General features: G+C 63.8%; 105 protein-coding genes, 3 tRNA genes, 6 pseudogenes and 1 riboswitch (2 of these 115 running past the window's edge). Of the genes and pseudogenes, 49 read left to right on the top strand and 65 right to left on the bottom strand.

Translation table 11 applies throughout. The annotated features are described in order from the left end of the window. The 4 genes from QP164_RS14985 to QP164_RS14970 form a co-directional block, all read right to left on the bottom strand. Positions 1-161, bottom strand: the 5' end (the start) of a protein-coding gene (locus tag QP164_RS14985) for a tetratricopeptide repeat protein (RefSeq protein ID WP_333924276.1). Its footprint begins 736 nt before the window's first position; the window shows 161 of its 897 coding nt (coding positions 1-161); the start codon lies at positions 159-161; the stop codon falls past the left edge of the window. A 942-nt stretch (positions 162-1103) separates the two neighbouring features. Then, on the bottom strand, positions 1104-4004 hold the full coding sequence (locus tag QP164_RS14980) for an error-prone DNA polymerase (protein WP_443027446.1): 2901 nt from the start codon (positions 4002-4004) through the stop codon (positions 1104-1106). Between the two features lie 13 nt (positions 4005-4017). Then, on the bottom strand, positions 4018-5487 hold the full coding sequence (locus tag QP164_RS14975; protein ID WP_333924275.1) for a Y-family DNA polymerase: 1470 nt from the start codon (positions 5485-5487) through the stop codon (positions 4018-4020). After that, a complete protein-coding gene (locus QP164_RS14970) occupies positions 5456-6238 on the bottom strand; it encodes an ImuA family protein (RefSeq protein WP_333923655.1) in 783 nt (260 codons plus the stop codon). Before QP164_RS14970 ends, QP164_RS14975 begins: the two co-directional genes overlap by 32 nt. A gap of 196 nt (positions 6239-6434) precedes the next feature. Here QP164_RS14970 and QP164_RS14965 point away from each other — a divergent pair. After that, positions 6435-6509, top strand: a tRNA-Gly gene (locus QP164_RS14965). Positions 6510-6927: 418 nt separating this feature from the next. On the opposite strand, the gene QP164_RS14960 is transcribed toward QP164_RS14965, so the two are convergent. From QP164_RS14960 to hisG, 12 genes and pseudogenes are all read right to left on the bottom strand, one after another. Beyond that, positions 6928-7003, bottom strand: a tRNA-Phe gene (locus tag QP164_RS14960). Between the two features lie 53 nt (positions 7004-7056). Then, positions 7057-7230 (bottom strand): DNA gyrase inhibitor YacG, encoded by a 174-nt coding sequence (yacG, locus tag QP164_RS14955; RefSeq protein ID WP_333923654.1) that lies wholly within the window; start codon positions 7228-7230, stop codon positions 7057-7059. Beyond that, positions 7227-8187: pseudogene (locus QP164_RS14950) on the bottom strand (ribonuclease). The gene yacG and the pseudogene QP164_RS14950 overlap by 4 nt, the downstream one beginning before the upstream one ends. Further along, positions 8180-8746, bottom strand: coding sequence for a Maf family protein (locus tag QP164_RS14945; RefSeq protein WP_333923653.1), 567 nt, complete (start codon positions 8744-8746; stop codon positions 8180-8182). Before QP164_RS14945 ends, QP164_RS14950 begins: the two are co-directional and overlap by 8 nt. Positions 8747-8795: 49 nt before the next feature. After that, positions 8796-9014 carry a translation initiation factor IF-1 gene (gene infA, locus QP164_RS14940; RefSeq protein WP_031441079.1) on the bottom strand — a complete coding sequence of 73 codons (219 nt, stop codon included), beginning with the start codon at positions 9012-9014 and terminating at the stop codon, positions 8796-8798. A gap of 319 nt (positions 9015-9333) precedes the next feature. After that, complete coding sequence (locus QP164_RS14935) at positions 9334-12198, bottom strand: class I SAM-dependent DNA methyltransferase (protein WP_333923652.1); 2865 nt, start codon at positions 12196-12198, stop codon at positions 9334-9336. Next, positions 12198-12473, bottom strand: a complete 276-nt coding sequence (locus tag QP164_RS14930; protein ID WP_333923651.1) for a hypothetical protein — start codon at positions 12471-12473, stop codon at positions 12198-12200. The genes QP164_RS14935 and QP164_RS14930 overlap by 1 nt, the downstream gene beginning before the upstream one ends. 370 nt (positions 12474-12843) lie before the next feature. Then, entirely contained in the window at positions 12844-14997 is a 2154-nt protein-coding gene (locus QP164_RS14925) for a sodium-translocating pyrophosphatase (protein WP_333923650.1), read from the bottom strand. A gap of 91 nt (positions 14998-15088) precedes the next feature. Then, a pseudogene (gene thiL / locus QP164_RS14920) lies at positions 15089-15981 on the bottom strand (thiamine-phosphate kinase). 190 nt (positions 15982-16171) lie between these two features. Further along, positions 16172-16627, bottom strand: coding sequence for a transcription antitermination factor NusB (gene nusB / locus QP164_RS14915; protein WP_056488135.1), 456 nt, complete (start codon positions 16625-16627; stop codon positions 16172-16174). A gap of 211 nt (positions 16628-16838) precedes the next feature. Further along, positions 16839-18134, bottom strand: coding sequence for a histidinol dehydrogenase (gene hisD, locus QP164_RS14910; RefSeq protein ID WP_333923649.1), 1296 nt, complete (start codon positions 18132-18134; stop codon positions 16839-16841). Positions 18135-18257: 123 nt separating this feature from the next. After that, a complete protein-coding gene (hisG, locus tag QP164_RS14905) occupies positions 18258-18911 on the bottom strand; it encodes an ATP phosphoribosyltransferase (protein WP_132735344.1) in 654 nt (217 codons plus the stop codon). 70 nt (positions 18912-18981) lie between these two features. Between hisG and QP164_RS14900 the strand changes: the two genes are divergently transcribed. Continuing rightward, entirely contained in the window at positions 18982-20082 is a 1101-nt protein-coding gene (locus QP164_RS14900) for a DUF2332 domain-containing protein (RefSeq protein WP_435368383.1), read from the top strand. A gap of 129 nt (positions 20083-20211) precedes the next feature. Here the strand turns inward: QP164_RS14900 and QP164_RS14895 are convergent, their stop codons facing one another. From QP164_RS14895 to QP164_RS14870, 6 genes and pseudogenes are all read right to left on the bottom strand, one after another. After that, on the bottom strand, positions 20212-20691 hold the full coding sequence (locus QP164_RS14895) for an RcnB family protein (RefSeq protein WP_333923647.1): 480 nt from the start codon (positions 20689-20691) through the stop codon (positions 20212-20214). A 367-nt stretch (positions 20692-21058) separates the two neighbouring features. Further along, entirely contained in the window at positions 21059-21937 is an 879-nt protein-coding gene (locus tag QP164_RS14890) for an alpha/beta fold hydrolase (protein ID WP_435368379.1), read from the bottom strand. Positions 21938-22160: 223 nt separating this feature from the next. Continuing rightward, a pseudogene (locus QP164_RS14885) lies at positions 22161-23061 on the bottom strand (pirin family protein). Between the two features lie 5 nt (positions 23062-23066). Beyond that, entirely contained in the window at positions 23067-23510 is a 444-nt protein-coding gene (locus tag QP164_RS14880; protein WP_333923645.1) for an NUDIX hydrolase, read from the bottom strand. A 157-nt stretch (positions 23511-23667) separates the two neighbouring features. Continuing rightward, positions 23668-24375 carry a glutathione S-transferase gene (locus QP164_RS14875; protein WP_333923644.1) on the bottom strand — a complete coding sequence of 236 codons (708 nt, stop codon included), beginning with the start codon at positions 24373-24375 and terminating at the stop codon, positions 23668-23670. Beyond that, positions 24375-24662, bottom strand: a complete 288-nt coding sequence (locus QP164_RS14870) for a BolA family protein (protein WP_333923643.1) — start codon at positions 24660-24662, stop codon at positions 24375-24377. The genes QP164_RS14875 and QP164_RS14870 overlap by 1 nt, the downstream gene beginning before the upstream one ends. A 122-nt stretch (positions 24663-24784) precedes the next feature. On the opposite strand from QP164_RS14870, the gene QP164_RS14865 reads away from it, so the two are divergent. Beyond that, positions 24785-25309: a J domain-containing protein gene (locus tag QP164_RS14865; protein ID WP_333923642.1), complete on the top strand. Its 525-nt coding sequence runs from the start codon at positions 24785-24787 to the stop codon at positions 25307-25309. A 37-nt stretch (positions 25310-25346) separates the two neighbouring features. Here the strand turns inward: QP164_RS14865 and QP164_RS14860 are convergent, their stop codons facing one another. Next, positions 25347-25775: a VOC family protein gene (locus QP164_RS14860; protein ID WP_333923641.1), complete on the bottom strand. Its 429-nt coding sequence runs from the start codon at positions 25773-25775 to the stop codon at positions 25347-25349. Between the two features lie 75 nt (positions 25776-25850). On the opposite strand from QP164_RS14860, the gene QP164_RS14855 reads away from it, so the two are divergent. The 8 genes from QP164_RS14855 to QP164_RS14820 all read left to right on the top strand — a co-directional run bounded on the left by QP164_RS14855 (position 25851) and on the right by QP164_RS14820 (position 34819). Further along, positions 25851-26540, top strand: coding sequence for a winged helix-turn-helix transcriptional regulator (locus tag QP164_RS14855; RefSeq protein ID WP_333923640.1), 690 nt, complete (start codon positions 25851-25853; stop codon positions 26538-26540). A 43-nt stretch (positions 26541-26583) separates the two neighbouring features. Continuing rightward, a complete protein-coding gene (gene cobS, locus QP164_RS14850) occupies positions 26584-27588 on the top strand; it encodes a cobaltochelatase subunit CobS (RefSeq protein WP_055874633.1) in 1005 nt (334 codons plus the stop codon). Between the two features lie 4 nt (positions 27589-27592). Next, the gene (gene cobT, locus QP164_RS14845; protein ID WP_333923639.1) at positions 27593-29416 is read left to right on the top strand and encodes a cobaltochelatase subunit CobT; all 1824 of its coding nucleotides are present in this window, start codon (positions 27593-27595) and stop codon (positions 29414-29416) included. Between the two features lie 7 nt (positions 29417-29423). Then, the gene (locus QP164_RS14840; RefSeq protein ID WP_333923638.1) at positions 29424-29666 is read left to right on the top strand and encodes a ribbon-helix-helix domain-containing protein; all 243 of its coding nucleotides are present in this window, start codon (positions 29424-29426) and stop codon (positions 29664-29666) included. A 73-nt stretch (positions 29667-29739) separates the two neighbouring features. Then, positions 29740-32202 carry a TonB-dependent receptor gene (locus QP164_RS14835; protein WP_333923637.1) on the top strand — a complete coding sequence of 821 codons (2463 nt, stop codon included), beginning with the start codon at positions 29740-29742 and terminating at the stop codon, positions 32200-32202. Positions 32203-32209: 7 nt separating this feature from the next. Then, entirely contained in the window at positions 32210-32956 is a 747-nt protein-coding gene (locus QP164_RS14830) for a tetratricopeptide repeat protein (RefSeq protein WP_132734851.1), read from the top strand. Beyond that, on the top strand, positions 32950-33633 hold the full coding sequence (locus QP164_RS14825; protein ID WP_333923636.1) for a Fe2+-dependent dioxygenase: 684 nt from the start codon (positions 32950-32952) through the stop codon (positions 33631-33633). Before QP164_RS14830 ends, QP164_RS14825 begins: the two co-directional genes overlap by 7 nt. Positions 33634-33709: 76 nt before the next feature. Further along, positions 33710-34819: a PepSY-associated TM helix domain-containing protein gene (locus QP164_RS14820; protein ID WP_333923635.1), complete on the top strand. Its 1110-nt coding sequence runs from the start codon at positions 33710-33712 to the stop codon at positions 34817-34819. A 142-nt stretch (positions 34820-34961) separates the two neighbouring features. On the opposite strand, the gene QP164_RS14815 is transcribed toward QP164_RS14820, so the two are convergent. Continuing rightward, positions 34962-39578, bottom strand: coding sequence for an NAD-glutamate dehydrogenase (locus QP164_RS14815; RefSeq protein WP_333923634.1), 4617 nt, complete (start codon positions 39576-39578; stop codon positions 34962-34964). Between the two features lie 76 nt (positions 39579-39654). Then, the gene (locus tag QP164_RS14810) at positions 39655-40794 is read right to left on the bottom strand and encodes a PAS domain-containing protein (protein ID WP_333923633.1); all 1140 of its coding nucleotides are present in this window, start codon (positions 40792-40794) and stop codon (positions 39655-39657) included. A 134-nt stretch (positions 40795-40928) separates the two neighbouring features. Here QP164_RS14810 and QP164_RS14805 point away from each other — a divergent pair. The 5 genes from QP164_RS14805 to QP164_RS14785 all read left to right on the top strand — a co-directional run bounded on the left by QP164_RS14805 (position 40929) and on the right by QP164_RS14785 (position 44351). Then, a tRNA-Thr gene (locus tag QP164_RS14805) sits at positions 40929-41004 on the top strand. 394 nt (positions 41005-41398) lie between these two features. Further along, positions 41399-41989 (top strand): hypothetical protein, encoded by a 591-nt coding sequence (locus tag QP164_RS14800; protein ID WP_333923632.1) that lies wholly within the window; start codon positions 41399-41401, stop codon positions 41987-41989. Between the two features lie 41 nt (positions 41990-42030). Next, on the top strand, positions 42031-42705 hold the full coding sequence (locus QP164_RS14795; RefSeq protein WP_333923631.1) for a hypothetical protein: 675 nt from the start codon (positions 42031-42033) through the stop codon (positions 42703-42705). Between the two features lie 173 nt (positions 42706-42878). Further along, positions 42879-43298, top strand: coding sequence for a rolling circle replication-associated protein (locus QP164_RS14790; protein ID WP_333923630.1), 420 nt, complete (start codon positions 42879-42881; stop codon positions 43296-43298). 654 nt (positions 43299-43952) lie between these two features. Beyond that, complete coding sequence (locus QP164_RS14785) at positions 43953-44351, top strand: VOC family protein (protein WP_333923629.1); 399 nt, start codon at positions 43953-43955, stop codon at positions 44349-44351. A gap of 117 nt (positions 44352-44468) precedes the next feature. Here QP164_RS14785 and QP164_RS14780 read toward each other — a convergent pair whose 3' ends face one another. The 4 genes from QP164_RS14780 to QP164_RS14765 all read right to left on the bottom strand — a co-directional run bounded on the left by QP164_RS14780 (position 44469) and on the right by QP164_RS14765 (position 46931). Beyond that, positions 44469-44840 carry a hypothetical protein gene (locus tag QP164_RS14780; RefSeq protein WP_333923628.1) on the bottom strand — a complete coding sequence of 124 codons (372 nt, stop codon included), beginning with the start codon at positions 44838-44840 and terminating at the stop codon, positions 44469-44471. Between the two features lie 5 nt (positions 44841-44845). Beyond that, the gene (locus QP164_RS14775; protein ID WP_333923627.1) at positions 44846-45229 is read right to left on the bottom strand and encodes a hypothetical protein; all 384 of its coding nucleotides are present in this window, start codon (positions 45227-45229) and stop codon (positions 44846-44848) included. Between the two features lie 197 nt (positions 45230-45426). Further along, entirely contained in the window at positions 45427-45939 is a 513-nt protein-coding gene (locus QP164_RS14770; protein WP_333923626.1) for a hypothetical protein, read from the bottom strand. A 167-nt stretch (positions 45940-46106) separates the two neighbouring features. Then, positions 46107-46931 (bottom strand): EcsC family protein, encoded by an 825-nt coding sequence (locus QP164_RS14765; protein WP_333923625.1) that lies wholly within the window; start codon positions 46929-46931, stop codon positions 46107-46109. 200 nt (positions 46932-47131) lie between these two features. On the opposite strand from QP164_RS14765, the gene QP164_RS14760 reads away from it, so the two are divergent. The 8 genes from QP164_RS14760 to QP164_RS14730 all read left to right on the top strand — a co-directional run bounded on the left by QP164_RS14760 (position 47132) and on the right by QP164_RS14730 (position 54474). Beyond that, on the top strand, positions 47132-47524 hold the full coding sequence (locus QP164_RS14760) for a hypothetical protein (protein ID WP_333923624.1): 393 nt from the start codon (positions 47132-47134) through the stop codon (positions 47522-47524). An 11-nt stretch (positions 47525-47535) separates the two neighbouring features. Continuing rightward, on the top strand, positions 47536-47952 hold the full coding sequence (locus tag QP164_RS14755; protein ID WP_333923623.1) for a hypothetical protein: 417 nt from the start codon (positions 47536-47538) through the stop codon (positions 47950-47952). Between the two features lie 151 nt (positions 47953-48103). Beyond that, positions 48104-49171 carry an SIR2 family NAD-dependent protein deacylase gene (locus tag QP164_RS14750; protein ID WP_333924274.1) on the top strand — a complete coding sequence of 356 codons (1068 nt, stop codon included), beginning with the start codon at positions 48104-48106 and terminating at the stop codon, positions 49169-49171. After that, positions 49129-50454 (top strand): hypothetical protein, encoded by a 1326-nt coding sequence (locus QP164_RS14745; RefSeq protein ID WP_333923622.1) that lies wholly within the window; start codon positions 49129-49131, stop codon positions 50452-50454. The genes QP164_RS14750 and QP164_RS14745 overlap by 43 nt, the downstream gene beginning before the upstream one ends. Before the next feature lie 542 nt (positions 50455-50996). Beyond that, positions 50997-51737 (top strand): DUF6998 domain-containing protein, encoded by a 741-nt coding sequence (locus tag QP164_RS19885; RefSeq protein ID WP_443027445.1) that lies wholly within the window; start codon positions 50997-50999, stop codon positions 51735-51737. A gap of 86 nt (positions 51738-51823) precedes the next feature. Next, the gene (locus tag QP164_RS14740; protein ID WP_333923621.1) at positions 51824-52537 is read left to right on the top strand and encodes a hypothetical protein; all 714 of its coding nucleotides are present in this window, start codon (positions 51824-51826) and stop codon (positions 52535-52537) included. Positions 52538-52684: 147 nt separating this feature from the next. Continuing rightward, on the top strand, positions 52685-53365 hold the full coding sequence (locus QP164_RS14735; RefSeq protein ID WP_333923620.1) for a recombinase family protein: 681 nt from the start codon (positions 52685-52687) through the stop codon (positions 53363-53365). After that, positions 53332-54474 (top strand): hypothetical protein, encoded by a 1143-nt coding sequence (locus tag QP164_RS14730; RefSeq protein ID WP_333923619.1) that lies wholly within the window; start codon positions 53332-53334, stop codon positions 54472-54474. The genes QP164_RS14735 and QP164_RS14730 overlap by 34 nt, the downstream gene beginning before the upstream one ends. Positions 54475-54976: 502 nt before the next feature. On the opposite strand, the gene QP164_RS14725 is transcribed toward QP164_RS14730, so the two are convergent. Beyond that, positions 54977-55189 (bottom strand): helix-turn-helix domain-containing protein, encoded by a 213-nt coding sequence (locus QP164_RS14725; RefSeq protein ID WP_333923617.1) that lies wholly within the window; start codon positions 55187-55189, stop codon positions 54977-54979. Between the two features lie 112 nt (positions 55190-55301). On the opposite strand from QP164_RS14725, the gene QP164_RS14720 reads away from it, so the two are divergent. Next, entirely contained in the window at positions 55302-56009 is a 708-nt protein-coding gene (locus tag QP164_RS14720; protein WP_333923616.1) for a hypothetical protein, read from the top strand. A gap of 128 nt (positions 56010-56137) precedes the next feature. Here QP164_RS14720 and QP164_RS14715 read toward each other — a convergent pair whose 3' ends face one another. From QP164_RS14715 to QP164_RS14705, 3 genes are all read right to left on the bottom strand, one after another. Then, positions 56138-57256 carry a hypothetical protein gene (locus QP164_RS14715; RefSeq protein WP_333923615.1) on the bottom strand — a complete coding sequence of 373 codons (1119 nt, stop codon included), beginning with the start codon at positions 57254-57256 and terminating at the stop codon, positions 56138-56140. Between the two features lie 329 nt (positions 57257-57585). Then, a protein-coding gene (locus QP164_RS14710; RefSeq protein ID WP_333922098.1) for an IS3 family transposase occupies positions 57586-58750 on the bottom strand; the annotation gives its coding sequence in 2 pieces (ribosomal slippage) (positions 57586-58495 and positions 58494-58750; 1167 coding nt in all). 27 nt (positions 58751-58777) lie between these two features. Then, positions 58778-58993 carry a hypothetical protein gene (locus tag QP164_RS14705; RefSeq protein ID WP_333923614.1) on the bottom strand — a complete coding sequence of 72 codons (216 nt, stop codon included), beginning with the start codon at positions 58991-58993 and terminating at the stop codon, positions 58778-58780. A gap of 515 nt (positions 58994-59508) precedes the next feature. On the opposite strand from QP164_RS14705, the gene QP164_RS14700 reads away from it, so the two are divergent. After that, complete coding sequence (locus tag QP164_RS14700) at positions 59509-60501, top strand: DUF4238 domain-containing protein (protein WP_056501217.1); 993 nt, start codon at positions 59509-59511, stop codon at positions 60499-60501. On the opposite strand, the gene QP164_RS14695 is transcribed toward QP164_RS14700, so the two are convergent. The 8 genes from QP164_RS14695 to QP164_RS14660 form a co-directional block, all read right to left on the bottom strand. After that, on the bottom strand, positions 60498-61370 hold the full coding sequence (locus tag QP164_RS14695) for a bacteriophage abortive infection AbiH family protein (protein WP_056399427.1): 873 nt from the start codon (positions 61368-61370) through the stop codon (positions 60498-60500). The two genes, QP164_RS14700 and QP164_RS14695, sit on opposite strands and share 4 nt — an antisense overlap. 16 nt (positions 61371-61386) lie before the next feature. After that, positions 61387-63288: a DUF4209 domain-containing protein gene (locus QP164_RS14690; protein WP_333923613.1), complete on the bottom strand. Its 1902-nt coding sequence runs from the start codon at positions 63286-63288 to the stop codon at positions 61387-61389. 181 nt (positions 63289-63469) lie between these two features. After that, entirely contained in the window at positions 63470-65320 is a 1851-nt protein-coding gene (locus QP164_RS14685) for a TniQ family protein (protein WP_333923612.1), read from the bottom strand. A gap of 4 nt (positions 65321-65324) precedes the next feature. After that, positions 65325-66533, bottom strand: a complete 1209-nt coding sequence (locus QP164_RS14680) for an ATP-binding protein (RefSeq protein WP_333923611.1) — start codon at positions 66531-66533, stop codon at positions 65325-65327. Positions 66534-66559: 26 nt separating this feature from the next. Continuing rightward, positions 66560-68866 carry a hypothetical protein gene (locus QP164_RS14675; protein ID WP_056501214.1) on the bottom strand — a complete coding sequence of 769 codons (2307 nt, stop codon included), beginning with the start codon at positions 68864-68866 and terminating at the stop codon, positions 66560-66562. A 26-nt stretch (positions 68867-68892) separates the two neighbouring features. Further along, on the bottom strand, positions 68893-69705 hold the full coding sequence (locus tag QP164_RS14670; protein WP_333923610.1) for a hypothetical protein: 813 nt from the start codon (positions 69703-69705) through the stop codon (positions 68893-68895). A gap of 151 nt (positions 69706-69856) precedes the next feature. Next, the gene (locus tag QP164_RS14665) at positions 69857-70024 is read right to left on the bottom strand and encodes a hypothetical protein (protein WP_333923609.1); all 168 of its coding nucleotides are present in this window, start codon (positions 70022-70024) and stop codon (positions 69857-69859) included. A gap of 216 nt (positions 70025-70240) precedes the next feature. Then, entirely contained in the window at positions 70241-70873 is a 633-nt protein-coding gene (locus QP164_RS14660) for a hypothetical protein (protein ID WP_056399392.1), read from the bottom strand. A gap of 306 nt (positions 70874-71179) precedes the next feature. Here QP164_RS14660 and QP164_RS14655 point away from each other — a divergent pair, with 306 nt between their 5' ends. Continuing rightward, the gene (locus QP164_RS14655) at positions 71180-72298 is read left to right on the top strand and encodes a hypothetical protein (protein ID WP_333923608.1); all 1119 of its coding nucleotides are present in this window, start codon (positions 71180-71182) and stop codon (positions 72296-72298) included. 722 nt (positions 72299-73020) lie between these two features. Then, positions 73021-73209, top strand: coding sequence for a hypothetical protein (locus QP164_RS14650; RefSeq protein ID WP_041394287.1), 189 nt, complete (start codon positions 73021-73023; stop codon positions 73207-73209). A gap of 213 nt (positions 73210-73422) precedes the next feature. Here the strand turns inward: QP164_RS14650 and QP164_RS14645 are convergent, their stop codons facing one another. After that, positions 73423-73815 (bottom strand): MerR family transcriptional regulator, encoded by a 393-nt coding sequence (locus QP164_RS14645; protein WP_081974598.1) that lies wholly within the window; start codon positions 73813-73815, stop codon positions 73423-73425. A gap of 66 nt (positions 73816-73881) precedes the next feature. On the opposite strand from QP164_RS14645, the pseudogene QP164_RS14640 reads away from it, so the two are divergent. The 4 genes and pseudogenes from QP164_RS14640 to QP164_RS14625 all read left to right on the top strand — a co-directional run. Beyond that, positions 73882-74508: pseudogene (locus tag QP164_RS14640) on the top strand (cation diffusion facilitator family transporter); the annotation flags it as partial. A 28-nt stretch (positions 74509-74536) separates the two neighbouring features. Beyond that, positions 74537-75816 (top strand): annotated as a pseudogene (locus tag QP164_RS14635) (TolC family protein). Then, positions 75813-76994: an efflux RND transporter periplasmic adaptor subunit gene (locus QP164_RS14630; RefSeq protein WP_156340141.1), complete on the top strand. Its 1182-nt coding sequence runs from the start codon at positions 75813-75815 to the stop codon at positions 76992-76994. Before QP164_RS14635 ends, QP164_RS14630 begins: the two are co-directional and overlap by 4 nt. 4 nt (positions 76995-76998) lie before the next feature. Then, positions 76999-80192: pseudogene (locus QP164_RS14625) on the top strand (efflux RND transporter permease subunit). Between the two features lie 79 nt (positions 80193-80271). Here QP164_RS14625 and QP164_RS14620 read toward each other — a convergent pair. From QP164_RS14620 to QP164_RS14605, 4 genes are all read right to left on the bottom strand, one after another. Continuing rightward, complete coding sequence (locus QP164_RS14620) at positions 80272-80754, bottom strand: c-type cytochrome (protein ID WP_041394294.1); 483 nt, start codon at positions 80752-80754, stop codon at positions 80272-80274. Between the two features lie 12 nt (positions 80755-80766). Beyond that, positions 80767-82002 carry a molybdopterin-dependent oxidoreductase gene (locus QP164_RS14615; protein ID WP_041394295.1) on the bottom strand — a complete coding sequence of 412 codons (1236 nt, stop codon included), beginning with the start codon at positions 82000-82002 and terminating at the stop codon, positions 80767-80769. 89 nt (positions 82003-82091) lie between these two features. Beyond that, positions 82092-83243: a TDT family transporter gene (locus QP164_RS14610; RefSeq protein ID WP_041394297.1), complete on the bottom strand. Its 1152-nt coding sequence runs from the start codon at positions 83241-83243 to the stop codon at positions 82092-82094. Then, positions 83240-84112 carry a LysR family transcriptional regulator gene (locus tag QP164_RS14605; RefSeq protein ID WP_041394299.1) on the bottom strand — a complete coding sequence of 291 codons (873 nt, stop codon included), beginning with the start codon at positions 84110-84112 and terminating at the stop codon, positions 83240-83242. The genes QP164_RS14610 and QP164_RS14605 overlap by 4 nt, the downstream gene beginning before the upstream one ends. 146 nt (positions 84113-84258) lie before the next feature. Between QP164_RS14605 and QP164_RS14600 the strand changes: the two genes are divergently transcribed. Further along, positions 84259-85326, top strand: a complete 1068-nt coding sequence (locus QP164_RS14600; protein ID WP_041394301.1) for a sulfite oxidase — start codon at positions 84259-84261, stop codon at positions 85324-85326. Then, a complete protein-coding gene (locus tag QP164_RS14595) occupies positions 85323-85835 on the top strand; it encodes an MgtC/SapB family protein (protein WP_333923607.1) in 513 nt (170 codons plus the stop codon). The genes QP164_RS14600 and QP164_RS14595 overlap by 4 nt, the downstream gene beginning before the upstream one ends. Positions 85836-85885: 50 nt before the next feature. Here the strand turns inward: QP164_RS14595 and QP164_RS14590 are convergent, their stop codons facing one another. Genes QP164_RS14590 through QP164_RS14575 form a run of 4 tightly spaced genes read right to left on the bottom strand, consistent with a single transcriptional unit; the run spans position 85886 to position 88967 of the window. Further along, entirely contained in the window at positions 85886-86059 is a 174-nt protein-coding gene (locus QP164_RS14590) for a hypothetical protein (protein WP_333923606.1), read from the bottom strand. A gap of 8 nt (positions 86060-86067) precedes the next feature. Then, positions 86068-86655: an anti-sigma factor family protein gene (locus QP164_RS14585; RefSeq protein WP_333914887.1), complete on the bottom strand. Its 588-nt coding sequence runs from the start codon at positions 86653-86655 to the stop codon at positions 86068-86070. Then, a complete protein-coding gene (locus QP164_RS14580) occupies positions 86652-87161 on the bottom strand; it encodes an RNA polymerase sigma factor (RefSeq protein WP_041394245.1) in 510 nt (169 codons plus the stop codon). Before QP164_RS14580 ends, QP164_RS14585 begins: the two co-directional genes overlap by 4 nt. 45 nt (positions 87162-87206) lie before the next feature. Then, positions 87207-88967, bottom strand: a complete 1761-nt coding sequence (locus QP164_RS14575) for a DUF305 domain-containing protein (RefSeq protein WP_333923604.1) — start codon at positions 88965-88967, stop codon at positions 87207-87209. A gap of 167 nt (positions 88968-89134) precedes the next feature. Continuing rightward, positions 89135-89211, top strand: a riboswitch (Fluoride riboswitch). Positions 89212-89234: 23 nt separating this feature from the next. Here QP164_RS14575 and QP164_RS14570 point away from each other — a divergent pair. Together QP164_RS14570 and QP164_RS14565 are read left to right on the top strand one after the other, a co-directional pair. Next, the gene (locus QP164_RS14570; RefSeq protein ID WP_041394249.1) at positions 89235-90593 is read left to right on the top strand and encodes a voltage-gated chloride channel family protein; all 1359 of its coding nucleotides are present in this window, start codon (positions 89235-89237) and stop codon (positions 90591-90593) included. A 9-nt stretch (positions 90594-90602) separates the two neighbouring features. Further along, complete coding sequence (locus QP164_RS14565; RefSeq protein ID WP_333924273.1) at positions 90603-91001, top strand: DUF190 domain-containing protein; 399 nt, start codon at positions 90603-90605, stop codon at positions 90999-91001. A gap of 227 nt (positions 91002-91228) precedes the next feature. Here the strand turns inward: QP164_RS14565 and QP164_RS14560 are convergent, their stop codons facing one another. Both QP164_RS14560 and QP164_RS14555 read right to left on the bottom strand, forming a co-directional pair. Beyond that, positions 91229-91723: a nuclear transport factor 2 family protein gene (locus tag QP164_RS14560; protein ID WP_333923603.1), complete on the bottom strand. Its 495-nt coding sequence runs from the start codon at positions 91721-91723 to the stop codon at positions 91229-91231. A gap of 79 nt (positions 91724-91802) precedes the next feature. After that, positions 91803-92654, bottom strand: coding sequence for a hypothetical protein (locus tag QP164_RS14555; RefSeq protein ID WP_333923602.1), 852 nt, complete (start codon positions 92652-92654; stop codon positions 91803-91805). Positions 92655-93314: 660 nt separating this feature from the next. Between QP164_RS14555 and QP164_RS14550 the strand changes: the two genes are divergently transcribed. The 5 genes from QP164_RS14550 (at position 93315) to QP164_RS14530 (ending at position 96113) form a co-directional block, all read left to right on the top strand. Further along, positions 93315-93977 (top strand): hypothetical protein, encoded by a 663-nt coding sequence (locus QP164_RS14550; protein ID WP_056399340.1) that lies wholly within the window; start codon positions 93315-93317, stop codon positions 93975-93977. 83 nt (positions 93978-94060) lie between these two features. After that, the gene (locus QP164_RS14545) at positions 94061-94498 is read left to right on the top strand and encodes a hypothetical protein (RefSeq protein WP_333923601.1); all 438 of its coding nucleotides are present in this window, start codon (positions 94061-94063) and stop codon (positions 94496-94498) included. A gap of 64 nt (positions 94499-94562) precedes the next feature. Continuing rightward, positions 94563-94781 carry a hypothetical protein gene (locus QP164_RS14540; protein ID WP_056399325.1) on the top strand — a complete coding sequence of 73 codons (219 nt, stop codon included), beginning with the start codon at positions 94563-94565 and terminating at the stop codon, positions 94779-94781. Further along, positions 94781-95188 carry a hypothetical protein gene (locus QP164_RS14535; RefSeq protein WP_056399317.1) on the top strand — a complete coding sequence of 136 codons (408 nt, stop codon included), beginning with the start codon at positions 94781-94783 and terminating at the stop codon, positions 95186-95188. Before QP164_RS14540 ends, QP164_RS14535 begins: the two co-directional genes overlap by 1 nt. Positions 95189-95264: 76 nt before the next feature. Next, on the top strand, positions 95265-96113 hold the full coding sequence (locus QP164_RS14530) for a GIY-YIG nuclease family protein (RefSeq protein ID WP_333923600.1): 849 nt from the start codon (positions 95265-95267) through the stop codon (positions 96111-96113). Between the two features lie 28 nt (positions 96114-96141). Here QP164_RS14530 and QP164_RS14525 read toward each other — a convergent pair whose 3' ends face one another. The 11 genes from QP164_RS14525 to QP164_RS14475 form a co-directional block, all read right to left on the bottom strand. Continuing rightward, on the bottom strand, positions 96142-97011 hold the full coding sequence (locus tag QP164_RS14525) for a hypothetical protein (RefSeq protein ID WP_333923599.1): 870 nt from the start codon (positions 97009-97011) through the stop codon (positions 96142-96144). 92 nt (positions 97012-97103) lie between these two features. Then, entirely contained in the window at positions 97104-97523 is a 420-nt protein-coding gene (locus QP164_RS14520) for a hypothetical protein (RefSeq protein ID WP_333923598.1), read from the bottom strand. 195 nt (positions 97524-97718) lie between these two features. Then, positions 97719-98237: a lipase family protein gene (locus QP164_RS14515; RefSeq protein ID WP_333924272.1), complete on the bottom strand. Its 519-nt coding sequence runs from the start codon at positions 98235-98237 to the stop codon at positions 97719-97721. Between the two features lie 539 nt (positions 98238-98776). Further along, the gene (locus tag QP164_RS14510; protein WP_333923597.1) at positions 98777-99187 is read right to left on the bottom strand and encodes a hypothetical protein; all 411 of its coding nucleotides are present in this window, start codon (positions 99185-99187) and stop codon (positions 98777-98779) included. Between the two features lie 20 nt (positions 99188-99207). Continuing rightward, positions 99208-99492 carry a hypothetical protein gene (locus tag QP164_RS14505; protein ID WP_333923596.1) on the bottom strand — a complete coding sequence of 95 codons (285 nt, stop codon included), beginning with the start codon at positions 99490-99492 and terminating at the stop codon, positions 99208-99210. A gap of 53 nt (positions 99493-99545) precedes the next feature. Continuing rightward, entirely contained in the window at positions 99546-100349 is an 804-nt protein-coding gene (locus tag QP164_RS14500) for a DNA/RNA non-specific endonuclease (protein WP_333923595.1), read from the bottom strand. Further along, positions 100339-101736 carry a DUF2235 domain-containing protein gene (locus tag QP164_RS14495; RefSeq protein ID WP_056399289.1) on the bottom strand — a complete coding sequence of 466 codons (1398 nt, stop codon included), beginning with the start codon at positions 101734-101736 and terminating at the stop codon, positions 100339-100341. The genes QP164_RS14500 and QP164_RS14495 overlap by 11 nt, the downstream gene beginning before the upstream one ends. 140 nt (positions 101737-101876) lie before the next feature. Next, complete coding sequence (locus QP164_RS14490) at positions 101877-102677, bottom strand: DUF1883 domain-containing protein (protein WP_056399286.1); 801 nt, start codon at positions 102675-102677, stop codon at positions 101877-101879. Between the two features lie 13 nt (positions 102678-102690). Continuing rightward, positions 102691-102969: a hypothetical protein gene (locus tag QP164_RS14485; protein WP_056399283.1), complete on the bottom strand. Its 279-nt coding sequence runs from the start codon at positions 102967-102969 to the stop codon at positions 102691-102693. A 217-nt stretch (positions 102970-103186) separates the two neighbouring features. Further along, positions 103187-106177 (bottom strand): TM0106 family RecB-like putative nuclease, encoded by a 2991-nt coding sequence (locus tag QP164_RS14480; RefSeq protein ID WP_333924271.1) that lies wholly within the window; start codon positions 106175-106177, stop codon positions 103187-103189. Continuing rightward, positions 106111-106521 carry a hypothetical protein gene (locus QP164_RS14475; RefSeq protein ID WP_333923594.1) on the bottom strand — a complete coding sequence of 137 codons (411 nt, stop codon included), beginning with the start codon at positions 106519-106521 and terminating at the stop codon, positions 106111-106113. Before QP164_RS14475 ends, QP164_RS14480 begins: the two co-directional genes overlap by 67 nt. Positions 106522-106585: 64 nt before the next feature. Between QP164_RS14475 and QP164_RS14470 the strand changes: the two genes are divergently transcribed. The 5 genes from QP164_RS14470 to QP164_RS14450 all read left to right on the top strand — a co-directional run bounded on the left by QP164_RS14470 (position 106586) and on the right by QP164_RS14450 (position 109572). Next, positions 106586-107059, top strand: a complete 474-nt coding sequence (locus QP164_RS14470; protein ID WP_333923593.1) for a hypothetical protein — start codon at positions 106586-106588, stop codon at positions 107057-107059. Next, complete coding sequence (locus tag QP164_RS14465) at positions 107032-107577, top strand: helix-turn-helix transcriptional regulator (protein WP_333923592.1); 546 nt, start codon at positions 107032-107034, stop codon at positions 107575-107577. Before QP164_RS14470 ends, QP164_RS14465 begins: the two co-directional genes overlap by 28 nt. 181 nt (positions 107578-107758) lie before the next feature. Next, the gene (locus QP164_RS14460; protein WP_333923591.1) at positions 107759-108379 is read left to right on the top strand and encodes a hypothetical protein; all 621 of its coding nucleotides are present in this window, start codon (positions 107759-107761) and stop codon (positions 108377-108379) included. Beyond that, positions 108330-108944, top strand: a complete 615-nt coding sequence (locus QP164_RS14455) for a hypothetical protein (RefSeq protein WP_333923590.1) — start codon at positions 108330-108332, stop codon at positions 108942-108944. The genes QP164_RS14460 and QP164_RS14455 overlap by 50 nt, the downstream gene beginning before the upstream one ends. Before the next feature lie 94 nt (positions 108945-109038). Then, the gene (locus QP164_RS14450) at positions 109039-109572 is read left to right on the top strand and encodes a hypothetical protein (protein ID WP_333923589.1); all 534 of its coding nucleotides are present in this window, start codon (positions 109039-109041) and stop codon (positions 109570-109572) included. A gap of 168 nt (positions 109573-109740) precedes the next feature. Here the strand turns inward: QP164_RS14450 and QP164_RS14445 are convergent, their stop codons facing one another. Both QP164_RS14445 and QP164_RS14440 read right to left on the bottom strand, forming a co-directional pair. After that, complete coding sequence (locus QP164_RS14445) at positions 109741-112416, bottom strand: UvrD-helicase domain-containing protein (RefSeq protein ID WP_333923588.1); 2676 nt, start codon at positions 112414-112416, stop codon at positions 109741-109743. 9 nt (positions 112417-112425) lie between these two features. Then, positions 112426-112740: an ArsR/SmtB family transcription factor gene (locus QP164_RS14440; RefSeq protein ID WP_156347383.1), complete on the bottom strand. Its 315-nt coding sequence runs from the start codon at positions 112738-112740 to the stop codon at positions 112426-112428. Positions 112741-112928: 188 nt separating this feature from the next. On the opposite strand from QP164_RS14440, the gene QP164_RS14435 reads away from it, so the two are divergent. The 3 genes from QP164_RS14435 to QP164_RS14425 form a co-directional block, all read left to right on the top strand. Then, positions 112929-113726 carry a hypothetical protein gene (locus QP164_RS14435; protein WP_056399257.1) on the top strand — a complete coding sequence of 266 codons (798 nt, stop codon included), beginning with the start codon at positions 112929-112931 and terminating at the stop codon, positions 113724-113726. Positions 113727-113838: 112 nt separating this feature from the next. After that, on the top strand, positions 113839-114717 hold the full coding sequence (locus tag QP164_RS14430) for a 3'-5' exonuclease (RefSeq protein WP_056399254.1): 879 nt from the start codon (positions 113839-113841) through the stop codon (positions 114715-114717). A 43-nt stretch (positions 114718-114760) separates the two neighbouring features. Then, positions 114761-115343, top strand: partial view of a hypothetical protein gene (locus tag QP164_RS14425; protein ID WP_333923587.1) — the 5' portion only. 326 nt of this gene lie beyond the right edge of the window; only the first 583 of its 909 coding nucleotides appear in the window; the start codon lies at positions 114761-114763; its stop codon lies off the right edge, out of view.

Raw genomic sequence — 115343 nt, 5'->3', positions numbered from 1 at the left:
TTGTCGGCATAATCGGCGGCGACCTTCTCCAGCGTTGGCGTCAGCGCCTTGCACGGCCCGCACCATTCCGCCCAGAAATCGATGATCACGAGCTTCGTCATCGACGGTTCGACGACGTCGCGACGGAACGCCTCGACGGCGTCCTTCTCCGCGGGGGACATTCCAAGCGTGGCCAAGTTCAACTCCCGTGTGGTTCTAGCGCGCTATTTGGGGGCGGCGGCGGCGAATGCCACCTTTGGAGCCACCCTGTAGAGCATCGTAGTCGAAATTCCACGCGCCGCCGCCGCCGTTGAAACGGTCCGTCGATCCTTGGTCGGTTACCGTCGGTACATCACCATCGGTCCGTCCCCCTCAAACCCGTCGCCCTCAAACCCGTCACCCCAGCGAAAGCTGGGGTATCCCCGTGAGGCGCCGGTCGCGTGCCACGTGAAATACCCCAGCTTTCGCTGGGGTGACGGGTGTAAGATTCGAAACGGGATCCGCATCCGTGATGTGACCGGCAGCCGTGACCGGATTGGAATCAATGAAAGTCGCGCGACTTCGGCAGCACGCGCACATCCCGGGGATGCGTCGCGCGCGGGTGATGTGCGCGGGCATCCGGACTACGTGTAAGGACCGGACGGATCACCTCGTCGACACGCGCGAGCGGCGGCTCCAGCGCGTGATCCTCCGACAACAGCCGCAGCATCTCGGTGCGATCCTGCACTCGTGCGGTCATAAGGTGCGTGACGCCTTCCTCGCTGCGCTGGATCACGCCCTCCAGCACCATCAGCCGCGACGCCATCACCGCGCGGCGGTTCGCCTCGAAATCGCGTGCCCACATCAGTCCGTTGGTGACGCCGGTCTCGTCCTCGATCGTCACGAAGATCGCATTGCCTTTGCCCGGCCGCTGACGGACCAGCACCACCCCCGCGACCTTCGCGCGCCGCCCGTCCTTGGTAGCGTTGGCCTGCGCACTCGACAGGATACCTTCGGCCGCGAACCGTTCGCGGAGAAAGCTCATCGGATGCGCCTTCAGCGACAACCGCGTCGTCTGGTAATCCGCTGCCACCTGTTCGGAGAGCGGCATCGCCGGCAGATGCGCATCGGGTTCCTGGCCGAGTTCAGGCACGTCCGCGGCAGCGAACAGCGCAAGCTGCTTTGGCGGTGTCCTGCGGACGTCCCACAACGCCTCGCGGCGCTCCTTGGCGATCGATCGGAACGCGTCGGCGTCGGCGAGCAGGTTCATCGCGCGCTGTGGCAGGTTCGCCCGCCGCGCGAGGTCCTCGATGCTGGCGAACGGCGTGGTCCGGACGCGGACGATCTCGTCGGCCCAGTCCTGTCGAAACCCATCCACCTGCCGAAAGCCGAGACGCAAATCCTCCCCGGCACGGGGAGGGGGACCATCCGCAGGATGGTGGAGGGGCGCGCCGCAGACGACGCGCTTGGAAAAGTGGCAGCCGCAAGCGACTCGTCCGCTGAAGCCCCCTCCACCCCGCTTCGCGCGGTCCCCCTCCCCGTACCGGGGAGGACTCAAGCGAGTTATCCCAACCACTCGCATTCACATCGACCGGCAGCACGGTCACCCCATGCTCGACCGCATCGCGCACCAGCTGCGCCGGCGCATAAAACCCCATCGGCTGCGAATTGAGCAACGCGCAGCAGAACACCGCCGGATGGAAGCATTTGATCCACGACGACACGTACACCAGTCGCGCAAACGACAGCGCATGGCTCTCGGGAAAGCCGTACGACCCAAACCCCTCGATCTGCTTAAAACAGCGCTCAGCGAACTCGCGCTCATACCCGCGGCCGACCATCCCGCCGATGAGCTTAGCCTGGAAATTATCCATGCCGCCGACCTTGCGGAACGTCGCCATCGCTTTCCGCAACTGGTTCGCTTCGTTCGGCGTGAACCCCGCCGCGACGATCGCCAGCTTCATCGCCTGTTCCTGGAACAGCGGCACGCCGTAGGTGAAGCGAAGCAGTTGCTTGAGTTCGTCGGGCGGCCCGAACTTCGGATCGGGCGAAGGATATTCGGCCACCTCCTTGCCGCTGCGCCGCCGGAGATATGGGTGCACCATGTCGCCTTCGATCGGCCCCGGCCGGACGATCGCGACCTGCACGACCAGATCGTACAGCATGCGCGGACGCAACCGCGGCAGCATGTTGATCTGCGCGCGGCTCTCGACCTGAAACACACCGATGCTGTCACCCTTGCACAGCATGTTATAGACCCGGTCGTCCTCAGCGACTGCAATCGTATCGAGCTTGTGATCGCCGTGACCATGCTCGCGCATCAGGTCGAACGCCTTTCGGATGCACGTCAGCATCCCGAGCGCGAGGATATCGACCTTCATCAGCCCGAGCGCGTCGATATCGTCCTTGTCCCATTCGATGAAGGTGCGGTCCTCCATCGCACCGTTATGGATCGGCACCATCTCGTCGAGCCGTCCCTGGGTGAGCACGAACCCGCCGACATGTTGCGACAGATGGCGCGGAAATTCGAGCAGCCGGTCGACCATCTCGCGCAGCCGCGCGATCTCCGGATTGTCGATGTCGAAGCCGGTCTCGGCAAAGCGCTGTTCCTGGAACCGGCTCGAGAAACTGCCCCACACCGTGCTCGTCAGCCGCTGCGTCACGTCCTCGGTCAGTCCAAGCGCCTTGCCGACCTCGCGCACGGTGCTCTTGGGCCGGTAATGGATGACGGTCGCGGCGATCGCGGCGCGGTCGCGACCATAGCGACGGTAGATGTACTGCATCACTTCCTCGCGCCGCTCATGCTCGAAATCGACATCGATGTCCGGCGGCTCGTCGCGCTCGCTCGATACGAACCGCGAGAACAGCAGGTCGTATTTCATCGGATCGACCGAGGTGACGCCGAGCAGGAAGCAGACGACCGAGTTGGCTGCCGAGCCGCGTCCCTGGCAAAGGATCGGGGGATCTTGCGCGCGCGCAAACCGGACGATGTCGTGCACGGTCAGGAAGTAATAGGCGTATTTTCGCTCGCGAATCAGGGCGAATTCTTCGTGGAGCAGCGCCCGCATCTTCTCCGGCACGCGGTAATCGTAGCGTTCCAGCGCGAGCTGCCAGACATGATGTTCGAGCCAATCCTGCGCCGTCCAACCTTCCGGTACAGGTTCGTGCGGATATTCGTATTTCAGATCGTCGAGCGAGAACGCGATCCGCGACAACAGGCGTGCACTCTGCGCCACCGCATCGGGGCGATCGCGGAACAGCCGGGCGATCTCGGTCTCGGGTTTCAAATGCCGTTCGCCGTTCGCGGCGAGCAACCGCCCGGCCTTGTGGATCGTCGTGCGCTCGCGGATGCAGGTGACGACGTCGTGCAGATCGCGGTCGTCGGGATAGGCATAGAGCGCGTCGGTCGTCGCGAGCACGGGAACGCCTGCCGCATCGGCAATCCGACCAAGCCGCGCCAGTCGCCGCCGATCGCGACCGCCGCGCGGCATCGTCACGCCGAGCCAGACCGCATCCGCGCCCAGTCGCCTGACCGCGCTAAGGACCGTCGCCAGATCGCGCTCTCTCCGTTCGGGCAGGGCATCGCCGTCCGGCAGCGGCGACACCGGCGTCGCGCCCCGCGCGCTGCTCTTAGGCATCACCACCAGCATCATGTCGGCATGATGCGCGATCAGGTCACCGAGCCCGAGGATGCAGCCACCCTTTTCGGCACGCCGGTTACCGACCGTCAGCAGCCGCGTTAGCCGCCCCCAGCCACGACGGGTCGCAGGATACGCAACGATGTCGGGGGTGCCGTCCTCGAACACCAGCCGCGCACCGACCACCAGCCGGAAGTCGAGCGGTGGCATCGCCATGCCGAGCAGACCGTCGCGTGCCTTTTTCAGCGCCTGGTGCGCGCGGACCACGCCGCCGACAGTGTTGCGATCGGCGATCCCGATCCCGCCAAGCTCCAGCTGCACCGCGCGACCGACCATCGCGCCCGCATCGCTTGCCCCATCAAGGAACGAGAAATTGGTCGCGGCGATGAGTTCGGCGAACCCGGTCATGACGCGGGCGCTTTCATGCGAAAACGCCGTGGAGGTACCAGCGCGGCGCCTCCATCTCGGAATACAGGCCGTGGCGGAAGATCCAGAAGCGTCGGCCGCGGCGGTCCTCGATACGGTAGTAATCGCGCGTCGGAATGTCCTGCCGCCGCCACCATTCGCCCGCGATCCGCTCTGGGCCCTCGCTATGCGCCACGTCATGCACGGTACGGCGCCAGCGGAAGCGGTGCGGCGGGCCGTCGGGCACCTCGGCCATCATCGATTCGATCGGCTGCGGCGGGTCGAAAAGATAGATCGGGCGGAGCGGCGGCTCGCCCGTTTCGGGCGCGATCCACGGCGTCGGGGCAGGGGCCTCGGCGGCAGGCAGCATCAGCTCGGCCTGTTCGGGAATATGACTGTCGCGCGCCGAGAACCGGCGGACGCGCGTCCGGCCCAGCCGCGTGCCGAGCTGGTCGACGAGTTGCGCGACTTCTCCTTTTTGCGCCTCACCGCCTTCGAGCTTCAATTGCGAGGCATCGAGTTTCTCGGCCAGCGCGACATCGAGCCGGACCAAATCATAGCCGAATCCCGGATCGAGCGGATCGGCGAGGCTGTCGATCCGCTCGCGGAACAGCCGCATCAGCAGGGCCACGTCGCGTGTCGGCTGGCCAGTCTCGATCCGCAACCGTTGGACCAGACCGTCGGCGCGAAACAGGCGCGCCTCCCAGCGGCGACCGCCTTCGTGGCGCTCGGCGAGTTGACCCGCCGCTTCGCCCGCCAGGTCTGCCAGCATCTCCAGCGCATATTCGGTCCGCGCGATCGGTTCGGCGAAACGCCGTTCGACACCGATTTTCGGCACGGTGCGGCGCGCGACGATCGGCCCCTTCACCGACCCGTCGAGCCGGCGAATCATCATCGCCGCCTCCTCGCCGAACCGCGCCGCGATCGTCGCCAGCGGCCGCGCCATCACATCGCCGACCGTCTTCAGCCCCGCGCGCGACAAGGCGGTGGTCGCATCCTCGTCGAGCCCCAGTGCAGCCACTGGCAACCGCTTCACCGCGCGCTTTTCATCGGGGGCAGGTGCCCCCGCATACCGGGCCAGCGCGCGCGCGGTGTCGGGCGTGTCGCCGAACGCATGGCGCACCAGCAGCCCCCGCCGCGCGAGGCGCTCCTCGAGATCGGCGGCGAGGCGACGCTCGCCCTCGAACTCGTGCACGCACCCGGCGATGTCGAGGATCAGCCCATCGGGTTCGTCGAGCGCGACCGACGGCGTATAGCGCTGGCACCCGTCGGCGAGTCGCTCGAGCCATTCGTGATCGGCATGCGCGTCATGATCGTACACCTCCAGCTCAGGGACGCGCGCGCGGGCATCTGCTAACGTCAGCCCCGGAACAAGTCCTGCCCTCATAGCTTCTCGGTCGAGCGCCTTCAGCCTGACGCCGCCCGACACCGTCTCGACGAACGCGATCGGCGTATCAGCCCGTCCGACGAACAGATGCGGCCGCATCGTCCGCAGCCGCTCGATCGGCAGCCACGGGAATACCAGCGCCAGGTAGCGCCGCGGGATCACCAGAGGCGAAGGCGGTTTGGTCGAAGATGTACGCGTCACGGTCCCACTCCACACGCCAGCGAAGCCCGGCTTGGCCTCCGCGTCGACGCAGCAATTCGATGTCGAAGGTAGGTTTGCCCGGTGCGTCGGCCTCCAGCGGTCGCGATCGACACGCCGCAACCTGCCAGCGTGACGCCGCCGCGCTCGGCACCGGGTCTGCACCGATGCGCAGGCTGAGGATCGTCACGCCCGAGGCTTCGGCGGCCAGCATCAGCCGCCGCGTCGCGGTCAGGTCGATCTTCGGTGCACGTCCCCAGGACTCGATCAGCAGCGTACCAAGCCCGTGGCACCGCGCGGCGTCGGCGGCGCCGCGCAGTAAATCCGTTTCGTCCTCGACCAGCCCAAGCACCAGCGACGACACGTCGAGACCCATCTCGACCAGCCCGGTCGCATGTAGCCGGCCGCCTTGGCGTTCGCTCGCCTCGGTCCGCAACCACATCACCGGCGCCGCCCGAGCCGCCAGAACTGACGCAACCGCGAACCCTGCGCCGCTGGCCGAGTCGTCCACGGTGGCGAAAATCTCGTGCAACTGCGCCTTCGCCAAACCGCCCGTCAGCCACGCATCGTCTGCACGATCATCCCCCTGAGCCGGTATACCGGTCGTGGCGATCCGCTTCAGGCGGGCAATCAGGGCGGACGACTCGTTCACAATTGTTCTTGTAATGTTCTACAGGGGAGTCGCCAAGCGGAATCTCGCATCGACTGATCGGTTGGTGCGGCGCACAATAAATTTGGCGAATTTCGCTATAATATCGAAAAGGCGCTTGCCGATCTCGAAACCTCGGGCTAACAGCGCGCCTCACCCAGTCACCGTGTCGCTTCAGACCGGAGACATAGGCGCCAGAGCGGGCGTAGCTCAGGGGTAGAGCACAACCTTGCCAAGGTTGGGGTCGAGGGTTCGAATCCCTTCGCCCGCTCCAGTTTTCTACAGTGAATACACACTTAGAGGCTGGCCGCCGGGGCCGAGGGTATCCTCATATAGCTTTTGGTAATCGAGGGTTATTGGCTTGCAAGCCCGAACCTAGCGCATTGCCGCTTGGGTAACGACATCGTGAGCGTTGCACAGCCTCGCCAGTCTCGAGTTCGGTAACGCATGCCAGGGGAGGCATGACTCTGGGCTGCTGAACGTCGAAAACTATCAGCTTCTCCCGCCGATAGTGTCAGGGCCTCTTGATCGAGCCGCTGAAAAAGCTCGTCGGACGTCATGATTACAGAGCGTTGCGAGACCACCCGTTTCAATGAACCCCACGCCGGACTCATATCTCGCTGCCGCGCATCAGCCTTGAGTTCAGGCTTTGCCCGGCAAGGATGTTGGACGTCTCGACCGATAAGGGAAAATGGTGCCCGGAGACGGGGTCGAACCGCCGACACTGCGATTTTCAGTCGCATGCTCTACCAACTGAGCTATCCGGGCACGTCCGGTCTGGGACCGGAGAAGCATCCGACCTTGCGATCGGAAGGGCGCGTTTAGTCGGGGTCTTCGGCGCTGTCCAGCCCCGTTTGCGAGATTGCGCGGCCGGGAATGTGATACCCTTCGCCGAGCCACTGCAACAGGTCACGGTCGCGGTGGCGGCTCGAACAGAACGGCTTGTAGTCGAGGACTGCGGGCTGGTCGCAGATCGGGCATTTGACGGTTGTCATCGGGCGCTCTCCAGTTCGTGAACGACGCCGGTGCGGCGCGCAAGTTCCGCGAGCCAGTCGGGGCGCGTCATCAAACGCGTGTGGACTGCTGCGGGCAAGGTGTGGCGGCGTGAGGCGGTGGGCGGTGTGCGTTCGAGCGTGCGGATCGCCGCGCGGGCCGCGGCGCCGACCGGATCGGCGCGGAGGATCTCGGGGATCGACGCGCGCGGGCGGGGGCGGACGATCTGGAGGAAGCCGAAGCCGTTCATCGCTGTGCGCTCGAACGGTTGCGGCAGTGATTCGTCGATCGCGGCGGCAACGGCGCTGCGTTGCGCCTTGCCGGCGAGGGTCGGGAAATCGATGCCGATCGAGCCGCCGATACCGTGTCGGCGAATCGCGCGCGCCACGACATGTGCGGCGGTGACCGCGAGCGTATCTAGCGGTGCCGCGCCGTCGACGTCGAACAGCGTCATCGCTGGCGTCGGCGAAAGCCGCAGCGCACCGAGCGGGAAGACGATCTCGCCACTCATGGCCTCGTCGAGCAGCTCGGACCAGCCTGCCGCCTCAAGCGCATCAGGTTCGTGCGCCCGGGGGCTGTGAACGGGCAGACCGGTCGCCATGAGGCGCTCGTACAGCGTCGGCGCGGGGCAGGGAGGCAGGTCGCTCGGAACCGCCTTGGCGAGCTTCGCGCGGCCGGCCTCGGGGAGCGCCTCGCGGACGATCTCGACGGTCAAGCTCGCGCCCTGTGTGATGCCGGGGGAGATAGTTGATCAGCGCCTCGCCGCCATCGAGCGTGACGCGACCACGACGACCCGGAAGCAATTCGACCAAACGCGCGCGGGCGACGAGGCCGACCTTCAGCGCGGTGCTGTCGTCCAACTCGATCGCGGCTTCGAGAATCTGATCATCGTCCACCAGCGCAGCGCGCGCTTCGCCGATGCCGGCTTCGTAGAGCCATTCAGGCCCGGTTTCAGGCAAGCGCGACGCCAGCCGTTTTCAGCAACGCACGCGTTTCGAACAGCGGCAGACCGACGACACCCGAATGGCTACCCGACAGGAAGCGCACGAATGCCTCGGCACGGCCCTGGATCGCGTAGCCGCCGGCCTTGCCCAGCCCTTCGCCGCACGCGAGATAGTCGTCGATTTCGGCAGGCGACAGCGGCTTGAACGCGACGATCGTGTCGGCGATGCGCGTGCGCACCTTGCCGGTCGCGTCGATCACGCAGACCGCGGAGAGGCAGTGATGACGCCGGCCCGACAGCTTGCCGAGCAGGTCGCGCTGGATCTCCAGCGTGTCGGCAGGCGGCAGGATGCGGCTGCCGATCGCGATCGTCGTGTCGCCAGCGAGCACGATCTCGCCCTCGGCGCGCGCGACCGCACTGGCTTTTTCCACCGCGAGGCGGAGCGCATAGGCACGTGGCGGCTCGGCCTTACGCGGCGTTTCGTCGATATCGGGAGAGGCCACGCGCGACGGTACGACGCCGAGCCGCGCGAGCAGATCGCGGCGGCGGGGCGAGGAGGAGGCTAGAACCAGCACAGGTGCCTCGATGCTTGGGCTACGCGACCGCGCGAACGGCGCGCGGCGCTTATTTGAAGCGGTAGGTGATGCGACCCTTGGTCAGATCGTACGGCGTGAGTTCGCACAGCACCTCATCGCCGACCAGCACGCGGATGCGGTTCTTGCGCATCTTGCCGGCGGTGTGACCGAGAATCTCGTGGTCGTTTTCGAGCTGAACCCGGAACATCGCGTTGGGGAGGAGTTCCACCACGCGGCCGCGCATCTCGAGCAGTTCTTCCTTGGCCAAATATAATCTCTGAATTGGGGAATTTCGGGACGAGCGCCCTTACCGCAGGTTCGCAAAAAGGAAAGCTGGACGCGCAACGCACGACGCTCGCGATATTACTCGCGGACGCCGCCTTATGCCTGCCACGTCAATATGGGGGAAAATGACGATTCGGCAATGGGCAGGACGATAACCCCGAGTTCTCAAGCGGCGCGGCGAAGCGTGTGGCGATCGCCATCGACAGCGACATGGCCAAGCCGGGCCAGCGCGGCGAGCGTAGCGGCGATCCGCGGGCGAACCTTCTGGCCTTGCGCATACCGGCGTGCGATCTCGTCGCTGGTCAGCCCGGCGCCACCGCGCAGATCGGCGAGGACGGCTGCAGTCTGGCCGATCGCATCGCGCGGGAACTGCGGTTTGCGAAGTGGCGCGGCGGGTAGGTCCGCCTCGATCTGCTCCGCGCGCGGGGTAGTGGCAGCGCGGTAAGCCCGGCGCGCGCGATCTGGTAGTCGGGGCGTAGCCAGCGAACGCGGCCCGCCTTTTCTTCGGCGTGACGCTCGGCGTTGAGCGCGACCAGGCGCGCGACGATGTCGGTGTCGCTAAGGTCGGCGGGCCAGCCGTACGCAGTGGCGACGGCCGTATCGATGCGGTCGTGGAGTTGCGCGAGGATATCGATGCGACCGCGTTGGCGCTGATCCTGTGCAACGGGATCGAACGCGACTCCGGAGCGAAGTCGTGCGAGCAAATTGTAGAGTCCGGTCATCGTCAGGTCGGGCTGCGTGTCGAGCACGTCCTTGCGCGCGGTATCGAGTTCCTCCGCAAGATCGCCGATCACCGCGCGTTGATCGGGCGTCGCATCGGGAAACGGAAACGGATCGGCAATCCGCGACTTGGTGTAGCGATGCCCCTGCTCGAACCGCGCGACGCCGATCAGCCCGCAATTGGCATAGGTCCATTGCAGATGCGCGCGCGACGAGAGCACGCCCAGCGAGAACCCGTCGTCCAGCGCAAAGCAGACGACCATGTGGTCGGGCGTCGTCGTCGCAGGCAGAAATTGCAGGATGCGGTGCTTGGCCGTCTCGGTCGTGCCGATGTAGCGCGACAGGTCGTGCAGCGCGGGACGGAACGTGCGGCGCGGTTCGCCGAAGATCCACCACCGATCCTTGAAGGCTGTGCGCCGATTGGTATCGCGCACCGGTTTCACGGTCATCAGCAGATGCTGGTAAATGGCCGGGAATATCGTGCGCAGAGCGGTCTCGTCATGACCATAGGCATCGATGATCCATCGGTTACTGAGATGACGAACAAGATCCGCGCCGCCGACATAGGGCTTGATTATTCCGGTCGCCGCAGGGGGCGAGATCGCGAGCAGATGGTGCGCTTCTGCCGCCGTCAGGACGAACCCGCGGGCTGCCAGCATCATGCCGTTGCACGACAGCCCGTCATTGGCGACGAGCGCGAACGCCGCTGCCGCGTTTGCACCGATCGAAAGGTCTGCGTTGATCCTGCCGCTCGTGGCCGCGAAGCCGAGCATCGGGGCGTCGGTATCGAGCCCGTGTTCCGCGACGATCTGGAGACGCTGACCGACCGGCACGCCGCGTTCGACCACGGTCATCGCGATCCGCACTGCCGCGGCGTCGGTGGTCGCCTTGGTCCAAGGGTGGTCGGGGATCGCGAGCACGATACCGATCGGCACTTGGGCTGCGAGCCGTTTCGTGATGACGCGCCGGCTGAATTCCTGCGTGATCGAGTTCGTCGTGACGAAGCCGAACCGCTTTAGCCGCGTACCGGTCTCGGTCAGGCGTTCGGCGGCGCGATCCCACCAATACATCACGAAATCGGCCGATCGGTTGATCTGCGGATGCGCCGTCCACAGCGCCGTCAGATAGCGTTCGCCAAACGCGCTGCGCATCGCCGCACCCTTGCCGATAAAGGGCGGATTGCCGACGATATACTCCGCATCCGGCCAATCGGGGCGGCGCGGATTGGTCAGCGTGCCGTCTTCGGCGACACGGTCATGCGCGAGGACGGCGTCCATCGTCGCGATATTGTCGAGCTTCTCCAGCACCGGGTCGGCGATCGTCCGGCGATTGCGCAATTGCCACTGGAGATAGCCTAGCCACAGCACGAGCTCGGCGATCGCCGCCGCGCGCGGGTTCAGCTCGATCCCGAGGAAGTGGCGCGGATGAACGGTGGCGGTCTCCAGCGCGAGCGCTTCCTGGCCACCGAGATCGGCGAGCACTTCGAGCACGTCGCCCTCCAGCCGCTTCATCAGTTCGAGCGCGACGTAGAGGAAGTTGCCGGTACCACAGGCGGGGTCGAGCACCGTCGTCGCGACGAGACGTTCGTGGAAATCATGCACTGCCCGGATCGCCACGGCGGGACGCGACAACCGCTCGCGCTCGACCGTGCCGAGCACCTGCGTCTCCCATTCGCGCTGCAGCGGCTCGATGATCGTCGCGATCACCAGCCGCTCGACATAGGCGCGCGGTGTGTAGTGCGCACCGAGCCGCCGCCGTTCGACCGGATCGAGCGCCTGTTCGAGCAGCGTGCCGAAGATCGCGGGCTCGACTTCGGTCCAGTCGTGACGCGACGCTTCGAGCAGTTCGCCGATCTCCTCGCGTTGCAGCGGGATCGCGCTGCGTTCGGCAAACAGCCCGCCGTTGAAGCGCCGCACCGTGCGCCGCATTGCCAGCGAATACCCGCCGGTATTCATCGCGCTCCACAGATCCTCCAGCATCGGCGCGAAGCTCGACGGATCGTCGCGCGCGTCGATCAGCATCTGCGTGAAACTGCCGCGATCGAGCAGGTCGGCGCGCTGCGCGAACATCGTGAACAGGCAGCGCATCAGGAAATGCGCGACCGGCTCGGGCGCATGGCCACGATCCTCCAGCCGTTTGCTCACTTCGGCCAGGCGCCGGGCGATGTCTCGGGTGACGATCGCGGCGTGGCGGGCAGGGTCGAGCGCGTGCGGATCGAGCCAAATTTTCCGCAGGCGATCGCGGATCGCCGGATCGCGCAAATCGTCGAGATACAGGCGAAAGCCGGCGCGGTCGGGGAATTGCCGGTACGCCTTGCCCTGGCCCGAGAAGTCCGCGAACAATTCGATCGCGTGGCCGACGTCGCAGACCAGGATGAATGGCGGCCAGCCGTGATCGGTCGGGAGGGCGCGAGCATATTGTTCGGCCTGCTCGCGGGCGTTGCGCATCAGCACGTCCCAGCTGCGATGCGCACTGCGCCGGCCGCGACGGTCGGCATCGTCGGGGGCGGCAGCCCCGGAAGCAAGGCCTGTTCGGGGCTGGCGACTTCCTTGAGTCCACCGCGTTCGCGGCTCTGCTTGGCTTCGAGGACGAAGCAGCCGCGGCGATACAGGTCGATTCGGCCGTTGCGCTGGAAACCGCCCAGATCCTCCAGTCGCACGGCGCGCTCGAACACATAGTCGTTGCGATCGTGCGTCGCGTCGGCGGGATCGGGCACCGGCACGCCGATCAGCCGGCAGAGTTCGGTGAGGAAAAGGGGAAGTTGGCGCGCTCGGCCCCGCCTTCGTTGGCTCTCCAGCGCGCGATGAACGCGTCTATGTCCGTCGAAGAAAGGACGTTGGAAGAGGCTGCGACCGGGGTGTTCATCCGGTCGCAGACTAAGTGCAATCAGTCGGTCGTCATCCGGAGGTGGGTGCGATCCTGAGCCAATCCGCGAATGTTCCGTAGGCGACTGCTCCGAAACGGATCAGCTGGCTTCGCCACCGATTAGCGCGGTCGGCGGTAATAGTACGAAGGGCGACGCGGCAAAGCCGCGCCGCCGGTCGGGGGCGTCGGGCCCCCGCCGGCCGGTCGCGCTTGCTGCGGCTTCCGCCTCAGCCTCCGCCGCCAGCCAGCGCCGCGAGCAGCAGCAGCGCGACGATGTTGGTGATCTTGATCATCGGGTTCACTGCGGGGCCGGCAGTGTCCTTGTAGGGGTCGCCGACCGTATCACCGGTGATCGCCGCCTTGTGCGCCTCGGAGCCCTTGCCGCCGTGATGGCCGTCTTCGATGTATTTCTTGGCGTTGTCCCATGCGCCGCCACCGCTCGTCATCGAGATCGCGACGAACAGCCCCGAGACGATCACGCCCAGCAGCATCGCGCCAAGCGAGGCAAAACCGGCGGCCTGGCCCGCGACCGCGGTAATGATGAAATACACTGCGAGCGGTGAGAGGACGGGCAGCAGCGAGGGCACGATCATCTCGCGGATCGCCGCCTTGGTGACGAGATCAACCGTCCGTGCGTAGTCGGGGCGGCTGGTGCCGAGCATGATGCCGGGGTTGTTGCGGAACTGCTCGCGGACTTCCTCGACGACCGCACCGGCCGCGCGACCGACCGCGGTCATCCCGAACGCGCCGAACAGATACGGAAGCAGCGCGCCGAGCAGCAGGCCGACGATAACGTACGGGTTGGATAAGCTGAAATCGACCGTGACGTCGGGGAAGTACGTCGCAAGATCGGTCGTGTAGGCTCCGAACAGCACCAGTGCGGCAAGCCCGGCCGAGCCGATCGCATAGCCCTTGGTCACTGCCTTGGTAGTATTGCCGACCGCGTCTAGCGCGTCGGTGCGCTGGCGAACATCATCGGGCAGCCCCGCCATCTCGGCAATGCCGCCTGCGTTGTCGGTGACGGGGCCATACGCGTCGAGCGCGACGACCATGCCGGCCTGCGCAAGCATCGCCGTTGCCGCAAACGCGATGCCGATGATTCCGGCGAGCTGATACGCGACGATCACCGCGACGACGATGACCAGCGTCGGCAGCGCGGTGGATTCGAGACTGATCGCGAGGCCCTGGATGACGTTGGTGCCGTGGCCGGTTTCGGACGCCTTGGCGATCGACTGGACCGGGCGGTGGTTGGTGCCGGTGTAGTACTCGGTGATCCACACGATCAGCCCGGTGACGACGAGCCCGATCATCATTGACCAGAACAGATCCATGCCGGTGAAGCTCTGCGTCAGCGACGGTGCGGCCTGCGTGGTGAGATCGTCGCTCGCGGGATCGAGGAACCCCGCGCCGCCGATCACGCGGTGGAGGTCGCCGAGCACATACTGGGTGGCGAGGTAGATCGCCGGGATCGACAGGATCGTCGAGGTGAAGAAGCCCTTGTAGAGCGCGCCCATGATGCTGCCGCCACCGAGCCGCACCATGTAGGTGCCGATGATTGAGGTGACGATGCACACGCCGCCGACGAGCAACGGCAGAGTCATCAGCCGCATCAGCTCGGCGCCACTCGCCTGGATCAGCAGCGCGATCGAGATCATCGTGACGCCGAGCGTGACGACGTAGGTCTCGAACAGATCGGCGGCCATGCCCGCGCAGTCGCCGACGTTGTCGCCGACGTTGTCTGCGATCACGGCCGGGTTACGGGGGTCGTCCTCCGGGATGCCCGCCTCGACCTTGCCGACCAGATCCGCGCCGACGTCCGCCGCCTTGGTGAAGATGCCGCCGCCGAGCCGCGCGAAGATCGAGATCAGCGATGCGCCGAACGCGAGCGCGGTCAGTGCCTCGACGATGATCCGGTCGTTGGGCGCGTGACCTGCCGGACCGGTGAGGTACCAGAAGAACGCGCTGATCGCGAGCAAGCCGAGGCCTGCCACGAGCATGCCGGTCACCGCGCCCGACCGGAACGCCAGCGTCAGCCCGGCCTGCAACGACGTGCGCGCGGCCTCGGCGGTGCGCACGTTGGCGCGGACCGAGATGTTCATGCCGACATAGCCGGCGACGCCCGACAGCACCGCGCCGATGACGAAGCCGATCGTCGAGATCATGCCGAGCGTGAAGAGGAGAATCGCCGCGACGATGATTCCAACGATCGCGATCGTGGTGTATTGCCGCCCAAGATAGGCCTTCGCACCCTCCTGGATGGCGGCGGCGATGTCCTGCATCTTTGCGTTGCCGGGGGAGGCTGCGAGCACCTGTCGACTGGTGACGAAACCATATAGGACGGCGATGACGCCGCAGATCATGGCCAAATAGATGGTCGTCATACGGCGCTATCCCTCTTGTCAGGTCCTCTCCGGTCCCGACTTTGCCGAGTCCCGATCTAAGGAACCTATCAGTGCACGGGCATTGCGCAAGTTATCCTAGGGGGCTGTGCTCGTAGCCTAGACTTGGCGGTAGCGGGACAGGTTTACCGGAGTCGTGGAGGGTAAGCCCCGAGCCGGTCGAGAACGTGCCGATCCGAGCGGCGTCGGTGACGAAATCTTGCGGTGCAGCAAAAGGAGTTGGTAGTCGTCTCCCGTTGTGGCCGCGGCGAGGCGGTCGCCGGAGAACGCGCGATAGGCGTCGGAAAGCGGAATGCGCGCGAGGTCGATACTGACGGCGAGGTTGCTGGCGAGCGCCATGCGGGATGCGTCGATAAGCAGACCGTCGGACACGTCCATCATCGCGTGGACGTGCGGCGCGACGATGCGGCCGTCGGTGAGTCGCGGCTGCGGGCGGCGGTACGCGGCGAGAAGCTCGGCAGGGCCATCCGCGCCGAGCGCGATCGCGAGCCCCGCACCCGCGTCGCCAATCGTGCCGGTGACGTAAAGTGCGTCGCCTCCTAGCGCGCCGTTGCGGGCAGGGGCGGCGGCGTCGCTGCCGAATGCGGTGACTGTCAGGACGCGCGGGGCGTTCGTGGGGAGCGTGACGGTGTCGCCACCGATGATCCGCGTGTCGAAGGTCGTCAGGACGTCGGCGAGCCCCCCGAGGAAAGCGCGGTCCCACGCGTCGTCACCGAGCGAGTAGTTGAGGAGGATACCTTCGGGCTTGGCCCCCTTCGCGGCGAGGTCGGAGAGGTTGGTCGCGACCAGCTTCCACGCGACGTCCTGCACGGGGTCGGTTGGGAGGAAGTGGACGCCTTCGACCAGCGTGTCGGTAGTAACGACGAGCGGGCCCGCATCGAGCAGCGCGGTGTCGTCGTTGAGGCCTCGCGCGGCAGGATGCAGTGGGAGCCGGCGTAAGGCAGCAATGAGTTCAGCTTCGGTCACACAAATCCTCCCCGGAACGGGGAGGGGAACCGTCCGCAAAGCGGAGGGTGGAGGGGCGTGCCGCGAGCGTTACGCCAGCGGGGTGTCTTCCGGCCGCGAAAGAAGGTCCGTAACGCTCAACCACCGGTACGCTTGCGGAAGCCCCCTCCACCATGCCGCGCATGGTCCCCCTCCCCGTGCCAGGGAGGATTTAGGCACGCACCTCTTTCGCGATCCCGTCGAGCAACCCGTTCACGAACCCCGACTCCCGCTTGTCGTAGAACGCATGCGCGACGTCGACATATTCGCTGATTACCGCGGCCACCGGTACATCCTTGCGCGCAAGCAGTTCATACGTCCCGACGCGGATGATCGCCTTCATCGGCTTGTCGAGCCGCGCGAGCGTCCAGCCCTTGGCGAGCTTACCCTCGATCAGCACGTCGATCTCGCCGGCGCGTGCGTTCGCACCGGTCACCAGGTCGTCGAAGAAATCGACATCGGCCTCGGCATATTCGACGTCTTCGATCGTCGCGCCGAGCCGGTGCTGGTGGAATTCGTTGAGCAGGACGGGCATCGCGGTGCCCTCCATCTCGTGCTGGTAGGTCGCCTGGACGGCGGCGAGGCGAGCGGCGGCACGCGCCTTGGTGCGGGGGGCGGTTCGAGTCATAAGCGGTTGCCTGTAGGCGCGGGGGGCTGTGTGTCAGCCCTTTGCGTTTCGCGCGCGTTGGTGAGGAAGAATGGTTCGCGCAGAGGCGCAGAGAGCGCGGAGGTGTATCGCTCGCCGCGGAGCGGCCCTCCCATCACGGTTCAATGAGGAGATCGTAGCGGCTACGCCGCGCGCAACACCTCCGCGCTCTCTGCGCCTCTGCGCGAACAATCTAACTGTTGAGCCGCAACCGCAAAGCCACTGATTTTGCGTGTGCCGGCAAACCCTCGGCGTTGGCCAGCGCGACGGTGGCGGGGCCGAGTTCGCGCAAGGCCGCTTCGTCCAACGCCAGGAAGCTGGTGCGTTTCATGAAGTCGAGCACCGACAGTCCGCTGGCAAACCGCGCCCGGCGACCCGTGGGGAGGACGTGGTTGGGGCCGGCGACGTAATCGCCGATCGCCTCTGGCGTGTAGCGGCCGAGGAACACCGAGCCGGCATGGCGGATGCCGTCGAAGAATCCTTGCGGGTCGGGGATTGCCAGCTGGAGATGTTCGGCGGCGAGTCGGTCGACCAGCGGGATCGCGTCGGCCAGTGTGTCGACGACGATGACCGCACCGTTGGTGTCCCACGCGACGCGCGCGACCGCTTCGGTGGCGAGATCGCGCAACTGGCGGTCGACGGCATCCGCCACCTTGTCGGCGAAGGCCGTATCGTCGGTGAACAGGATCGACTGCGTGGTCACGTCGTGCTCGGCCTGGCTGAGCAGGTCGGCGGCGGTCCATTCGGGGTCGTTGAGCGCATCGGCGACGACGACGATTTCGCTCGGGCCAGCGACCATGTCGATGCCGACGACGCCGTAGACCTGGCGCTTGGCTTCGGCGACCCAGGCGTTGCCGGGGCCGGTGATCACGTCGACCGGCTCGATCCGGCCCGCGCCGTATGCAAGCGCCGCAACCGCCTGAGCGCCACCGACGCGCCACACTTCATCGACGCCGGCGAGATGCGCGGCAGCGAGAACGAGTGGGTTGATCTGGCCATCTGGGGTCGGCGTGACCATCGTCAGGCGCCCTACCCCCGCGACCTTAGCGGGGATCGCGTTCATCAGCAGCGACGAGGGATAGGCGGCACGGCCGCCGGGGACGTAGATGCCGGCTGCATCTACCGGTAACCAGCGCGCGCCGAGCCGGACGCCGGCGGAGTCAACCGAGTCGCTGTCGAGCGGGCGCTGTTTCTCGTGATACGCGCGGATGCGAGTTGCGGCGAGTTCGAGCGCGGCGCGGAGGTCCGGATCGAGTGCGTCGAACGCGGCCTTGCAGTGGGCGGGGTCGATCTGCCAGCCAGTGGCTTCCAGATCGTGGCGGTCGTGCTTCTGCGTAAGATCGCGGACCGCGGTTTCGCCATCGCGGCGGACCGACGCGATGATCGCGGCGACGTCCTGCGTGACGCCAGCGTCGGATTCACGGCGGTCCTCGACCAGCGCGGTGAAGCGCGTCGCGAAGTCCGAGTCGGATGTGGAGAGGCGGATCACATTCCCCTCTCGCTTGCGGGAGGGGTCAGGGGAAGGAATGACATAGCCTCGCACGGTGCGATCGGGGCGGGCGTGCCCTCCCCGACCCCTCCCGCAAGCGGGAGGGGAGCAGAAGGTTAGCGCTCATGCCGCGATCTCCTGCGCTTCGACCGCACGGCGGAATGCCTCGACCAGCGGCACCACCCGGCTGCGCGTCTTCATCGCGGCACGGTTAACCACCAGGCGGCTCGTTACCTCCATGATCGTCTCGACCTCCACCAGTCCGTTCTCCAGCAACGTCCGCCCCGAAGACACGAGATCGACGATCCGCGGCGCCAATCCCAAGGTCGGCGCCAGTTCCATCGCGCCGTTGAGCTTCACGCACTCCGCCTGCACGCCACGGCTGGCGAAATGCGCGGCCGTCACATGCGGATATTTGGTCGCGACACGGACATGGCTCCAGCCGCGCGGGTCGTCCTGTGCGGCCATCTCGGCAGGTTCGGCGACCGACAGCCGGCAATGCCCGATACCCAGATCGACCGGCGCGTAGAGCTCGGAATAGCCGAACTCCGCGATCACGTCCGACCCGACGATCCCCAGTTGCGCTGCACCGTGCGCGACGAAGGTGGCGACGTCGAACGCGCGCACCCGGATCAGCGAGATCGCCGGATCGTTGGTCGCGAACCGCAACGCGCGTGAGTTCTCGTCGGAGAACGACGCCTCAGGATGCACCCCGGCGCGCGCGAGCAACGGCAGGGCCTCGGCGAGGATGCGTCCCTTGGGGACCGCGATGATGATCTGGGAGGGTGGGTAGAATCTGGCACGTGCCGGGCTTTACGGGGGGCATGGCGGGTGCAACAACGTGCGTATGGCAAATGTAATGGCAAGTTGCTCCGCGTTCGGAATTCAGGCGGGCTATTGCGCCGCGATGGATGCGCCGATCACGGCGCGGGTTTGCAGCGCGCTGGCGGAGTCGCTCGATCGGGACAGCGAGACGGGGCGGCGGGTGCTCGACTGGGCGGGCGAGCCGGTCGCGGATGCGCTGGCGTTGCGGTTGGTCGGCGGGTTGCATGCGCTGCATCGGTCGGGCGTCGATCCCGCGCTCTCGACCGTGTTTTCCGGCGCGGAGACCGACCCGGCGCGCGTCACGGCCATTTTGAAAGCCACGCTCGTCGCGCACGATGCGGCGTTGCTTCCGTGGCTCGATGGGCCGCCGCAGACCAACGAGGCTGCGCGGTCCGCGGGGATGATGACCGGCATATTGAACCTTGCCGAGCGGTACGGGCCGCGGTTCGAGGTGCTGGAGATCGGATCGAGCGCGGGGCTCAACCTGCTGATCGATCGCTATCGGTTCGATCTCGGCGGCGTGACGGTCGGGCCATCGGCATCGCCTGTGATGATCCGCCCAGAGTGGCGGGGCGCGCCGCCGCCGAGCGCTCCGGTCGAGATCGAGCCGACGCGCGGCGTCGATATCCAGCCGGTCGACGTCGCCGATCCCGTCGCGGCGGCGCGGCTCGAGGCGTATGTCTGGGTCGATGCGGTCGAGCGGCAAACGCGGCTCGCTACGGCGATCGCCATGGTGCGCGAGGGCGGCGTCGATCTGGTCGAAGGCGATGCGGCGGACTGGGTCGAGGCGCAATTGGCCTTGCCGCAACCCGAGGGCGTCACGCGCGTGCTGATGCATTCGGTGGTGTGGCAGTATCTGCCGCCGACATCCCGCGAACGGATCCGGGTCGCGATGGAGATGGCGGGCGCTAGGGCTACGGCGGAGCGGCCGCTCGGCTGGGTCATGATGGAGCCTAACCGCGACCTGCACCGCCACGAAGTTCGTGTCCGCGGTTGGCCCGGCGAGCGGGCGATGGAACTGGTCGCGCTGACGCATGCGCATGGCGCTTGGGTCGAAGGGCTCTCGGCGCCGTATGAGACGCGGGAGTACGTCATGCGGCGCGGGGCGTACGAGAAGGACTGAGCTGACTTATTTCGCTGTTCTCCCGCGGAAGCGGGAGCCCAAGGTAACGCGCGATAGCGTTTGTGATCCTGGGCCCCCGCCTGCGCGGGGGAACCGGAAGGCCCGGGATTTTCCCCGGGCCTGCCAAGCTCAGTAGAAGAAGCCGTTGTTGACCTGCACGACGCGACCCGAGCGGGTGTCGACCAGGACGACGTCGCGGCCGTAGCGGACCCAGCGCTGATAGCCGTAGCCCGGACGGGGCAGGCGGTACGTCTGGTAGTCGTTGATCCAATACTGGCGACCGTAATAGTTTGGCGCGAAACGGTAGCCGACGGTCACCGGGCGATAGCGATAGCCGCGCGGGCCGACATAGGCGGGGCGGCGATAGACGTTGCCGTGCGTGCGGCGATAGTCGCGCCAGTCCTCACGCGCTTCGCGGCGGTCTTCGCGCAATTCCTGGCGGGCTTCGCGGACGTCGCCGCGGTCACCGTAGCGGCGTGCCCGCTGGAGATCGCGCTGGCTTTCGCGGATTTCACGCTGGTCGCGGCGGACTTCGCCGTAGCTTTGTGCGGTGGCGAAGGTGGGGACGAGGGTGGCGGCGGCGACGGCCGCGAGGATCATCTTACGCATGACTGCTCTCCTGTGTTCGGTGCCGAACCAACGGCATGGCGGGGGTTTTGCTCCCGTGCCGCTGAACGATCGCCGAATGTGGTCGTCAGGATTTAGACAGGTGGCGAAGGTTCGTGCGCTGTTCACTTCACGACATAGCTCACGCCGTTCGACGCCCGCGTAAATGCTCTGCCAGTCCCGTCCCCGCCCCATCCGTCATCCCAACGAAAGCTGGGATCTCCCCATTCGGGTCGCAGCACCCGCCACCATGAGATCCCAGCTTTTGCCGGGATGACGGGTGGGGGTGGGGCTGTACCCCTGTTTCGTGTCCTCCCCCTCCGTCACCTTCGGCGCCACCTCCCCTGGCGGGGGAGGATCGAGAGGGCGCTTAGATTCCCCAGCGGCGCATTGCGGCGATCACCGCGTCGGGTTTCTGCCAAGGTACGAAATGGCCCGCATCGATCTTCTCGATCGTCAGGTCGGGGACATAGCCGGCGAGGTCGAGCTGGCTTGGGAGCAACGCTCTGTCCTGCATACCCCAGATCACCAGCACCGGCATTCTGGTCGGCGAAAACGGCGCGTCGAGAAACGCGGGGCGCGGCGGCGTTTCGTCCATCGCGGGGACGACGATCGCGCTCGCGCGGTACCAGTTGAGCATCGCGGTGATCGCGCCGGGCTGGCCCCATTCGTCGAGATAGGCGGCCTTGTCCTCCGCCATCGCGGCAAGATCGGCGTGTTTCGAGAAACTCGTGTCGAAGAAGGTTTCTAGGCCAATCGACTCGATGTGCTTTTCGAGATCGGGGTTGCGGAAGGCGCGGATATACTGGCTGGCGGCGCGCTGTTCGAGGTCGTCGAACATCGTCCGTTGGAAGACGAGCGGGTGCGGCGCGTTGATGATCACCAGCTTCGCGATGCGCTCGGGGTGGCGCAGCGCGGCCATCCAGGCGACCGCGCCGCCCCAGTCGTGGCCGACCAGCGTGAAACGGTCGATGTCGAGGTGATCGGCGAGCGCGATCAGGTCTGCGACGATCTTGTCGGGGGTGTAGTTGTCGATGCCGTCGGGTTTGGAGGAGCGCGCGAAGCCGCGTTGATCGGGGGCGACGACGTAGTGGTCGCGGGCGAGGTCCGGAGCGATGGCGCGCCAGGTGCGGTGGGATTCTGGGAAGCCGTGGAGGAGGATAACGGGCGGGTTCGCCGGGTCGCCGGTGATCGCCACGTCGAGTTCGACGCCAGTGGATAGCGCGATGCGTTGCAGGTTCGACATCATTCCCCTCCCGCTTGCGGGAGGGGTTAGGGAGGGCCTACCCGTCGCGCTGCGCCTGGATCATGCCCTCCCCGACCCCTCCCGCAAGCGGGAGGGGAGATACGCCTTCTACTCCCCTCCCGCTCGCGGGAGGGGTTGGGGGTGGGCTCGCGGCTAGTTTCAAACGGAGTGCTCCGCGATGGCGCGTGCCCACCCCTACCCCCTCCCGCTTGCGGGAGGGGAGAGATCAGGGATAGCTAACCGTCTTCGGGATCGCCGGGATCTCGATCCATTCCTTGTCGTCGCCGGGCACTTTCGGGAAGTTGCCCGCATTCCAGTCGCGTTTCGCCTGTTCGATGCGATCCCGGTTCGAGCTGACGAAGTTCCACCAGACGTGGCGCGGCGTCGTGAACGCGTCGCCGCCGCACAGCATCGCGCGGCCGCCATGCGCGGACCGCAGCGTCGCGGAAATGCCGGGGCGCAGGACGTACAGCACTTGCGGCTCCAGCTTCACGCCTTCCAGCGTCGCCTCGCCCATTGCGAGGTAGATCGCGCGCTCCTCGGCAGCTGCGTCGATCGGCACGCTCGCGCCCGGGTCGAGCGCGATGTCGGCGTAGATCGTGCCCGAATAGGTCGTCGTCGGCGCGGTCTGGCCCCAGAGGCTCCCCATGATGATCCGCGAGCGCGCGCCGTGCGCCTCGATCGTCGGCAGCTGCGCCTTGGTGACGTGCTCGAACGCGGGGTCGATCTCCTCGACCGCCTCGGGCATCGCCAGCCAGGTCTGGATGCCCGACAGGTTCGGCCCTTCGGCACGCTCGTCGCCGGGCGAGCGTTCTGAATGGACGATGCCGTGACCCGCGGTCATCAAATTGACCGCGCCGGGCTCGATCCGCGCCTGCGTGCCGAGCGAGATCGCGGTGGTCGATCGCGCCGTCGAACAAATATGTGACGGTCGACAGGTTGATATGCGGATGCGGGCGCACGTCGATGCCCTGGCCGATCTCGAGATGCGCGGGGCCCATCTGGTCGAAGAACAGGAACGGGCCGACCATCGTTCGTTCCTTGTTCGGCAGCGTACGATGGACCTTGAAACCGCCAAGATCGTGCGTCGACGGCAGGATGGTCTGGAGGACGAAATCATCGAGCATGCGCGTTATCCCTTGGCAGGTTCCGTGGCGTCGAGAAGTTCGACCAGGTCTGCGGGATAGAGCGTTTCGTGGAAGCCCGCGATGTCGTTTCGGGAAAACCAGCGGTGACCGACGAGCAGTTGCTTCTCCTGTTCGGTGAGATTGCCCGCCTTCACGTCGCAGGTGTCGACATCGATCCGGAAATAGCGTTCGTCGGCGGTGACCTCGACGCCTTCGAAGGTCAGGAAGTCGATGGTGCGTTGCGCGACCTCGGGGCCGCAGTCGATGTCGAGGCCGACTTCTTCCCACAGTTCGCGGCGGGCGGCGGCGGCGTAGCTCTCGCCCGGATCGACTGCGCCGCCCGGCGTGCACCAGAGCGGCGGACGGTCGGTGGGTGTGAAACGGAACATCAATACGCGATCCTGGCCGTCGACAAGGAGGATGCGCGCTGCTGGGCGTGGGGTCCTCATAACCCGGTGCACCACCCCGGCGAAGGCCGGGGTCCAGTTGGAAAGGTCGATATGGCGATGGGCTGCCCATCGTTACCCCTGACCCTCAACTGGACCCCGGCCTTCGCCGGGGAGGTGTTGGTTGGCGAGGTGCTGAGTGTTAGAACGCTGCCAAGTCTCATACCGCGTCGAGTTCCGGATAGGCGCGGAAGATGCCGTCGGTGTTGAACGCCAAGCGCCGGTCGCTTTTCAGATACGCCTTGATGCCCGGCAGTCCCGCGACCTGATCGTGGATGCGGACGAGGTTCGGGTGGTCGGGTTCGAGCGTCTTCATCCGCTTCGGGAACATGTACCGCAGCCCTTCGATCACCTGGAACAGCGAGGTGTCGGCATAGCTCCACTTGTGATCGATCAGCCAGTCTCCCGGATTGGCCTGCGCCGCATCCTCCAAATGACCGAGATACTTCGGCAGCCGTTCCTCGCGGAACTGTTTCGCCGCCCGCGCGGCTTCGGGCTTCTGGTCGTCGTAATAGTCCATCATCGCGACCGGATGGTGGACGTTGTGGACCTCCGCGACGAGGTCGGCGATCGTCAGTTGGAGTTGGTTGAGCCACAGCCGGTCCGCCATGGTCGACGGCGCGAGACCGTGGCGCTCGCCGAGATACATCAGGATGTTGGCGACCTGCGCGATCACCAGGCCGTCGAGCTCCAGATACGGCGGCGCGAACGGCGTCCGTCCGGTGCGGGCGTTCAGATCGGCGAGCAAACCCTCTTCGCCTACGCCACGCGCGCAATCCTCATACGCGATCTCGGCGCCTTCAAGTGCGAGCCGGACGAACTCGCCGCGCCCCTGGATGGAGGGCCAGTACCAGAGCTTGTACGCCATCAGATTTCCCCGGGTGCGCGGGCCTTGATAGCAAGCGCGTGGATCTTCGTGCTCAACAGTTCGGCGAGCGCCTGGTTCACGAGGCGTTGGCGCGCGACGCGATTAAGGCTTTCGAACTTCGGGGTTTCCACCTCGACGCGAAAATGCGTCTCGCCGGTGCCGTCGTCGCCCATGTGGCCGGCATGGAGCCCGCTCTCGTTGACGACGGTCAGGTGCGTCGGGGCGAGGGTCGCGGTGAGGCGGGCGGTGATCTGGTCCTGTACGGAGCCGGTGGCGAGGTCTGTCATGCTCCCTATATAGCCCGTTTTGGAAGCGCGGGGAGCCGGTGGCGGACGACGATCGAAAAGAGCGTAAGGAACGCCCCAGCCCACGGTTTCACGGCCGCGTGGAAGGGACGGGTCGCGTCTGCATGTGGCGCGACTGCGAGGAGCCTGGCGAATTCCGTGCACCCCCGCTGGAGGGCCCGAGCGACGGCGGCCCGCCGCAGTTCCGCTGGTTCTGCCTGGAGCATGTCCGCGCGTTCAACTCCGGCTATAATTTCTTCGACGGGATGACCGCGGACGAGATCCACCACGCCCAGCGACCGATGGCGGGCTGGGAGCGTGAGACGCGCGCGTTCGCGCATGGCGGCGGCGACACCCCGCCGAAATGGGCGGACTTCGCGGACCCGATCGATGCGATCGGCGCGCGGTTCGGCGAGCGGATGGCGGCAGCCCGGAAAGACGGTCGCGTGCTATCCGACGGCGAGCGGCGCTCGTTGCGCGTGCTCGGATTGGGGACCGATACCGACCGCACGCAACTGCGCAAACGCTACAGCGAACTCGTGCGGCGCTTCCATCCCGACCGCAACGGCGGCGACCGCGCGCACGAGGCCGACCTGCAAAAGGTGATCGCGGCCTACCAGCACCTGAAGGGCGCAGCGGCGTTCGCCTGACGCGTCGGCGTTCGGGTCACGCCGCAGTTCCCCCGGGTCAGGTCGACTGGGATCCGCCCATCGTCGCTGCCGCGGCGGTTATATCCATGAAGAACGGTCCCCAGCCATGCCCGTCGAGGTCCTCGAAGGCGCGGCTGTACATGAAGCCCATGTCCTCGGGGTCGTGCAATTCGCGTCCGCCCGCCGCCAGGGCCGCTTCCGTAATCGCATCGACCTCGGCTTGGCTGTCGAACGACAGGGCCAGCAGCACGCCGCTGGTCGTCTTCGCGTCGATGATCTGCTTGGACGTGAAGGTCGAATAAAAGGCGCGATCGAGTAGCATCACGGAAATCGTGTCGGACCATGCCATCGCCGATCCCTGCTCGTTCGAGAACATCGCGTTCCGCTCGAACCCGATCGCTGCGTAGAATGCGGTCGCGGCCGCGACGTCGGCGACCGGCAGGTTCAAGAATATGGCCTTGCTCACGGCTGCTCTCCTAGTTCGACTCGGTTTCGCACCGGTGTTTGCAATGCATGCGCGCAATGGTTATCTAAAACAACTATGAAGTTAGAAAATGTAACCAAGATCTCACCGAAGCGATGGTATGATGATGCGTGCGGTACGGCGATGGCGCTCGAACTGGTCGGCGAGCGCTGGTCGCTGCTGGTCGTGCGCGAACTGATGTTCGGTCCGCGCCGGTTCGGCGAACTGAAGGCTGACCTCGGCGGCATAAGTGCGAATGTCCTGACGCAGCGGCTGGCGGGACTGGCGCGCGCCGGCATCCTGATCCGACGCACGCTCCCGTCGCCGGCCAGCGTGCAGGTCTACGAACTGACGCCCTGGGGGTATGAGAGCGAGACCTCGATCCGCGAACTCGGTCGATGGGCGGCGCGGTCGCCTGCGCATGATCCCACCCTACCGCTCAGCGCGGCCTCGCTGATGCTGTCGTTCCGGACGATGTTCTCGCGGCAGCGTGCCGATGGCTGGACCGCGGTCGTCGGTTTTCGGCTGGGCGGCGAGGGGTTCGTCGGCCGGGTCGATGGCGACTGGATCCATGTCGTGCGCGCCGACCCGTCGGCAGCGGACGTTACGTTCGACGGCGATCCGATGACGATCGCATCGCTCGTCTATGGCGCAAGGCCCTTTCGCGATGCGGAAGCCGCGGGCACATTGCAGATCACCGGGAACCGTGCGCTCGCCGAGCGGTTCGTCACACTCTTTCCGCTACCGGATAAGGTCGCGGTTGAGTAACGCCCCTCGCTTGTCCTAGAGCGGTCGGGAACACGAGGCCAACATGACCGATATCCCGAATACCCAGCCCGATAGCCGCGAGACCACGATCCTCGACGCACCCGACCGCATGGTGAAGGTGCGCGAGATGTTCGGGATCGATTCCGACATGGAAGTGCCGGCGTTTTCCGAAGCCGACGAGCGCGTGCCCGATCTCGATCCGGCGTACGTGTTCGATGCCGACACCACGCTCGCCGTGCTGGCGGGGTTTGCGCATAACCGTCGCGTGATGGTCCAGGGCTATCACGGCACCGGCAAGTCGACGCATATCGAGCAGGTCGCGGCGCGCCTGAAATGGCCGTGCATCCGCATCAACCTCGACGCGCATATCAGCCGCATCGACCTGATCGGCCGCGACGCGATCGTGCTGAAGGACGGCCAGCAGATCACCGAGTTCCGCGAAGGGCTGCTGCCCTGGGCGTTGCAGACGCCGACCGCGCTAGTGTTCGACGAATATGACGCCGGCCGCCCGGACGTGATGTTCGTGATCCAGCGCGTGCTGGAGACCGAGGGCAAGCTGACGCTGCTCGACCAGAACCGCGTGATCCGTCCGAACCCGTGGTTCCGCCTGTTCGCGACCGCCAACACGGTCGGCCTCGGCGATACGAGCGGGCTGTATCACGGCACGCAGCAGATCAACCAGGGCCAGATGGACCGCTGGAACATCGTCGTCACGCTGAACTATCTGCCGGCCAAGGTCGAGGCGCAGATCGTCCTCGCCAAGTCCGGCGAATACGACAAGCCCGACGGCAAGAAGGTCGTCGAGAACATGGTTCGCGTCGCCGACATGACCCGCAAGGGCTTCGTCAACGGCGACATCTCGACCGTGATGAGCCCGCGCACGGTGATCACCTGGGCGCAGAACGCGCTGATCTTTGGCGACGTCGGCTTTGCGTTCCGCCTGTCGTTCCTCAACAAGTGCGACGAAGCGGAGCGGCCGCTGGTCGCCGAATATTACCAGCGCGTGTTCGGTAAGGACCTGCCCGAGAGCGTGGTGGGTAAGGCCTGAGCCTTTGGCCAACGAAACCCCTCTCGATCGCTTCAAGGCGGTCCTCGCCGGCACCGCGCGCGCGATCGCGGAGGAGCCGGAGGTCGAACTCGCCTTCACCGCGGACGCGCCGACGCAGTCGGGCAAGCACATCAAAGTGCCGATGCCCGCTCGCGCCCTGCCGCTGGAGCAGGTCGCGGAGGCGCGTGGGTTCGCGGACGGCTTTGCACTTAGGTTGAAGCATCACGACATCGCGCTGCATAATCGTGCGGCGCCGGTCGATGCGGTGGCGCGTGCGGTGTTTGATTCCGTCGAGACTGCACGGGTCGAGGCGCTCGGCTCGCTTGGATATGCCGGCATCACCGAGAACCTCGAGCGCGCGCTCGACGTCCGTCTGCGCGCCGACCCGATCACGCGCGCGCGCAACCGTGACGAGGTGCCGCTGTCGACCGCGCTTGGCCTCATGGTGCGCGAGCGGCTGACCGGGCAGGAATCGCCCGCGATCGCCGCGCCGGGCCTCGCGCTGGTCCGCGAGTGGATCGAGAGCAAGACCGATCTCGATGCGCTGGCCTATGCGCTCGACGACCAGAAGGCGTTCCAGGGCTTAGCGCGGAAGATGCTGCAAGAGCTCGAGCTGGTCGAAGGCGATCAGGTCCCCGAGGAGAGCGACGAGGGCGGCTCCGAGGACGAGGGCACCGACGAGCAGCAGCAGGACGAGGGCGACGAAGGCGACGACCAGGGCGAGGACGGCCAGGGCGAAGTCGAGGCGCGCGGCGAACAGTCCGAGCAGCAGAACGAGGAAAGCGACGGCCAGGAGCAGAGCGACGAGTCGATGGACGACATCGACGGCGAGCCAAGCGACGACGGCGAGGAAGGCATGCAGCCGGTCCGCCCGAACCGTCCCTTCGCGGACATGGGCGGCGCGTTCGACTACAAGCCGTGGACGACGCAGTTCGACGAGGTCATCGCCGCCACCGAGCTGTGTGACGCCGACGAACTCGCAAGGCTGCGTGGCTATCTCGACCAGCAGCTCGTGCACCTGCAATCGACCGTGTCGAAGCTCGCAAACCGGCTCCAGCGGCGGTTGATGGCGCAGCAGTCGCGGTCGTGGGATTTCGATCAGGAGGAGGGTATCCTCGACGCGGCGCGTCTCGCGCGCGTGATCGTCAACCCGACTCTGTCGCTGAGCTACAAGGCCGAGCGGGAGACCGACTTCCGTGACACCGTCGTGACGCTGCTGATCGACAATTCGGGATCGATGCGCGGTCGTCCGATCTCGATCGCGGCGATCAGCGCGGACATCCTCGCGCGCACGCTGGAGCGCTGCGGTGTGAAGACCGAGATTCTCGGGTTCACGACTCGCGCGTGGAAGGGAGGGCAGAGCCGCGAGACGTGGCTCGCCGCCGGGCGGCCGCCGCAGCCGGGGCGCCTCAACGACATCCGCCATATCGTCTACAAGCGTGCGGACGAGCCGTGGCGGCGCGCGCGCAACTCGCTGGGCCTCATGATGCGCGAGGGGTTGCTGAAGGAGAATATCGACGGCGAGGCGCTGATGTGGGCGCACGCGCGGCTGGTCGCTCGGCCCGAGGAACGTCGTATCCTGATGGTGATCAGCGACGGCGCGCCGGTCGACGATTCGACGCTCAGCGTGAACTCGGGATCGTATCTCGAGCGGCATCTGCGCCAGGTGATAGGCTGGATCGAGAGCAAGTCGCCGGTCGAACTGGTCGCGATCGGCATCGGTCACGACGTCACCCGCTATTACGCGCGGGCCGTGACGATCATGGATGTCGAACAGCTTGGCGGCACGATCATCGAACAGCTGGCTTCGCTGTTCGACACCGAGTGACCGACCAGTGATCGAAGCGCCCGCGGGCGGGTTCCACGGGCCCGTCAAGCGCTCGATCACGATCGCCGGCCACCAGACCTCGATCAGCCTCGAACCCGTCTTCTGGCGGGCGCTCGAAGCCGATGCGACGCGTCTTGCCTTGCCCCTGTCAGCGCTCGTCGCCGAGATCGACGCGATTCGCATTGTTGCGGACGATCCGCCCAATCTTGCTAGCGCGTTAAGAACATGGCTGTTCGATAATCCAGGTTGAGAACTACTCGCATTAGCGTTGACAGTGCGAACGACTCTCAATAGCGAGCCCCTCAGAACAAAGGGGTTTGTCTATGTCGCTACCTTCGCCGCGTGCATCGTTGCCGCGCTCGTCCTCTGTGCCGGCCTTTCTCGCTTTGTCGTGCGTCGGCGCCTTCGCGACTGCGCCGGCCTATGCCGCGGATGCCGACAAGTCGGCCGCGCCGGTAACCGATGCGCAGCAGCGCGAGGAGATCCTCGTCAACGGCCAGCGCCTGCACGACGAAGGTCCCAAGCAGGTCGCGCCGCTGGTGAACACGCCGCGCTCGGTGATCGTCCTGCCGAAGGAAGTTATCGAGCAGACCGGGTCGAACAGCCTCGCCGATGCGCTGCGCACCGTGCCCGGCATCACCTTCGGCGCAGCGGAGGGCGGCAATCCGATCGGCGACCGCCCGTTCATCCGCGGTTTCGACAGCCAGGGCAGCATCTATGTCGACGGCGTCCGCGATCTCGCCGCGCAGACGCGTGAAGTGTTCGCGGTCGATTCGGTGCAGATCGTCCGCGGCTCGGATTCGACGCTCGGCGGGCGCGGCTCGGCTGGCGGCACGATCAACATCCTGTCGCGGCTGCCGCAGCTCGACAATTTCGGATCGCTCAGCGCCAGCTACGGCGAGGCGGACTACAAGCGCATCACCGGCGACGTGAACCTCAAGGTCTCGGACACCGCCGCGTTCCGCATCGAGGGGATGTGGCACGATCAGGACGTCGCCGGGCGCGATGCGATCTGGCAGAAGCGCTGGGGCATCGCGCCATCGTTCGCGGTCGGGCTCGGCACGCCGACCCGGCTGACCGCCAGCTTCTATCACATGGAGAGCAGCGAACTGCCCGACAGCGGCATCCCGTATCTCTACACGATCAATAATCATCCCGGCACCGGCAACGTCACGACCCAGCCTGCGCTCGGCACCGTGACGACCGCCAGCGGCCAGACCGGCTACGTCTCGCGGAAGAACTTCTACGGGCTGGCCGCGCGCGATTTCCGCGATGCGACCACCAATCAAGCGACGCTCCGCGTCGAGCATGATTTCGGCGGCATCACGCTGCGCAACACCGCGCGCTACACGCACAGCGACCAGAGCTATATCTTCACTCTGCCCGACGACAGCCAGGGCAATGTCTATGGCACGACCGCGACCAACACCGGCGCGAACGTGACCAATGGCGGCTATGTCTGGACTCGCGGCAACACGCGCTACGGCTATAGCGAGAGTATCGTCGACCAGACCGACCTGTACGGGAAGTTCAATACCGGCGGTATCGAGCACAGCTTCTCGCTCGGCACCGAAATCTCGTGGGAAAAGACGAGGCGCGGTGCGTTCGTGTCGGCGAACGGATCGACGATCTCGCCACGTTGCAACACCGCGACGATCGCGCGCTCCTATTGCGTCAGCTTGTTCAATCCAAACCCCTATGCGCCGTGGGTCAATTACACGAGCGACACGTCGACCACTCCGACGCCGATCGTGAAGGGCGCAACGTCCGCTGAGACGCAGAACGACGCGAACACCAAGGCAGTCTATGCGTTTGATTCGATCACGCTGATGCCGGCGCTGATCCTCAACCTCGGCGCACGCTACGATCGGTTTCAGTCGACCGTCATCCTGCCGGGTGCCCAGCAGACCCGGATCAAGCGCGTCGACAACCTGTTCAACTGGCAGGCCGGCCTCGTGTTCAAGCCGACGCCCGAGACCAGCCTGTATGCAAGCTATGCGACCGCCGCGACGCCGCCCAACAGTCTGCTCGGCGAAGGCCGCGAGGACAATGCGATCACCGCAGCCGTGCTCAATCTGCTAAAGCCGCAAAAGACAAAGTCGTACGAGGTCGGCGCCAAGGCCAGCCTGTTTGCCGAGAAGCTCCAGCTCGGCGCGGCGGTGTTCCAGACCGACATCGCCAATGCGCGCGTGCTCGACGACAACAACACCGCTTCGTTCATCGGCGAGACGCGGATCCGTGGCGTCGAGTTCAACGTCAGTGGGACGATCCTGCCAGGCTGGACTGTGTTCGGCGGGTTCACGCATCTCGATCCGAAGATCATCGACGGCGGCTTCACGACGCTGACCGCCGCCGCGCTCCCCGGCGTGCAGCCGGCCCGGACGATCGGCGTCGTGTCGGTCAACACCGGCAAGCAGGTCCCGCAGACCGCGAAGAACAGCTTCACCGCGACGACCAACGTCACCGTGACCAAGCGGCTACAGATCGGCGGCACGGCCTTGTACATGGACGACCAGATCGGTGGCTATGCCGACAACCGCACCGCGACGCAGACTGTCGCCGGCGTCGTATCGGTCAACCCGGCGACCAAGGTCCTGACACGCAGCACGCCCGATTACTGGCGCTTCGATGCGCGCGCGAGCTACAAGCTGACCGACAATGTCGACCTCAGCGTCAACGCGCAGAATTTGACGAACAAGACCTACTTCTCGCAGACCTATGCCAGCCACTACGCCACGCTCGCCGCCGGTCGCACGATCTTCGGCACGGTGAACCTGCGTTTCTGAGGACGATATGACGGCGATCGACACCCTCACCCCCGACGCCATCGCCGCGCGTCTCTCTGGAAGTCCGCAGGAGCGCGCGGCGTTCGTGCGCGAGGCAGCGGACGCGGGCGTTGCCGAGGCGCAGGCGGTGTATGGGCAGATGTTGCTCGACGGAGTTGGCGTTGCGGTGGACCCGGTCGCTGCGCTGGGCTGGTTTACCAAGGCGGCAGCGCAGCATCACGTGATGGCGCTCAACATGGTCGGGCGTTGCTACGATCTCGGCTGGGGCACGCGGATCGATAAGACGCGCGCGGCGGAATGCTACCGCGTCGCGGCGGCGCGTGGGCTCGATTGGGCGATGTACAATTACGCGACGTTGCTTGCGCTGGGCGAGGGCGTTGCCGAGGACAAGCCGGCTGCGCTGGCGTTGCTGGAGAAGGTCGCGGCAATGCACTCGGGGCTCGCCAGTGCGAAGGCGATCAACTTCGTCGGCAGTTTCGCGGAAGACGGTTGGGCTTGCGAGCGCGACATGACGCGTGCCGCGGCATGCTATGCGACTGCGGCGGAAGGCGGCGATTTCCGCGGCTGCTTCAATCACGCGCGCATGCTTGGCGCGGCGGGGGAGATCGAAATGGCACTTGGTTGGCTGAGACAGGCGGGCGCACGGGGCAACGCGGCGTTCCTCGCCAAGGCCGAAGCGTGGCTGGAAGCGAGCGATATCCCGGCGTTCCGGACGTCCGGCGTGGCGGCATTGCGGGAGGCGGCGGCATGCTGATCGCCATTCCCGACGTGCTCGAGCCGGCTGACGTGACGCGCGTCCGAGCGCTGATCGACGCGGCCGCGTGGATCGACGGCAACGCCACCTCAGGCCCGCAATCCGCGCTCGCCAAGCGCAACGAGCAACTGCCCGAGGACTCCGCCGCGGCGCGCGAGGCCGGGGGGATCATCCTCGACGCGCTCGGCCGCTCCGCGCTGTTCGTCGCCGCCGCGCTGCCGCTGAAAGTCTTCCCGCCGCTGTTCAACCGCTATGCCGGCGGCCAGGATTTCGGGCTGCACGTCGATAATGCCATCCGGATCAAGCGCGGCTCCGACTTCCGGATCCGCAGCGACCTGTCGGCGACGCTGTTCCTGGCCGAACCGGAGACGTACGATGGCGGCGAACTGGTGATCGAGGACCAGTTCGGCCCGCAATCGGTCAAGCTGCCCGCTGGCCACATGGTGGTCTATCCCGCCTCCAGCCTGCACCGCGTCGAGCCGGTGACGCGGGGCGTGCGCGTCGCTTCGTTCTTCTGGTTGCAGTCGATCGTCCGCGACGATGGCGCACGGCGGATCCTGTTCGACCTCGATCAAGGCGTGCAGGCGGTCGCAGCCGCGCAGGGGCACGGCGATCCGGCGACGGTGCGGTTGACGGGGGTGTACCACAATCTGCTGCGCCGCTGGGCGGATGTTTGAGCACGCATGACGGAAAGGGGATGGATGGACTTGGCTACGCCCGCCATGCCACGCTCCACGAACGGGGGAATATTCGATGAGTAAACTGGCGATGCGACGGGCCTGGTTTCAGGTCCACAAGTGGATCGGGCTGATCCTGGCGATCCTGATCATTCCGCTGTCGCTGAGCGGCGCGGCGCTGGTGTGGCATGATGCGCTCGACCGGATCGTCGATCCGAGCCGCTATGCGGTGTCGGGAACGACAGTGCTCAGCCCGGATACCTATGTCGCGGCGGCAGCGGCCCGGCTTACGCACGGCGAGAGGATCGCGCAGCTGACGATGCCCGAGGATGGCGGCCCGGTCGTGATTGCGGCAGCGGCGGCGGGGAGTGCGCCCAAGCGGCCGGGGCCACCGCAGCGGACGATGGTGTATCTCGATCCGCCGACCGCGCGCGTGCTGGAGGTGTCGCCCTCGAATGGCGGACTCGTGCGGTTCCTGCATGTGCTCCACGGCAGCCTGCAATTGCCGGGGGTCGGTCGGTCGATCGTCGGCTGGATCGGGGTGACGATGATGGTGTCGTGCTTTACCGGACTGTGGCTGTGGTGGCCGACGATCGGCAAGTGGACGCGCGGGCTGCGGTATCGGCGGCATCGCAACGTTGATACGAACCTGCACCATCTGTTCGGCTTCTGGATCGCGCTGCCGCTGTTCGTGCTGTCGCTGACCGGCGCGTGGATCTCGTTCCCGCAATTCTTCGGCACGCTCACCGGCGAGGCTTCGCGGCCTAAAGGCGGTCCCGATCGCGGGGCGATGATGCGCGCGAAACCGCTCGCGAAACCCGCCCAGCCGCTCGACGTGGCGATCGGCAAGGCGCGGGCGCTGGCGGGTGGCGCACCGTTGCGGAGTGTTGCGTGGCCGACCGATCTCAGCGCGGACTGGACCGTGACGTTCGCGCGCGGGGGGACGCCGGTCGGGGTGAAGATCGCCGACGATACCGGCGGCGCGACCGCGGCGCCGGCGCGGCCTCAGGGCGGTGTGGGGCGGTGGATGCGGCGGATCCACGATGGCACCGACATGGGGGCGCTGTGGCAGGCGATCATCTTCATCGGCGGGATTCTGCCGGCGGTGCTGGCGGTGACCGGGGTGATCATGTGGTGGCGCGCGAGAGGATGGAAGGCGGAACTGGCGGCGCGTCGGGCTGCGTAAGTTTTCCCTCGCCCCGCTGGGGAGAGGGAAGGAGGAGCATTTGCGACGGGAGGGTGAGGGCACGTGCTTTGGCTGGCGTGCCCTCACCCTCCCACGCTTCGCGCGGGCCCCTCCCTCTCCCCTGAAGGGAGAGGGTTAAGTGTTACCGCCCCAGCAGCACCCGCGCTTGCCCGGCGATCTGCGCGAGCATCGCCGCATTCGGGACGGCCGCATGGCGCGCGCGGTCGATGACCGCCTTGAACTGCGCCACCCGCGTAGCGTTTGCCGTCAGCCAGGCGTCCACCGCACCCTGCGGATCCTGCGCACCACGCCGCGCCAGGAACTCCAGCCGCAACTGCTGGAAATCGCGCGCCAGACCGGCGATCAGCAGGCGCTCCCACGGATCGGTCGGGCTGATCCGCGCCGCATTCGCCTGCGCCCAATCCAGCCCGAGCGCCTGCCCGAGGTGCGTGAACGCGCGCGTGAGGACCGCCTCGTCGAGCGTCATCCGCTCGCCGAGATCGGCCAGACCGACCGCGCCGTCCATCTCGAACAGGCGGACCACCTTGCGCACCAGATCGCCCGGCGCACCGACCGCCTCGAGCTGGCTGGCGATGCGGCTGCTCTGCGCACTCGCCTCTTCGAGCAGCAACGCCGCGGTCTGGCTGTCGAGCTGCGTGATGCCCTTGGCCAGCCGTGCGAGCACGTCGCCCGGTGCCGTTCCCGGCGCCGATACGCGCAACAGGTCGGCGATCTGCGAGCGGGTCGCGACCGCCACCTCGTCGAACAACGCGATCCGTGCGGCCTCTGGCATGACAGCCGTTTCGATCTCCGCCCACAAGGCGGGCAGGTCGAACAGGCGCTCGGCGACGACGAACATCGCCGCGATATCGCCCATCGCCGCGCCTTCCTCTTCCGCCAGTTCGAACGGGTAGAGAATGCCCAATCGGTTGACGATCCGGTTGGCGAGCTTGGTCGCGACGATCTCGGGCCGCAGCCGGTGCTCGTCGATCGCCGTCGCAAAGCGCTCGCGCATCGCCGCAGGGAAGGCAGCGTGCAGGTCGGGCTTGAGCGCATCGTCCTTGGCGATGTCGCCATGCTCGATCGCATCCTGCAACCCGAGCTTGGCGGTCGCCAGCAGGACGGCGAGCTCAGGCCGCGTGAGGCCGAGACCATCCTGTCCACGACGCAGCAGGATGTCGTTCGACGCGAGCCCCTCGACCGCACGATCGAGCCGCCCGGCGCCTTCGAAGATTTCGATCACGCGGACATAGCTCGGCATCGCTACCGCGCCGTCCGCTTCCGCGATCGACAGCGCGAGCGTCTGGAGGCGGTTGTCCTCCAGCACCAGATGCGCGACGTCGTCGGTCATGCTGGCGAGCAGCGTGTTGCGGTCCTCGTACTCCAGTCGCCCCTCGATCATTTCGCGGTTGAGCGCGATCTTGATATTGACCTCGTTATCGGAGCAGTCGACGCCCGCCGAATTGTCAATGAAGTCGGTATTGATCCGCCCGCCACGCGCAGAGAACGCGATGCGTGCGGCCTGCGTGACGCCCAAATTCGCGCCTTCGCCGATCGCGATCACGCGGAGGTCCTCGGCGTTGACGCGCAGCCGGTCGTTGGCCGGATCGCCGACCGCGACGTTCGCCTCGGACGCGGCCTTCACATAGGTGCCGATGCCGCCGAACCAGAGCAGATCGGCCGGCGCCTTGAGGATCGCCGAGATCAGCGCGCCCGGCTCCATCTCGCTCGCGGTTATGCCGAGCGCGGCCTGCACCTGCGGCGACAGCTTCACGATCTTGGCGGTGCGCGCGAACACGCCGCCGCCCTTCGAGATCAGGCTCGCGTCGTAGTCCGCCCAGCTCGACCGCGGCAGCGCGAACATCCGGTTGCGCTCGTCCCAGCTGGCCGCGGGATCGGGATCGGGATCGAGGAAGATGTGGCGGTGATCGAACGCCGCGATGACCTTCAGCGTCTTCGACAACAGCATGCCGTTGCCGAACACGTCGCCCGACATGTCGCCGCAGCCGACGACGGTGATGCTCTCGCTCTGCACGTCGAGGCCGCGCTCGGCGAAGTGCCGCTGGACGCTGAGCCAAGCGCCCTTGGCGGTGATCCCCATCGCCTTGTGATCGTACCCGACCGAACCACCCGAGGCGAACGCGTCGCCCAGCCAGTAGCCGCGTTCGAGTGCGAGCGCGTTCGCCACGTCGCTGAACGTCGCGGTCCCCTTGTCGGCGGCGACCACGAAATATGGGTCCTCGCCGTCGAGGATCGTCACGCCGTCCGGATGCACGACCTTGCCCTCGACGATGTTGTCGGTGATCGACAGCAGCGTGCGGATAAAGATCCGGTAGCTCTCGGTGCCTTCGGCCAGCCACGCGTCGCGGTTCGACGGGGCAGGGAGTTGCTTGGGATAGAAGCCGCCCTTCGCGCCGGTCGGCACGATGACCGCGTTCTTGACGCGCTGCGCCTTCATCAGCCCGAGGATCTCGGTGCGGAAATCGTCGCGACGGTCAGACCAGCGCAGGCCGCCACGTGCGACCGGACCAGCGCGGAGGTGGATGCCTTCGACACGAGGCGAGTAAACCCACACTTCGCGCCACGGCACGGGAGCGGGGAGACCGGGGATCAGATGGCTGTCCAGCTTGAACGCGAGCGCTTCCGATGCGGCCGGCGTGAACGCGTTGGTCCGCAGCGTCGCCGCAATCAGGTTGCGATACGCGCGCAGGATGCGATCGTCGTCGATCGCGGTGACCGCATCGAGCCCGACTTCGATCGCTTGGTCCGCCTCGATCGCGTTGCCCGGGTGCTCCGGATGATGGACCGCAGTAAAACGCGCGATCAATGCCGCGGCGACCTTCGGCGCACGTCGCAACGCGTCGACCACGGTGGTCAGCCCGTACGGGAGCCCGGCCTGACGCAGATACCGGAACCACGCGCGGAACAGCACAATCGCCTCGGGACGCATCCCCAGTTCGACGATCAGCCGATTGAACGCATCGTTCTCGGCCGCGCCCTCCAGCACCGCAGCGATCGCGCCTTCGAGCACGAGGGCGTCGCTTTGCTGCGCGGCGGCATTCGCCTCCAGCACGAAGTCATGCACGAACGGCACGCTGTCGTCGCGCAGCCGCGTCGGCAGTTCGCCGATCACGCGGAAGCCGAAATTCTCCAGCACCGGGACCGCGTCCGACAGCGGCAACGCGCCGCCGAGCTTGTAGATCTTGAGCTGTGGATCGGCACCGGCTTCACCCGGAACGAGGCGCACACCGCGGGCTTCCGGATCGGCCAGCGCGGCGATCCGCTGGATATCCTCGGCGGCCTCGGCGGGCGTGCTGAGGTTGCGGTAGTTCTGCGGGAACGCCGCCGCCCATTTGAGCGCAAGCCGTGCGGCCCGCGGCGGCGGCAACGTCTCGACGAGCGCCGCCTCGACGTCCGACACCCAGCCGCGCACCATCCGCTGCAACCGGAGCGCGAGCGGCGCGACGTCCGGCATCCGGCCATCGCCGCGCAGATCGAGCGTGTAGCGGATCATCGCGACCTCGCCGTCCTCGAGCGCGATCGACCAGTTGAGGATGCTCGCATTCGCCGCCTCCGCCAGCATGTCGCCAATCGCGACGCGGCGGCTGGTGGTAACGTCGTCGCGCGGCAACCAGACGAATCCGAACAAATGACGCCCAAGCGCGGACTCGACGAGCACGAGCGCCGGCCGCGGCCGATCCGCGATGCTCATCGCGGTCAGCGCCAGATCTTCCAGCGCATCCGGCGCGAACGCGATGACCAGATCGTGTGGAAGCGCGGTGAACGCATGCGTCAACGCCTTGCCGGCATGACCACGCGGATCGAACCCGAACTTCGCCTTCATCGCCGCAAGCCGCGTGCGCAACACCGGCACATCGCGCGGCATCGCGGCGAGCGCGGCGCTGGTCCACAGGCCACTGTAGATCGACAGCCCCGCTACCGTCGCGCCCTCCATCACCGGTACCACGACGAGGTCGAGCGGTACGGCGCGGTGGACGGTCGAGATCAGGTTCGACTTCAGCAGCAGCGGCGCGTCGTTGCCCGCCTCGAACCACTTGATCGCAAGCGCGCGCGACGCCTCGGCGAGGATCGGTACGCGATGTTCGTTGCGCGCGATACCGAGCGCGGCGTGGCCGCTCCCGTCACGGTGCCAGATCTGGTGTCCTAGCAACGTCAGATGCCCGCCCAGGAACCACTGCAGCAGCGCAGCGCCCTCGCCCTCGGGCAGCGTCGCGATATCGTCGTCGAGCGCCGCCTGCATCGCGCGCCAGTCGGTCACCGCCGCACGGACGTCGGCCAGCACTGCGGTCAGATCCTCGATCAGCCCGCGACGGTCGCGTGCGTCGGCGCGCTCCATCTCCAGGTAGATCATCGATTCGGGCCGGCCCGCGCCTTGGCCGTCCGCGTCGATCGCATGCAGCGTGCCGTCGGGCGTCCGCGTCGTGCGGACAACGGGGTGGATGATGCGGTCGACCGCGATATCCTGCGCGCCGATCGCCGCGGCGATCGAATCGACCAGGAACGGCATGTCGTCGTTGACGATCGCGAGCCGCATGCGCCGCCGCGTATCGTCCGCGCTGATCGGCTCGATCGCGATCGCCGGCGCGCCGTCGTCGCGGTGCGCGGCGGTGGCAGCGACGAACGCCGCGGCCTGCGCCACCTCGCTCGCACCGAAGTCCTTGAGTTCGCCCGGAAGGGCCCGTTCGGTCAACCGTCCCGCAAGGGTTTCGGTGAGCGTTTTCAGCGATTGGTTAGCCATAGGTCAGGGCCTATGCGCCCGCTATTCGCCTATCTCAACCCTTGTGGCAGCTGCGAAGAGTTATGCTGCGGCGCACCTAAGATGGGGACCGTTCGGCGGCTGCGATCGACGCAAGATCGCCGTCGAACCCGCCGAGAAAGCTTGCGAAACCGCCCGCCGGCACCTGATGCCGCTGGGCATGCCGCAACACCTCCGCGAACGTCTCCAGCCGCGCCGCCTCGAAAGTCGCGCCGAAGACCAGCGTAACGATCTGCATCATCACGTCGGCCTGGCCTGGCAGGCAGGCGGCCTTGGACAATGCGGCGAAATCGCCGTCGTCGTGTTCGGCCGACACCGCAAGATCATGCGCCCGACCCAGCGTCCGGTGGAGCGCCGCCCGACTACGCGCTTCGGCAGCCCGGACCTGCGCCGCACTCTCGCGCGCCATCGCCAGTTGCTCGCCAAGTGGACCAGCTACCACATACTCGGCCGGCAACGGATCATCGAGCACCAGCGCCTCCACGGGCGCCGGCTCGGCAGGCATGACATCGAAGCCGCCACTCGGACCATCGGCCCAGACCTGCGCGGCCGCCCCCGCGACGCGGGAATTGCTCTGAACCGCCGCATCGAGCTCCGCCGACAGCGTCGCCTGCAGATCGGCGTCGGCGAGTTCCTTCCAGTTGATCACGCCGTAGATGAAATCGATCGTCACCCCACCCGACGCGAACGGCATGAGAATGCCGCGATACAGCGTCGTCCGCCCCCGGCTGCTGACGAATTCCGCCTCGAAGCCGATCGGCGCGCGATTGGCGATGATCTGGAGATAATGATCGGTCAGCCGCGACAGCAGCGAGCGGCTGGGCACGTCGGCGATCGTCGCGATCGGCCCTTCCAGCCCGCATTCCTCGCGCAGGGCACGGCCGAGATACGCGATCTTCGGGTCGCCCATCCCGTGGCTGAAATCGAGCAGCACGCTGTGCGGGCCGAAATCGGTGATCGTCTCGGGCTCGAGGTTCGCGATCGACGGATAGGGGCGTCCGTCGAGCAGCGACACCCAGTGATTATACGCGCGCACGTGCATGCGCCGCTCGTCGCCACCAAGATCGAACATGATGTCGTTGACGTCCGCATCGGTCGAACCACCAGCATCCGCCGTCGTCCGATCCGACGGTCCTGCGAACGCCAGTATATCTGCGCCCGCTGCGCGTCCGTGCTCTACGCTGCGTGCCGTCGTCATGCCCAAAGATCCCCGTATCGTCGCCCTGCTTGTGCACCGCGCTTGGTAAACACCGGGTAAACTCGCAAACCGCTTGTCAGCCCGCAAAACCGCTGGTAGTTGCCGCCACCTCGACCGGATACGTCCGGCATCGGGCCGCTTTAGCTCAGCTGGTAGAGCATCGCATTCGTAATGCGGGGGTCACAGGTTCGAGTCCTGTAAGCGGCACCACCTTCAAAATCAGGTTCGAATAGGCTGTCCTCACGGGCGGCCTTTTTGCGTTCCTAGTGGCTCGATTAGCTGCTGTAGCGTCGCCCTCACCGGTTTCCGAACAGGGTCCGACAGGCCCGTACAGCGGTCCAAAAGCGTGTCTTTGTAGGCACATTTCGAGCAAACGAAACTATTCTTCAGGGCCTTGCCAAGCCATTGATATCGCTTGTTAAAATCTTGTCCGTGTCAACCCCTTTCAGGCCTATTTTCTTGCTTTTTAAGTACAGTTTTGGCATAGAGATGAAGAGGGTTTTCCTCCTAACCACCAAAACGAGTATTAAATATGACGACTACCAGTACCCACATCTTTAATAACAAAAAGACCCCATACTCACGTCCTCCGTTGGCGCTCCCGTTGAACCGATATTCGATTCAGATTGGTGGAATTGGAGGAGAGATGGTGATTGGCGAGCTAGATCCGCTAATTGCAAACACCTGGTCTCACCTCGATCATTTTGAACTCGGTGATTTTCTAATCTCCAAGAACGGCGATATGAATGTCGATGCCAATGGTGATCAGATAGCTAATAATAGCGTTGCTCGTAAGTGGAGTGACTTTGACAGTCTCATGCACGTACTCGGGCCCGTATTCGACGACGGGATGAAGATCGACGTTGATCCAGAGGAGTCGCCGACCCTCTTCAGCCGAAAGGTTACCCATCGCTCGTTGAGAAGTTCGATCATCGACGTCGAGACGGTCGGTATTAATCCCTCGGCCTCGTATTTGATGGCTCGTAAGGGACTGCTCATCCACCAGATCTATGGCCTCGAAATTGCCGGTGAATTCGATGTCAGCCGCTTGGCGATGCGCTTCAAGAGCTGGGGTGAACTCCGTGTACTCGACGGCGTCAGCTACAACGGCGTGAACGTCCCACTGGTACATTGCTGTCATCGTCCAATGGACGACGATATGCCAATCGCCGTTATCGTTCCCGGCAGCCGTTAAAACTCAATAAAAACCGATTATAAACAAAGGATAATACAACCATGAATCTAAATCAGTTCAATTTTACTCATATGCCGTTGCCTATTGAAGCCGTGTATTCAAACCGTCTCATCGTGTCGGGACGCATTTCTCGAATCAGCGTCTATGATGTTCCGGTCGGACCAGGAACGGAGTGGGCTCAGCGTAAGGATTCGACCCTTCGTGACTTTATGGCCGATGCTCTTATGGAGAAGGTTGAGTCCAACGAAGGTTTGCTACCCTTCGAGCACGGTGACCAGCTCGGTTTTAATCTTGGCTCGGCTCTTGATCATCGAGATTACGGTATCCTTGTGGAGCAGGGCTTTTCTGTCTCGACGATGGAAGCGTTCGAACCAAACCTGATCAACATCACTGACATTGCTCTCCGTAGTATGACGAAGACATTGAAGAAGATCGTTCCTTTCACATCGTCTTGTGACGCTGCCAACTGGTTTGATCAAGAGCGCCTGCCATCCAGAGCTATCCTCGTAACGAAAACCGACGAAGTCGGGCACTTCGAGTACGAGCTCCCATCCCCTGGATCTCTGAATTATCAGAAATTGAACTTCGGCATCGTCTCTCACGACGGGTTTCCGATGGTCACTGACGTCTATCACGGGAAGAAGAAGCTGAAATGCGTCGATCAAAGCACCACTCACCAGCAAAAACCTGCCGTCGACATGTTCGTGTATCATTGAAAATATAGTTGCCGGGACGTTACAAAACGTCTCGGTATCCGTATAAATAACCAAACCCTACTTTCTCTTTACCCAACCAACACCCGAGGACCATGAACCGAGCCCAAACCCTTTCCCATCAAGCAGCGTTCCGAGATTTTGCTCGGATCGATCACTGGCATGCACCCCATGCTGTGACGCTGACGATGAAGCAGGGTATGCCGGTTGCTAATGGGTATCGTTCGACGATGGCCTATCTGGATGAAGGCAAAGCCTCCCAGAACCTCGGTCACTTCCACAGTGTTCTGAGCCGAAAGCTCCTAGGCAAGCCAGCGGACCGCTACGGAAAGCGTGTTCCCCTCATCCCCGTTATCGAGGGTGGGAATGGTAAGCGGCTCCACTACCACGTTATGATCGACTGCCCTCGGGCCGATCTGCAATCCGACTTCTCGAACCTCGTTCGGGACACTTGGCTCCGTACGCAATGGGGCCACGGTCAAATCGATATCCAGCCTCAGGCCGATATCGGATGGATCAATTACATCAGCAAGTTCCGTGACAAGCCCAACTATAGCGATGCTGTAGATTGGCCGAATTACCACAATCCCGACTGACGGGTATACACCCCTTCGAGACCCTTGCCCTCGTTGACCTACACCTCTTGGTTCGAAAACGCTTTCGGACCTTGATTAATAGGTGTGTCTAAAACGCATCTAAAAACTTTTACATACTTCTGTGATAAATTATCAAATATGAATTTATAGGAACGATGACGCAGTCATCCGACGAAGTCGGTTTCAGAATGTCAGAGAGTTGAAATATCAGCGGGTCTTCAATATGTCCGACAGGTATAAAACGGGATATTCGTATGATTGAGGACACTTAAATAATATTTAGAATTATTCGTTTATTGTTAGATACGATGCAGAATGCATATAGATCTACATAGATTGTTCGATCGTTTCTATTTTTTGATTGAGCAGGTTTCGTTTTCGAATGTCGTTCAAAAAAACGGATTAGAACGTCGATTGACCGTCATTCGTGGGATCTGGCGTTTCGGAATCAGATCGGTCGCTGACGGCGGTTTAAAACGGGTTATTTCCGGGATTGCCGTTCCGATCGGGGTTCGTCGGTTTTTATATCGATCGCAATGACCGCTTTCGCCCAATAGCGGACATTCCACGGGCCGGGGTGACTGCAGGTTACCCGCCGGCTAGATGAGACTGCTAATAGCGATCGGAAGTCGATCAGCCTTCAGGAGAGTGCCTGTGCTTTTTCACACCATGGTCGGATCCAATGACATTGAACGGTCCAAGCGCTTCTACGACACGGTGCTCGGCACCTTGGGTGCAGGGGAAGGGACGCGAAATATCGCCGACAGCGGCCATACACGTCTGATCTACAATAACGGCGACGGAACTAACTTTATCGTCAGCCAGCCGATCAACGACGAAGCGGCAAGCGTCGCCAACGGCAGCACCGTCGCCTTTTCCTGCGACTCGCCCGAACAGGTGAAGCAGCTTCACGATACCGCCGTTGCCGCTGGCGGGACATCGATCGAAGCTCCGCCCGGACCGCGCGAAACTGCCTCCATGGGCACCATCGAGCTGGCCTATTTTCGTGACCCCGACGGCAACAAATTGTGCGGAATTCATTTTCCTGCCTGATTTGTCCGACATGGGTCCGCTTCTAATTATAGCGGACCCCGATCTCGGATAACGCGAATGTCCGCTCTCCTGCCCATTACGGCCATTCCGCCCAAGGCACGTTCGCCTGCATGGGTCTTAGACCACACCTTTTTTGACACTCAATGCTACCGAGACGAGAAACCCGCCGATGGTTGGGAACCCGCAGGCGGTCATCAAACCCAGTACCGTCGCCGCCGTGGCATATGGCAAGGGATCGTGCTTGAGAGCCTTGGCCGCTCGACGAGCATAGCGTGAGGCCTCGATCATCAGACCTTCGGCGCCGGAGGCCATGAGCTGGCCGCTGTCGGCCGCGTCGAGCACGGCCCCTAGTGCCGTATGTAGCTGCTTTAGGTGTCGTAACGCACCTTCAACCTCGTCCAGTGGTGAACCGCCATTCGACGACGGTTGCTCAAGGATCTTTATAAGTATTCCGATCGCGGACTGCGCGACAGGGATCAGCGTCTTCACGGCTTTTACTCGTTGCCCCGCACTTTGGACGCCCGTCCAGGCACTGCTGTCGTAAGAGGGGGTACAGCTTGAGGTGGCGGATTGAGGCGCTCCAGATGTTGAAGCAACGGCTCGAATTCATTTCGCAAATATTGCCGGCGCGGTTCCCAGGATGGGTCGACGCCTTTGGCAAAAGACCAGAGGCTGCTGGTGTCTCTATTTCGGCGAAAGAGGGTCGGAGCGAGTCCGCCATATTCTGCGTTTCGGATCATGTCGTCGCGCATCGCCTTGTAGCTGTCTCCGTCGAGATCGTGGCCACCAGTGAAGAATGAGCTCAAAGTATCGAGGTACCCGATCACCCGTTCGTAGGATGCCTCTCCAACCGCGAGCTCGCCGCTGGTATCGGCCATAGCTTTCTCCCGATTAATATGCCGAATATTAAGACACACGCTCGACGATTGGACTATTAGGGCGTCACACACCTAGAAAGCGCAACTGCCCCAAGTACGGCTGGGTATTGAAGCTGGTGTATCGAAGGAGCGCTGCCGATTAACAGCACTCCTCCGAATACAAATGCGCCGCTTGTCAGCATGCGAAAATTCGATCCCTATAGCCCAATAGCCTCACCAGCTGCACTATAGCGAAGTTCCCATGACTTCCGACCAAGGCCGCCACCACCGAAGGCACCGTCACCGTAATTTTTGAACCGCATCGTTAAGCCGTCGCCACGGTTCCAAACGTAAACGGTACCCTTGCGTTGAAGGATCGAACCCTCCTTGCCGCTTGCGACGCTGGGCTGTCCGTATTTGCTCGATAGAGCTGTTAGAACGTCATCCGCACACCGGCCGCCAAGAGACCCGTTGCCGCTAAGGTTCACGCCCGATACGATGCCCCCGTCGTCGAACGTTACGTCTGCGTCGGCTTTGCATTTACCCGTCACCACGACATGATCGAAGTGAACGACCTTCTCTCGGTAATCGACATCACCACCTTTGGGATAAATTGCCTCAACCTGCGCCCGCGTCATGCCAGTCTCGACCTTTTGCCAGATCGTTGCCGCATCGGCCTGCGCGGCTACCATCGTGAGCAAAGCTCCGCCCACGAACCCCTTTAACTTCATCAGTCATCCCCTGTTTAGCCCTCGGCTATCGATACTTAACGTCGTTTTGGAGCCGCTGTCATCCGGTGATTACCCGGAGATTAGCAGTACAGCGACTACCAGGTTAGAACGGAAGATGGTTCTGAGCGATATTGGTAAATCGGAAGGGTATGACACGTCCCGTTTCATCAGGGCTGTTGCGGGCCAGCTACAATCTGCTCACCCCGTTCTTCTAATAGTCGCCGCTGGTAAGCACGCCGCGCTGCCCACCCTACAGATCGAATGAAAGCGCCATTTGAGGTTCCGCCAACAACTCCGCCAATAGCAGGGATGACTTGAAGTGCCTTCTTTTTGGTAAGATTATACCCAAGCTGCTTGGCAACGTGCTTTAGCGATAGAAAGACGGCTTCTTGAGAAATCTTCGTGCTAGCTGCCTTGGTACCCATTTGTTTAATGGTCGAATTTCCAATCATGGTCTTCATGGCTTGAAGGAAGGCAAGAGAAGCGAGTTTGTCCTTGTTAGAGGTTGCCCCAGCGAGACCTAAGACACTGACCGCGAACTCATACTCTGTGTCCCCATCGATCGGGAAGCCATAGCAGAGCGCGACTTGGCGAATCGTACGAAAGGCGATAGTGATGATAGCGGGGATGTCCGCCGCTATCCCGGGCAAGCCAAACGTACCAGTTAGTGCTCCCTCGGCGCTCGCTTGTGCAATTGACCAATTATGTACTGAATCCGCCATAGCGTCTTGTTGCTGTAGTGGAAGCTGTTTGACCTCAGCGAGAGTTGATGTACCAGCCTCAGCCAAAACCCAACTTTCCCGAGCTGTAAGCCCAGCGATCCAATCGGCCCCTGTCATCATTCCACTAATGGCAACGTCGGGAACCACGATTCTTGCCGCCCAAGCGAGCGGCGAAAGCGCATAATTCAATGCGGTTGTAATCATCCACGGTTCTTGCGCTTCCCACGCAATGATCTCGTTCATCTGCTGCTGAAGGTAATTTGCAGTCATTATCAGGCCTCCGTCGAAGGCTTCCCCTTCGGTAAGCCATCAGAAATTGCAATCTGTGCTTCTTGAATTTTTGTCCAATCCCATGGTCGTCCGGGATTGATGCGCCTGTGGCTTGGTAGTTAGCGTACCATTGTATGAGTTTTTCTCCCGTTGCCTCGTCGTCGTCAATCACGGACCCAGGGACGGTAAGAGGATTCAACATGTGCCTGGCCGACCTTCCCAACCCAGACGACGCTTCCGCGATTTTTGCATTTGCGATGACGTTCAACGGATACGATTATTTCGGCTCGTTCGACGCATCTGCGGCCGCTGCCGGCTCGGGAGACCGATCGAGCCTGACGCTGATCAGGAACGAGCTATTTTTCGCTGCAAGAGCATCCCGTCACGGTGACGACGATCGGCTCATCATTCTCTACCGCGAATTGCTGCCGCTGTTCGCTGAGCGTTGCGAAGCGTTTACTCGAATTTCGGGTCCCCATATTCCATCAAGTGCGGACGGCGGTTCAAACGATCGTTGTCCAGTAACAGCAATTCGACCGATCGATGTTGAGGACTGGATTGACCGATGGTTAGCTCGAATCCGAAGGCCGTAACGACCGGCGAAATGACGGTGTTGATCGAGACGGTTGAGCGAACCTACTTCCCACAACGCCACACCCCGACCGAAGGATCGACTGACGAAGCGGTCGTCGACATTTTAGGTAGGGTGGAGTCTGCATCGAAGCCGTACGACCGCTATGCCGGACAGTCGATCGAGATCGCTTTGCGTTCGTCGCGATCATTCTCAGCCGGTACCGAGGAAGAGACCGTGGGCGCGCTCGGTCCGTTCTCGATATCGCTTCGTAAGCGCGGCTGTTCGGTACTGGCCTACCTACCGTCGGACGCGTTCTGGGCGATACCCGGAATGATATCGGACCATTCGGTGACGCATATCGGGTTGACGTTTGACACGCCCCGACACGGTTCTGGCAGTCTGGAGAGCATCCACTTCGCGCCCGCTCTGCGCGTCAACGTAAGCTGACCAGCCGAGCAAAGCTAACCCTCATCTCAAGCCAATCTTGACGGCGCCGTGATTATGGGGCGTGTTCGACCGGTTGTACGGGGTGGGGACTGAAATTGACGATTGAACTGGACCGGTTGGCGCAGAACCTTGACCCGTTGAAAACCGTTTTATTTTTGGAGCTGGTTCCTCCATCCCCTCCGGATCGCCCAGCGCCGCAGACCTGACGAACGCCATTGCTGACAAGTTCTCGATCGACAGCGCTGGTTTTAATTTATCCGAAGTTGCAGAACTCGCCGAATTAAACGCAGACAGATCGCAGCTCATACAATTTGTTAGAGCACAATTCCCGAAGCCCGCCCCAACTGGGGGACTGCTGAACATTCCTGCCTACAGCTGGAAGGGGATATATACGACGAACTACGACGAGTTACTTGAGCGCGCGCATACGATTCGAAATGTGGCTTTCAAGGTCATAACAACAAATTACGACTTCTCCAAAACAAGCATTCCCGATGCACAGCCTATTTACAAGATTCATGGCACTCTGAACCATGATGTGGTCGATGGCCATAAGAGCCGGATGATCCTAACTCAAGGTGACTACGATAAAGCTGTCGAGTATCGTGATTTTCTTTTCACGCGATTAGCGTCAGATATGGCGGGTGCCGACCTTGTTATCGTCGGTTACTCTCTATCAGATATCGATATAAAGTCCGTCGTCGACCGGGTGTTAGGGCTCCAAGCGAAAATGGGTGGCGCTGGGGGACAGATATACCTTCTTTTATATCAACGAGACGAAAACCGTGCTCGCCTGTTCGAGAGTAGAGGGGTGCGCGTCAGTTTTGGGGGTATAGATGAGTTTTCCGAGGCGCTGGCGCGCATCGGGCCGTCGACCGCCGCGGCTTACTCGACAGCCAACGATCCGGTACAGCAGTCCAAAGTACTGAGCGCAACTACGGTCGATATTAAACATTCAATATCTGCGCTTAAGGCAAATCCAAGTGCGATGTTCAACGGATGGGCCGCGTCATATGCGGATGTCTCAGCGGATTTGACCTTCGCGCGGACCGTTTCTAACTCCGTAATTGGTTCGTTCACAACATCAACAAATCAATTTGCTACGATTATCGGGGCTAGCGGGGTCGGCAAGACAACCGCGGCACGGCAAGTTGCTGTTCATCTGGAGGGGCTTGGTTGGGCGTGTTGGGAGCACAAATTAGACTTCCCCTTTCGGTAGAGGAATGGGTTCAAGCTGCGGAAAGGCTCGAAGCGAAAAGCTTGGAGGGGCTTTTAATAATCGATGAAGCTCAATTTCACTTATCGTCTGTAAATAAACTGGTCGAGATTTTGACCGGTAAGGGTCTTGGTAGGTTACGGATATTGCTCGTTGCCCCGCGATCGCATTGGCAGTTTCGTTCGAAGAGCGCCATTTTGACCAAGCGCGGCGTTGAGCATACGTTATCCAAGCTGAATTCGCAGGAAATTGACCGCCTCATAGCGCTCGTCTCTTCGTCAAATGATATCAGCCCCCTTGTCGAAGGTACGTTCGCCGGTTTTTCGTTCCAAGAGAAAAGGCGAAGGTTGGAAGATCGATGTGAAGCTGATGCTTTCGTTTGCATAAGAAACATCTTCGCAACCGAAAAATTCGATGACATCATCTTGCGCGAATATGCTCAGCTTTCGGTTGCCGACCAAGAGATCTACCGCCTTGTCGCAGCGATGGAGCATGCGGGAATCCGTGTTCATCGACAGCTTGTGATCCGCTTAACGAACGTCGCGGCGGATATGGTCGAGGTGGCCCTGAAAAACCTGGTCGATGTAATCAGCGAATATGACGTATCTACTCGTTTCGGCGTGTTCGGCTGGAAGGTTCGTCACGGAGTCATCGCAAGCATAATTGCGAAGTACAAGTATGCCGACCCTGCTGCGATGCTGGAACTGTTCGAACGCGTTATCGAAAATATCTCGCCGACATATGAAATCGAGCGCAGCACGATCCGAGAGATATGTAACATCGATACCGGTTTGCCGAGCATACCGGACAAGGACGTGCAAAATAAGCTATTGCGACAGCTCATCTCCATTGCACCCGGCGAGTCCGTTCCACGCCATCGCTTGATTCGTAACCTCATAGCGCTCGAAAAATTTGATCTAGCTGATACCGAAATTCGCGTTTTTAAAAACGACATCGGATCTGACGGTCCGGTCACCCGCTATCAGGTCTCACTTCTGCTCGCGAGGGCCATTTACACCCCTGGCATCATGCCTGAGGACCGATTGGTGATTCTGCGGAAGGCAGAATCACAAGCGGCCTTGGCCGTAGAGAAATTTTCAAACAATGCTCGTGTTCACGCAATTTATTGCGACGTTGGGTTAGAAATTCTGAAACGCACTGCGGATGATGCTGTGTTTGAATCCGCGTTACGTGGGATGCGTGCAGCCGAGGGCAGAACTGGTGATGAGGACATAACTCGCATGATCCGTACGTACGAGAGAAGGCGGTACGAGACACAATTATAAGTCTCAATGGTGCGTCAGGGCATAAGTACCCGGTACTTACAGCTGAGGCAAAATCGATGAATAACAGCACTTTACACACACTCGTCAATTTCCGGGCGTCCAAAACGCTTTTGGAATCGTTCGACCGCGTCTGCCTGCTATCGGGTAAAACGCGAACGCAGGTACTTTCGGAAATGATGCGTCAACGGGTCCTGCATGTTGGATCCAAGCTGCCTGCAAAGCTGGAAACCCAGCGATCGATCGATGAGCGGTTGAAGGTCGCGGTTGAAGGGCGAGCATCGGTGCCACCAGCGGATTCGCCTCGTACGTGGTCGGTCGGTGCAGGAGGTCGGGTAAAGCCGTTCTCGTCGTTTGATCAGTGTGGATCGTGAGCATGCTGTCGAAGACCGTTGGGCCAAAGACGAAGGCCGAGCTGATCCGCGCGTTGCAGGCTGCATCGTTCCGGTCTGTTGAAATATTTGAGCAGGGTTCAATAACACGCATGCCCTCGGTAGATCGTTTAAAGCGAGATCAAGCGACTGTGATTGTCATCCGATAGGCGCATGCACCGCCGAGCTTCGTCAACATCGGACCGTCACTTTGATCCCTTTGCGCTGCGGTTCAATCGCGATACGGCTTCACCGATCGCTCGTAGCTTTAGGGGTTTGGAATGCAAATGCGCTGCACCTGCGGAGAGGGGACAAGGTGGATCGAGCAATCGCTTGAAACCCATAACGCATTTCGCGTCGAATGCCGCCGATGTAAAAAGTTTGCGAAATGGGGGAATCGGGCTGAGCTCGATCGGATTACAGCAGCTGGCGAAATCGTCGAAATGGTGCCTTTCGATGCGACGCCAGTCGGTCCGACGCTTGATCGGTTCATCATCGGTGAATAGGCGGGTCAAGCTTCCAGCACCCGTCGCAGCAATTTACCGAGCTACCGAAGAGTTGGCTGCTTTGTACCCCGGTCGGCCATTTACCCCCGATGGTCACCTCGTGGGGTCAATAGGCGAAGTCGTAGCTGCAGAGGCTCTAGGGCTGACGTTATATCCGCCCTCCCAGCCCGCTCACGACGCCTTCGATGCCGCAGGCGATGTCCAAATCAAGATGACAGCTGGCAAGAGCATCTCGATGTATTCGACATGCGATCGCTTGGTCGTTCTTAAAGTCGTCAGTCCCGAAGAAGCTGAGATTGTGTACGATGCGCCCGGCGCTCAAGCATGGGACGCCGCCGGTCCGATAGCGAAAAACGGACAGCGTCGAATTAGTTTGTCACGGTTGAGGTCACTCCTCGTGGTGAGCTGACTATAGACTTTGTCTTACCGCTGGCGATCTGTTAAAAATTCTAATAACGATGACAGCATTATGTATTAAGATATTTCGAGGTTGGCATGGCACTAGGTAAATTCAAGCGGCTTTTGATTGTTTTGCTAATTCCTCTATTATTATTCGGTTATCTATCTACCCTATTGATCTTTCCATATGAGAAATATGCATACATCACCTGTGCGCCATTCTTCGGAATAGAAAACTGTAGAGAGGTTGGCGATCCCGATAGTTCACTTCATAAATCGGTAAAAAGTGAATACCCTCGGTGGTTTGAGGTAAATATCGGAAAATATGATGGAGAGGCGTTTCTTCAAAATGTTATCCAAGCATCAGGACGAGCGTTCGGAAATGCTTTGGTCGTAAGTGCGTTTCCATTTAACGGAAGTCCTGCGTCCGCAGCGTTAGCTATGCAGTCGCTAGCGGGGCAGAGCGCAATCGTCCATTTGGGAACAGATTCTACAACCAAATCCGCGGTTTTAAATTCAGAATTAAACCTCTTTTGCAATAACCTTAACTTTACGGGCGTGCCCGGAGAGTATGTTTCTAATTGCTACGGAGAAAATTGGGGTGGGCCCGTTACTTACCGCTTGAGCGGTAACGAGCAAAAGCAACTCGATAAACTACAATCATCGATTAACGAGGAAGTCGATAAACGACAGTCCGATTATAACCTATACAGAGTTATAACGTATCCTATCTTCGTTGTTATTTTCCTTATGGTATCGTTCTTCATTTGGTTATTCGCTCGAGCTATAAAATTTGTGAAAAATGGTTGATATATTAGTCGGTTTTCTGATTGCTTGACTTAGATATTTCGCGGTCTGCGAGATTCTTGATTGTCGTACCAGACACTGTTTAAATTATGGAAACAATCAAGGACCCGTCCACGACAAACCAAGGTTTGCCTTTGACGGAGCCAGCGAATGACACGGTATGTTGCCTACTATCGAGTATCGACCGCCGCGCAGGGACGGTCAGGGTTAGGTCTGGCCGCACAAAAGTCGCTGGTCGACGGATTTATCGGTGACAATGACCAGGTTCTAGGGGACTATGTAGAGGTCCAGTCCGGGAAGTCGGACACGCGGGCCGTGCTGTGGCAAGCTATCGCCGCCGCCAAACGTCTCGGAGCGAAAGTGCTGATCGCCAAGCTCGATCGGTTTTCCCGCAAAGTCAGCTTCATCGCCGGGATCATGGAGCAGGGTGTCGGGTTGGTCGTAGCCGACATGCCGCACGCCTCTGATTTCCAGCTCCACATATTCGCTGCTCTCGCTCAGGAAGAGCGCCGCATGATATCCGAGCGAACCTGCCTTGCTCTTGCTGAAGCGAAGAAGCGCGGTGTCCGCCTCGGTGCCAACGCATCGGTCCTCGCGATCAAGCATCGCCAGCAAGCCATAGACCATGCCCATTCGCTTGCGTCCGTTGTCCAGCCGCTGGTGGACGAGGGACAGTCATATTCGGCGATTGCTCGCCAGCTCAACACGCTCGGTATCCCCACGAAGAAGGGAGGCCGGTTTTATGCCGAGACGGTCAAAAACGTCGTCCGGCGCTTACCACACGGAGAAACTCACTCATGCTCACGGAAAGGATCGGAAATGTTACGCTGACCCAAGCAGTCGGATCACCCTTCTACTACGCCCGCTATCGCCACGATGGCCGCCAGGTCGCGCGGTCGCTCAAGACCGACGATATCGGGAAGGCTCGGATCGACGCACAGGCTATATCGGACAGGCTGACGCCGGCCGCAAAGGCTGTACGAGGTGATAACTCGTTCCGCCGGTTCGCTGAGGACGTGATCGCCGCCGACGAACGTAGAGTTGCTCGCGGAGAGAAGAACCCCCGTTTAGCGCTCGATCAACGTCGCATTCTACGATGCCATTGCGAAGAACCGCTTGGCGACCTCGACGTTCGCCGGATCAAGACCGTCGTCTTGGACGAATTCGTTGAAGAGCTTCGGGACAAGGATCTGTCGTCAGCGACGATCAAGATGATCCTCGTCCTCGTTAGTAAGACTCTTCAAGCCGCCGCTCGTGCCGGTGCGATCGATCACGTTCCGTTGATGCCCAAAGTCAGCCTGAAGCAGAAGGTGAGGGGGTGGTTCTCCCTCACGGAATATCAGTCTCTGCTGAAGGAGTGCAAACGCCACGAGGATCTCGAAACGAAGGTCTACGGATATCGGATCACCGACGAGCTGCGCCGGTTCTGCACGTTCTCGGTCAACACGTTCCTGCGTCCCTCCGACGCCAAGCAGCTCCGCCACCGACACGTTGAGATCGTCCGAACGAGGGAAACCCAGTACCTCCGGATTTCGACCGATTTTAGCAAAACCGTCAACACACCGGTTGTCTCAATGCCGAACGCCGTGCCTATTTACGAAACGCTGCTGAAGGCAGGGAAAGACGCTGGGTTCGGCAAGCCGGACGATTTTGTGTTCATGCCGAAATACCAGAACCGTGATTTCGTCCTCCGGTTGATCGGTCGTCAGCTGCGCGTCGTTCTGCGGTCAGCCGACCTGTACCAATCTACGTCGGGCGAGACGCGCACGCTGTACTCGCTTCGTCATTCTGCGATCATGTTCCGGCTCATAAAGGGCAAGGACATGTGCCTGCTCACACTTGCTAGGAACGCTCGCACCAGCGTCGAGATGATCGATCGCTTCTATGCGAAGCACCTGACCGCCGAGATGAACGTCGACGTGCTGCAAAGCATGAGGTAGATTTAGTACCGGTTCGGAACTACTTTCGCGGGTTGGTTTTCACCCTCTAAGTCAATGTATTGAAATAATAATCTCAAATCTCAGCGACCCCAAACCTAAGCCGGTAGTGAAGGTCAGCCGAGATACCGTGCTCAATCTTCTTGCGTTCCATCGTTTTTGTAAGGCCGACCCGTATTCGGGTTGAGTCCGTAACGACGGTCTCTGTTGATGCTCAATCCACCTCCGGGACCTATCGATCTTCCACCATCGGGGCCGATTGACTGGCCGCCGCGTGGACCGATCGATTGCCCGCCGTCAGGCCCGATCGATAGACCGCCACCCGGGCCGATCGATTTGCCGCCACCAGGCCCAATGCTATCACAGCCACCAGGACCGATCGAATTTGGGATACAATCGCGCCATGCTTGGGCTTGCGAACCCGTTGGCATCGCCATGGCCATTAGTCCGAATAGTGTAACGTGTAGTTTCATAATGTCCCCCCGTAGGGACCGAGTTTGTACGGCTAAAAATCTCTATGCAACAGGTGATCTGGGGTTGTCGTCAAAGCCTGTGCCAATCTGCCTACAGCGCGTACGGTAGGGTTTCTCGTTCCACGCTCGAGATCGCTGAGATAGCTGCGTTTCATCCCCGCTCGAAACGCCAGCTCCTCCTGTGATAGCCCGCGCTCCTTCCGGAGCCGTCGCACGTTTTCACCCAGGAGTTGGACCAAATCCATGCACCGACATGGCTGCAAGTCCCGGTTATCGTCTGTCCCCCATTCGTGTCAAATTCCTGTTGCATCTGCATCGCTGTCCCCTGATCCTGACAATCGAACAGGAGAAATGTGAATGCTAAAATCCAATCTGACCGCTTTGGCGTTCGTCTTGGCAGCGTCGGCGTGCTCAAATTCGTCGAGAGCCGACAACACATCCGACGATGCCGCACCGCCTGTCTTGAATACGTCGGCGACTACCAACACCTCAGCGGTGATAGCTCAGCTCGAACCATCGTCGGTAGTTCCGGAGGGATGGGCTACCCAATGGTCTGCCGGCGGCGATTTGAACGCTGACGGCGTTCCGGATCAGGTCATCATTCTCAAACGCGCCGGTAACACCGTTGATGGCCCGCGCCGGTTGCTGATCGTCTTTGGAAAAGCTGATGGTACGAAATCGGTGGTTGCCAACACGGATACGTTTTTGCCTATCGTTGAAGACGGAAGGGATCCACTGGCAAACGATAATCCAATTACTATCAAGAATAAGGCATTGCAGATCTACGTCGAAGGAACCGCTACTGCTAACTCGAATGAAACCTTTACGTTTAGATATCAGAACTCGGAATTCCAGCTGATCGGATATGACTCTGTCAACCAAGAGCGTGGGACCGGAGATTACGAAAATTTAAGCATCAACTATTCAACAGGGAATGTGGAAAAGACAGTTGGAAACATCGCCCAGTCTAACGACGTGGTGACCAAAACGAGGGTGCCTGCCGGGGAGCGGCCAACCCTGTCATCGATCAATCTGACAGAGGGCTTTTCTCCGCCGGTTGATTGAAATGGACGCTGGTAAAGGGAGGGGACACCCCTCCCTTTAGTCGCTTTTAATGCGGGTCTAGGGACTGCCCAATTCGTCTACGATCTGGTTGTCGAGGAACCTGAGCGCCCCTGGAGAAATTATCGAATTTAAGAAAGTGCGCTTGCCGCCTCGTTTAAGCGATCCCGAACCCACTTTTCTCCTTCCGCAACCTGTAGCTCCGGGTCCGACGGCAAATCGCCTAATGGAAGCGTCGCCAATCGCATTTCCTCCTCCACTATCCAGCTGCTAGGTAACACCAGACTGTTTAACGCAGGGGCTCCATCGTCAGAACCCAACTCGACAAACAAATATGGTCCGCCGTCGGGCGAAAAACTGGCCGAGTAACTGCCAATATCCGGATATCTGATACCAATAGCCAAGTAACTGTTCCGTAGGTCCGACCGGGATAGGTACCGGTACTTCCAAACGCAACCATAGGCCGTCGAAACCTCAAGTGGTACCGCTGTTTGTTGGCATATTGGACGCCAGAGGGATCTTGCGCCTTCCCACATGCTCTCCACCGAATTTCGCACCCTATCTGCTGACGCCAAGTAAATCCGAAGTGCGGCGAGATCGTGCCCTGTTGCTAATTCGCTATCCATTTTCCGCTCCTTAAGAAAAAACACTAATTCGTTCGAGAGGCGTCCCCAGTCCGTGTCCTCGTGTTCAGCGTTCGCCGCGCATCGTTCGAGCCAGCGTGAGAGCTCTGCCCATCGGATCACGCTACGATATCGTGCTCCATAAGTTTCAGCGCTGCGTACGAAATCAGCTGGAGCCGGCGTCCAGTGCGTGAGGAGAACTAATGCGCCTCCCCAGTCTACATCTGCCTCTCGTTCTAGCCAGCGTCCGTAGGTGGCAAGTTGATGCTGTCCGCCAGGGGCCGCGTCCTGTTGTGAATCGGATTGGTGGATCTGAAAACCCGCGCCGATCTTATTCTCAACGACCATGACGGGCGTGCCGTCGATTTCGAGTAATAGATCGAGAACTCGTCCGCCATCGACAATCTTTTGCGTCGTCCAAGCCACCTTAGCGCCCACCGGCCATCGTGCTTTCAAATTTTCGATTGCCTGGAAGTTATTCGAAAGCAGAAAGAGAGCGGCGTTTCGAGCGACAGCCTCGGGAAATCGGTTTAGCAGATCTGCAAGTCCCTCCGTGAGAAAGTCCTCAAGTGGGCTTCGATCCGGCCGCTCACGATAGGTGAAGAGGCGGCTGTAAAGATTGGGCATTTGCGATTCCGAACGGAGAGAAGATTGCCTGCTACCTGTGATGACTGACCCTTCATATCGACGCGGTCAACGATGTATGTGGAAGGGAGCGACGGGTGCCACTCCCCGCCTGCCTTATTTTGAGAAGCGTGTTTTGAACGCCGCTACGGCGACCTCAATTTGCTTGTCGAGCTCTCCAGCCCTGACCGCCTCCAGAACCGTCTCCAATGTGGGAATAAGCTGGTCCCGGTTCGTGATCCGAATGGCCGGCTTACCCTTCGCCAATTCCAGGTTCGTATTTCCGTATTTGATCCACAGCAGGATCGAGCCGTTGACGTGACCCCCGTTTTTCATCCAGCGGCAACCAGAGACCGACCGTTGTTGTCGCGCAGGAGCGCGGGTGAAGCAACGGGCGGGTTTAAACCCGCCCGTTGCTTTTCGAGTTCGGCGGCGAAGGCCGCTGGTGTGGCGTAGCCGAGCGAGGAGTGCGGCCGCTCAGTGTTGTAGTCGTCGACCCAGCGCGCGAGGATCGCGCGCGCCTGGCGGATGGTGAAGAACAGCGTCTCGTTCAGCAACTCGTCGCGCATGCGACCGTTGAAGCTCTCGACGAACCCGTTCTGCGTCGGCTTGCCCGGGGCGATATAGTGCCACTCGACGCCGGCATCGCCCGACCACGCGAGCACCGCGTTCGAGGTCAGTTCGGTCCCGTTGTCGCTGACGATCATCTTGGGCGCACCGCGCTCGGCGATCAGATTAGCGAGTTCGCGTACCACGCGCTTGCCCGAGATCGAGGTGTCGAGCACCGCCCGCAAGCACTCGCGTGTCACGTCGTCGACGATGTTGAGGATGCGGAACCGCCGCCCCGTGGCCATCTGGTCATGCACGAAGTCCAGGCTCCAGCGCTGGTTGGGCAGCGCCAGCACGGGGGCCGGCGCCCGCGCGCCGACAGCACGCTTGCGTCCCTTGCGACGACGCACCGTCAAACCCTCTTCGCGGTAGAGCCGCTGGGTCTTCTTGCGGTTGATCGTGATGCCGTCCCGGCGCAGCAGGATGTGCAGCCGCCGATAGCCGAACCGCCGGCGCTGCTGCGCCAGCTCACGCAATCGCGACCGCAGGTCGCCATCATCTCCCCGGCACGAGCGGTACCGCATGCTCTTGCGATCCGCTCCGACGACAGCACACGCCCGCCGCTCGCTCATCCCCAGCGCCGTCTGGAGATGCGCGACCGCTTCCCGCTTCGCGGCAGGCGTCACCATTTTTTGACAGCAGGTCCTTCAGACCCGCGTTGTCGAGCATCGTATCCGCCAGCAGCCGCTTGAGCCGGGCGTTCTCCTCCTCGAGCGCTCGCAGCCGCTTCGCGTCGGACACCTCCAGCCCTCCGAACTTGGCCTTCCACGCGTAATACGTCGCGCTCGACATCCCGTGCCGCCGGCACAGGTCCGTCACTACCGCGCCCGCCTCGGCCTCCTTCAGGATGCCGATGATCTGCTCTTCCGAAAACTGCTTCCGCTTCATCTGTCCGTCCCTTTCCGGGGTCGGACTCTAGCTCCAACTGGAGGAAAAAACGGGGGTCACGTCACCGTCTGGATCTGCCGTCCACCACGGACGAACACGGGTTTTCACGACGGACTCGGAAACTTGTTCGCTCTCGATGTCACGGACTCGGCGATATTTGACCCGCTGGAACGACTGACCGGCCTCGGTAGCCTTTGCCAATTCGATCTGGTCGCCAATTCGATCGATCAGCTTCTGCCGCATCGATCCAATTCCTCTGACCCGCATTGCTGCTCGATCCGACGCCACCATTGTCAGTGAGGAAAGTACCGTCATCATCATATCTCCGTTGGTTGATATGATGACCGTCCGGCCGACGGGAACATGAGACAACGAGGTTGTCTGTCCGCCGATTGTGAAGCCCGCTCAGCGGGTTGTCATTCCGTCGTATCGTTGGAATTTGACGGGACAGATTGTGAGCACTGTCAGTGTCATACAGGGTGAAACCCCTATAAAATTCGACGGTATTTGGGGGAGTTAGTCGTTCATCCGAGTCTTCGTAATGCGGGGGTCACAGGTTCGAGTCCTGTAAGCGGCACCACCCTACCTGACATTGCTACTTAGCGCCTTCGCTTTTGCTACTTAGGCGAAGTTTGCGGCGTCCAACCGGCGGCAGTTGCCCAGCCCGGTTGCTAGGCAGGTATGTCCCGTTGCCGTCGGGCGTCCTATCATGCTGACGATCCGCCGGCTTGCCGCTCCGGGGTGTGGGACCTGAGCCGATGACGAATGACACTGATGGAGGTGCGCGCAACCACCACTTCGTCCCGCAATTCTACCTGAAGGGCTTCGCCAAGCCGCGGTCCAAGGACGGCAAGCTCGTCGTCTTCGATCTGAAGGATCGGAAGAACTTCGTCACCCGCCCTCGGAACGTGGCCGCCAAGCGCGACTACAACCGGGTCGATATCGAAGGCCAGGACCCGAACGTCGTGGAAAGCCAGCTTGCGAAGTTCGAGGGGGATGCGGATCAGGCTTTCCGGCGCATCATCGCCTCACGCTCTATCGACGATCGCGAGGACTTCTCCTTTGTCCTAGTGCTTATCGCCCGCATCGCGCTTTCGAACCCGTCCTTCCGCGGTCAACGCGGGAGGCTGATCAGTGACATGGGCTCCATGATGATGCGCAACATGGTGGCGACTCCGGAGCGCTGGGAGGCGGTGACCCGTCAGGCGGGTGCCGAACTGATCGGCGATCCGGTCCCGTATGAGGAGATGCGGGCGATCGTGGAGAGCGGGGGCATTGTTGCGACGGCCGCTCGCGAGACGCTCATCGAGCAGGAGATCGCGCTCTGGCCCGAGATCCTGCCGGTGCTGGAGGCTCGGAAGTGGACGTTACTGATCGCGCCACCGGGTTCTGCCGGCTTCGTGACGTCCGATCGCCCGTTCTCGCTGCGCTGGAACGACGAGGCGATGAACCGTGGTCCCTACGGTGTCGGGCTGGGATGCAGCGAGACGACCCTCGTCTTCCCCATCAGCCACGACCTCGCCCTGATCGGCAGTTTCGAGGATGGCGCAGGATCGAGCGTGGTGGACGAGCGGATGGTCGCGGCCGTGAACTCGACCATGTTCTTCTCGGCCATGCGTCAGGTCTATGCCCAGGCCGACTTCTCGATCAACGATGCCGGTCGCGTCGTTCGATCCTTCTCAGGAAGCGAGTTGTGGCGTCGGGTGCGGGACCGTCCGGTTGACGATCGCGTGGACGACGCTGGCGCCTAGTCGAACTGGTCGAGCGGAAGGTATCGCACGAGGTCGGGCCGCAGCCCATACGCTCCGAAGCGGGCCATCCGTTCCTGCATATCGCCGTAGACGCTGATCGTCCAACGGGTGGTGGCTAGATCAACCCGCTCCATGATCGCCTCAATGTAGGCCTCATCGACCTCGGCAAGACCATGACCCATGATTATGATGTCGGTGATCGTCGAGAGGCTATCGAAGAATAGAGCATTCCGCTCGATCAGCTTGGCGGTAGGTTTGAAGGTGTCGGAAAAATAGCCATCCACGTATTCGATTCCATCGCGGACCCGCCAATCTTCGTCGGGGCCGACCGGAGCAAAGTTCAGACTGTCCTCGGGCCTACGTTCCCAACCGTGACCGAGGATCAACGAGTCTGTTGGGTCGCCAGCGTATCCGTGGATGTGGAGAATGTTCGAGCGGGGCACGTCATAGACCCGCTCCAGCGTCGTGGTGTAGTTGAAGCTGAGGAAGATCGCGGACCGATCGATGACGAGTGGTCGGTCGACCTCCAGCAGCGTCGGGATGTGGAGGCCGCGGATCCATTCTGCAAATCTTCCACGCAGGCCGGATGACAGGCCGGTGGCTATCTGCTCCAGTTCGTATTGGAAGTCGCCGTGCCCCTCGTCGTCGAGGAACTGCGAGGCGTAGTCGATGGCGTTGTCGGCATCAAACTCGGCCAATCGAGTCTCAAACTCTGCCCAGAAAGCAGCGTCGACTGAGAAGTGTTCGTCCACCAGTCTATAGACGGTGGGATCAGCGTCACGCAGATATTTGGCGAACTCGCCATAAGCGGATGGAATGCCGTGGTGGAGGTCGAAGCCGTTACCGATGATGTAAAGGCGACATGCCATATGGAGTCGCTCGCTTTCAAATCTGCGATGAAGATGACATCGATCTCAATGCTGGAGCAACATGAGTCTCCCAATGAGGACTGATCGGTAAGATGACGAGAAGGTAGATTAGCCAGCAGGCCATTATCGCCTCATCGCTGAAGAAGCGGTTCCAATGCATCTTGCCGTGGGCAAGCTCGTTTCGAAGCGCCGGTCCCGGCCGGAAGTTCAGGAGGCTGTCCATCTCCCAGACGAGCTTCTCGCCCAGTATTGCTTCCAGCTGGCGCCGGAAGGTCGTGAGCAGCACGCTGAGCGAACGATCTCCCTCGATGCCGTCCTCCTCGATCTTCGAAGAGTCGTGCCCGTGCAACTTGAGAAGATGGCGGAGCGAGTTCTCGACCTGGGGGAAGAGCAGATGTCCCGCCGTGACGTAATCACCCTGCCATAGCCGGGCGAACCCGATCGAGAATATGTGATGATGTCCCGCCGGGATGAGACCGCTCAGCTGGACGATGGGGAGCATGTGCTGCTCGTTGATGGAAAAGCGCTCCACTACGGAACGGCGGGCCGGCTCGATGTTCCCATGCACGCGGAAGCGGCGCACGATCTCGAGATGCCTGATGCCATGCTCCTTATACCAGGCTTCGGTCGGCTCGTCCGCGAAGTCGAGTGACGGGCCCCTGGCTATCTCGCGGCCTTCGCTATCGGCGTAGCTCGATGCGAACAGGTTGGAGAGGGGGAAGTCACGGGCCTGTTGCAGAACCGCGGACTTGAGCGCCCCCACGTCGTCCGGAGCCGAGAAGCCGGCGATGTCGCGGAGCGCATCCGATAGTCCGAGTGCGTTGAACTGCTCGTAGGTGCGATCGCGCACCTCCGCGATCCCGTCGAGCGGCATCTCGATGCCATGGACCTCATCCATGGCCTGGTCCTGCAGCTCGCGAAGACGCCTTCGTAATTTCGTGACGCGGTCCTTGGCGTCACCCAGTCCTCGGAACTCGCGGAGCGCCTCCTTGACCCAGTGCGCCTTCGCGGAGCTCTGCGAGACGGTATCCGCCATCGCGAGCGTCTGCTCGATCGCGTTGATCGATGCGTCGCGGCTGCCATCGACGTCACCGGCCTGTGAGAAGGCCTCGGCTGCCAGCGTCCAGCATTCCTTGACGGCCAGCTGGTAGTCCTCAGGTAGTGCGTTGCCGGCCAGATCGGCAACCGCTCCGGCGACCTCGTCGGCCGGGATCACCTTCGTGTGAAGCACCCGCCTGCCGATCTGCGCGAGGGGGAAGAAGGCACGTTCCTCGATCGCGTACCGGAACGCGAGGCGCAGCGTCTCCTCCATCGGTTCGACGTAGGTGAAGCGCTTGGCGATCCGGGAGTTGATCATGAAGCAGCGCTCGAGCGGTTTGACGCAGTCCATGGCGCGCGTGCCGATGTCGGGGAACTGGTGCTCGGCCGTGCCATCGGCGAGGCGGTGGACGATCTCGCAATAGGCCTCGATCGCCGTGCGGCCGGCGCGGCGGACGCCCGTTTCGTAGGCGATGTCGGCGAAGCGGGCGCGGAGCGTGGGATGCAGGATCCTGGGGGCGTATGTAGCTAGGACCTCGCTCTGGTCTCCACTGAAGTCGTGCGGGAGGGCGGTGCGCCGCGTCGCGCTCTGCCACTGCACGCCGAACGGATCGCCCTCCGCTTCGACCCGAAGGTGAAGCCCGACCAGGTTCGCCGTCAGTCGAAGAACTCGTTCGCGGACCGGATCTGCGTTCTCGAGGGTGGTCATCAACTCGGATCGGAACAGGTCTACCAGGACGTGGCGATCGAGGCGCCTGACGTCAGCTGTGATCGCGTTGAGATCAACGGCTTCCAAGTCGTCGATCGACACCGGCTCGATGAGCGCCTGCTCCCGAACATCGGGAGAACCCTCGTTATCAAGCATTGTGTTGTCGTCCATTGGGGGCAGCCTGTTCTGGTTTATCGGACAGCAGTCTGCCCGACCCTCTGGCGCTGTGATAGGCCGCCGCGGCAGAGGCTCACTTCGCTCGGCCGCGGGTTGACGCTGTCAGATGCTGGCGCGTCGAGGCAAGAAGAGCGGCACGTGCGCATCGCGGCGTCGCTCTGTCCCGGAGCCTGAGCTAGATCGCGGCGAGCACCTCATCCCGCCACCACCCGAACCGATCAAGGCGCGGACAACCGTCCTCCTCCAGCCGCTTCTCCAACCTCACGCCATTCACCCCGGTGCGCGCGCACAGTTCGGTCAGGGTGATGCGCGTCGCCGCGAGCGTCAGCACCTTGTCCCAATCCATTTCCCAGCCGTCGTCGGCGTCGGCGAACTCTTTCAGAAGGTGGGCGTGCTTGCCGGGCAGGTTGAGGATCTCAAGGGCGTCGCGCTGCGAGCATGTCGGCGGCAGGATGGTAGGCGGGGCGGACGGCAGCGTGCGCAACGAACAAGCGTCCCTCGCACTTACCGCGATTCTGCCGATGCGATCCCCGGTGGCGGTGAACGGGATCGTGCCGACCAGGAGGCGATCTACGATGACGCCCCAAGGCTTGAAGCCGCCACCGATGGCGCGGGCGGCGCGGTGGAGCGCGATCGGGTCGGCGATTGGGCTGACGAGAGGCGTGCCGCCATCCGGCGCAGCGGCGGAGGCTTCTGGATCCACGACCATCGGGAGCGCCGCCGCCCGCAGTGTGGCCTTGAAGCGGGCGAACTCCGCCCGGTGCAGCTGCGGATCGACGTAGTGGGCGATGACGTAGGGGTGGTCAGCGACCGATATGCGGCGCGCGTCTGCGATCTGGGTGATGGCGTAGGCCGGCAGGTCGAGGCTATCCGAGACCTTCTCCGCACTGATGCGGTTGGCGGCGAAGTCGTGGATGTGGTCCACTTCCGCCCGATCGAGGGTCGGAAAGACGCGGTTGGCGCGGATGCAGATGCGGGTCTGCAGGTGACCGTCGCGCCGCGCGGGCGCGAGGACCTGGAGCGGCCGGCCCATCAGCGCCGCCGCGTCCATCATCCCGATCTGTCCGGCCGGCGTCCCGCCGGATTCCGCCGTGATTGGGGCCAACGCGTCCTCGATGGCGGTGCGGACGGTCGGCGGCAGGATGTCGCTGGCCAGCGCCGGGATGTAGTCCGCGGTGCCGGTATAACGGACATTGGCGCGCGACCTCGAGCGGGTCGCGACCGCCGCCTGGAGAGCCGGGACGAGGGAGTCCGGCCACCTGCGGACGAGGCCCGCCGCCTCTGCCACCGCGGTCGCGTACCGGCTGCGGTCACCGGACGGGATGGCCGCGCCGCGCTTCAGGCGATACCCCGTCGGGGACAGCGGCAGCAGCGCCAGCGCGAGCTCGAAGGCCATGCCGCCGTCCCATTCGGCGAGAGCGGGCGGCAGCATCGCGCGGGCGGCGTCGCGGCGGTCCCGGTCCGGATCGAGCAGGCCGATGAGGAAGCCAAGCCCATCGCGCAGCGGACCGTCCACCACATCGGCCGGCTGCCTGTCCAACCGGGTGTTGCAGCGGTCGCAGCGATGGAGGCTCCACGCCTGCCGCCAACCCTGCACCGTCCCGCAGGTGCATGCATCGACGAGGTATTCCCAGGTCTCCGTGCAGCACGGCACCATCATCAGCGACCAGAGCGCCCGGACGTGCGGGCTGATGCCGATGCTCGCCGGCGAGAAGCGGCGGCGCCGGAACGTCATCTCGTCGACGCGGACGGCGGCGCCGAAGAACTCGATGAAGCCCGGGTCGTTCGCGGACGGGTGATAGCGATCGACCACCTCCTCGAGTGGCACCCTGAGGATGTGCGCGAGCAGGCCCCTGTCCAGCGAAGGGGCGATTGCGGCGGTTGGGTTCTGCGCGTGCGGTGCCCCGACCTGCTCGAGGATGACGTGCGACGAGGGCAGGACGTTGCGGACCGCGGCGCGCGTGGCGAGGCTCATCAGGCTTTCGCCGGCGATCGGCGCGACGCGTAGGAGGACGGGGCCGGGCATCGCGTCAGCCGCCCACGCGCAGGCGGAGCGGGTTGTGGTCGATGGTGCCGTCCTGGATGCACCAGGCGTCGATGGCGGCCATGAGGCGGGCATGGCCGATGAACCGCTCCCCCGCGAGCAGCGTCGCCTCGAGCGCGGCTAGGACGATGTTGTGGAACTCGCCGATCAGGCCGTTGCTCGCCTCGCAGAGGTCCTTCGCCAGCGTGGGCTCACCCAGCCCGGACAGTTCCTTCATGACACCCCGACCGACCAGCTCCAGGTCGATCTGGTGGAGGAACTGCGTCCATACCTCGCGACTGCCCGCGTCGGTGTGGACGAACGGCTGCAGGACGACCTGCGGGAGGCAACGGTTCTTGAGCTCACGGTTGCGGGTGAAGAGCGTCTGCGCGTCCGTCGTGCCCATCAGGACGATCGGCACCCATCCCATGGTCAGGATGTTCTTGATGGTGTTCGCGGCGTCCTCGGCGAGGTGCTTCTGCTTGAAGTGGTTCAGCTCGTCGATGACGAGGAGCTCGACCTCGAGCTCGTTGAGCGCGGTCTTGACGCGCTCGAGCAGCAGTTCCGCCTCGCCGCGGGTGGAGTAGCCGTCACCGACCTCGTTGAGGATCGACGTGGCCAGGCTTTTCGGCGTTCCCGTGGTCGACAGCGTCACGTGGAGAATCGGCTTCTTCCGCGGATCCCTGCCAGGCTGGCCTTCGACGTGCCGCTTGAGCAGCTTGGCGCACGTGCTCTTCCCCGAGCCGGACTGGTTCAGGTAGCGGAACGCACGGCGCTGCTGGCCGGCGGGCTGCGACAGGCCCATGATGCGCAGCGTGTCCATCTGGCGGATGCACTCGACCTGTGCCGGCGTCGGCAGGACGATGTTCTCGAACGCCGCCATGCCCTCTCCTGCGATCTGGGCCAGGGATGATGGAGCGGTTACCGGGACCGCAGGAGTCGCGGGCAAGGCCGGTTGCGCCGGCGCCGCTTCCGTCGACACGGAGGTGAGATCCGACGACATGTTCGGCGTCGGCTCTTCGCCGGTGACGCAATCGTCGACGGCATTCTCGTCCGGCTCTACGCACCGCATGACCCCGGCACTCGACGCGCGACTCCTAGTGCCATTTTTTGATGGCATTGTGTTGGAGCGGGTGCGTCGACGGGGCGGCGGGGGTGCTGCGTCCGGCAGGGCTGCGTCGGATGCGGATTGACTCTTCTTCGAGGCGTCGGTCATCGTCGTCCTTCCCTTCACGTTGTCGTTCACTTGTAGCCCTGCCACTGGTGGCCGGCGTCCGACCCGCCCGGGTCCAGCCTGCGGGCGAGGTAGGCGGCGTCCTCCCGGTCCTGCCTCTCCTGCTGGGCCGGGGTGGTCTCGGGTTGGTCCTGGTTGGGTGCCGGGGTCCCGCGCCGATCGCGCTTTCCGCCAGCGTTGGCGCCACCACGGTTCGACGAGCGCGGCGCGATCCGGGTGGCGTCGCCGCGGGTGTTGGTCCGCAGGTCGTGCATGATCCTGCTCTCCATCCCCGAAACCGATCCGGCGACGCGCAGCACCTCGACGGAATCGCCCAGATAGGCGCGTCCCTCGGTGGAATCGGCGAGCCGGGCGGCCGCGTGGCGATCGGCCACCCCGGCGGCTGGAAGGACGGCATCGACCTCCTTGACGAACCTCTCGCGCACGGAGAGCATGTCGTTCTCCTCGGCGAACGCGAGGCCGCGCGCCTTGGCGAAGGCCTTGATCTTCAGATGCAGCCAGAGCGGCAGTCCATCGGAGTAACGGCGCATCGTGCAGGGGATCGGGACGTAGGTGACCAGATGCTCGTCGAAAAGCCATGCGCGACCGATGTCGTTCGGGTCGACCTTGATCTTGACGTTCTTGTAGGTCGGCTTCTTGGTCTGCGACGACGTACCCCGGGCTAGTGCCAGATGGTGCAGGATCTCGACGTTGGAATACGGGTAGCGCTCGTCGGTGTCGTCGCCGCCGTAGCTCAGGCCCTCGATCACCGCGCCCGCGCCGCGGAAGCTGGGGTAGTAGACGTTGCCGATGGCGCGCTCGAACTGATCGATGTCGTAGACCCAGTCGAGCCCGTGGGCGTTGCGCTGCTCAGTCCAGACGTCGAGCGGCGGGCGCTCGCCATGACCCGAGTGATCGTGGGTGTGGTATTTCGCCACGACCATGGCGAAGATCGACCGGAACTGCTCGATTGTCACGATCGCCTGCTTTGACGGATCGTAATCGAACTCCCGCATCAGCGGAATGTCCCAGGTGCCACCCGGAAGCATCTCGCGCAGGATGTTCTCGAGCGTGCCGATGCAACTTTCGACGTGCGGCTTGTGGGTCGGCTCCTTGCTGCCGGCGGCCCTGACCGCCTGGCCGATGTCGCCGCCCGCATCCTGGGCAGAACGCGCGGTCTGGTGCTTTGCGTGGTCGAGGACGGCGTGACCGACGATCTTGCCGCCTACTTCGGCCAGGTCCGGAAAGGTTTCGAACCCCTCGGGAATCCGCTTCGGGGTGGCGATGCTGAGCAGCGTCCGCATGTACGTCGCGTGGCCGGGCGGATCGAACGAGATGTCCCATCCGACGATCGCCCGCGTGAAGACGTCGAGCGCGATGGTGACGGTCGGAACGCCCACGGGAAAGCGGCGCACCGCATCGATGACGAAGACCATCGGGAACGGGGTGTCGTCGATCTGGACGTATTCCAGGAAGCGCGTCGGCTCCTGGGCCACACCACCGCCGCCGTACCGCTGTCGAGCCGCCGCCTGGTTGTAGGCGATGCCCAGACCCTTGGCGCTCTTCGCCTTCCCGACCTCGTTGGTGAAGATGCGCCGCGTGCACATCTTCTTCTTCTTCGCCGGCTTGGCGAGCGCCTCCTGGAACTGGAACATCTCCAGCGGTTTGCCGAGCACGTAGCGCTCGACGTCGTCCTTGGCCTTGCGGAAGTAGGTGTTGACGAACTGCTTGGGCTTGGAGTGAAAGCTCAGCGCCCAGTGTCTGATGATCGCGAGGACGACGGGGTCGATCTTGCGGCGACGCGGACCAAGCCCGCTCTCCGACGCGAAGTCGGCGGGCCGGTAGTCGTTCGGAAGGCCGCGGGTGCGAACCCAGGTGCGAAAGGTCGTGTCGCTGGGCAGGCGGCCATATTCCGCCTTCAGCGCCGCGACGTCGTAATTGTCCTCGAACCAGGCATCGATGCCGCGTTTGCTGAGAGCGCATCCGTCGCCCGCGTGCCACTTCTTGATGGCGTCCTCGCGAAGCGTGAACCAACGGTCGCGCAGCCTCTTCGAACCGTCCTTCGTCTGTGCCTTGACGAGATCTTCCCGCGTCATCTCCTTGCGCCGGGCACGGTTGCGCACGGCGCTCTGGAGCGGGTCCGAGCGCAGGACGAGGCGCTTGGTCGCCATGGCGTCGATGAACTGGGCCGTCGTCGGCCACATCGGCATGCCGGTGACCGGATCGGGCATCTCGAACATCCAGCCCGCGCCGTCCCCGACCATGTGTCGGCCGTTGATCGCGGAACCGCGATAGACGCACTCGCGCCCATCCGCGACGAACAGCGAGCCGATCATCCTGGTCAGAGTGCTCACAGCGGGCCTCAGAAGCGGATCAGGGAGGTGAAGGCGGGTTCGGGCAGCAGCCGCACGCGCAATTTGCCATGGAGGTGGAGGTCGAGGTCGACGTCTACGCGGCCGCGGCAGATCAGGGCGTGCGCCATCGCCGTCCCTCGACGACGATCGGGGTCGAGCGCCTCGCGCAGCTCGCGGAAGGTCGTGTCCGGGGTGCGCAGGACCAATTCCTCGAAGGCGTCGAGGCGGTCTCCGGGCACTGTCGCGGTCTGATGGGCGTAGATGTGGCCGAAGTTGATCTGCCGCTCGCCGCCGCCCCGGATCTGGCGTTCGTACATGACGCGCGGACGCCAGCCGATCGCGGCGGCGACGCGGAATGCGGCCTCCAGCTTGGCGCGTTCCTCGGGGTCGGCGAGGTAGGAGACGTCGGGCTTGCACTCGATTGCCTCCACATGGTCTCCACCCGGACCGCGCACGTGGCGCAGGTGGTCGATGATCCACTCGGCCCGCCCGCCGCCATATGGGTAGCGGAGGCGCGCCCCTTGCGTCCGGTAGTCCAGGACCGAAGGACGCAGTTCACTGTCGACGATGAGGGCGTGCTCCGTGCCGCCTTCGTAGGGGTTGGAGAGCCCGGTCTTCGCCGAATGCTCTTCCCCGGTGTAGTGGCGGTGGGCGTCGCCCATGATTGTGCGGATCGGGCCGCCGTCGTCCGCCACGTAGATGCGCGCGCCGATCCGTGCCGCCGCCGCCGCGTCGGAGCCGTGCTCGACGAACGTGAGACGACGGCCGCCCTCGTCCTCATCGGGGAACGTCTTCGGGAAGACCTCGGACTGGTGTGGCACTGCGTTCTCCGTCTTGGCGGGGGTGTGCGGCGGTGGGTGTCTGCGGCGGCGGCCGTCCGCAGGGAGGTATGGCGCGGGGGACGCAGGTCCCGAGGGTGCGACATCCTTATCCAGGATGCCGGGCCGCCCCGTCTGGTGCGGCCCGAGCGGATCAGCCGACGTACCAGGCTGTGATCAGGCGGGTGTACGGGTCTACGTCGACCTTCAGGTTGACGGGCAGGTGACGGAGCGTGCCATCGTCCTCGAGCATGAAGGTGCCGATATGCGCTTTCCCCGACCGGTTTGCGCGACGCAGGCGCCGGCCGCTCACGATCTGCATTTCCTGGGGATCCTCACCCCCGGCCACGGTTGCCACCGAGGGCGGTGATCGCCTTGCGGGCGTTGCGGTTCTCGATCGAAGCGGACATGCGGATGGTCTTCATGGTCGTGTTCCTTCGGGTTGGGCTGGGCTGGACCGCGCTTGGCTGGGCTGGGCGATCGATCTCGTGCTCGGCGCGGAAGGTCGATTGCAGGCGGGCGGAGCGGTGGCGTTCGCTCAGGTTTCCGTTGGGGAACCTGCCGTGCGGACCGGGCCACTCACGCCGCGGTTCCACCGGCGTCGCGCCCGCGTGACTTCGCGGAGATAAAGCGCCTCGCGCACTGTCATGAGCCTGCGGGCGGTCGGGCGGCGGCCCAACACCGCGTCATGCCCCGCCGTCCACACGGCGTCGATATATCGATCGTTGTCGCGGAGGGTGTTCGGCACGCGCATTGCCTGCGCCAGGAGGCAAACCATCTCGTACGGCTTGGCGGCGCAGATGTTCAGTTCTTCTAGGCGCGCCTCGCGGACGCGATCGATCACATATGTCTTCATCTCCTCGAAATGGTGCGGAGCCTCCCATCCGCCTGTCCTGCGCCGACGGTGGCCGTCCCCGCGATCCAGGCGGATCGAACCGTTGGCGATGCGTTCCGCGAGATCTCCGACGAGCATCGCGGTCATCGGCCCGGATGGCTTCCCGCCCATTCCGGTGAGGATGTTGAAGATCGCCACGTCGCGCAGCGGGTCGGTGCCGGACGGAATGCGCTCGATGAGCTTCAGGATGACGGGGACGTTCTCCGCGACCGCGGCGGGTACGGTCTCAAGCAACTTCTTCGCGGGCGACTTCTTCGCGGGAAGCCTTCGCGGCATCGGGTCTACCGCTTCAGGGACGGGGCGAACGACATCGTTCCAATCGACCGGACCTGGCTTGTGCGACGGCAGGCGGGTCGCCGACTCTTGAATGCGTCGGCGCCGACGCCACGTTGAGGCTCGGGCGACGTCGGCTTCTTTCTGGAGATGGCGAATCATTTTTGCACAATCCTCGACTGGGTGGAGGCCGCCAACTAGGTGGGCCGTCCAGGAGTGTCAATCGGTACTTGTGCAAAAACGTCTGCCGAAAGTCGAAAAATGTGCAGAAAGGTGGCGCGACCTCTCGTGAGCGGCTAGAACGCGGTCATGAATGACGATCTGCGCGACGATGACGACGGCTCGGCCGGACCGGGGACGGGCTCCTCCGAATCGGGTGACGATGCGGGCCACACGGTGCTCATCCCCTTCCTCGGCGATCCGCCGCCCCCGGCCGAGGTTGCCATGTGGGCGGCGATGTCGATGGAACGCCGGGCCAAAGCGATGCAGCGCCTGAAGACGCTCGCGCGATGGCAGGACGGCGAGGGGGACATCCCGCCCGCCCAGGCCGCGGCCGATGCCGGCGTGTCGCTGAACCGCTTCTTCGAGATGGCCAAAGCCTGGCGTGAAGCCAGGTCGCTCAGTTCGCTCGGAACCTTCGCCAAGTCATCCCGCCGCACCGATCCCCGCGAGGTTGCCCTCCAGCGGATCGTGGCTCGGGTGATCGGCAAGTGGCCGACCGGGAGCGTGAGGCAGATGGCGATGGACCTGGGTCAGGCGTTCGAGGAGGCGGGCGGGGGCAAGGTCGGTACGAGCATGCTGCGTCGCGTGGTCGAGGACGAGCTCCGCCGCCGCGAGGTCGAGGGTCAGCTGGGCAACGAGATCCAGTTCGACTGCGGTGCGTGCTCGCTGCTGCGTCCGGACGATTCGCCCTACACGCTGTTCGCCGTGCTCGACCGTGGCAGCCAGCTGCTGCTGGGGGCGGCGCTCGGCGACGTCTCGGACAGTCGGGCCGGCTATGCGGCCGCGGCGGGGGACGCGCTGCGCCGGATCGACGCCGGCCTCTTCGACGGACTGCCGTGGGTCGAGGCCGTGGCGCGCATGGCGCTGGTCGCGGGGCTGGACGCCGACCACTGGGTGGCGCTTCAGGCCCGGATGGCGTCCGCCGGAGTGAAGGCACCGGTGCAGCCGTCGACCAGCCCGAAGCGGTTCGGGCGTTACCTGAAACCGGCGGTGGGTGATCGCCTCGGCCGTCTGGACATGTGGTACGGGCGGACGGTTCCGGACGACGCGCGTGCGCCGAAGGTCGCCGATCGCAGCCTCCGCCTCGATCCGGCGGACGCGGACGCCTTCCTCGCGGTCCAGCTCGACGAGCACGACGCGGATCGTCGTGCGCTGCTTCCCCGGCACCCGACGCGACCCTGCCCGACGATCTTCTCGTCGCGCTGAGGACGCTGGCGGGCGGTTCGAATTGACCTGACTCGCTATTCAACCGGAGGTGGCACATCGGCCCTGTCAGGCGGACCCGATCAGGGTCTCGATCATCACGTGTTCCGGGTAAGGTTGCGACGGTCGGATATCTCCCGCTTGCGTGCTCAATGTTGGCTCCAGTCGATATGACTCGCCACTTTATGCGCGAGTGACTCCTCATTGCGGCGTGCCGACCTCGACCAGCATTCTTGAAAACGATGGTGAATCGGGAATCTGAGATAAAAGGGAAAACCAGCCTAGCGCCATCCTCTGCCACCTTCGACATTGTGCATCACTGAGTGGGCTTCTAGACGCATCCAATGAAACGCCGGGCTCGCCCACTCTCCAAGATATTGCATTCCATGGCGTTTTTCGTCCTGGCGGTGATGTTGCTGGTCCGGCTTGGCCCGCTCTGCGAGACGATGGCGATGGCCGCGCCTCCGGCTGCGTCCGCTATGATGGACTGCGCCAGCAAATCAGCAGGCGCTCCCATCAAAAAGGCCCCTGCGTCGGCCTGCGCCATACCGTGCGTTGCGGTTGCCGGCGAAACCGTAGAGCATGTCGGGCTGGTTCCGTCCTCCCGTCTATCGCCTTGGCCGGCTCCACAGACCGGCCTTTTGGGCATGGCATACGCTCCGGCCACACCCCTCCGCAAACCGTGTGACGTCGAACACCATCACACGTAAATTTCGGAGAATATCATGACCAAGTTCAAGCTCATCAGCGCTGCCTTCGCCCTCACCCTGTCGACTGGCGCATTCGCCGCTGTCGCCAATTGCTGCGCCGACATGGCGTGCTGCAAGGACGGTGCGGACTGCTGCAAGGATGGCGCAAAAGCCAAGGCTGCTGACTGCTGCGATCATGCCAAGGGCGGCATGAAGCACGGCTAAAAGCTAGATAGGGGCGGGCAACCGCCCCTATCTATTAGCCGGCTGCGATACGCCGCCACGCCACGGCTACTGATCGACTACATAGCTATCCAAGAATGGAACGGGCCGCTTACCAGCGCGTCCGTAAACGATTAAAAAATGGGAACACCCAAGCATCCCAAGCCGCGTCGCACGCGTCATGAGAGAAATATTTATCCTCGTTCAACCGTGGCATTAGTTGGGCACGGCAGTAATCGCTTCCATTACCCGGCAGTCGGCGATGCGTCCGCCATCGCAGGATCGTGTTGCAGCACTCAATGCGTCGCGAAGCGCGACAAGGCGTGTGATACGATCCTCCACGCTGGCGAGATGCCGACGGGCGATGGCGCCGGCCTGGTTGCAGTCCTGATCGGGATCGGCAGACAGGGCAATAAGCGATCGGATTTCATCTACTGAAAATCCTAGTTCCCGGGCATGGCGGATGAAGCCAAGCTGGCGAACCTGCCCCTCTCCATAGGTGCGACGGCCTCCAGACGTGCGGAGCGCTTCGGGCATGAGGCCGATTTCCTCATAGAATCGGATGGTGTTGATTTTGGTCCCTGTCCGCTTTGCCAAATCGCCGATCATCAACACGTTGCCACTCCACTAGAAACCGCTTGCTCCTACAGTGACTGTAGATCGTAGAGGCACGATATGAGTGCAAGTGAATCCTCTTCATGCGGTTGTTCCGGTGATACCAAACGAGCGGAGCGCGATCCCGCATATCGGCGCGCATTGTGGATCGTCGTTCTGCTTAATCTGGGCTTTGGTCTGGCTGAAATCGTCGGGGGGTTCCTTGCCGACAGCCAGGCATTGAAGGCCGATGCCCTCGATTTCATCGGGGACGGCAGCATCTCGCTCCTCGGATTGATTGCGCTGGGATGGACCGCTCGTGCCCGTTCTCAGGTTGCGCTTACACAGGGCATATTCCTTGGCGCGCTCGGGATAGGTGTCATCGCCTTCGCCCTTTGGCGTGCGATGAATGCAATTGCGCCAGAAGCCGAATTGATGGGCGCTATCGGGATCGTTGCGCTCATAGTGAACGTGACGGCTGCACTAGTTCTATCGCGATTTCGCGAAGGGGATGCGAACGTCACCGCTATTTGGTTGTTCAGCCGTAACGACGCGATTGCCAATGTTGCGGTGATCATCGCAGCCGCCCTTGTTGGCTGGACCGGTGCGGCTTGGCCCGATCTGGTCGTTGCCGGCGTCATCGCGCTCCTGTTCCTGCATTCGGCCTACGAAATTATCCGCAATGCGCGGCGCGAACTCAATCAACGGCAAGGCCGTCGTCATAATGACTTACCCTATGAAGGTCCGGCACCGGTTGCCCTTCGTCCTGATCGCGGTCGTCGCCGTCGTTCCGTGCGTAGCGCACGCCCAATCGCAAACCGGTTCCGAAGCGACGGTCACCCCGGTACTGACGCTAGAAAAAATACTGGCGTTGGCGGAAGCGTCAGCACCGTCGCTAGAAGCAGCGCAGGCCGGCGTTCGGGCAACAGGTGCGGCGCGCGATGTAGCGGGGCTGCGCCCTAACCCTACGCTGAATGGCGGTCTGGAATATTTTGGGGTTCGGGGGCATATCGCGGTCTTCGTAGCGCGGAAGCTACAGTCGGTGTTGCTCTACCTATCGAGCTTGGCGGCAAGCGTTCCGCGCGGGTCGGTGTTGCCAACGCACAAGGGGAGCAAGCTCGGCTCGCCCTGGTTATTGCTACGGCCGATATTCGGCTCGCTGTAACACAGGCGTATATCGAAGCCGTAGCAGCCGAGCGTCGCATCACGACTGCGCGCGAGCAAGCCGGCATTGCCGGGGAGGCGGCCCGCGCGGCGGGCATTCGGGTACGCGCGGGCAGGGCATCGCCGCTAGAGCAACAGCGTGCCGACGTGTTGCGCATCAATGCCGAAGCTGCGGTTGAACGTGCGCAGCGCCTGACGGAAGTCGCGCGGGGCAATCTCGCCCGGCGTATTGGTCAGCCCGTAACCGGCCCGCTCGACGTTGCCTGGTTCGATCGCGTGCAAGGTTACGGCCCCTCGATCGCGGCCAGTCCGGGCGGCACGCTGGCATTGTCTGCGGCGCGAGCCGCAGTGACGACGGCAGATGCGCAAGTGCGGCTTGCTCGCTCCCAACGCATCCCCGACGTGACCGTCAATGCCGGCGCACGCCGGCTCGATGCGTCGAACGATATGGCTGCGGTCGTCGGCCTCTCGATACCGCTTCCACTGTTCAACAACGGCCGGGCGTCGGTCGTTCAGGCGCGGGCGCAACGCGATCAGGCGGACGCGATGCGACGCGCGGCTGAGCTGGATGCGGGGCAGTCGATAGCCAGCGCGGAAGCGGAAGTGGCAAATGCCGCGACGACCGCTAGAACCACGGGTGGGCCGGTCCTGGCAGCAGCGACGGAAGCCGCGCGCATTGCCCGCATCGGCTACCGTGAAGGCAAGTTCGGCCAACTCGATCTTCTCGACGCCGAACGCACCCTGTCTGAAACCCGCACGGCCGCGATCGATGCGCTGGCGACCTATTATGATGCAAAGGCCCGGCTTGAGCGGCTGACCGCTGCCGCTCCCGAACTGGCGAAGGACCAATGATGACGAAGACCGGCGCGCGGGTCGTACTATCCGCTCTGCTTCCCCTGACGCTGCTTGCCTGTGGCGGGGGCGGGGAAAAGAAGGCCGACAACATGGCCGGCATGGAAGGGATGGAAAAGGGCGAAGGCGAGAAAGGCGAAGCCGGCAAACCTGCCGATAAAGACGCCGTAAGCCTTTCGGCCCAGCAAATCGCGGATGCCGGGATCGAAGTTGGTCGGCCTGCGATTGGCGGCGTTGCCGGCGCAATCGAGCTGCCGGCCTTGGTTCAGGGTGATCCGCAAGGGGTGCAGGTCGTATCCGCGACGATCGGCGGTCGTGTCGTCTCCCTTACCCGTAACCTCGGGCAATCGGTGCGCCGTGGCGATGCGCTTGCGATCATTGAAAGTCGCGAGGCCGCCTCATTAAACGCCGAGATTGAAGCCGCGCGCGCGCGCTCTGCGCTCGCACAATCGAACCTGCGCCGTGAGCAACGTCTGTTTGCTGAACGCGTCTCGCCGGAACAGGATCTCATCGCCGCTCGAACTGCTGCCACCGAAGCCAACATTGCGGTCCGCCTCGCCCAACAGCAGCTCTCGGCCACAGGCGGGAGCGGGGGTGCGCTGAACCGTGTGGCGATCCGCTCGCCCCTTTCCGGTCAGATCATTGCTCGATCGGCGACGCTCGGTCAGACGGTTGCGGCAGACGGCGAGCTGTACCGGGTCGCCAACCTCTCGCGCGTGACCATCGCTGCGTCACTCTCACCGGCTGACGCCGGCAAGGTAAAGCCTGGAACACGCGTTGAAGTCACCTCGGCCGGCCGCAGGCAGGAAGGTCGCGTGACCTTCGTGTCGCCCGCTCTCGATGAAACCACGCGGCTTGTTCAGGTTATCGCTTCCCTCGATAATGCGGGCGGCACTTGGCGGGTAGGGGAGCCCGTCACGGCCTCGATCCTGCTGCCCTCGATCGGGGATCACAGTATCACTGTGCCGTCCACGGCGGTCCAATCGGTAGAGAATAAGATGGTCGTGTTCGTGCGCACGCCTAGCGGCTTCAAGGCCGTTCCGGTGCAGGCAGGGCGTCGCAACGGCGATCAGGTCGTCATCACCTCTGGCCTGACCGGCAGCGAGCGTATCGCAACCACCAATAGCTTCACGCTCAAAGCCGAACTCGGCAAGGGCGGCGAAATGGACATGGATTGATCCAATGATCGGCCGTCTTGTAACTTTCGCGGTCGAGCGCCGCTGGCTCGTCCTGCTTTTCACCGGGATCGCGGCCCTGGTGGGTGCTCTGGCGCTGCAACGCCTTCCGATCGATGCCGTCCCTGACATCACGAACAATCAGGTTCAGGTCAACGTCATGGCCCCCTCTCTGTCGCCCGATCAGATCGAGCGGCAAGTATCATTTACGATCGAAACCTCGCTCGCTGGCATACCGGGTCTGGAATATACGCGCTCGCTCAACCGGAACGGCTTTGCGCAAATTACCGCCGTATTTTCCGATGCCACTGATATCTATTTTGCCCGCCAACAGGTGGCCGAACGGCTGCGTTCAGCGGAGGAACGCCTACCCCAAGGCATCATGGGGGAAATGGGGCCTATCGCTACCGGCCTTGGCGATATTTTCATGTGGACGGTCGAGCTTCGCGAGTTGGACAAGGTCCGGCATCGCGACGGGGAACCGGGGCTGCAACGTGATGGCAGCTATATCACGCCGGAAGGCGAGCACTTGGTCAGCGAAGATGACAAGGCCACTTACCTGCATACGGTTCAGGAATGGATCGTTGCTCCCCAACTTCGGGGTACGGCCGGCGTCGCCGGCATCGACTCCCTTGGGGGTTCGATCGCCAGTATCTCGTCATGCCCGACCTTCAACGCCTAGCCGCGCTGCGCCTCACGATACAGGACCTCGCGACCGCATTGGAGCGCAGCAATAGCAGCATCGGCGCGGGCATCGTGGACAGTAACGGCGCGGGCCTTTTCGTCCGCTCCGACGCGCGCGTGCGAACCGCGAACGAACTGGCGCGGACGGTCGTGGCGACCCGCGAAAACGTCCCCATCACGCTCGATCAGGTCGCGACCGTCAAAGCAGGCCACGGCATTCGCACCGGCTCCGCTTCCGAAAACGGTCACGAGGTCGTGGTCGGCACAGCTGTCATGCGCATCGGCGAGAATAGCCGCACCGTCGCCACGGCTGTGTCCGATCGCCTGAAAACAATCAGCCGCTCGCTTCCGGCCGATATCATCGTGAAGCCGGTGCTGGATCGCACCAACCTCGTGAACTCCACGATCGCGACTGTCGGCCGCAACCTTGCGGAGGGCGCGGTGCTGGTCATCGTCGTGCTGTTCCTGCTGCTCGGCAATATCCGGGCGGCATTGATCGCGGCCCTGGTTATTCCTGTCACGGTGCTGCTGACCAGCGCCGGCATGCTACGTGCCGGGGTGTCGGCCAATCTAATGAGCCTCGGCGCGCTCGATTTCGGCCTGATTGTCGATGGCGCAGTCATCATTGTAGAAAATGCCCTGCGCCGCTTAGCGGAACGCCAACACGAGCTGGGCGAACGCCTTTCGCTAGAGGAGCGGCTTGCGATCGTCGCCGCGTCCGCGCGCGAAATGATCCGCCCATCGGTGTACGGGCAGGCGATCATCATCCTTGTCTATGCCCCGCTGCTCACCTTCTCGGGCGTCGAAGGCAAGATGTTCGAGCCGATGGCGCTTACCGTCATCATCGCGCTCGTGTTCGCCTTCATCCTGTCCCTGACATTCGTCCCTGCCGCCATCGCGGCATGGATTGGCGGACGCGTGGATGAGAAGGAAAGCCGGGTCATCGCAGTGCTGAAACAGCGCTACGAACCCGGCCTGGATGCCGCCATGCGACGCCCGAGCATAACGATCGGCGCTGCGGTTGTGGCTGTGGTAGCAGCTGTCCTGGCCTTCTCGACGCTGGGCCAAGAGTTTTTGCCTCAGCTTGATGAAGGCAACATCCTTGTTCAGGCGTGGCGGCCTGCGGGCACCTCTGTCAATCAGAGCCAGAAGATGCAGTTTGCAGTCGAGAAGATGATCGCTCGCGAGCCGGAAATTCGCTTCGCGTTCTCGCGTACCGGCACGTCCGAAATCGCCTCCGATCCGATGCCGCCCAATGCGACGGACACGTTCGTGATCCTCAAGCCACGCGACGAATGGCCTGATCCCAGCCTGCCTAAGACTGAGCTGGTCGAGCGCCTTGAAAAGAAGCTCAAGACCATTCCCGGCAATGGCTACGAGATCACGCAGCCTATCCAGATGCGCTTCAACGAGCTGATCGCGGGCGTCCGTGGAGACTTGGCGGTCAAGGTGTTTGGGGATGACTTCGGGCAGATGAACGCGACCGCCAATCAAATTGCGGCAGTCCTCCGCAAGATCCGTGGTGCGGCTGATGTGCAAGTTGAGCAAACCGAGGGCCTGCCGCTGCTCGATATTCGGCCGAACCGCGATGCGATGGCGCGTGTTGGTGTCACTGCCGGCGACGTGCAAGATACCGTTGCCGCGACGATTGGCGGTCGTGAGGCGGGCATGATCTTCGAGGGCGATCGGCGCTTCCCGGTCGTGATCCGCCTGGCGGAAACCGCACGGGCTGACCTACAGGCGATCGGGCAGATACCTATTCCTACGCCCAACGGCTCCTACGTCCCTCTGGGGAGCGTCGCGGACGTTGCTGTCGGGGATGGTCCAAACCAAATCAGCCGCGAGAACGGCAAGCGCCGCGTCGTGGTGCAGGCCAATGTCCGCGGTCGCGACGTTGCTGGCGTGGTGGCTGACGCGCAGGCCGCGATCGACGCGCAAGTCACGCTCCCTCCCGGCACCTACCTCCAGTGGGGTGGTCAGTTTCAGAATCTGGCTGCGGCGCGCGAGCGGCTGACGATCGTCGTCCCGATCTGCTTCGCGGTCATCATGTTGCTGCTCTATGGTGCTCTCGGCAGCGTCCGCGACGCGGCCCTGGTGTTTACCGGCGTTCCTCTGGCGCTGGTGGGCGGCATTCTCGCGCTCGTGTTACGCGGCATGCCGTTCTCAATCTCGGCCGCTGTCGGGTTCATTGCGCTGTCGGGTGTGGCTGTGCTGAACGGGCTGGTGATGGTTAGCTCGATTCAGGAGTTGATGCGGCAGGGTATGGCGCGGGCGCAGGCGGCGAGGGAGGGTGCTCTGACCCGTTTCCGCCCCGTCGCCATGACAGCGCTCGTTGCATCCTTGGGGTTCGTCCCAATGGCGCTCGGGCACGGCGCGGGGGCGGAAGTGCAAAAGCCGCTTGCTACGGTCGTGATAGGCGGCTTGATCTCCGCAACGTTGCTGACTCTATTCGTGCTGCCAACACTCTATGCGCGCTTTGGACAGGCACGGGCTGATCCGGTCCCACAAACCACCTGACGGACGTATTGCTTTTACGGATCGTCTCCCAACGGCTTTTCTAAGACGATGGTATTTCGGGATTATGGAAGTAGATCGGTTAGCCTGTTCCACCTGAGACACCGGGAGCCGCCTTGGGGTCGGGATCCTGCGCCTTGCCTGTCGCGGGTGCCGCCTTCTGGCTCGGCATAGCGATGAGATAGGCGACGATCGCGTCGACGTCCTTCTCGGCCACCGGGGCCTTGTACACCTTGCGCATCTTGGTGACGGTCGCCTTCCACTGATCCGCCGATAGCGATGGCTGGGTCAGCGCCATGCTGGCCGAGTGGCACGAAGTGCAGTTGGCGTTGATGACGTTGGCGTGCGGACCATCGGGATAGGTCGCTTCGTCGACCGGCAGGTCGACGCTGGTCGAGGCGAGCGAAAAGCCGCGGGCTGAGACGCTGGTGGGCGGTGCCGGCTCGGATGTCTCGGAGATCGGGGCAGGCGCCTTGCGGCTGCTCGGCGCCCCGATCGAGACGAGGATAATGCCGGTCAGGCCGATCAGGCCAGCGGCCATGATACCGGGAGACGGGGTCTTCATGCTACTCGCTCCTCAGGCCGCGATGATGGTGGTGGTCTCGATATTGCCGCGCATGAACCCGCCTGGGTTCCAGATCGGCTTCATCGGCTGAGCGACACCGTTGGCGTTCCAGCAGCGCACCATGATGGGGTTGGGACCGCGCCTAAGCGGCACGCGACCATCCCAGCGCCGGAAGCTATACTTGCCCTCGTCCGCTCCGAGCGTCGTCCTGTACCAGGTGCGGCCACCATCGGATGAGACATCGACCTTGGCGACGCCGCAGTCGCCGCCCATCGCGATCCCGCCAACCGGGATGGACGCTTCATAGGCGATCGCCTGGCCATCCGGCAGGCTGGTCATCCAGCTGCGCGGGATCATGCGATTGATCGGCACGGTCGGGAAGTCCTTGGCACCGGGCGCGACATTCGCGCCGGGTGTCGCCGGTATCTTGTAGGCCTTGGCCATCCAATACTGGTCGTCAGGGCCGGGCAGCACCTCGATCGCGTTCAGCATCTTGACCCAGTAGGTCGAATACCAGCCCGGGACGATCAGCCGGCAGGGAAAGCCGTTGAGGAGCGGCAGCTGCTCGCCGTTCATGCCGAAGGCGATCATCACTTCGCCGTCGCGGGCATGGTCGATGTCGAGCGCCTTCTCGAAGTCAGGGGCGCCCGCCACAACCGGCTGATCGAGCGCGCCGAAGCGCACCTGTACCGCGCCTGCCTTGACCCCCGCGAGGTTCAGCACGTCGCGCAGGCGCACGCCGAGCCATTTGGCATTGCCCATCGCGCCGTTGCCCCATTGCGCGCCGGCGACCCGGGGCTGGAACAGCCCACGGCTGTTGCCCGAACACTGGTTGATCGCCGCCATCTCGACCCGCGGCAGGCGCAGCAGTTGGGCAAGGCTGATCGACAGCGGTCGGTTGACGTGGCCGAAGACGTTGAGGCGGAAGCTCTCGACGTCGATCGAGGTTGGAATGTCGGCCCAGTGCCAGCGAACGAAGAACTGGTCGTTGGGCGTGAACACCGACTTGTCGAACACGTCCATCGGCGTCTCCAACAGCGGAGGATGGATGCGTTGAAGGATCATGCTGCCCTTGCCAGGAAAGGCGCTGGTCATCGGCCGCTCGGCATTGCCGCCAGGCAGCTTCAGGTCGACGAGCTGCTGCGCCAGCGCAGGTGCTGCGGCAAGGCCGGCGGTGCCGAGCGCCGTACGCCTGAGAAAGCGGCGACGGCTGGTTTTACTCGCCAGCGCGGCGTCAAAATTGTCCATGACAAGGCTCTCCTGTGGCCAGCCACGCTGGCGGATCGAAGCGGCGTTCTGCAAGTGATCGGACCGACTGATCCGATCATCAGGGTGGATCAGTTCGGGGTAGCGATGCAGGGCGAGACGAACAGGTTGCCGCGCCATGCTCCGGCGAGCGTCTTGGCACCGACCAGCAGCCACATCGCCGCGAGCGCGATCGTCAGCACCGTGCCGACGATACCGAAGAAGCCGAGGTTCAGCGTCGTACCGAGGCGGAAGGTGGCGACGGTGTAGACGCCGAGCGGGAAGGTATAGCCCCACCAGCCAAGGTTGAATGGGACGCCGGCGCGCCAGTAGCGGATGGTGATGAGCGTCGCGAGCGCCAGCCACCACAGGCCGAAACCCCACAGGCAGAGCCCGACGACGACGCCGATCCCTTGCGCGACGGTACCGACATCGACCAGCCCGTGCGCCGCGAGGATCGCCGGCGCATCCGCCCCAAGCACCAGCATACCCAGCGCCCCGGTGCCGATCGGCCCCAGCGCGAGCCAGGATGATGCCGCCATGCTCTCGTGCGGGAGCTTGTGGAGCGCCATGCGCAGGATCAGGATAGCGAGGATGCCAAACGCGACCGGCACCGAATAGGCCCACAGCACATACGAGGTCGCGAGCGTCACGATCTGCGCGTGGGGATCGACCAGATGCGGCGCGAGCAGCCCGCCGCTGGCACCCGCCACTTCCGCTGCGACGACCGGCAGCAGCCATACCGCGGTCATGCCGTCCAGGCTGTGCTCGTGGCGGGTAAACATCAGGTAGGGGATCAACACGCCGCAGGCGAGCGACATGGCGACGTCGATCCACCACAGGACGTGTGCGACCGGCACGATGCCGTTACCGAACCGCACGATCCCGAAGGCGAGGCATCCGTTGATGATCGTCGCCAAGCCCATCGGAATGGTCCCGATGAACATCGACACGGTGTTGTGGCCGAAGATGCGCCGTGCCTCATGCCCGAACATCGCCCAGCGCGCGCCATAGAGACCGGCGAACAGGATGAAGAGCGCGATGTTGAAGAACCACAACACCTCGCCAATCGGTTTGAGCGCGGGGCCGATGCCGGGCACCTGCGGCAGCGCGAGAGCGAGGATGCCGGTGCCCATGGTCGCGGCGAACCAGTTGGGCGTGAACTGGCGGATCATCTCGCGCGGATGGTCGAGCCGGCTGAGCGGCTTGAGGCCGGTCAGGACCGGAGGTGTTTTGGCAGTCATGCGACCTGCTCCTTGATAAGGTCCGTCAGCGCGTCCGCCGCGCGGGTGCGATAGCGTTCCTTGTGGCGCAGCGCGTGGAAGGCGCGATCGGGCAGCCCCAGCGGCAGCTCGACCAGATCGCCCGCCTTCAACGCACGAGCGACGACCAATCGCGACAATACGGCGACGCCGGCACCGGCCTCGACCGCGGTACGCACCGCCTCGTTGGACGGCAGCGTCATCGCTACCGTCAGCTGGGCCGGATCAAACCCGCGCGTTCGCAGCACGTCCTCGAAGGTCGAGCGCGTGCCCGAACCCTGCTCGCGGACGATCCAGCGTTCAGCGCGAAGCCAGTCCTCGTCGACGCGCCCGGCGTCCTCACGGCCGACCAGCACCATCGGGTCACGCCCGACATTCCAGAGGGCGAGCGCCGGTTCGTCCACCTCGCCCTCGACGAAACCGAGCTCCGCCGCGCCGCTCAGGATCTGCGCTGCCGCACCTTCGGTGTTGTCGATCGCCAGTTCGACCGCGATCTGCGGGTGGCGTTCGTGGAAGGCGGCGAGCTTTGCCGGCAACCAGTAGCTCGCGATCGTCTGGCTTGCGACGATCCGCAACGAACCACGGGCAAGCCCGGCATAGTCCGCCAGCATCGTCTCGGCATGCGCTGCCCGCCCCAGCACCGCGCGCGCTTCCTCCAGAAAGCCGCGGCCTGCTTCGGTCAGCTGGATGCCACGCCCGACACGGTGAAACAGAGGAACCCCGTAGCGCGCCTCCAGAGCCGCGACCGCGCCGGACGCAGCAGACTGCGTGACGTTCAGCGCCTCCGCTGCCTTGGTGACGTGTTCGCGCTCGGCGACACCGACAAAGATTCTGAGCTGCTCCAAGGTCATGCAGCTTATATCGCGCACTCTGATCGATACGACCAACCGTTTGATCTGTTTATTTCAATCTGGATACCGGAACGATCGGTAATCCTTCGTCTGCGATAGTCTTGAAGACTTGAAGCGATCCGCGCGCTTGCGGCGTTGGTTCGTCCATGACTGATATGATCGAGCGCAAATCCGAGCCCTACAACGCCGAGCCGACGCCCGGCGCGCTGATCGAGCGGTTCCTGACGCCGCAGGCGCTGTTCTACGTGCGCAGCCATGGTGCGGTGCCTGATCTGCCTGCCGATCACCGGATCGAGGTCAGCGGGATGAGCATGGAAAGACGCTCCTTCTCGGTGGAGGAATTGAAGAGCGCGTTGGCCACGCGGACGGTGACGGCAGTTCTCCAGTGCGCCGGCAACCGGCGCACGGATCTCCAGCCGGTCGCAAAAACGTCCGGCGACCCCTGGGACGTGGGAGCGATCGGCAATGCGGAATGGACCGGCGTACGACTGTCCGACCTACTGGATGCCGTCGGTGCGCCGGATGCGTCCGACCTGTTTGTGGCGTTCACCGGCGCGGACGAGGTGGACGTCGAAGGCGAGGAAGCATTGTTCGGGGTCTCGATCGCCATGGACAAGGCGCGGCAACCCGACGTCCTCATTGCCTGGGCGATGAACGGCGAGCCGCTGACGCCCGAACACGGCGCACCGCTCCGCATGGTGGTGCCGGGCTATGCCGGGGTGCGGAGCGCCAAATGGCTGACACGGATCGAGGTGCGCGACACGCCATCCGACGCACCGATCCAGGCGCACGACTACAAGCTCTTTCCTGCCGATGTGACGAGCGACACCGTCGACTGGAGCCAGGGTCTGACCATCAATGCCATGCCGCTCAACGCCGCGATCTGCGTGCCCGGCTCTGGCGAAAGCCTGCCGGCCGGGGAGGTGCGGATCGAGGGCTATGCCATCGCCTATGATCGCCGCGTCTCTCGGGTCGAAGTGTCGATAAACGGTGGTCGCGACTGGCAACAGGCGACGTTCACCGATGATCCGGAGGCGCACTGGGGTTGGCGGCGCTGGACCCTCGACGCCACGCTCGTCAAGGGGCGCCAGCACCTTGTCGTGCGCGCCTTCGACGAGACTGGACAGGGTCAGCCCGAGCGGCCGGATACGATGTGGAACTTCGCCGGCTATCTGTGCACCGCCTGGCATCATGTGCACGTGCTGGTCGAATGATCGAAGCATCAGCGGCATCGGACCTCGGCTTTTGGATCGACGCGATCGGGCGGCTGGTGGTGGCGACCGCGGCTGGGATGGTGCTCGGCTGGGAACGCTCGCGCGAGAACCGGCAGATCATGGGCTTGCGGACGCTGGGCCTCGTCGGTCTGGCGAGCTGCATCGCCGTGCAGGCGATCGTGCACAGTGGCTTGCCGAATGTGAACGCCGATGCCGCAGGGCGGGCGATGCAGGGCATTTTGTCTGGCGTCGGTTTCATCGGTGCCGGTGCGGTGCTGCGGGTCGGCCAAGGTCAGGAAGTGCTTGGACTGGCGACCGCCGCGTGCATCTGGGTGACAGCCACGATCGGCGCGGCAGCAGGGTTGGCGGTGTGGCCGCTCATCATCGGCGGGTTGAGCCTTGCGATGCTCGTACTGTTCGTCGGCGCTCCGCTCGAACGTCGCATTCGCGAGCGGGCCAGGCTGACTCCGGCAGAGGCCGACCGGAAGGATGCCGAGCGCAAGCCGTGATCCCGCTGGTCCGCCCAGTGCCTGTCGCGCTGAGAACCGGCCACGCGCTATCAGGACACAAGCGCCGCATCGGCCTGGCGCCGGACCTCGTTGGCGATCGGATGCAGCTCGGCAGCGGGGCGCTCCCCCACCACACTATAGCCGATCCCGTCGACCGCCCATGTGACCCGGCCCATGGTCCCGCTGGACGTGCTGGTCATGCTTGCGCTCTTGTCGATTTGCATGGGCCTCGTCAGCACCGCGAGCTTCGACGCTTGCGGTCCATCATAGAGGAGCAGCGCCGCAGGGCCGTGGGGCGTCGCGACCAATCGCCCCCGCCATAGCGGTAACCCGCTGTGCTAAGGTCCGGGATGGTCACGCGCTCACCCAATCGGCTGGAGGTCCACCGGATCAGCATGGCGCGCTGGTCGGGGCCGATTTCCGCCGGTCGGATCCGGTCGGCGGCATAGACACGGAAATTGTCGCTCGCCTCATTGGCCAGCGCCGCGATGCCCGCGTGGGGTTCGCCGCTCCACCGCGCGCTCGACCAACCACCGCCAAATCCGACCGCCAGCAGAAGCGACGCGGCGATGGCGAGTTGCCAAGGCGGTTGGCGTTGCCGTCCCCTGATGGCTGCGACGCGCATCGTCGCCGGGATCGGTTCCTCCGCGATGGGAGCGAACAGGGACGCAAGGGCTCGCGCCTGCTCCGCCTGCTCCCGCAAACGGGCATGCACGTCCGGCTGGCCTTCAAGGTAAGCGTCGACCAGACGCTGCCGCTCGGGCGACAGCCTGCCATCGATCCACGCGGCCAGATCGTCTTCTCCGATCGGGCTGGTCATCGAATACTCCTTAATCGTGGCCGTTCATCCTCCTGGAGGAGCGTCGCCAGACGGTCGCGCCCCCGCGATATGCGCGACATCACCGTTCCCAGCGGCACGCCGACGACGGCAGCGACTTCCCCATATGACAGACCTTCGACGGAAATGAGGAGCAGCACCGTCCGCTGCTCCTCGGGCAACGCATCAAGTGCGCGCAACAGGTCTCGGTGGTGCAGGCCTGCGTCCTGATCGGCCGGGTGGCCGAGCGCAGCGTCGTCCACGAGGTGGAGCGGAACCGCCGTACCTCGCCGGCTATGCTGCCGCTGATGGTCGACCAACAGATTGTGCAGGATCGCATAGATCCAGGGGCGAACCTCCGTCCCGCGTCGTTGCCGCCAGCGCCCGACCGCGCGCTCAAGGCAATCCTGCACCACGTCATCCGCCATCGCCCGATCGCGCAACCACGACCGGGCATAACGGCGCAGACCGGGGACCAGGGGCTCGATCGCGGCGGCAAGCGGGTCCATCTCAGTCGCGCTGCACCTGCACGATGCGGCCCGGTGCGCCATTCACTACCTCGGCGACCGCCAGAAAGCGCCGGGGGCCGCTGCACTGCCCTGAACGATCTGCCGGATCGGACCCGATGCGTTGACGATCGCCGCACCTGCCGGATTGCTCATGAAGTTCGCAAGCGGCTCTACCGCACCGCTGCCGTCCGCGTTGGCGGTGAGCACGAGCATATAAGGCTTCTTGGGCTGCAAACCGGTAACGGCACTCTGCACGACCTGAATGATGCCCTGGTCGAAGAGGGTAATGCTGCTTGCCGCACCATTGCCTCCAACTGGCCCCATGTTCAGATGCACCGCCTTGCCTGCCGTACCGAGCGGTTGGAGATTGTCGGTGCCGGGGCCTGTCGGAATAGCGTTCGGCACATAGGCGATCGCCTGCGGTGCCTGTCCGACCGGCACGGTGGCAACGACCTTGTTGCCGGCGGTGTCGATCGCGGCAAGTTCATCGGCATTCTCCAGCCCGACATAGATGCGCCGGCCGTCGCCCGATGGCCAGACGCCGTGCGGCATCTTGCCGACCGGGATGGTAGCGACAAGCGCGAAGTCGGACGTGCGGAACACCTTCACCGCGTTTTCCCCGCCCACCGTGACATAGGCGAACTGTCCCCTGACCGTGCGGGCGAAGTTGACGTGATTGGTGATCGGTCCGGTATCCAGCACCTTGAGGATCGCGAAAGGCGGCCTGGCATCGAATGCGACCGTCTTGCCGATGTCCTTCAGCGTGAACCACACCTGCTTGCCGTCCGGCGTCGCGGCGATGTTGGGACAGAACGGACTCGGCTGCGCCACCTGTCCGACCTGCGCGTGGGTCGAGACATCGAACACGGCCAGCACCGGATTGAACGAGGAACAGACATAGCCGTATCGGCCATCGGGAGAGAAGATCGTCATGCCCGGACCACCGGGCGTCTTGATGCGACCGGTCTCCTTGTACGTCGTGGGGTCGAGCACGGCGATGTAATCCTCGCCGCGTACCGTAACCCACACCTCCTTGCCGTCCGGCGTGAAGAACGCCTCATGCGGGCTGCGCCCGACATAGGTCGTGTGCTTGACGGTGTTGGTGGCGGTGTCGATCCACGACACGGCGTTGGATCCGATCGACACGACCGCCAGTGTTTTCCCGTCCGGCGAGAAGCCGAGGCCGTGAACCAGCACCTGCCCCTTGTAGAGCGGGGAAAAATTCATCGGCTGCGGATCGCCGAGCTTGATGACGCCGAGCAACCTGTTGTCGGCCGGGTCCGTCACCGACACCGTGTTGGAGAATTGTTCGGATGCATAGACGCGGTCGCGGTGGCTGACAGGCACGTCCTTGGCGTTCCACGGCGCCTGCTGGGCCATGGCAATGCCCGGTGCGGCGCTCATCAGCAAGGCGGCCGAGCGCAGGAAGGTCGGGATCATGTCAGTGCTCCATATGGCTGTGGTGGTCGCCGCCCTGCGTCGGGGCTGGCGTCGAAGGGGTAGCGGCTGACCGATCGCCAACTTCATGGCGGCGATCTCCTGCTGCTGATCGATGATGATCTCCTGCGCAATGCGCTTGAGCTGCTCGTTATGGCCGTAGCGCAGCTCTGCCACCGCCATATCAATGGCGCCCTGGTGATGCGGAAGCATCATTGCGACGAAGTCGCGGTCGACGTCGCCGGACGGCTTGACCATCATGCCCGCCATCATCCGGTCCATCGCGGCAGATACCATGCTGGCGTAGCCATCGGCGGGGGCGGCCGCGACTGCGCCGGTGAGCATGGCCGAAGCAGTCAGACCCAGCATCCAATTTCGTCTACGCATAAGCCTCCGGCGCATCAGTCTCGAAAGCGTAGACGACGCCCGTCGGGGTTTATTCCATGGGTGCAGTCATTTTATCGATCTTCACCAAGACATATGGTCCCTTCGCAACCCTGCGGTTGGTTGACCAGGTCGCCGTCGGACATCATATGCTCGGGCACGGCGATGGATTTCCGCCGGGCCATTCGGCCGAACCGCCCTCGCAAGGGCCGATGATTCCTACCAAGCGCCGCAAGGCAGCAAGGAGGAATCGTGCGCGCGACATTTCGCAATCTCTACGACCAGTTCAACATGGCAGCGTTCATTCGCGATCGCCGCACCCATGCCATGTCGGTGCTGCGGTGGGCTTTGATCCTGGTCCCGATGGCCGCAACGGTGGGAACGCTCTGCGCGGCCTTCTTGTGGAGCCTCGATGCCGTGACCCGGCTTCGCTTTGCCTTTCCCTGGCTGCTCTACCTGCTGCCGATCGGCGGGTTCATGGTCGGACTGCTCTACCACCTGACAGGGCGCTCGGTCGAAGGCGGTAACAACCTCATCGTCGAGCAAATCCATGAACCGGGGGGCGGTGTGCCGCTGCGCATGGCCCCGCTCATCTTCTTCGGCACGGTCGTGACGCACCTGTTCGGGGGATCGGCGGGGCGTGAAGGCACCGCCGTGCAATTGGGCGGCAGCCTTTCCAGCGGCTTCGGCCGCGCACTCAAGCTGGATGCGGAAGCGACACGCATCCTGCTGATGACCGGAATCGCGGCGGGCTTTGGCGCGGTCTTCGGGACGCCGATCGCGGGCGCGGTCTTCGCGCTGGAGGTCCTGGCGATCGGCCGGGTCGAGTATCGTGCGCTAGTACCATGCTTGGTCGCGGCACTGGTGGGTGACTGGACCTGTCTTTCCTGGGGCATTCATCACGGCGCCTACCATGTCGATGCGATGGTGCCGGTCGACGCGTCGCTCGTCTCAAAAGCCAGCCTCGCGGGCGTCGTATTCGGATTGGTCGGGCTGGCCTTTGCAGAGGCCAACCATGCGCTCGGCGGATGGCTGAAGCGCGTGATACCCTATGGCCCACTACGACCCGTTATCGGTGGTTTGGCCGTGATCGCGCTGGTCTGGCTATTTGGCACGCAAGATTATCTCGGCCTAGGCACGCTGGCGGCAACGCCGGGTGGCCTGACCATTGCCAGCTTCTTCGGCTCCAATACGTACCCGTGGAGCTGGGCGCTGAAGCTGCTTTTCACCGTCGTCACCCTAAGTGCCGGCTTCAAAGGCGGGGAGGTGACCCCGCTGTTCTTCATCGGCGCGGCGCTCGGCAATGCGCTCGCGCCCGTATTTGGAGTGCCGACGGGGGTGTTCGCGGCGATCGGCTTCGTCGCGCTGTTCGCGGGTGCAGCCAACACGCCGCTTGCCTGCACCTTCATGGGGATCGAATTGTTTGGCGCGACCTATGCCGTGCCGATCGCAGTCGCGTGCTTCGTCGCCTACCTCTGCTCAGGCCACAACGGCATCTACCTGTCGCAGCGCGTCGCTGTACCAAAGGTACCTGCCGCACACCTCACACCCGACGCGACCCTGCGCGATGCCCGCACGCACCGCGCTTCTCGCCGGCGCACGCGCGCCTGATCCTGTTTCCTGTCGAAAGCCCGTCATGCCCAACCGTTTCACTGTCCATCACCGCGAAGTCGGGATGCTGCGCATCTATCTAAAACCGTCCGACAAGATCGGCCCGCGTCGCTTCTGGGGGCAAAGCCGCTCTATCGTGAGCTGATTCGCACCGCGAAGGCGGACTGCATCATCAACGCCGTCGCGCAAAATACCCATTACGGCTTCAGCAATCACGAATCGATCCGGGAGAACGGCTCGGAAATTGCCGATCCGCATCTGACGATCTGTGTCGAACTGGTCGGCGATCACGATCAGCTCGACCTTTTCTGTCGCCGGCATGGAGATCTGCTCGGCGACAAGGTGATCGTCTACAAACGACTGGAGCATTGGACTATCACGCGCAAAACTGAGCTAACCAGAGCCTGATTGGCGTTCCCGTAAAGGAACGGCCAGTGAGACGACCATGTCGACGGCTCAGTCGATCCGCTCCCATTAGGCCCGTTTTCCCAAAACCCGTTCCCGAAACCGTTTTCCCAAAATGGCTTGGTCGACATGGAGTTAAGGGAATGGGGGAATGTCCGATCGAAGTCGGGCGCCCACCAAGACCTGGCGGGCAGTTACCGGAAGTCACGGGCAGGGAGCGGTCCTGCGAGTCACTCGTGCGTGGAACGGCGAGTCATATCGACTGGAGCCAACAGTTCAACGCGCAAAGGCGATCGTCGCCTGACGAGCGATAAGCTGCCAGCCCCCGTACGCTTCGCCCAGATGTCCGTGAATGGCCGCGTGACCTGCTTGCCTGCACCTGGTCCATTGATCGGGATCATCGTGTCGTATCCCATGACGATCGTCACCTCGGGTTTCTCGCCGACGAAGGTGATGTGCTTTCGAAAGTCCCGGTAGTCGAGGAAATCACGCTCCATCACCGCGATGACCTCCTCACGTTGTAGGACCGTGTTGTTTGGCGAGTTCACCACGAAGTCATCAGCCCAGACCGTCCTGACGCCATTTGCATCGTGCGCCATCATCGCTTTGCCCAGCCGCCCGTAGGCTTGGCCGATCTCTGGCGGCATTTGAACGCCAGGAGCAAGCTGTGCGTACACAGGTGTTGCGGCAACAAGAGCCAAAAGCGGTGCGGCGATCCTGTACATCATGTCTTCTCCGATGCGCTTTTCCCATATTGGCTCTGCTAGGGGGCATCGCAACAGAACTGAACACGCTGGCGGGCGGTTAGTCGATCCAGATGGCCCCACCCATGCTACGCTCTGCGTTGTGGGCGGCGATCGCGGCGCGGATGACGGCGGCGGCGTCCGCCTTCGATAGCGGCCGGTCCTTGCGCGAGCGCAGCAGGCGTTCGGGGCCCCTCTCCGCACCGGCCTTGTAGATGGGCTGCACCTTGCCGATGCGGTTGCCCAGGACGCGCGAGAGCCGGCGTCGGATCGTCGACGCAGGGGACGTTTGCCCGATCGCCCCCGCAGCGCCCGGATCGGAACCGATCATGCGCTCGTCGATCTCAAGGGTCTTCAGATCTGATCGACCGCGCGCGAGCGCGATCAGTGCGGCGTCAGTGGCGGCATCGGAACGCATCGAGGCCCCGACTATCGCGGCGTCGTAGGCGCGAACGACGAGCGCGACCGAGGGCGTGACGAGGTCGTCGCCGTCGAGCACGGGGAGCCGGATCCAGCAACGGCCGACGACGACCACGCCGCATCCGGCGGGATCGACCTGCATCTGCCGCGCCGCGATCATCATCTTCCAGACCGTCGTCGCCTTGGGCGCGGCCAGACCCCGCGCCTCACAGGCGGCTGCGACCGCCGCGGTCGCCTGGGCGATGGTCGCGGTCGGGCTCAGCCCTGCGATGGCGGCCTCGGCGGTCGCCTTCACCTCCGCGTCGAGCTGCCGCGGGCCGACCGGACGCGGCTTGCCCTTCGACCGTCCCGATTGGGCCACGCTGTCGGCGGACGGCTGGGACCGCCATGCGCGTACCAGCGCCTTGAATTGGTTGATGCTGAGGTCGAGCATCGCGGCGTGACGTCGCACATCGTTGTCGTCGGGTGCGGCGAGCGCGACGAACGACCTCACTACGGCGATCCGCCGACGGACCTCGACACGACGCATGGGGTCGACACCGGAGAGATCGATGTCGCCGTCGTCCGACGCGGGGGCGGTGCGGCCGAATGGTCATCCGTTGCAGACACGGCGATGCCGCCCGCGATCTCGGGTTCTACCATCTTTTCCACTCCAATCGTGATGTCGGATGCGTCGTCGCATCGGCGCGGTAGGCCGCGGCCGCAGGTCCGGCCTGATGGCTCTCGGTCTCTCCGTCGGCTTGGCGGACTAGGCGGCGCCTATGCGGATGCCGGCATCCGCCGCATTCCGGCGTCGTGGACGCTCAGATTGCGGATCGATCGCCCGCCGGTTGGCGGCCGTCGTGACGCCAAGCCGGGCACAGGCCCTAGACGGAGCCTGCCGGTAGCCGTTCGGGACGCTCAGCCAAGCGTGGTTCTTAAATCATGTGCCCATTCAACGAAGCATGGCCCGGCGGGTGGGAGACCGCGTCAGTCGTCCCGGTTACAGGCCGGGCACGATCAATGGATGTGGTCTGCACGGTCGAGATTCTGGTCGCACGTCGGGATCGCCCGATCAGCGAATGGTAGTGACCACAGGTCGGAGGCGCTCGGCAACGGATCGTCAACGGATGCGCTTTACGCCCGTCTCGATTCCACCACCGGGGACCAGCCCTTGAAGACCGATATCCACACCGCGCATGAGTTTCGCGGCGACCTCTATCGCGAAGGTGAAGAGAGGGCCGACCTGCTGAAGCGCATCAAGGCGCATCTGGCGGAGACGTTCCCGGGCATGAAGGCGACGATGCGCTTTGGCGGTGATTGGTATCACTCCAGCCTGACCGTCTCAATCTTGGGCTACTCCACAGCCGACCTGTCGGTTCGGGAGGAAGGCTCCGCCGCGCGGCGCCTCATCGATGCCGAACTCAAACGGTTCACGCGCCACGACTGGGAGCCGCATTACGGACTTCGCAACGTGTCGCTCTACACCAGCACCCAGATCGATCCGTCACTGCACGCGGCGGCGTTGCAGGATGCACCATCGCTGCAACCGCGGCTTAGTTTCGCAGAATTCACGCGGCAGGCTCGTCCAGGCGACGTGTTGGAACACATCGCCGGCGTTCTGCCCCATCAGGGCGCCCGTGTGGAGATCGTGGCGATCTCGTCGCGACGCCTGACCACACGCGCAGCTGACGGCGCCGAGAATGGTGATGCCCGGCGAACGCCGATCCAGGGCGGGGCATGCTTCCAAAGCGACGGGGAGACCGTCTGCTTCCGTCACAGCGGCTTCGCGTCGGTCGGCGGCTACAGCCACATGCGCTGGCTGCGGGCAGCCTGATCGACGGTAGGTCTTTCGCCATCGCACGGGAGACGGCGGCCGCCGACCTCACCGACGATGGTCGACAATGGGGTGACGGTGCGATGTGCAGGACGATCTTGACGGCGGGGCGGCTGGACATGCCGGAAGAGCTCGGTCCTCGCGGCGAAGTCCAGAGGTTCGTGAATCTAGGTGAGCGCAGCCGCGTCGTGGCGCGTCGCTGGGGCCGAGGCGGACTCGGGATCGAGTGGATGGACATGACGCTCGGCGTCACGTCGAAGTCGACCGATACCAGGATGACGTACGTGGCCATCGACCGGGCGGAGATGCTCCGTGGGTTCGCCGATGATCTGGCGACGCGGCTCTGCGCGATCCCGATGTTCGGCTGTCGCTGGCTGACGGGCGGTCCGTGGACGAAGGTCGCCCCGGGCTGGGCGCTCGGCTTCTTCGACGACGACCATGGGTTCCTCATCGCCGCGGCGGTGGACGCCGGGGGCCGCGGCCCGTGGTCGCTGACTGGCCGAAGGCGCGCGAGTGGCTGATGTCGGAGAAATGGGAGCAGATGAGGTTGCTGCGCGCCGCAGGAGATCGGTCTATGATGGACGCATGATCTCCATTCCAGTCGATCCGGTCCTCGAGACGCAGGTTGCCGAGGTGCTCGGCCGGGCGGGCCTGACCACCGAGGCGGCCGTCCGCATGTTGTTCGTCCACTTGGCCAAGCATGGATCGATGCCGGCGGGGCTGATCCCCATGCGGGTCGTGCCATCGTCCACCGCCGCGGCTACCGACACGATGATGCGCACTGGACGCAACCGCGAAGACTGATGAGCGTCGCCGAATGTGAAGGTTTTGACACCTCGATCATGCGGCACCTGGATGGTGCCAACGTCGTCGTCCTTCTGGACGATGGTGGTCTTGAGGTATTCCACGGGCTCGACCTCGCAATCGAGGAAGGCCGTGAAGAGGCGTTGCCCGAGGTGGATGACGGACCGCGGGCGTCCGAGCTGCGCTACTACTGCATTGTCCGCCCCCGCGCGACGCCCGAACCCGACGTCTGGATCGGCTCAGGCGCGGTCGTCACGATCATCGGCATGGCTTCGGGCGGCGCCACGGTCACCATGGCAGGTCGAGGGATGTACGACCGAATTGGCGATGGCGCGTTTCAGATCGAGTTCGAATCGTCGCCTGCGATGACGACATGGAGAGCGTTGTGGTCGCCAGACGCCGAATAGGGTTGGGTGAGGAGACCGGCGGGCGTAGCGACGCACCGGGGTGTCAGACGCCATGCTAGTCGGAGGAGTGGAAGCCGTGACTGCGTGGTCCGAACTGCTGGACGGCCTTGTCGAGAACGTCGCGGCGGCGCGTGAACGGCTGCTGAGGTCGGCACCGCACTACGTGTATGTCCTGTGCCGCGCTGACGGCACGCCGTTCTACGTCGGCAAGGGTGTGCGGCACCGGTGCTTCTACCACGAGGCGGAGGCCCGGAACACCGACCGCCTGACGCACAAGCTGAATCTGCTTCGGGCGATGCACCGCCGTGGTGAGGCGGTGGGTTACTGCATCGATAGCTCGTACCCGACCGAGCAGGAGGCACATGCGCGCGAGCGACACCTCATCGCGCTGTTCGGTCGGCACGACCAGCGCCGGGGTCCGCTGACGAACCAGACGGATGGTGGTGAAGGTGCATCGAACCCGTCTGAGGAGTCGCGCGAGCGTCGGCGGCAGTCGCTGTGGGGCGAGGCCGAGGACGAGGAACGGCGCGCGGCGAACCTCTGGTTCCGAACGCTGTGTGAGGTCAAGTCGGTGCCGGTCAAGCCGCTAAGCCGGTTCAAGCCGGAGCGGCTCCATGCGAACCGGACGGACTTCGCCATGAGTCCGCGTCAGGCGTCGGCGCTCGCCGCGTCGGCGGTCGCGAACCACGTGCTGCTTCAGCCCGGGGCGCTCGTCCCCCGCCTCATGAGCGTGGACGGCATCGCAATGGCAATCGAGAATGGCGTCGGCCGCGACATCCTGTCCAGCGGCATGGCGACGGTTGCCGATCCGACGGTCGGCGCCGAGACGCTGGCGCTGACCGAGGCGGGCCTCGGTTTCATCGTCTCAGTGTTGGGAAACGATGTGCTGGAGGATGCCGGCGTCCTGCTGCCAGAACTGGGTTGAGACGCGGTGGTGCGCCGAGTGGCGGCTATCATTCGCCCTCGGCGATCCGACACGTCCAAGCAGGCGCACCGGCCGGTCCCGCGACCGCCACCTGGGCAGGCTCGAAGTTCACCGCGAACGACCGCTCGTAGACGTCGGTCGGATCGTCCAGCGTCGGCGAACCGGCGGTGTCGTCGCGGGCTATGAACGGTGCCACCAGCCTTCCGGTGAAGACGAGGTAGCCGCGCGCCTTCAGCAGCGGTGCGTCCGCGCGTGGCATCGCAACCGTGTATTCGAACTGGTAGCTGCCCTTCAGGCAGGCGGGCCGCTGGCTGCGTAGGGTGGAGCCCAAGTCGACATCGTATTCGAGCTGAACCGAGGATCGAACCGTGGCGCGCACGCCCATGCGGGTTTTCGAGACGTAGCTGCCGGTGCGCTTGACGTCCCGCCAGACGTTCTGGTGCGTCAGGAACGTGCCCGTGAACACCTCGCGCTCGGGATCGTAGCGGAACGGCGCGTCCTCGTTGTCGTCGAGCGGCTGGCACACGACCAGCTGGGCTCCGCCGTTCAGCACGTCCTCCAGCTTGCGGCGGCGGGTCGCGAACTCCGCTTCGGTTTCGTATTCACCCTTCTCCAGGGCAATCCTAGACCGCATGCCATCGAGCGCCCAGGCGAGCGTCTTGAAGCTCGACCGTTCGCACGCGGCAAACAGCGTCTCGCCTTCGCGCAACTGGTTGAGTGCGATCGCGCCCATAAGGTTGCTGACGGGATCGGGCTTCGGTGTAGGCCGTGCAGCCGAGCGCGGAGTGGCGCGCCGTTTCTGGGCATCCGCGTTGCCAGACGCCACAACGGCGGCGGCCACCAGGATGCCCAGCGTCACGGCCAGCAAGCCGTCGCCAGCGGTTACATCGTGTCCCAACAGCGTAAGCCCCTCAGACCGGTCGCTGGCTGTCCCCGTCCAGCGCCTGCGGCGACGTTGTCGACCGGGACGGACGCTTTCGTCAACGGGCTTCAGCCGACGACCTGCTTCCAGATCTGCTGAAGGCGCTGGGTGATGAGGCCAAGCTCGCGCTGGTCGGAGATCGTGAACAGGGCAAGCCTGTTCCCGCCCTCGCGGTAGGCGTCCTGGATGGCGTTGCGGCGCATGCCGAGTTCGACGAACTCGACGGCCAGCGGATTGTCACTCGCCGGGTGCATCACGTTGCTCCGGAAAGAGGTCGGGTCGTAGGTCGCCGCGTCGTCGCGCAGGAACAGCATCCGCTTCGGCCGGTTCGGCTGCGGCGTCACGTCGAACAGCTCGCCCTGGCGGTTGCACCACACCCCGTGGTGCTCGGCTTCGACGTAGAGGCGCGGGACGGTCCAGATCGCCCAGCCGGTGACGTTCGTCCCTCCAGCCCGTTCGACCTTGCGTGCGACGTTGTCGAAGCACACGGACGGCTCGGCGTCGTTGTCGGTTCTGCATCGTATGAAGGTTGGACGCGACGGCGCGATGGACAGGCAGAACGTCCGAATAGCGGGGGTGATGGTTTATGGCGTGGTGTCGATCATGCCGAGGCGCCGTCCCGGAAAGAAGGTGGACGTGGCGGGTGGCACCGCGCGTACGGGTGTCCCGGTTGGTCGTATCGGCTATGCGGCGGGCTGCGGCGATCGCGCGAGCCGTTTAATATAGCTCTTGATGTCGTGATCCCGAAGCGCCTGCGTCACGTTGAACCTGCCCAGGATGATGCGGCGCAGCCAAGTGGGTTGCTGTTCGACTCCATCTTCCCGGAGCCAGATTTCGTCGCCGACGTGTCGATAGAAGGCTGGCGGAGCGAAGGAGACGAGATCGACGCCATTCACGATCCGGGTGATCTTTACGCCAAGCTGCCGGACCGCCTTTTTGAAGCGCCCGAAGCCGACGGCCGGCGCTCCGAACGTCACGACCTCCTCGATCCGGGAAGCCAGGTCAGGTCGCAGCAGCGCGATCTTCAGGGTCAGCAGAATGGCCATCGCGCCTCCTAAAGAGTGTCCCGCGACGACGATCCGGCGGTTGCCCCCACCGACTCCAAGTAGCACGTCGATATGATCTATTATTGCGTCGAGGGATGGTTTGTCGGTGGTCTTGTCATCAAAGTAGAGGCAATCCTGAAAGCCTTGGTGAACCAGCGGGGCAAAAACCTTGATGTGCTATGCCCTCGCATGGGGACGGGGAGGCATCGTAGATTTGCTATTTTCCAGTCTATCCGTTCGCGCGTGCCTCGAAGCGCGATGACGACATGCTGCTCGTTCGAGAACAAGCGGCAGAACCCGCGTCCCAGGCTCCCGTGAACAATCTTCTGGCCGGTGAACTTGAGTCCGTCCAAGCTGAGGTGCTGATGAGCAATGGGTGCGGCATAGGCGGCCTTGCACGCACGGGCGAGCTCCAGGTATCTGCTTGGCAGTGATTGCCCCAGTGTCGAAGAAGTCATTCCAGCTCCCCGGTAGCGGGCCTCGATTAGAACGGTAGCCGTGCCAGAACCTTTCGGCCATCGAGATGTCGTTCTTCACGCATCTTTCTCTCCGACAGCCGCTGTTTTGACCTAAGCGACATGCCGAATACGTCTGCCTTTCTCACGAGCATGCGCCGCTCGTCCCGGAACGCCACGTCTTGACGCTTGAGGTCGACTGCGATCGTCCGCTCGACGGTCGGGAATGCAGATCTCGGGTCAACGAGCGGGAAGATGACCAGACGCCAGCGCGGCGAGCTGCGCGTCGCGCCTGTCGATGCCGGTCAGATAGTCGGCGACGATCTGGCGCTGCCTCGCATCGGCCTTGTCGGTGGCAGCGACCGAGTAGGTGCGTTGGTATGCGGACAGTGCCGCGGTCCAGTTCGACGCCACCGTCCCGCGCAGACCTTGCGCATCGTCGGCACCAACGGCGTCGGCCATGGCAGCGAGGAGTTTGCGTACGTCCGGGTCCGTCCGCCGCAGGATGTCGCGTGCACTCGCCTGCGCCTTCATGTCCACCAGCGCGCCCGCCAGCGCCGCGAAGCCGGCGGTGATCCCCGGATCAAGGTCGGCTCCGGTCGAGCTGGCGTTCAGCTGCGCCCCCAGTTGCCTGAAGGCGTCGGTCTGCACGCCACCGCGACCAGCGTCCGTCAGCGTCGCCAGCAGGTTGCCGTAGCGCGCAAGATCCCCAAGCGCCGCCCGCCAGCGGGCGGCGACCTCGCGTGGAACGGCCGGAGGAAGCGACGCTCCGACAGGCCGATGGCGCCTGACCGGACGAAGCGATCGACCTCGACCGAGCGTGCAATTCTGTTCGCCTCGGTGAACGTGGTGCCCACGTCCGCCTGCAGTCCCGTCGCCGCCCGGCCGAAACCGCTCAGGTCGGCGGACGGCGTGGTCGCGCACGACGCGGTCAATAGCGCCGGCAGCAGGATCATGGCCCGGAACCGCCGGGCGGACGGTCGACAAATGATACGCGGCGAGCCGGTTCTCATGCTGGGCACCCCAGATACGGCGACAAGTTGGAGAAGGATCGCTTATCCAGCCTCGGGAATAGACCGAGGCGAGAGCGCAGTTCGACTTCGTCGAGCGCCACCTGCGCGGCGCAATGGTCGAGCGCACGCGGTGCGGCCGTATCCATGATGAAGGCGGCCATTCGACCGTCCTGCGTTACCAGGACCTTCCAGTAACCAGACGGAACGCGGTGGCGCTCATCCGCCTTCGGCATCGGCGCGACAACGCGTTCGAACAGCGGCCCGGTCAGTACATAGACGGCGATGTTCTCCGCGCGGGCGAGATCGTTCTCCCGCGCCTCCAGTCGCTGCCACGCGCCTTGGTTCAACGCCGCACCCTGCGGCGTGATGTTGGACAGGATGTTGGTGTCGGCCGCGAAGGGCGTTCCCGACTGACCTGCGAGCGGCGCCTGATGACCGCGGTCGATACCCAGCGCTCTTGGTGCGCCCTCGTAGTCGTCGGGTTCGAGTGCCTCGTCGGGATCGAGCCACGGATCCGCGACCCACTTGCGATCGCCCGAGGGGCCGATGGAGGCCGGCGTCACGCGGTAGGCGACCCAATCGGCCATCTTGGTCAGGTCGTTGGAGGCGAGGGTGTAGATCTCACGCACAACGATGTCGTCGATGTCAGCCGCCCCGATCGGACAGCCGTGAAGGCAGTGGAAGGTATGGAGTTCGCCGGTGTTCCGCGCTTGCGCCGGACGCGCAGGCAGGCACTGTCCGAGGACCAGTATCGTTGCGAACAGGATCGACCGGAATGATCCGATGGTGTCACTGGGCATGCGGAACATCCTTGACGGTGTAATGGCCCTTCGCCTTGTCGTGGGTGCGCAAGTTTTCCGGGCGATACGGCGCCGACAGCCCGGACTGATCCACTTCGGCAGCCGCCAGGCGGTCTAGAACGGATGAATGCAGCGGCGCGTTCGTCTTCAAGGTGCGCCGCTTCTTCCTTGCGAAGCGGAAGACGATGCCTCGCGTCTCGTCATGCTGCATGCCGAGCGCATCGGGATGGAGGCGCAGGACGGTGGGATCGTACTTCAGGCCCACCGCGCTGGCGGCTCCGAGCATCCAGTCGAGCGCCACGTCGGAGAGGCGCGACTCGTCCTCTGGATAGCTGCCACCGATGTCGGAATGGTTGCCAGCGAACCACAGCTGCTCGAACCACGCTGGGTCGCCACCCCGCCATTGACCAGGGATGCCCCACGGGACGCGGGCGAAGGATGCACGCGCCTCGTCGATCGACAAGGCGTGCCGCGCATACTGCACCTTCTCGTCCAGTTCGGTGTCGTACATCTTCATCCGTGCGCTGGCGAAATGGATCGTCCGCCACCACCGGATGCCCGGCAGCCCGAAGGCGACCTTGAAGCGGGAGGCGATGTTGAAGCCGAGACCGATGCCGGTGAGCGTGGCGGTGATGATGCCGAACCACCGCCAGTATTCGCCCGTGACCCAGTATGCGACGACGCTGCATGCGGCGACCATTACCAAGGCGATCATCGTCAGCATTGCGATGGCGACCGGGTTGGCCAAGGACGCGACGGTGTCGAACACGCCGAGGAACCAGGGACGGGCGTCTCCGCCCTCCGAACCGCCTGAGTTGTAGGTTTTGCGAAAGCGCGCTGCCAATAGCGCGCGGTGACCGAGCAGTTCCTTCTGCCGATCGGTCCGATCACTTTCCGGGCGCGAGTTCGTGTAGTTGTAGACGGCAACCGCCTCCTTCGCGATCCTCAGCGCGGAAGATGCATCGCGCTTGAGCGGCGCGCCCTTCTCTCCGGTCGTCGGCACTCCGCACAGCTTCAGGACGCCGCCCAGGCACCGCATCGTGTATGCGCCGCGGCTGAAGCCGAAGAGGAAGATGCGGTCGCCAGGTCGCCACAGGCGGACGAGTGCGGCGTAGCACTCTACGATGTTGCGCGTGATCCCCATGCCGGTCGCCTGGCTGGCTAGGTTGTACAGCGATCGCGCGAGCGCAGCCGGTGAGTCGATGCCGCCGGGCAGGGTTCCGAGGCCGGCATCGTAGAACGCGGTCTGGTCGGCGGGATTGACGCAACTGTCGGGCGCGACCCGGGTCGCGCGATACAGCTTGTAGATGTTGCTGCGACGCTCGTCGACGAGCACGCCGCCCCGTTGACCGGTGCCGTCCGAGAATATGACGATGTTTCGTGCCATGTCAGCCTTCTCCCACATCATCGTAGATCATCATGCCGCCGGACCCATAGTTCGGGCAACCAAGGCGCCGATCGATCCCGGTCGCCGCTCCGTTCCGTGAGTCCGGCGACGGAGGATCTCCGGATGTCGGCGGATCGCACTCACGCGGCCCCCGACGGTCCGACCACGTCGGCGATCTCGGCTGCGATCTCCTCGACGGTGTGGGTCGCCGTGCTACGCGCCAGTTTGTCCGCGAGAGACGGGGAGAAGCCGATCACCTGCTTCTTGGTCACGTCGTGCCAGATCGGCAGCAGCACCTGATCACCGGAGACGGCCTTCGTCACCAGGCCATCGAGTTCGTATTCCGGCCACCCCTTCCCGAAGAACGACTTGGAGAGCACCACCACACCGAAACGGCTGCTGCCGAGCCCACGATCGATCTTGCGCCGGAGGCTGTCGCCGATCCTGAGTTCGAACTCGTCGTACCAGACGGACAGGCCGGCATCACGGAGCGCGTTGGCGAGCGGCCGTACGATCTCGTCTTTGTCCTCCGAGGCGTGCGAGATGAAGACGTCGAATACACGCCCGTCCGGTGCCTCCGGCGTTGGTGCGAGTTCCTCCTCGGCGTCCCGGACGAGCGTGGGGATGCTGCGCAGCGGCGCCTCGTTGATGGTCGGCAGCGGGCGCAGAGCTGCTGCGGGGATCACGTTGATGCTGGACCTGACGGAGCCGCGCATTCCCTGCATGTCGACCGTGACATGCCATGTCCCGGAGTTGGGAATCTGCAGTCTGACGGGCGACTGCTTGGCCAGACCGCCGACGTAGCGGTGCTGCCGGCCGGCCTTGTAGTTGCTGAAGTTGGACCCATCCATCAGGCGCACATTGGCGGCACTGCCCTGCAGGGTGACGGCGACGACGCTGCCGCGCTCGACGTGGCCGAGATTGTAGTGGGTGAAGTTCATCCTCGTCGGTCCTTTATGCAGCCAGGCGGGTGGGCAAGGGCGACGCGGCGTATGCAAGAACCGTCGGCGCCGGCATCGTCTCGAAGAACAGAACCTCCTCCTCGTTGAGACGGATGTGCTGGTGCGGCATGACAGGGATCCGCTCGCCGGCGCGCAGCAGGAAGAGGCGCCGGTCGTGGCCACGGGCCGCCCGGCGAAGGAGACAGGACGCGTTGATCATCTCGGCGTCGATGCCGATCAGTTGTCCATCCACGTCCACGATGTGCCGAAGCTCGATGCCACCCAGGTTCACGACCGAATCTCCTATGCGATCCACGATCGTGACATTCGCATGCAAGGATGTCAGAACCTGTCACCCACTCGTGCGATGACACGAATGATCTCGCCTTTCGCCATGGACGTCATCTGCGCGTTCGGTCGGACGCTTCCCGGTTCAAGCCGCCATGGCAGAATTTGGAGGTTATCAATCATCGAGTCGGGAGGGGTGGTGCGGCGAACCGCGACCCGAGTCAGAACGCATTGCCCCCATGTTCGCGCAGCAGGCACAACGCGTTGACCAGCGTCATCTCTTGTACAGTCCGGCACGGCGTCTCGAGCAGCAGTGGGCTGGCGAAGACGACCGCCGATGCCTGCGCGCGAGAAACGGCGACATTGATGCGATTGAGCGAGAACAGGAAAGCGATGTCGCGCGGTAGTTCCTCGCCGCTCGAGGTGGTCATGGAGACGAGACACACCGGCGCCTCCTGACCTTGGAATCGATCGACCGTGCCGACGCGGACCGCGGGCGGCAGCGCCGCGCGTAATGCGTTGACCTGCGCGTTGTAGGGCGCGACGACCAGGATGTCGGAATGATGGACGATGCGGGATACGCCGTCGCGACCGCGATAGGTCGCACCGAGGATCCGGGTGATCTGGTCACGAATGGCCTCGATCTCCTCGGGGCTGACCTGCGATCGTCCCGTATGGGTAATGGTTCTGACGCCGGCACCGATCATAGACATGCCGTCGAGGGCGGTCAGCGTCTGCATCCCCGCTGCCTCGTCGGACTGCAGCCTTTCCTCGTAGACCGCTGCGGAGATGTATCCGCACACCGCCGGATGCATGCGACGGCTGATCGGCATGAAGATGCCGCGATCGCCCGGGACGATGCGGTGCCCGTCGATGAGGTATTCCAGGCATGATTCGCCGCTGCGACCGGGATGCGTACCCTGGAGGGGTTGCGGCAGCTGCATGGGGTCACCGACGAGCACGATGTTCCGCGCGGCGCGAGACATGGCCATGATGTTGGCGAGCGAGACCTGCCCCGCCTCGTCGACGATGAGATGATCGAACTCGGGGGCGGGATATCGGGCGAAGTGCCACGCGGTGGCGCCGACGACGTGGGCGGCGGCGATCTCGGGCGTGTCGTTGTCCGAAACCATGACGATGCCCGGATGGGTGTCCTCGTCGCCATCACCGGTCGATTTCTGGGCGATCCGGCAGGGTATGCCTTCCGCTGCAGCACGTGCAGCGACCGCCTCCAGCAAGTTGCCGATCGCCTTGTGGCTGTTCGACGACACGGCGACGCGGCGACCGGATCGAACCAGGTTCACGATGGCAAGTGCGCTGACGTAGGTCTTGCCGGTGCCGGGCGGCCCCTGGATCGCCAGGATCGTTCCGTCCATCGCCGCGATCGCTGCTGCGGTCTGGGCTGGCAGATCGCCATCGGGATCGATCACGCCGCCAGGCCGGGGGCCATCGAGGAAGCGGGGCTGGGCCTGGGACAGCAGCTGCTCCACCGGTCGCGCCCGCACGTCGTTGGCGATGATGGCGTCGGTGACCGCGGCGATCGCGGTGCGCAGGGTGCCGTTCGCGATCGGTTTGGCCGGGATCAGGTCCAGGTGATCGGGCAAGGGCCCCTTGGAGGTCGAACGACGCAGCACCAGCGTGTTGGCGTCGGTATCGATCGAGCGCAGGTCGATGTCCTCGGGCATCGCCGCCGGCTTGATGCAAGGCTTCTTGCCCGAGCGCAGCTTCGTCTCCTGCGGCGGGAAGCGGTAGGTCCGCTCGAACGACTTGGCCGTGACCTTAACCGGCGGTGCGATCGCCTCCAGCCCCTGGATGCATTCGAGGTCGTCGATCAGTTCCTCGCTCTCCTGCGCCAGGCGATCGAAGATCGCCCACCATGCTGGCTTGTCCTCGCGCTTGTGGAAGAAGTTGAGGTCGAGCAGCAGATCGGCGACCGCGTCGCCGAGGCGCGCCCGCACGGGTTCGAGGCGGAAGCGCAGCGCCTCGATCTCGGCGTCCTCGGCATCGACGTTGGACAGCGCGCCGGCGTTGGGAACGTCACCCAGCTGCGGCCAGGGCATATCCGTCGGGCGGACGTCGCGGACGAGCCAGTCGCGCAGCAGCTGGGTCGAGATGCAGTCGGTGCGATTGTAGTCGTGGATCTTGGCGAGCAGGTCGTCGTCGCCGGTTTCCCGCCACTTCTCGTAGAAGACGACGCTGGCACCAGCGGTCGCGACGTCGGCGTCGCGCTTCTCCATGTAGAACGCTTCGAGGTCCTTGATCGAATAGCCCTTTTCCGAAGCGATCAGCGCGCCGGACACCACCTTGAACAGATCGACGAAGCGCCGCTCGCGCTGGAGCTGATCCATCGCCGCCTCCCCGACGCGGTGCTCGGCCGTGAGGCGGCGCAACGCCGCGATCTCATAGTTGGCGTAGTGGTAGATACGGGCCCGGGGGTGGCGGCGGAGATGGTCGACGAGGAAGTCGAGCAGTTCGGCGACGGCGCGCCCCTCCGCCTCGCGGTCGTGCGCCCAGAAGGCGCGGAAGGTCCACTCGCCTGCTTCGCGGTACCAGATGCCGTGAAGGTATTCGAGGCCGCCCTCGTGGTAGGGATCGCCCTCGATGTCGTAGAATATGTCGCCGTCATCCTGCTCGGGCAGCAGGCCGAAGCCCTTGCCTGGCACGAAGTCGCGCAGATGGAAGCCGGGCGGTCCGCCGGCGCGACGCTTCATCTGTAGATGTGCCTGGATGCGGAGGCGTTCCTGCGTCTCGGGCGCCAGCCTGGGTATCCTTTCGGCATGGCTGGCGAGTCCGGTCAGCGTCGTGATGCCCGCCGCCTCGATCTTCGCGCGCTGTATCTTTGTTATGCCGGCCACGAGCGCGAGGCTGTCGTTGCGGTCCCATTCTTCTCGGCAGTGGTTCTTCCATCTGCAGAGCGCGCATGCCGACACCGGTTCCGGCCGGGTGACGGGACGTTCGCGAAGGAATGTCTCGAACACGGTGCGGGCGTGCCGCGCGTAGGCGGACACCTCGGCGAGCCGCACCGTGAAGCGCGAGCCGTCGCCCAGCTGCAGATGCGCCGCCTCGGGTTGGGCGCCCTGCACGGCGGCGATCAGGTCCGAATAGAGGGCCAGCTGGAGGACGTGCTTGGGGTCGGGTTTGCGCTTCAGCTTCGTGTCGACGACCTCATATGAAAACGGGCCGAGGCCGGACGGGCGATCGACCCGTTCCAGGAAGTCCGAGTATCCCCCCAGGCGCCACCGAGGAGCGCGCCCTGGAACACCACGTCTGGCCCGGCCAGCAGTGCCTCGCGCGTTAGTTCCACGGACCGTTCCAGCGGGATCCCGTCCTTCGGCACCTCGACCACCGAGCGGCCGGATCGCTTCAGCTCCGCGAGGAAGGCAAGCTCATGGTCATCGCCCTGACGCTGGAGCAGTTCCGCCTCGTCGCCATCGGCAGCGGGAGTGATGTCGCGGAACTCCATGTATCGGAGATCGAGCGTGGTCGCGTGGCGGCAACCCTTGAACCGCATGAGGTCCGAAGCCGAAAGCCTGATCTCGCCGTCCTGCAGTCGCATCGGTCGTTCCCCTTCGAGCCTATTCAGCGCACATAGGGGTGACAGAAGCTGTCGTGGAGTCGCCATGTCGTTCGCGAAGGGTCAGGATCTGCTGCGTCTGGCTATGATGGCGACGCGGCGGCGGGGTGTGTCGCTGATGGAGATCGAGGAGGAGTTCGCCTGCTCGGAACGAACCGCTCAGCGGATGACGGACGCCTTGCAGGCCGCGTTCCCGCAAACCGAGCGCCGCGTCGATGAGGATCGTCGCGCACGATGGCTTATCCCGGCGCGCGCCATCGCGCCGCTGCTGACGCCGTCGGCCGACGAACTTGTCGCCCTCGCGGAGGCGATCGCCCAGCTCGATATGGCCGGGCTCAGGAAGGAGGCGGCGCATGCGCGCGGTCTCGAACGCAAGGTCCGCGCGTTGATCCCCCGGAGCAGGGGACGCGGCTGGACGTCGATACGGAGGCGGTTCTCGAAGCGCTCGGCCATGCGGCGCGTCCCGGTCCGCGGCCCGCCGCGGATGAAGGGGTGGTCGAGGCGATCTACGAGGCGCTGAAGGGGCCGAACCTGCTACGGATCATGTATCGGCGACGGGACGAGGACGAACCGCACGAGAGGGTGGTCGCGCCGCACGGTCTCCTTCTCGGGGTGCGCCGCTACCTCGTCGCCCGCGACACCGCCAAGGGTCCGCAGGCTAACCTGCGGCACTACCGGGTGGAGGAGATCCAGCGTGCGGACCTGCTCGATGGCATGTGCGAGATCGATCCCGGGTTCAGCCTGAAGCGCCACGCCGAGAAGGGCTTCGGCTCCTACGAGAGCGCGGACGAGTTCGGCGAGGTGGTCTGGCGGTTCACATCCGACGCGGCCGCGCATGCCAGGCGGTTCGTCTTCCATCCGACGCAGACGACTGAGGAGATGGCCGATGGCTCGCTGATAGTGCGGTTCATGGCATCGGGTCATCTGGAGATGACATGGCACCTATACGCATGGGGTGATGCGGTCGAGGTGATCGCCCCTTTGGCCTTGCGGGAGATGGTGGAGGGACACCGGCGGCGGTTCCCAGCGCTACCATGACCGTTCACCGCTGTACTCGATGCGCCGAGATATAAAGGACATCAGCTCATCGGCGTTGATCGCAGTGCCGACCCGTCCGCCGGGCCGAAGGTCAGTGACGCCGCAGATCCACGATCTTCGCGTCTGACCGTTGGCCATAATTTCCGTTCCATTCCTCGATGGCACAGACAGACTATAGGTCATGATCGACCAGCTCCGTTCGGCGCGTGGCGCCTACTTCTCCCGCCGTGTGAAGCGGATCACCAAGAAGGCGGTTCGTGCGATGTTCGATGAGTTGCTTGCGGATGCCGTAAACGCTGCGCGGCCGGTGTTTCGCATTGAGCGGAACCTGGACGGTGACGCTCGCTATTCGGCGCTCTGCTTCGCCCACGACCGCCCGGTGCCATTCCTGGATGAGGGCAGCGGCAAGGTCGACCGGGTGCACGGGTTCCTTCTCATGGTCGAGATCGGCACCACCGTGGCGATCCTCAGGTCGGGGCTCGATGCGACGGCGGCGTTCCGGAAGGCATACCTCGCTCCCATCGGGCGTCGGCGCGTCGAGACGGCCATCGCGCGGCACGATGCGGTATTCGAGCGCCTGAGTCTCCGCAATATGACGACGTCGAGGCTGGCGTTGCGATCGAAGACGCTCGAGTCGCAAGACCTCGAGAACGCGATAGCCTCGGCCAGCACCGGCCGATTCATCCCGCAGAACTACCGTGTGCGGCGCGATGGGGAGCTACACCGCGACACCCAGTACCGGCCGGATCGCGATGCGTGCCGAGAAGGCGGATCTCGTCGGCGCGATCGCCTGGGTTCGTGACATCGTCGACCTCCTAGCGGACGGCGCCGACGCATCGGCCTTCATCACCCGGTTCGCGCGCCCCGCGGACCTCGACGGCATCGCGACGGGTGTGCTGCCGACCTACTTCGCGGTGGACACCATGGCTCTGGCCGATGCGATATGGGAGGGCGACGAGCGCATCCGCCTCGTACGTGAGAACGGAGGTCTATGGCACGAACTGGGCAGGGCCGATGTGGACGCGATCATCGCAGACCTCGCTGGCAGTTTTGAAGTGCGGCCGGCGGCATCGCCAGGTCATCACGACTTGCTCGATGAGGCTGGCGTGGTTGCGGGCGCCTTGAGGTTCAACAAGGCGAGGATCGCGCTCAGGGGCTGGAGCGTCCGCTTCTGGCAGGTGTCTTCGTGGAGGATGCGTCGTTCGGCGTCGGCCAGGATCCGAAGCGGGTCCCCATCGTCCGCCACATCGATGCCGAGGACATGTTCGTGGTACTCTTCAGCGATCACGCGCTGGCCTACGTCCAGGGATCGTTGTTCCGGGACGAGGACATCGTCGGTGGAGGTACCACGTTTATGCGCCACTTGATCGCCGAGCCCGCACTCGCCGCGACGACCAGCGAGAAGGAGGATTTGCGGTCGGACAGACGCAATTCTCGCCGGGGTCGGTGTTCCGGACCGTCGTGGATACGATCGCGCGGGAGGACGTCCTCGTCTGCGACGACCTGGGCGACGAGTGGGCGGACTTCATCGGGGTGGCGACCGCGACCACCCCGGTGACGATCAGCTTCTACCACGCCAAGCATGGCGCGCCGTCCCTGAGCGCATCCGCCTTCCACGATGCCGTCGGGCAAGGGATCAAGAACCTCGGACGGCTGGGCATGGCGGGCGACAGGATGACGTCGAAGCATGACGGTTGGGACGCGGCATATGCGAACGGCGGCGTCGTCACGGACATCCGGAAGCGGATTCGCGGCAGCACGCGCGACGAGGTGGCCGCCAAGATCGCCGACGCGACTGGGGCACCGGACGTCCAGCGGCGAGTGCTCATCGTGACATCGTCTCTCAGCCGGATGGATGTGGAGGCCGCGTTCGCGGCGGTAAGAGCGGGCGGAGCGCCGAGGCCGCACTTCGTGCAGCTGTACTGGCTTCTTGCAGGTTTCTTCTCGTCGTGTGCCGAGATTGGTGCCGTCGGGTTCGTTGTTTGCCGGCCCTGATTGGCGCTGCATTCGGAGTGTCCGGGAGCATGATGTCCTGCCGGAACTAGCGCAATGTCGATCGGTGGCATTTCGAACCACACGGTTTGGAGCGCTATCGCGACTATCCCAGCCTGGCCGGTGTGCCTGGTCGGTCGTAGTGGCATGGTGGGTGCGCGCTGCAGCCGATCACGGTCGCACCCCTTCGTCTATCCGGTCCGCCAGTTCGCCTGTTATGCAGACCGGGCATTGCCACAGCCTTGTTCCATCGACGCTCTCGAACCGGACGTCGTCACCTGCGAGATCGCATAGTTCCGCGATGTAGCGGGACGGCTGATCGCGATCGTAGAGCAGGAACGTGCCGCGGCTGGCCCGGGTCAGCGCGACGTAGAACAGTCGTCGCTCTTCCGCGTACTCGAACGTCTCCGGGCGTGGGATCACGAGGTTCAGCAGCTCGTCGTCCTCGATGCGGCTTGGTACCCCGTAGTCGCCCTCGCTAACGTCGAGCAGGATCGTGTAGTCCGCTTCCAGGCCCTTCGAACTGTGGAAAGATTTGCCGGTCACGACGATGTTAGCGAACTCTGGAGAATTACCGTGAAACGGGTTGAGCAGGTTGTAGCGCCACAGCACTAGCACCTTCAGCTTCTCCCCATCGTGGCGCCGCCACTGTTCGGCGTTCCCCGACAGGAAGGTGTCCAGGCGGTCGAGAACCCTATGGCAGGCATCGGCGAATGCTGACTTGTTCTTACCCGCCTTGACCGGGATCGCACGGATCGAGCGCGGAATCGCCTGACGCGAGGACCGCACCGTCTTCTTCAGCTGCGCCGGGTTCCGCTGGATGAAGGACGCGGCCGCGTCGGCCAGCATCTGGTTGCAGCGGTACGTGCGCTCGAGCCGCCCCTGCCACGACGCCCCGAAGTTCGTCTCGAACTGGGTGAAGATCGTGAGGTCGGAGCCGGTGAAGCGGTAGATCGACTGCCAGTCGTCGCCGACGGCGAACAGCTTCGTGAACGGTTTCTGATGCTTCAGCGCCTTGATCAGCTTGGCGCGGGGATCCGATATGTCCTGGAACTCGTCGACGAGAATGAGCGAGAACGGGCTGCGGTAGCGACCGGTCTCGACCATTTTGACGGCATCTCCGATCATTGAGTCGAAGTCGATGCGACGCTGCTGATCCAGCCTGCGCGTGTAGGCGTCCGTGATCTTCGTAATGACCCTGGCGAAGCGCTCGGCGCGGTTGCGGTCGTGCAGCGACTTCGCCTTCTCCAGCAGCATGTCCAGGGTGAGGTCGCTTGCGCGGATGTGCTTGATGCAGACACCGATGATCTTACGGTAGTGGGCCAGCACGAGCGGGGCCGCCGCCCTCAGCGTATCGTCGGCCGACCTTTCGGCCAACTGGATCCCCCGATCGACGAGTTCGTCGCGCAACCGGTCCAGCAGGGAGCCGTCACTTGCCTGCGCCGAAGTGGTTTCGAAGAGATCGGCACCGATCCTGGCGTATCCGGCGCGCTTCAGGTTCGCATGCTCGACGTAGTTCTCGAACGGCGACGTACCGTTGGCGTTGATGGCGAAGTGCTCGTGGAGGGTGCCCGTCGCCGGGTAGTAGAAATCCGGTTTCAGCCAGCGTGGGCTTCCATCCTCGTCCATGGTCTGGGTCTGGCGCTCATACTGGAAATCGACGGTGTGCATCCATAGCCAGTTGGCGATGCGCATTTCCTCCAGCGATTGCACGTAATCGCCCGAAAGGGTCGCGATCGCCTTTGGGCGCTTGCCGTTGTTGTCCGCCATGTAGTCGCGGTATTCCTCGGGCGTCTTGAATTCCGCCGGCGGTATGTGCGCTTTCGGGTACAATAGGAGGATCTCGACCCAAAGCCTGCGGAACTCCTCATCGTTCTCGACTAGATCCTTGATGATGCCATCGACGAAGCGCGCCTCGCCAGTCGCGCTCTCGACCCAGTTCACCATCTGCGGGGGCCGTCCTTCGACTTCCTTTATGATGCTCAGCCCGAGCGCGTGAAAGGTGGTGACCCGGCATTTCAGATCGCCCGACTCCAGTCCAAGTTGCTTGGCGATCCGCACCTTGAGTTCCTCGGCCGCCGGCTTGCCGAATGCCATGACGAGTATCTCGCCTGGTTCGTGCAACTGCTTTTCCAGCACGTAGGCGACCTTGCCCACCATCGTGGCCGATTTTCCTGAACCGGCTGACGCGACGAGGAGATTGCTATCCTCAAGCCGAATGCACGCCTCGCGTTGCTCGTCCGAAAGAGGGAATTCGCCGAGACCATCGAAGAAAGGCCGGAAGGCGTTTAGCTCATGGGTGACGAACGCTTCGTTGTACTTCGTGCGCGCATCGGGATCGGTGAGCAGGCCGATCGCATTCGGCAGATGGCGCCGTACCGTGGCGGGGATCAGCGCAGCATCAAACAGGGGATGGGACAAGGCCCGCGCGGCGTTTCCCGGCACGGCGGCGATGGCGCGGCCGATGTCGGACTGCGCTAAATACTGCCGATGGGCGTCGACCATGCCGCCAACGATCCTGTCGACCTCGCGCAATTGCTCCTTGTCGTCATCGATCAGACTGCCAAGGTGACCATTCACGAATGCGAGCAGGTCGTCCCGAAGACGTCGAGCGGCATTGCCTGTCAGACCGGTCAGCGCCTCAATCCGTGACGACGTCCTGATTTCAACGGTATGCCAAAGCAGCGCCTTCGAAGTGTCGATGGCGGTGATGTCTAGGCACGCGATCTCGTCACCACCAAGCATCATGCGAGCGTCATGTCGGCTATCGAGAGCCAGTTTCCAGGCGCCGCCGCCGAACATGCGGGCCCAGATGCCCGGACGGTAGGTCTGGGCACGCCCCAGCATTTCTATCGCCTACCGCGGCTTGGTCACAGGATGGTCCCCGCGCGCAGTCCTGCCGCGTCGACACGCGTGGTCCAGGAATTCGCTGAGCCCCTCGGCCGGACCGGTCTCGGCACGGTAGATCACGCTTCGACCGATCTTCTCCGACGAGACGAGGCCCGCTCGTTCGAGGATGGCTAGGTGGGCGCTCATCGTGTTCGGCGTCGTCCCGATGGCGGTGGCGATGTCGCTCGACGCCATTCCCTGGGGCAGCGCATCGACGAGCGCGCTGAACGCCGCGAACCGGCTCGCCTGCGACAGCGCCGACATGACTTGAAGGGCATGCATCTTTTCCACTCCACGGTTCTATGCGGGCGCCGCCCCCATGCAAAGCACTCCCTCATATCGTTAGCACGGCGCTAACGCTACAATAATTCGCGAAGCGTTGTATTATTTTGTTTCGGTTCCATATTCGGTGGCGCCGGCGCCTTTCGCCTCCGCCGGCCCGACGGACATCGGCGACGATGGAGTGACATATGAACGCGATTGCCGCCGAGCGCATCGACGCCGGCCATGGACCCGAAGTAGGTATCGCCGCCCTCGAAAAGAAACCGATCGGACGCATCGGAGCGCTGTTCCCCGATCCGCTCGATGACGACGCCGACGACGACGAGGTGGTCGTGACCACGCGACGCGCCATCGGCCGCGTCGCCCTCGTGGCGACCGAGACCGCGAGCCGGTTCCAGCGCGAGGCGGTCGGGCACGATCCGATGAGCTGGATGTTCTCGCCGCGTCGCGTGTTCGACGGTGCCGCCGCCATCGACGCCTGTCGCGACCGCGACGCCTGCATGCGCGGCATCCTCGTCCACGGTCTCGGGCTCGGTCTGGATGTCGAGCGATCCGCGGTCGACGCGCTGCTCGCGAGCGACGGCGAGGACGACGACTTCGACGAGAGCGAGTTCGACTACCTTTACGGGGGCGGTGCCGGTGCCGGGGGATCGAGCCAGAGCGACCGCGACGCCGTCGCCCGCTCGACACGCCTGCGCCTGTTCACCGCGACCATCGCGGAGACGCGCGAGAATCGGATGCTGCAGGCGTTCCACGCCTCGGTGGCGCGGAGCGCGGCGGAGGTGCGCGCGCGTCTGGCCGGGCGCTTCGGCCCGGACCTCGCCGATGCGGCGGACATCCGCCTCGGCATCCATCCTTCGGCACCGCTCGTGATCGCTCTGGTGCCGAGCCCCGTGGCGGCGATGATCGTGCAGATGGGCGAGGACTGCGCGTCCTCGGCGGCGCGCACCTTCGCCGTCGACATCCAGCAGGTGATCCAGGCCTGACGGGTTGGCGATGACGGTGTGAGTGCAACTTCGGCCAAGATCGCCCGGCGATCGCTGACCGAGATCGCACCGTCCATCCAACCCCAGCGCTGTTCAGCACGGGGAGACTGACATGAATCTGCAAGTCGAGGTCGGCCGCCCCGCGGCCGGCAACGGGGACGCGCGCGTCCTCCATCCGCTCCGCCTGCACGAGGGTCCGACCGGTGACGGCGTCGGTCGCGGTCGTCACGTCGGCGTCGCGCTGGACGTTGAGACCACCGGGCTCGACCCGGCCACGGGCAAGATCATCGAGCTGGCGATCCGCCGGTTTCGGTACGACGCTGACGGCGTCATCACGGACATCGACGAGGCGTTCGAATGGCGGGAGGATCCGGGTGATCCGCTCCATCCCGACATCACCGCGCTCACCGGGCTTACCGACGCCGACGTGGCGGGTCGCGAGATCGACACCGACGACGCCACCCGGCTGCTGAGGTCGGCCAGCTTCGTCGTGGCGCACAATTCGGTCTTCGACCGCCGCTGGATCGAGAACCGCCTGCCGGACGCGCGCGGCCTTAGCTGGTGCTGCTCGATGCGCCAGGTCGACTGGCGCGCACGCGGGTTCGACGGCCGCGTCTTGGGGTATCTGCTACTGCAGTCGGGCTTCTACCACTGTGGCCACCGCGCCAGTTCGGACGTCGACGCGCTGATCCAGATGCTGCGCGGACGCGACGCCGAAGGGCGCACCGCGCTCGCTGAGATGATCGAGCGCGGTGGCAGGTCCAGCTGGCTGGTCCGTGCCCGCGGGGCCGCGTTCGACGTCAAGGATCAGTTGCGCGCCCGTGGCTATCGCTGGTTCGCCGACATCAAGATGTGGGCGAAGGAGGTCGATGACGACGACCTCGTCGGCGAACAGTTCTGGCTCGCCGCCAACGTCTACGCGGTCGAGGCCAACGCCAAGGCGCTCTGTCCCGAACTCGTCCGCATCACCCCGAGAACACGGTTCGCCTGAGCGAGCAGGATCGCACCCCGGACCAAAATCGAAGGAGAACATCATGCCCGGCAAGAAGAAGAGCGCGTCACCCAAGTCCAACAGTTCGGCGCTGACACCGATAACCGGCACGTCACTGGCGCCCATCCTGGAGTCGCCCCGAGCCTTGGCGAAATTGCCGGGCGACGGCGGCAGCGTCGCCCGCGAGCACGGCGTCACCCTCGTGACCGACCGCCCATACGCGACCAGCGACATGACGATCCCGGCAGCCGAGATCTATTTCGTCGATGGCGCCAAACCGCGCGGGACCGGCCCGTGGCTTGGCGAGGCCGATAAGGTCGCCTGGCGGGATCCGGCCAGCGGGTACGAGTGCATCATGCTTCGCGACAGGAAGGAGGCGTACCTCAGCGGCTACGTCGGCGTTCCCGAAGGGCATCCGCTTTGGGGATGGGACCAGGACGCCGTCGCGCCGGACCTCGGCATCGAGGTGCACGGCGGACTGACCTATTCGCGCATCTGCGACGAGGACGGTCCGTCGCCGCAGCGCGGCCTCGTCATGGAGTCCCGCCGCATCTGCCACGTGCCGGTGACGCCGAAGATGTGGGAGCCGCTGAGGCACGGAAGCGAGTATCGCGTCGAGAGCGGCG

The organism is Sphingomonas sp. LR59 (genome assembly GCF_036855945.1).
GTDB lineage: Bacteria > Pseudomonadota > Alphaproteobacteria > Sphingomonadales > Sphingomonadaceae > Sphingomonas.
Note: the sequence above shows the minus strand (reverse complement) of the source record. Positions and strands in the feature narration are given on the sequence as shown.

What these genes read in the sequence shown, in the direction of transcription:
- QP164_RS14980 (WP_443027446.1), bottom strand. Translation starts at nt 4,004, where the DNA reads ATGACCGGGTTCGCCGAACTCATCGCCGCGACCAATTTCTCGTTCCTT.
- QP164_RS14975 (WP_333924275.1), bottom strand. Translation starts at nt 5,487, where the DNA reads ATGCGGCCGCATCTGTTCGTCGGACGGGCTGATACGCCGATCGCGTTC.
- yacG (WP_333923654.1), bottom strand. Translation starts at nt 7,230, where the DNA reads ATGACAACCGTCAAATGCCCGATCTGCGACCAGCCCGCAGTCCTCGAC.
- QP164_RS14935 (WP_333923652.1), bottom strand. Translation starts at nt 12,198, where the DNA reads ATGCGCAACGCCCGCGAGCAGGCCGAACAATATGCTCGCGCCCTCCCG.
- QP164_RS14925 (WP_333923650.1), bottom strand. Translation starts at nt 14,997, where the DNA reads ATGACGACCATCTATTTGGCCATGATCTGCGGCGTCATCGCCGTCCTA.
- nusB (WP_056488135.1), bottom strand. Translation starts at nt 16,627, where the DNA reads ATGACTCGAACCGCCCCCCGCACCAAGGCGCGTGCCGCCGCTCGCCTC.
- QP164_RS14900 (WP_435368383.1), top strand. Translation starts at nt 18,982, where the DNA reads ATGGCAAATGTAATGGCAAGTTGCTCCGCGTTCGGAATTCAGGCGGGC.
- QP164_RS14895 (WP_333923647.1), bottom strand. Translation starts at nt 20,691, where the DNA reads ATGCGTAAGATGATCCTCGCGGCCGTCGCCGCCGCCACCCTCGTCCCC.
- QP164_RS14890 (WP_435368379.1), bottom strand. Translation starts at nt 21,937, where the DNA reads ATGATGTCGAACCTGCAACGCATCGCGCTATCCACTGGCGTCGAACTC.
- QP164_RS14880 (WP_333923645.1), bottom strand. Translation starts at nt 23,510, where the DNA reads ATGAGGACCCCACGCCCAGCAGCGCGCATCCTCCTTGTCGACGGCCAG.
- QP164_RS14875 (WP_333923644.1), bottom strand. Translation starts at nt 24,375, where the DNA reads ATGGCGTACAAGCTCTGGTACTGGCCCTCCATCCAGGGGCGCGGCGAG.
- QP164_RS14870 (WP_333923643.1), bottom strand. Translation starts at nt 24,662, where the DNA reads ATGACAGACCTCGCCACCGGCTCCGTACAGGACCAGATCACCGCCCGC.
- QP164_RS14865 (WP_333923642.1), top strand. Translation starts at nt 24,785, where the DNA reads ATGTGGCGCGACTGCGAGGAGCCTGGCGAATTCCGTGCACCCCCGCTG.
- QP164_RS14855 (WP_333923640.1), top strand. Translation starts at nt 25,851, where the DNA reads ATGAAGTTAGAAAATGTAACCAAGATCTCACCGAAGCGATGGTATGAT.
- cobS (WP_055874633.1), top strand. Translation starts at nt 26,584, where the DNA reads ATGACCGATATCCCGAATACCCAGCCCGATAGCCGCGAGACCACGATC.
- QP164_RS14835 (WP_333923637.1), top strand. Translation starts at nt 29,740, where the DNA reads ATGTCGCTACCTTCGCCGCGTGCATCGTTGCCGCGCTCGTCCTCTGTG.
- QP164_RS14830 (WP_132734851.1), top strand. Translation starts at nt 32,210, where the DNA reads ATGACGGCGATCGACACCCTCACCCCCGACGCCATCGCCGCGCGTCTC.
- QP164_RS14825 (WP_333923636.1), top strand. Translation starts at nt 32,950, where the DNA reads ATGCTGATCGCCATTCCCGACGTGCTCGAGCCGGCTGACGTGACGCGC.
- QP164_RS14820 (WP_333923635.1), top strand. Translation starts at nt 33,710, where the DNA reads ATGAGTAAACTGGCGATGCGACGGGCCTGGTTTCAGGTCCACAAGTGG.
- QP164_RS14815 (WP_333923634.1), bottom strand. Translation starts at nt 39,578, where the DNA reads ATGGCTAACCAATCGCTGAAAACGCTCACCGAAACCCTTGCGGGACGG.
- QP164_RS14810 (WP_333923633.1), bottom strand. Translation starts at nt 40,794, where the DNA reads ATGACGACGGCACGCAGCGTAGAGCACGGACGCGCAGCGGGCGCAGAT.
- QP164_RS14795 (WP_333923631.1), top strand. Translation starts at nt 42,031, where the DNA reads ATGAATCTAAATCAGTTCAATTTTACTCATATGCCGTTGCCTATTGAA.
- QP164_RS14775 (WP_333923627.1), bottom strand. Translation starts at nt 45,229, where the DNA reads ATGGCCGATACCAGCGGCGAGCTCGCGGTTGGAGAGGCATCCTACGAA.
- QP164_RS14770 (WP_333923626.1), bottom strand. Translation starts at nt 45,939, where the DNA reads ATGAAGTTAAAGGGGTTCGTGGGCGGAGCTTTGCTCACGATGGTAGCC.
- QP164_RS14765 (WP_333923625.1), bottom strand. Translation starts at nt 46,931, where the DNA reads ATGACTGCAAATTACCTTCAGCAGCAGATGAACGAGATCATTGCGTGG.
- QP164_RS14760 (WP_333923624.1), top strand. Translation starts at nt 47,132, where the DNA reads ATGTGCCTGGCCGACCTTCCCAACCCAGACGACGCTTCCGCGATTTTT.
- QP164_RS14755 (WP_333923623.1), top strand. Translation starts at nt 47,536, where the DNA reads ATGACGGTGTTGATCGAGACGGTTGAGCGAACCTACTTCCCACAACGC.
- QP164_RS19885 (WP_443027445.1), top strand. Translation starts at nt 50,997, where the DNA reads ATGCACCGCCGAGCTTCGTCAACATCGGACCGTCACTTTGATCCCTTT.
- QP164_RS14740 (WP_333923621.1), top strand. Translation starts at nt 51,824, where the DNA reads ATGGCACTAGGTAAATTCAAGCGGCTTTTGATTGTTTTGCTAATTCCT.
- QP164_RS14735 (WP_333923620.1), top strand. Translation starts at nt 52,685, where the DNA reads ATGACACGGTATGTTGCCTACTATCGAGTATCGACCGCCGCGCAGGGA.
- QP164_RS14730 (WP_333923619.1), top strand. Translation starts at nt 53,332, where the DNA reads ATGCTCACGGAAAGGATCGGAAATGTTACGCTGACCCAAGCAGTCGGA.
- QP164_RS14725 (WP_333923617.1), bottom strand. Translation starts at nt 55,189, where the DNA reads ATGGATTTGGTCCAACTCCTGGGTGAAAACGTGCGACGGCTCCGGAAG.
- QP164_RS14720 (WP_333923616.1), top strand. Translation starts at nt 55,302, where the DNA reads ATGCTAAAATCCAATCTGACCGCTTTGGCGTTCGTCTTGGCAGCGTCG.
- QP164_RS14715 (WP_333923615.1), bottom strand. Translation starts at nt 57,256, where the DNA reads ATGCCCAATCTTTACAGCCGCCTCTTCACCTATCGTGAGCGGCCGGAT.
- QP164_RS14705 (WP_333923614.1), bottom strand. Translation starts at nt 58,993, where the DNA reads ATGCGGCAGAAGCTGATCGATCGAATTGGCGACCAGATCGAATTGGCA.
- QP164_RS14700 (WP_056501217.1), top strand. Translation starts at nt 59,509, where the DNA reads ATGACGAATGACACTGATGGAGGTGCGCGCAACCACCACTTCGTCCCG.
- QP164_RS14695 (WP_056399427.1), bottom strand. Translation starts at nt 61,370, where the DNA reads ATGGCATGTCGCCTTTACATCATCGGTAACGGCTTCGACCTCCACCAC.
- QP164_RS14690 (WP_333923613.1), bottom strand. Translation starts at nt 63,288, where the DNA reads ATGGACGACAACACAATGCTTGATAACGAGGGTTCTCCCGATGTTCGG.
- QP164_RS14685 (WP_333923612.1), bottom strand. Translation starts at nt 65,320, where the DNA reads ATGCCCGGCCCCGTCCTCCTACGCGTCGCGCCGATCGCCGGCGAAAGC.
- QP164_RS14680 (WP_333923611.1), bottom strand. Translation starts at nt 66,533, where the DNA reads ATGACCGACGCCTCGAAGAAGAGTCAATCCGCATCCGACGCAGCCCTG.
- QP164_RS14675 (WP_056501214.1), bottom strand. Translation starts at nt 68,866, where the DNA reads ATGATCGGCTCGCTGTTCGTCGCGGATGGGCGCGAGTGCGTCTATCGC.
- QP164_RS14665 (WP_333923609.1), bottom strand. Translation starts at nt 70,024, where the DNA reads ATGCAGATCGTGAGCGGCCGGCGCCTGCGTCGCGCAAACCGGTCGGGG.
- QP164_RS14660 (WP_056399392.1), bottom strand. Translation starts at nt 70,873, where the DNA reads ATGCCGCGAAGGCTTCCCGCGAAGAAGTCGCCCGCGAAGAAGTTGCTT.
- QP164_RS14655 (WP_333923608.1), top strand. Translation starts at nt 71,180, where the DNA reads ATGAATGACGATCTGCGCGACGATGACGACGGCTCGGCCGGACCGGGG.
- QP164_RS14650 (WP_041394287.1), top strand. Translation starts at nt 73,021, where the DNA reads ATGACCAAGTTCAAGCTCATCAGCGCTGCCTTCGCCCTCACCCTGTCG.
- QP164_RS14645 (WP_081974598.1), bottom strand. Translation starts at nt 73,815, where the DNA reads ATGATCGGCGATTTGGCAAAGCGGACAGGGACCAAAATCAACACCATC.
- QP164_RS14630 (WP_156340141.1), top strand. Translation starts at nt 75,813, where the DNA reads ATGATGACGAAGACCGGCGCGCGGGTCGTACTATCCGCTCTGCTTCCC.
- QP164_RS14620 (WP_041394294.1), bottom strand. Translation starts at nt 80,754, where the DNA reads ATGAAGACCCCGTCTCCCGGTATCATGGCCGCTGGCCTGATCGGCCTG.
- QP164_RS14615 (WP_041394295.1), bottom strand. Translation starts at nt 82,002, where the DNA reads ATGGACAATTTTGACGCCGCGCTGGCGAGTAAAACCAGCCGTCGCCGC.
- QP164_RS14610 (WP_041394297.1), bottom strand. Translation starts at nt 83,243, where the DNA reads ATGACTGCCAAAACACCTCCGGTCCTGACCGGCCTCAAGCCGCTCAGC.
- QP164_RS14605 (WP_041394299.1), bottom strand. Translation starts at nt 84,112, where the DNA reads ATGACCTTGGAGCAGCTCAGAATCTTTGTCGGTGTCGCCGAGCGCGAA.
- QP164_RS14600 (WP_041394301.1), top strand. Translation starts at nt 84,259, where the DNA reads ATGACTGATATGATCGAGCGCAAATCCGAGCCCTACAACGCCGAGCCG.
- QP164_RS14595 (WP_333923607.1), top strand. Translation starts at nt 85,323, where the DNA reads ATGATCGAAGCATCAGCGGCATCGGACCTCGGCTTTTGGATCGACGCG.
- QP164_RS14590 (WP_333923606.1), bottom strand. Translation starts at nt 86,059, where the DNA reads ATGCAAATCGACAAGAGCGCAAGCATGACCAGCACGTCCAGCGGGACC.
- QP164_RS14585 (WP_333914887.1), bottom strand. Translation starts at nt 86,655, where the DNA reads ATGACCAGCCCGATCGGAGAAGACGATCTGGCCGCGTGGATCGATGGC.
- QP164_RS14580 (WP_041394245.1), bottom strand. Translation starts at nt 87,161, where the DNA reads ATGGACCCGCTTGCCGCCGCGATCGAGCCCCTGGTCCCCGGTCTGCGC.
- QP164_RS14575 (WP_333923604.1), bottom strand. Translation starts at nt 88,967, where the DNA reads ATGCTGGGTCTGACTGCTTCGGCCATGCTCACCGGCGCAGTCGCGGCC.
- QP164_RS14560 (WP_333923603.1), bottom strand. Translation starts at nt 91,723, where the DNA reads ATGTACAGGATCGCCGCACCGCTTTTGGCTCTTGTTGCCGCAACACCT.
- QP164_RS14545 (WP_333923601.1), top strand. Translation starts at nt 94,061, where the DNA reads ATGTGCAGGACGATCTTGACGGCGGGGCGGCTGGACATGCCGGAAGAG.
- QP164_RS14540 (WP_056399325.1), top strand. Translation starts at nt 94,563, where the DNA reads ATGATCTCCATTCCAGTCGATCCGGTCCTCGAGACGCAGGTTGCCGAG.
- QP164_RS14535 (WP_056399317.1), top strand. Translation starts at nt 94,781, where the DNA reads ATGAGCGTCGCCGAATGTGAAGGTTTTGACACCTCGATCATGCGGCAC.
- QP164_RS14505 (WP_333923596.1), bottom strand. Translation starts at nt 99,492, where the DNA reads ATGATCCTGCTGCCGGCGCTATTGACCGCGTCGTGCGCGACCACGCCG.
- QP164_RS14500 (WP_333923595.1), bottom strand. Translation starts at nt 100,349, where the DNA reads ATGCCCAGTGACACCATCGGATCATTCCGGTCGATCCTGTTCGCAACG.
- QP164_RS14495 (WP_056399289.1), bottom strand. Translation starts at nt 101,736, where the DNA reads ATGGCACGAAACATCGTCATATTCTCGGACGGCACCGGTCAACGGGGC.
- QP164_RS14490 (WP_056399286.1), bottom strand. Translation starts at nt 102,677, where the DNA reads ATGAACTTCACCCACTACAATCTCGGCCACGTCGAGCGCGGCAGCGTC.
- QP164_RS14475 (WP_333923594.1), bottom strand. Translation starts at nt 106,521, where the DNA reads ATGCGACTGCAGGACGGCGAGATCAGGCTTTCGGCTTCGGACCTCATG.
- QP164_RS14470 (WP_333923593.1), top strand. Translation starts at nt 106,586, where the DNA reads ATGTCGTTCGCGAAGGGTCAGGATCTGCTGCGTCTGGCTATGATGGCG.
- QP164_RS14460 (WP_333923591.1), top strand. Translation starts at nt 107,759, where the DNA reads ATGATCGACCAGCTCCGTTCGGCGCGTGGCGCCTACTTCTCCCGCCGT.
- QP164_RS14455 (WP_333923590.1), top strand. Translation starts at nt 108,330, where the DNA reads ATGCGTGCCGAGAAGGCGGATCTCGTCGGCGCGATCGCCTGGGTTCGT.
- QP164_RS14445 (WP_333923588.1), bottom strand. Translation starts at nt 112,416, where the DNA reads ATGCTGGGGCGTGCCCAGACCTACCGTCCGGGCATCTGGGCCCGCATG.
- QP164_RS14440 (WP_156347383.1), bottom strand. Translation starts at nt 112,740, where the DNA reads ATGCATGCCCTTCAAGTCATGTCGGCGCTGTCGCAGGCGAGCCGGTTC.
- QP164_RS14435 (WP_056399257.1), top strand. Translation starts at nt 112,929, where the DNA reads ATGAACGCGATTGCCGCCGAGCGCATCGACGCCGGCCATGGACCCGAA.
- QP164_RS14430 (WP_056399254.1), top strand. Translation starts at nt 113,839, where the DNA reads ATGAATCTGCAAGTCGAGGTCGGCCGCCCCGCGGCCGGCAACGGGGAC.